We start from the raw sequence: 115,343 nt of genomic DNA, 5'->3' as shown, positions 1-115,343 counted from the left end.
TAGTCTGAAGTGACCTTCGCAGCCACCAATCTTAAATGAATTTCCGTCTGAAATCAGCACGGGTCCTGTTATCCTGTTCATATTCACAAAGACACCGTTCGATGAATTAAGGTCTTCTATTACGAAGCCGGCATTTGTCCAGGAAATTTTTGCATGTCTTTTTGATACAGTTGATACAGGCAGCACCAAAGTGGCATCAGCCTGCGATCTGCCGACAATGGCTCCTGATTTTGTGACTGTAAACTGTTGTCCGGCAAGTTCCCCAACTTTTACATCCATATAGAGTGTGGAAACGCCTGCCGATCCCTGACCGGGTCTTACTATCACAGTTCTGCCGGCGTCACCCTGTTCGGTTACAGTAGGTGCGAACGGTTCCTCCACCATGGTTCTCCCCGAAGTTGAAACGGGACGAACCGGAGTTTCGACGGGTGATTTTGCCTTCTCAAACTCCTCTTTTTCTCTCTGTAAAGCGAGTTTTGCTGCTTCAGCTTCCTCTTCCTGACGGCGGCGTCTTTCGGCTTCCTGTCGTTTTTTCTTGTTCGAACTAGTAACTATAAGCACTATTCCACCAACAAGAAGAAGCGCCCCTGCAGCAATCAATACATAAAGCAGAGGGAATTCGGTGCTGTCCTCCGGTTTTGCGGCGGCTTTTGAAGGGGGCAGGTTGACCTTTCCGGTCACTTCACTTTTGAGCGGGTCTTTTTTTACAGTATAGACTCCATTGGCATCCTGTCCTTTTCCCTCGAGATCATAGACCGCATAGGAAAGGATGTAGATATTCATGATGTTGTCACGCATCTTTTTAAAGTTTTCATCAAGCTGTTCCTTCCCCGGGGAATCATAATATCTGCCGCCTGTTTCATTTCCTATTTTCTCAAGGTTCTGGAGGGAAATTCTGTCAGCGGAAGTGTAACCAAAAGTAAAAACGGGCACACCAATTTCTTTTGCTTTGGAGATTACATCATCAATCGAGTAAGCACCATTGGGACTGTCGTTGTTGCCGTCACCAATGATTATAAGATTTACCGGTTCATCTGCTTTTGCTTTGTCACGGAGTTTCTCAAGTCCTTTGTTGGCTCCATAGAAGAGGGAGGTGTGTGGATCTCTTGCTGCAAGTTTCTTCACCTGATCAGAGAGATAACCTTTGTCGTTACTGAAATCTGCGACCAGATTGGCATCCTCGCCGTAACTGTAAATGGCGAGATAATCCTTGTCACCGAGTTCATTGATAAACCGCAATACCGCGGCTTTCGAATCCTCTATCGGCTTCCCCTTCATTGAACCCGATACATCGATGCATAGGACTGTGTATATTCCTTTACCCGTGGCTGCCAGGGTGGAAACCGAGTTGATCTTTCCTTCCTTGCCGTCGAGAAATGCAGTGAAGTTTCCCTTGTCGAGTCCCTTTACCGCAACTCCATAATTGTCGTACACGAGCAGCGAAGTGAGGGTGTTCCTCGGAAACTCCTTTGTGTTGCTCTTGATGTATCTTGCATTCAATCCCTGTCCATCTGCCTGAAATGGTGCTGAGAGAAGAAGAACGGCAAACAGCAGATTTGAAAACAATGCCCTTGCAAAAACAGAATGAATTACTTTTTTCATCTTAAGTTCTTTCTCAATTTATCGATAAAAAGTTTGAACTGCCTGTTCAGACTAAATAATGATGAATCTTGTTTTTATTTCTCCAAATTTTACCTCGTCACGGTCAGCGAGCTTCACTTTTTCTTCGATCATCTCACCATTAACAAAGGTACCGTTTGTCGAGAGTTCGTCCGCAAGATAAAATTTTTCGTCTCTGTAAAGTATCAGGGCGTGTTTGTCACTAACACTCGAGTTTGGAATGAGAACCGATGCCGGATGAATTCTGCCTATGAGATTTCTTCCTTCATACAAATTGTAAACCATTCCAAGGGGATCTATGTCGTAACTGACGAGAAAACCGACTATTTTTCTTCCTGCCGGATTCACTTTTTCGCTGCCGAGTGGTGCAAGCATTGGCTGCCCGGGCAATGGTTGCTTTGACGGGGTTACGATTTCGGTTCTGTCACCCAGTGAAGGAGATGATGAAGAGGATTGGTAGGCGGAGACGGAAGGACCACTTTTTTCGATAACGGTTCTGTCTTCTGACAAAGGTGCCGGTCTCTCTTCCACTACCGTGGGGATTCCGCTAAGCCGGTCTTCAGCCGGACAATAAGGACAGTAGTCACCTGAATATTGATGACCGTTTGCGCATGTTCTGAATTCTGTTTTCAATTTTGCTCCACATTCCTGACAGTGACTTTTATTTGACGGTGTTTCTTTTCCGCATTCGGGACATTTCATTTTTACATCTCAAATTTGTTAATTGATAAATGTAAGATTAACAGACATTTTTTTCGGGAAAATGTATAAACTCAACCTTAAATATAATATAATATTAAGTGGCTTCGGAAAATTAATCAATATTTACCAAAAAGCCTGACTATACCTCTGTGAAATTTGTGTAAACCACCGACGGGTTCGGTGTACATAAGAATACACTTCCCGGCAACCACTTCGAGCCCGGCTTTTTCTGCAGCAGCCTTCACTTCTTCAGTCCCGCAACCCTGCTGCAACCAGACCGATTTGAATCCTGCGGCAGCAGCTTCCTTTACCACGGAAACGGCATTTTCAGGTTTTACACACACGATCAACGACTGTGTGAATTCCACCACAAGATCGAGACTTCTGTAACATTTCACCCCTTCAACACTGTCAAGTGATGGATGAACAGGATAAACAGTAAAGCCTCTGCTGACAAGTTCCTTAAGTATGGCATTTCCAAATTTCCGGGAATCTTTCGACACTCCGGCAAGAACGAATGACTTTCCTGAAATAAATTTTTCTATCGTCTGATTCATATCTTTTTTCTCTTATTTTTAAATCAATCGAGTTGTAAACTTAATATAAGTTTATCTTTTTTCATTAATTTTAACAATCAGTATACAATTTTTTTTACAGATTCCGGATTTTCCTGTTCGATGCAATGGTACATTGACATAGTAACACTTCACCCGATCGTTTCAGCCATGATCCAGTTCGCCATTCTTGGTACCCTGGGTGACATGATCGCTTCCTGGATAATCAATAAAAAACCATTCATGCCATATAAGACTCATGAACTTCTGCTGAAGTTTGTTGAGTGGGCATTCCTTGCGGTTTTGATTAAATATGCGTTTACCGGCTACAAGTCATTTGTGGAAGGACTGGTTACAGCGGGACTGCTTCCTGAACTGAATAATTTCACGCACGCTTTCGCCGTCTCTTTTGCTATGAATGCGCAGTTTGGCGTTCTTCTCGTTCTTTTACACCGGTTGCTTGATAATCTCATCGCAGGAAAGATCAATTGGGCGAATATCGATAAAGGACTTTATTCTCTCATCTGGTTCTGGCTTCCGGCTCATACCGTCACTTTTATGCTGCCAAAACCGTATCAGATAGGACTCGCCGCCCTGTGGTCTGTGTGCCTCGGAGCAATTCTCGGATTTTTTAACAAACGAAAGAAGTAACATTATGATTTTCAAGACAACAATGAGGAGCCCCGTCGGGGAACTTCTCCTCGGTGCGAATGAAGAAGGCATCACTTTTGTGGAATTTGCCTCGGAAAAAGGAACCGTCCAACTCGAGAAGTTGAGGAAAAAACTGAAAGATGAAATGATAGAAGGTGAAAATGATCATCTGACCAGTCTAAAGCTTCAACTTGATGAATATTTTAAAGGAAAGAGGACTGCATTCGATCTGAATCTCGTTCTGACAGGCACCCCATTTCAAAAACAGGTTTGGAAAGCCCTGATGGATATCCCCTTTGGTAAAACCCGTTCTTACAAGGAACAGGCAACTGCAATCGGGAAACCTTCGGCTGTAAGAGCTGTCGCGAATGCCAACGGTGACAACCTGATAAGCATAGTAATTCCCTGCCACAGAGTTATCGGTTCCAACGGATCACTCACAGGTTATGGCGGTGGTTTGGACAAAAAGAAATGGCTGCTTGATTTGGAGAACAGGACTGTCTGATCTGCAACCGTATTATCCCGGGCGAATTCCGGCAAATAACATTGGCAAACAAAAATTCTAATTATTTCAAAAAACTCAACTAACAAAGGTTCAAAGAATGTTCAAAAGATCCCTTGCACTATTATTCACACTGGCATTTCTGTTCCAAAGCCTAAATGCACAATATTCGTTTAATCCTGATACCGTTAAGGCCGGGAAATATGACACCGGCAAAATGTGGACTTTTGAGTTCCCTCCGTACCAGTATCTAAAAGAAAAATATGGTTTCGAAGCAGCAAAGGAATGGTTTGATGATGTTCGCCTCTCTGCACTCAGAATTCCCGGGTGTACTGCATCCTTTGTCTCTGAAGACGGTCTTGTAATGACCAACAACCATTGTGCAAGAGGAGTACAAAGACAGGTTCAAAAAGAGGGGGAAGACCTCGCCAAAACAGGTTTCATCGCTGCAACTCTCGAAGAAGAGAGAAAAATCCCCAACTATGTGGCTGAACAACTGGTCTTCCTTCAGGATGTAACCGAACAGATCACCTCCGAAATCAACAAAGGAAAGGATCTGAAAGAGAAAATCTCGATCCGTGAAAAGATGATGAAAGAGACCAAGGCAAAATACGAGAAGGAAACAGGACTTAAATGCGATGTTACCACCTACTATAACGGCAGCCTCTTCTTTGTTCAGGGATTTAAGGTATTTAAAGATGTGCGGCTTGTCTTCCAACCCGAGGAAGGAATTGGCTACTTCGGAGGAGATCCCGACAATTTCACCTTTCCACGATACAACCTTGACTGCACTTTCTACAGAGTCTATGATGAAAACGGTAAACCTGTAAAGAGCAAAAACTTCTTCAAATGGAGTGAAAACGGTGCTGTCGAGGGCGAACTGGTTTTTACAGTTGGCAATCCCGGTTCAACCAACCGTCTCAGAACTGTTGCCCAGCTTGAATACCTGAGAGATATCCAGTACCGAAACAGCTCTTTCCTGATGAATACTCTCTATTTCAAACTCGACGAACTTAAGAAAACCAATCCTTCAAAAGCCGAAGAATATGAGAATCTCAGGCTTGCTTTCTCCAACGGCTGGAAAAGCATAACCCAAACCTACAAGGCTCTCTGCGATCCGTATCTGATTGCCAGAAAAAAGGATTTCGAGAAAAAAGCCCTTGAGTTTGTAAATTCCGACCCCTCACTAAAAGCCACATACGGTGATGTCTGGAAAAGCATTGCCACAACCCGGGCTGAAATGAAAGAAATTGATACAAAACTGGCGGCTTTCTCCGTCAACAACACCTATTCTGCCAGACACTGGGTGATTGCTTATGAACTCGTGAGATACGCCCGCGAAATGCAGCTCCCTGAAGAAAAAAGGGATACAAACCTGCAATCGAAACGGTATAAAGATATGATCAGCAATATCTTCCCGAAAAACTTCGATCCCGTGCTCGAGGCAGCAAAACTCGTAATAAATCTTGACTATATGGACCTGAATCTCGGTAAGAGCAACGATCTTGTTGCTAAAATATTCAACGGGAAAAATTCCGAAGAAGCCGCAAAAGCTCTTCTTGCAAAGACTCTCTTTAAAGACAAAGAAACAGTTAAGTCATTTTTCGCAATGAAACCCGAAGAAATTCTGGCTCTCGATGATCCTTTCATAAAACATTTTGCCGATAATTACGACCTGATTAAACAGTTACGCGAAAGACAGAAGGAAGTGAATGACACAGAAAACATAACCTTCGGCCTCGTCGGTCAGATTCTTTACAAAATGTACGGAACCTCCATCTCACCCGATGCCAACCGGACACTCAGAATAAGTGATGGATTGATGGAAGGATACAACTACAATGGAACTGTTGCTCCCGTGAAAACGACATTTTTCGGACTTTACGACCGCTTTTTCAGTTTCAACAAACAGTATCCATTTTCACTCCCCGAAAGATGGTCTGAAATTCCAAAAGATCTCGACCTCTCCACACCATTTAACTTTGTCTCAACGAATGACATAGTTGGCGGTAACTCAGGAAGTGCAATTATCAACAAAAATGCCGAGGTAATCGGACTCGCTTTCGACGGAAACATTGAAAGCCTCGTGGGTAATTTTATTTATCTCCCCGAAGAGAACAGAACTGTCGGTGTGGATTCAAAAGGGATGTATGAGGCAATCCGTAAAGTTTACAAAGCCAACAAACTGGCGGATGAACTTAAAAACGGAAAACTTGATTAGTTTTGAGTTGAGCTAACTAAAGTATACCAAAGCGAAATAAACCACAGAGCGCACCGAGCACACAGAGAATGGGATTAAAAGCCTCCCTCTGTGATCTCTGTGTGCTCAGTGGTTTTAAAAGGAAGAAGCAAGCAAAGCACCCAATAAACCAAGGATGAGCAAAATCGAAAGTTGCAGATGAACCATCACATTCATTCCGGCTCCGGGCTTTAAGCCGTTCGCATTCGAGTGCTCACGCATAATTATCTTCACGACTTTGGGAAACAGCATAATATATGGCAACAGGGAGATCAGAACAAAATACCCGGCCTTGGGGATAAAAAGCGGAATCATTATGATATTGGCAATCAGGAGAGATTGAATCACGATATAAACAAGCCGTGAATGACCTGTTCCGATTCTTGATACCGCACCAAGTTTTCCCGTTGCTTTGTCTGCGTCCAGATCGATCATTTGCCCCATCCACAAAATTGAGAGGGTACTGAGTCCGCTGATTGGCATGAGCAGTAGTATTAATGGTTCAAAAAGAACATTTTGACTCACCGCTGCCACAAGAACTGCCATCGGACCAAATGCAAACCAAACCGACACTTCACCCATTCCTCTGTATGCCAGTTTAACTGGAGCGGCAGTGTAATATTTCGCAAAGAATGCAGACAACAGATATAACCCCGCAAGCCATGGATAAAGATTTTTGTCAATAAAAAATGCGATCCCGATGGCACCAGCGAGGGCAATCACCAGTGATACACGGGCAATTTTGTACATTCGTGGCATCATGTCAGGAAAATCAACTAGAATGCCGCTGCCACCGCTAAATTCGTTCCGGTGAACATTCAGTTTGTCTGTTCTCTGAATAGTGTCATAGATGTCGTTGTAAACATTTGTTGCCGCATGAAGACCAATTCCCATGACAAGCACAAAGAAGAAGCCGGGAAAAGAAAATGCACCATCTTTGATAATTACCGCGGCAATTGTTCCGAAGAGAAGTGGCGCAAGAATGGATGACAGGAACGGTGCCCTTATCATTTTGAGTAAATTTGGTCTTTGTTTCATTTTGATTTTTCGCATATTGTATAAATGTTATGCTAAAATAACTGATTTTTTTCACTTTATTGTTCAATTATGCTTAAAGCAATCTACAACCACTACAGACTGGTCTTCAAACCGTGGGTTTATCACCGGGAAGGTTACAAAAATTTCTTTTTTGAGGGGTGGTTCTACAAACTTGTTAATTCCGAAAAAACAGAAGTGCTTGCAATAATCCCTGCGATTGTGAAAGGAGATGATGCAAAATGCTTCACTCAGATTCTCGATGGCACCTCACACCGGTCAAGTGTAATATTTAATGACATCAAGGATCTGGAATCAGACGATTCAGATTTTAAAGTTTATATTGGAAGCAATTACTTTTCACGCGAGAATATCATTCTTGATCTCAAAGGGGATATTACGGTAAAGGGCACTCTTTCGTTCCATGATCCGGTGATATTTCAAGCTGCTCTCCTCAGTCCCAATGTTATGGGATGGTACTCTTATGTCCCGATGATGGAATGCAACCATGCAATTCTTTCGATGTCTTCCGGAATTTCAGGCTCGCTCAATGTGGACGGAAGGTTAATCGACTTCACAGGCGGAAAGGCATATCTTGAAAAGGACTGGGGATCTTCATTTCCTGAAGGGTATGTCTGGTGTCAGTCGAACCACTTCGACAACAGTGACACTTCATTTATGTTTTCGGTCGCGAAAATACCCTGGCTCACAGGAAGTTTTACCGGATTCCTCTCGGTTTTTCACTATCAGGGGAGGCAGTTCACATTCGCAACATGGAACGGATCAAAAATGACCGGGTTTCAGGTGGATGAAAGCAAGGTATCTGCCACGATCTCAAAAGGAAGATTTTCACTGGAATTTACGATTGATAGAGGCAAGGCATCCGACCTGATCGCTCCTTATTTCATGAACGGACTGACCAAAGTAACCGAAAGTCTCAACTCAGCCGTCACTCTTACCCTGAAAGAGGGTACGGAAGTAATCTTCACAGGCACCGGCTCACACTGCGGACTCGATATAAACGGGATCAATCTTTCTTAAGAAATCTCTGCAATGTATCAACAAAAGTATCCAGTTTTACAGGCTTCGTAAGGAAATCATCCATTCCAATTGCAAGACATTTCTCTTTTTCTCCCTGGTGAGCACCTGCAGTGAGGGCTATAATCGGGATGTGTGTTCCATCGTCTTCTTCCATTTTCCTGATAATTCTTGTTGCCTGAAATCCGTCCATCTCCGGCATCTGCAGGTCCATTAAAATCATGTCAGGCTTTTCAGATTTGTATAGCTCGATTGCCTCGGTGCCGTTTCTCGCCTCAATAATTGAGAACCCGGGGAAGTTCCTGTGTATCAGAGATCTCGCGAGCACAAGATTAAATTCATTATCCTCAGCAATCAGCATTATGTTGGAACTGTGATCCTTTCGGTGAGGATGAGCATGTTCGTTCTTTCCAACCTCCTTCAGGTTTTCACCGGAATCACTGATCTTCGCCAACTCAGCATATAGCTCGTCCATCTTAAGAGGCTTCATTAAAATTGAGTGAATCCCCAAACCGGAAGCAGCCTCCCTGATTAAGGGATCATCCGAGGAAGACCCGAGAAGTATAACAGGAAGTTCGTCAGGTTGAAGATTCAATTTTTTTCTGATATTGCTAATTACCTCGATACCATCCATGAAGGGGAGGTTCATATCAACCAGAACGGCATCATAATCACCCTCTGTACGGATTCTTTTGAGGGCGTCAATCCCGTCTCCCGAAGTCTCCACCGCTATTCCTTTATAGGAAAGCATCCCCTTCAAAATTTTCAAATTCTGATCGTTGTCTTCAACAACCAGCACCTTCTTTATCGACTGAATGGAGATCGGATCCTCCTGATCTACAAGCGCGAGTGGGAGATCCAACATGAAACTAAAGGTGCTCCCTTTGCCCGGCTCGCTCGAAACATGAAGTTTTGAATCAAGTTTCTCGAGCAATTTCCCCGAGATTACAAGTCCGAGACCCGTTCCGCCAAACTTCCTTGTGGTCGAAGTGTCCGCTTGCTCAAAAGCCTTAAAAATCCTTGACATATCCGCATCACTGATTCCGATACCGGTATCCCTGACCTCAAAAAGATATTGGATCCTCTTCTCTGAATCATTAATGCCTGCATTTGTTACTTTGATCTCCACCTCGCCTTTGTTTGTAAATTTCACGGCATTATTAAGCAGATTTACAAGGATCTGACGCAGTCTTACCGGATCGGTTGTAACAAATCTGGGAATCCCCGGTTCAATGTTAACCATTAGTTCAATCCCTTTTATTGCTGCCTGAAGTTTAACCACATCAGCAGTTTGCTCAATTATCGAAACGATATCGGTTAAAACCTCGTCAAGTTCAAGTTTCCCCGCCTCTATTTTCGAAAAATCGAGAATATCATTAAGCAGCGATAGAAGAGTATGTGCTGAAGTTATCGCATTTTCGAGATACAATCTCTGGCTGTCGTCCAACTTTGAGCTAAGCAACAACTCAGTGAACCCGATTACACCGTTCAGAGGCGTCCTTATTTCATGGGACATGTTTGCAAGGAATTCCGATTTTGCCATGTTCGCCTTTTCAGCAGCTTTCTTGGCATTGATCAATTCAATATCGGTCTCTCTTCTGCTCACAGCAGAAGCTATATTGTTTGCCAGTATCCTTAAAAGGCTAATCTCCTCCTCCTGCCAGGATCTTTGATTTCTGACAGAGTCGAAGCCGTTGAAACCAATCACTTCCTTATTAAAAATTATCGGCACCACGATGAGAGATTGAATCCCCTGCGCTTCAAGTATCTCCCTGACTGATGACCATGACTCCGGAAGTTCCGAGACAAGTGGAATATGAATATTTCTGTCTTTTGAAAGTTCCTCCATCCACTCAGGCAGCATGTCGAAAGGAATATTTTGTAAATTTTCCTTTTCTGGAGAAATGCCCTCTGCACACCACTCATGAGTGTTGTTCATTATCTGCCGTTCACGGTCGAACAGAAAAATATAACTCCTGTCACATTGAAAAAACTCTCCTACATCCTTGAGGATACCATCAAGAAGTATGTCAAGGTCTTCAATCGACACATCGATAAACTTTTTGGTGGTATTAAGGAGCAAATCCCTGAATTCCTGCAGCTTGATAATCTCGTTAATCAATCTCTCCGGCATGACGGATCTCTCTTATTAAATATTAAATAAAAATTACTTTCTGTATTTTGAAATAAACTCCTCTACTTCAGGGATTCCACCCTGCAGGATGAGATACCCGTTGCTCGGTTCCCGTTCTGTGATTTCGCCGTTTACGGGAGTGAGCATTATCTTTTTCACCACCTCGAGGTCCTCAGTCTGACCGAGTGCCCAACCGAGTTTCATGTACGCCACTTCCGGAAGCATATTCGCACAAGGTACCACTCCGAGTTCCATCATATCTCTGCCTGTGTCATATACATACATCTGCACATAACCCCAAAGTGTCTGTACTGTCATGTAAACAGCGACATTTTTCTCCTTTGCTCTTTTTAACGCAGGATAAAGAGGTTTATTCACATGTCCCAGCCCCGTTCCCGCAATTACTATTCCCCGGTACCCGTTGTCGATCAAAGAATCGATAATATCGGGTTTCATATTGGGATAGTAATAGACGATTCCCACCTTCTCTTCAAACGCAGTATTAATTATCACATTTTTATCGTGTCTTCTTCTTTTATAATCCTGCCGAAGTGGTGTGATTGTTTCCCGGCTCACCATTGCAATGGGAATATCACCGATTGTTCTGAAAGTGGATCTGTAGCTCGAGTGCATTTTCCTGACTCTTGTACCACGATGGAGCAAACCGTAGTCATCGGAAGTGGGTCCGAACATGCATACCAGCACTTCTGCAATATCACTCTCGGCAGCGGTTTTTACGCTGTGCATAAGATTCAGAGCTGCATCAGAAGAGGGTCTGTCACTCGAGCGCTGAGAACCCACCATGACGATCGGGACAGGTGAGTTCTGGACCATAAACGATAGAATTGCTGCAGTGTGGTGCATGGTATCGGTACCGTGGCCGATTACAATGCCCTGAACGCCCTTTTCGATTTCACGCCCGATGGCTTCGGCAGTTCCGATCCATTGTTCAGGTCCCATATTTTCACTGAAGACACCGTACAGTTTTTCCGTTTCGAGATTGCAGATATCTGCAAGTTCAGGGACTGATCCGTAGAGTTCTCCCGGAGAAAATGCAGGAATCACGGCACCCGTTCTGTAGTCGAGGCGACTTGCGATGGTACCTCCCGTTCCGAGAAGTTTTACTCTCGGCTTTCGGGGATCATATGGAAATTCTTTCTCGGGGATCTTGTAATGTGCCTCTTTCCTGCCCGTTACTTTTATATCAAGCACCCTTGAAGCAGCAATTCCGATATTGTAACCTGAAACAAGTTTAATCACAATGTGTTTGTCATCCGCAGTTTCGGAACGGGGCAAAACTCTGCCGTAATAGGTCCCGTCCGAAGTGAGCACTTCAATGTCGCTCCAAATCATCGCAGAAAACTTCTGAAGTGTTGCAAGCGTTTCGCCTCTGTATCCTTTATAATCATTATCTGTTGCCATATTACACCTCCATCACAAGTTCATTCATTGCTTTTTCAACTTCACTTCCGCTTGCCTTAAGCCTTAGTTCCTCCATGATCATCCCCATCAGGATGGTTTTTGCCTTTTCGGGTCTTCTGATCTTCGTCGATTTCAGTTTTTCGGCATGTTTAAGGACAATCGCTTTTATCTCTTCAGAGTTTGAAAGGGGTTGAACTGTTGATTCAATATCCCTGCCTGAGACGAGAGATTCTCTTAAAATAAAGTAGAGACTGTCTTTAACGACTTTCCCCTCGTTCATCAGCCGGAAAAGGGAATCATAATTCTCACCGGTAAGATTTTCAACGGGCAGATGCTCTTTCTTCAGTCTTCTTGGGTACTCCAGCAACACTCTTGCGGCAAAACGGGGGTTGATATTTGATTTGTTTATGGCATCTTCGAAAATCCCCGCCAGTGGCGACATCGCAAGTTTTTCAATATGTTCGGCAGGGACACCCAGACTGCGGTATCTCGCTTCTCTTTCCCAGACAGGTTCTGGAAGTCCTGCTCTGATTCTTGCAATTCTTTCCTGTGTAATTTTCTTTGGCGGAAGGTCGGTATCGGGGTACATTCTGTCGGCACCCGGTAGAATTCTTTCGAATCCATTTGTTCCATCTCTGAGTGCCTGCCGGGTTTCTGACGGAATCCCGATTGTGGCTTCCTTTGCTCTTATTGCAATCTCCGCAGCACCCGATTTTGCATCCTGTTCATCTCCCCAAACAAGCACAATGGTATCGTCTTCAGATGCATTCACAGCTTTTTTAAGAGTGTTCCATTCCGAAGTTGCAATCGTTTCACTTGGACTGTCAGAATGAATGATGTTTGGAAGTGTGGTCAGGCATGAAATTACCCTGACTCTGTCAGATATTTCTCTTGAGAAATAGGTGTCCGTCTGTGTCTCCCACCTGAGCAATCCCTTGAACCCTTTCAGTGAGACACACAAAACCTTCATCCCGGTAAGAATGGCGCTTGCAATCGGCTGATAACGCGTTTTCTTGAGCAGGCGGGTAACATCTGTAGTGACACTTTCGAAGGTGTCTTTCGTGATTCCCCTCCTGTTTAGTTCGTCCCTGAGACGGAGCAGGTTCCACTGCCGCATTGCCTCGTTATATGTAAGAAGCGGGATCAAAGGAATCCTCGGAACCCCCTTAATTTCAATTCTTGTACCACCGGTAACGCTCACATTTACATCCTGACGGGCGGCTCCAATACCGGAACGAACTTTGCCTGTGCTTCTTGCAAGTCTTCTTAGAATTTCCGCCACTTCCGCAACCTCCTGAGGGGTTCTCATGTCGGGACCTGTGACCGTCTCAACCAATGGCATACCAAGTCTGTCGGTAAGATAAGTACGGCGATGCCCTATGTCGCTTACTTCGCGGCACGAATCTTCCTCTATCGAGAGTTGAATAACCTGTATGTGCCTGTCTTTGAAGGGTACCCTCCCGTCGAGACAAACAATTGCCGTCCTCTGAAATCCGGTCGGAATACTGCCGTCAAGATATTGCTTCCTGGCGATATGCACCTCATCCACCATCGAGGAACCGTAAAGCATACCGAGCCCGAATGCAATATCCAGGGCTTCATCATTAATCTCGAATGGTGGAGTGTCATCCATCTCATAGGTGCAGACTGTCTCACGACTGATCCGGTAGATAATCTCTTTCCTCGTCTTGAACTCCATTAGTGCAGTCCCGTCATACTCACCAAGTTCGGAGAGTGTGGGTCGCATGTGCCTGAGAATCTCAGCGTTGTACTGATCGCTGTACATTCCCGCAGGACACCTGCAAAAGAGTTTTTTTTCTGTTAAAAGCTGTTGATGAACTTCAAGTCCTGACTTGAATCCGACTGTGCGGTAGTCTTCTTCCCGCATCTCATTAAATGGTTTAAACTTAAATTCCGGCATTATCTTTCTGTCTCCCGAGTTGTAATCCGTTCCGCATGTAACGACTATTTAGAATAATCGTGACTTTAAAATTACTCTTTTAAAGAAAAATAACAGAATCATTACATCTTTTTAAACAATATTTGTTACTTTGGTTTAAGTTGTTTTCAAACATTTATTTTATCTGATCAAAATCAAAAATAATACTCTACTCATCCGTCTGTTTCTCCTCCTGTTGATTTCATCACTCCCAACCCTCGGGGGCAATCACGGTGACTTCAATATTACCAACTATAACATTGGCAGCGGGCTCTCCACAAATAAAATTCATGACTCCGCACAAGATTCCCTCGGCAGAATGTGGTTCGCCACATCACACGGTGCTTCAGTTTATGACGGTTACAAATGGACAAACTACGAATTGCTCGATGAAACAAACAAAGGCGGATTCAAAAGAATAATCGTAGACAAAAAAGGAGTGGTATGGCTGGCTCCTATCGCAGCACCTCATCATATCCTTGTAAACCATGGCAAAAAATGGGAAAAGTTCGCAAAACCACCTGAAGTTTCGGAAAAGGTACCTTATACTACCGGTTTTGAAGTTATTTATATTAAAGACAAACCGATGGTGGCCCTGGTAACCGCGAGTGAAATTTTTATCCTGTTCGAGGGTAGGTGGCAAAGAATTGACAAGACCAATTCACCCCTTACAGCTGAGATACATGGTTTGACCTCCTTTGAGGAAAAATTTTTTGTTGCCATGGGAAACGGATTTTTATCGATCGAGTTTGACAGCAACCTTCGGGTAAAAGTTCAAAGCAATTTGTTCGACATCAAGGACCCTGTATACGCTGTGTCGGTACATCGCCACTCCGGAAAGTCACCGCATTTTTATCTTCTCTCAGCGACCTGGTTTGGCATTATTCAGGACGGCGGGCTGATGAAGACAGATTTGCCGGCAAAAATAGAGTTAATGAGGCAATTTCCCTATTATTTTATCGCCGCCGACAAAGATGAAAAAATTTACTATGGCAACAAGGTCAGCAAATATGTTTACGACCGGAACAGGAATAGCTTTTACGCCCTCGACAAAAATGCAGATTTGACCTCTGACGGTGCCACTTCTGTACTGGTTGACAAAGAAAACAATGTCTGGTTTACAGATCTAAGAGGTGTTGACAAGCTTACTTTTCATCCCTTTACCAATTTTACCAAAAAATCCGGCTTACTAGAAGATGAGGTGACCGCGGTCCTCGAGTACCAACCGGGCAATTATATTTTCGGGCACAATTCAGGATACACAGTCTATAAAAACGGCAAGTTCATCCCCACTTTTTTTAAGGGTGTTGAGGGAACCAAGACCATCGTCTCCAGGTTGCTCGATTTTGCAGTTGACGATAAAGGTGAAATCTGGGGCGCAGCCGGATATTACGGACTGGTAAAAATAGACCCGAATGGCTCCCAGGCAATAGTTGTACCATCAGTTTTTTCCGTCACATCCGTTCTATACGATAAAAAATACGGCCTTTTAGTTGCCACCAACAACGGGTTGTTTAAGTATTCAAATTCAAAATTGGAAGAAATTGACCCCGCCCCAAAAGACCGTAATTTCAGGAAACTCTTCCGGTTCGATGGTGATATCTTTCTTGCAGGTATCAACGGAGTCTACAAACTTGCTGATGATAAAATTGTAAGCCTAATCCCTAATCAATCGGTTTTTAATGCGAATGTATTCTCCCTTTTTAAAGATGATGACGGTACATTTTTTGTGGGAACCGAGTCCGGTCTCTTTACACTGGAGAACAACAAACTAAAAAAATTCTCAAAAAACGGGTTCTCCATTTCCAAAAGCATCTACTTCACCATTAAGAGCAACGATGGAAGTTACTGGTTTGGTACAATCGATGGTTTAACAAGATGGGACGGCAAAAATACCGTCTATAACTACTCAACCGAGGACGGGCTCGCCGGTTATGAGATGAATCGATCGGCCGCCGTAATTGACTCAAAAAATGTTTTCTGGATCGGTACAAATACAGGTCTTTCAGCGTACAGAATCGGCAGCAAAACAAACAAAGTGTCACCACCGGGTGTTTTTCTCCTCAATGTTGAAACAAGTTCGGGAGAACAGTTCAGCCTTTATAAAAATGCAGTGATTCCCCATACTGACAACTCGCTTATCTTTTCGTTTCGGGGCATCTCTTATATTAGTGAATCAAGCATCGAGTATAAAATCAAACTTGAGGGATTCGACAAGGATTTTTATACAATTAACCAATCACAATTGTTTAATATCCGCTATTCCAATCTCCCCTCAGGATCCTACCGGCTCGTTGTAATGGCAAAGAACCGGTTCAGCGAGTGGAGTCAACCGGTATACTCTGCGACTATTGTTATTGGGCGGCCATTTTACTTTAAGTTGTGGTTCATTCTTCTTGCCCTTTTTGTCGTTGCCGGCTCTGCTGTTTTGATTAACAAGTATTACATTGCGAGCAAAGAGCAGGTACGGCTGGAATCGATGGTTTCAGAAAGAACAAAAGCGCTTAGGGAATCAGAGGAGAAACTGAAGGTCCTGCTGGAGAATCTGGAAGTTGAAGTCCAGGAGCGTACAAAGGAACTCGACAGACTCAATAAAACCAAAGACAGAATATTTTCCATTATCTCGCACGATCTCCGCAGTCCGTTTATGTCGATCCTTGGGTTCTCGGAAATTCTCGATGAAGAAGCCAACGATATGGACAAAGCAGTAATAAAATCATATACCGAAAAAATACTGGCTGCATCACGAAACACAGTCTCTCTTGTTGACGGATTACTTGAATGGTCAAGGTTGCAAATCGGAGGTGTGGAGCCTGCTCATGAGGATGTAAATTTGAACGCCATTATCGAGGAGGTTCAGCGACTTTTTAGTCCACAACTCTCCAAAAAAGGACTGGTACTGAATGTTGTATCTGATGAAGTGGTCAATATGACCACCGATGCCAACATAATGAGATCAATTCTAAGAAACCTGATCAGTAACGCTATCAAATTTACCCGAAAGGGAGGGAAAATTACTGTTTCACTTATAAAAAACAGTGATTCAATATCTCTCTCTGTCGAGGATACCGGTATTGGAATTCCAAAGGAATTGCTGCCCGGACTCTTGTCGCCCGAAAACATCCACAGTCGAAAAGGAACTTCAAACGAGAAAGGTACAGGACTCGGTCTGAATATTACTCATGACTTTGTCTCAAAACTTGGCGGTGAAATCACCGTGGAAAGCCAGGAGCATAAAGGTTCGAAATTTACCGTAACACTCCCTTTTGAAAAGCCTGAAACTGTTTAATAAGAACAACTTCTTTTCAATTGCCCGACCAACTCGAGGGTCGCATCCGTTCCTGACAATCGTAACGAACGAATAACTGCACTTCCAACAATTACTCCGTCACAATAAGGAACAACCTGCTTCACATTCTCAGGTGACGAAATGCCGAATCCTGTCAGCATTTTATTATTGTGGATCAACTCCCTGGTTCGCTTCAGTGATGCCAGTTCCTCAACAGAAAATCCGTTTCTCACACCTGTTGTCCCGGACACACTGACACAATAAACAAACCCGCTGCTTTTCCGGTCTATGTCCGCGATTCTTGCGGAGGAAGTCTCGGGCGTAGTGAGAAGTATCGTATCAAGAGGGACTGCTCCCACTCCGAAGAATGAATCATACTCATCGAGCGGAACATCCGGGATTATCAGACCATCGGCACCTGCAGATTCCGCATCTCTCAAAAACGAATCAACACCATAAAAATAAACAGGATTTGCATAACCCATAAGTATCAAGGGTTTATCAGTCCTCTCGCGAATCTCCTTCGTAAATCCCAAAACTCTTTCCAGAGTCATCCCCTGCTCCAAAACCGCCTGAGAGGACTGCTGAATCACAGATCCGTCTGCAAGCGGATCACTGAAAGGAATCCCGATTTCCAGCATATCAGCGCCGGCATCAAGCACCCTCACGGCAAGATCAACAAAATCCAACCCAACCGGGAACCCCGCCGTTAAAAAGACTGACAAAGCTTTCTCGTTTCTGTTGTTTACTTCTTCAATTTTATTTCTAATCTTCGACATCTCATTCCAATCTTAATTAATAACTCCGTTACTTCGCTAATTCGCTACTCATTATCGTCTCAAGGTCCTTGTCCCCTCTACCCGAAACATTCACAACAACAATTTCACCCTTGTTTGTTTCAGGCATCAAATAATCAAGGTATGCAACAGCATGTGCCGATTCCAAAGCCGGTATAATCCCTTCGAATTTTGCCAGCAACCCGGTGGCAGAGAGAGCTTCGCTATCTGTAACCGAATAGTATTTTACTCTTTCCATGTCCTTCAGGAAACTGTGTTCTGGTCCAACTCCGGGGTAATCCAGCCCCGCAGAAATGGAGTGAACTTCCGCCACCTGCCCGTTTTTATCCTGCAGCAGATATGTAAGCATCCCCTGAAAAACACCTGCCTGTCCGAGAGTAAGGGATGCGCAATGTTTATCCGTATCAATTCCGTAGCCCGCAGCCTCCACACCAATAAGATTCACCCCCTTGTTATTGATGAAAGGATGGAACATTCCGATGGCATTGCTTCCTCCGCCAACACATGCAACAATATAATCAGGCAGCTTCCGCTCGATGCCGTAGATTTGTTCTTTCGTTTCCTTGCCTATTACCGACTGAAAATCGCGAACTATCATCGGATAAGGATGAGGACCAACGACTGAACCAATAATATAATGAGTATCCTTCACATTGGTTACCCAGTCGCGGATTGCTTCGTTGGTCGCATCTTTAAGCGTGCGGCTTCCCGATGTTACAGGCACCACTTCCGCACCAAGAAGTTTCATTCTGAAAACATTTGGTTTTTGCCGTGCAACATCAACTTCACCCATGTAAACCACGCATTGAAGCCCGAATTTAGCACAGACAGTTGCAACTGCCACCCCGTGCTGACCCGCCCCCGTCTCTGCAATTATCCTCTTTTTCCCGAGCTTTTGTGCAAGCAAAACCTGTCCGAGTGCATTGTTTATTTTGTGGGCTCCCGTATGGTTCAGGTCTTCCCTTTTCAGGTAAATTTTTGCTTTCCCGTAGTGATTTGTCAGCCTCTCTGCATATGTAAGAGGGGTGGGTCTCGAATTGTAGGTTCTTTCAAGATCGATGAACTCGGCGATAAAAGTGGTGTCATCCTTCATCCTGTTGTAAACTTCCTCAAGCTCAATCAGTGCCGAGGTAAGGGTTTCAGGCACAAATTTTCCGCCGTACTTACCAAATTTCCCTTTTATGTCGGGATAATCATAAATCATGGTTGTCATTATCGTAAATTCTTTCTGTATAACAGTTCAAAAAATTCGTTTACTTTCCGCGGGTCTTTTTTACCCGGTGAAAGCTCAAGTGAAGAAGAGAGATCAACCGCAAATGGGTGCAGTTCACTAACGGCTTCTTCAATGTTCCCGATTGAGATGCCGCCCGAGAGGAAATATCTCCCGCTCAATTCCCGCGGAATCATTCCCCAGTTGAATTTCATGCCCGTGCCGCCATATTCCCCGTCAGAGAATGAATCAAAAAGTGGAATTGCAGACTCATAATCCCTGACAATGTCAAAATCGAAACCTTCACCTACCCGGAAAGCTTTTATTTTATTACCGCTGATACTGTCAAGTAAAGCAGGTGGCTCGTCTCCGTGAAGCTGTACTGTGCCAATCCCTGCTTTTGAAATTATTTCGTTTATTTTGTCTGCATCTGGATTCACAAACACACCTGCTTTTCTCATTGCTGCGGGTAAATTTTTGACAATTTCAGCAGCGTTCTCCGGAGTAATATATCTCTTGCTCTTTTCGTAAAATATAAACCCCAGAATGTCCGCTCCTGCATCTGCACAAAGGATGGCATCTTCGAGATTTGTTATTCCACAGACCTTAACAATCATCTTCGGCACCATGCTTTCATTTCATTTAGGCTTTCTGCAATTGATTTGCTCCTCATAAAGTGTTCACCCACAAGGATGGCATCACATCCCGAATCCCTGATCATTTTAACATCATCTGCAGTGTTTATTCCGCTCTCGGATACAAGGAGGATATCATCAGGAATCATTTTTCTAATCTCTTCTGTTATTTTAAGATCAACCTTAAAGGTTTCAAGGTCTCTGTTATTCACTCCAACAAGCGGGTGAATTGCTGAGTCAATTTTGTCAAGTTGTTTCACAGAGTGAAGTTCCAGCAGCACCTCCAGCCCCATCGATTGAGCGGTCAGAGTCAGTTTCCTTACCTCCGCTTTACTCAGGGCTTCACAGATCAACAGAATTGCGTCGGCACCGTTTTCCTTCGCCTGAAGTATCTGTATCTCGTCGATGATAAAATCTTTGCGGAGAAGAGGTTTTGTTTTTATCCGGGCGATATCCGCGAGATAATTTATGTTCCCTTGGAAAAACTTTTCATCCGTAAGAATGGAAATGGCATCAGCCCCGTTTTCGAGATAGACTTTTCCGATATTTAGATGATCAAAATCTTCAATTATCACTCCTTTTGAAGGACTTGCCTTTTTTATTTCAGCAATTATCGAGATATCTTTTGTGCTTCTTATGGTCTCAATCAGACTTATGACCGGCTTGTAAAAAAGATCAAGTTCATCATATTCCCTTACTCTGATCTCCTTTTTTAGAAGTGCGACCTCATCTCTTTTTACTGCGATTATTTTTTCAAGAATGTTCATCAAAGGTCCTCCCCGAATTTCCGCAGTTCTTCCATTTTTTGAAAAGCTTTTCCGGTCAGAATCGAATCTTCTGCAACTTCAAGACATGTTTTTATGTCATCCGAAACACCGGCACAGTAAAGTGCAAGAGCGGAATTCGCTGCCACCACAAAAAACTTCCCGTCCCTCTCAGGATTCTTAAGAAGATTGAATATCAGTTTTGCATTGTATTCAGGTGAATCACCGAGTAATTCTTCAATTTTCACGGCAGGGTAACCCAGTCCGCCGGCTGTCAGTTCATAAGAGTTCACCCCTGAACCATTTCTATACTCGTTCACGAGAGTTGGCTCATCAAGCGTGATTTCATCCCGCCTGTCACCGGTACAAATAAAGCATACCCTTTCCATCTCGAGGTAACCCGCGGCTTCAGCCATAAGCGCTGCCGACTTGTTGTTGTAAACTCCGATCAACTGTTTTTTCGTACCTGCCGGATTGGTGAGGGGTCCGAGCAGATTGAAAGCTGTTTTCATTCCGAGTTCCTTTCGAACAAGTGCTGCATATTTCATAGCCGGATGATAATGTGGCGCAAAAAGGAACCCGATACCGATTTCATTCAGAGCCTCTTTTGTCTGATCAGGCGTGAGGTCAATCTTTATCCCCAGCTCAGTTAGAACATCTGCACTTCCTGATCTGCTCGAGATTGATTTGTTACCGTGCTTTGCCACTCCAATCCCGGCTCCTGCAACCACAAATGCAGCGGCAGTTGAGATATTGAATGTTCCCGAATCATCACCTCCGGTGCCACAGACATCAATCAAATCGGTTCGACCAGTCTCAACCTTTACGCTCTTACCCCGCATTGCCTTTGCGAATCCTGCGATTTCAGCGGCAGTTTCGCCCTTGCCTTTAAGTGCAATCAGAAGTGCAGCGAGTTGTGAGTTGTTCACTTCGCCCGACATAATGGTATCCATTACGAAAAAGGCTTCGTCAAATGAGAGGTGTTCCCTCTCGAGCATTTTTTCAATATATGTTTTCATCGTGCTTCAATCCAGTTTTTTAACAGTTTTTCACCTGCAAGGGTGAGTATCGATTCAGGATGGAATTGAATTCCTTCAATCGGATATTCCCTGTGCCTTACTCCCATAATGACTCCATCCTCGGAAGTGGCGGTCACCTCCAGATCAGTACCGAGCGATTCCTTGTCGATAATCAATGAATGATATCTCGTGGCTGTAAACTCCTGCTCAACACCAGCAAATATCCCTTTTGCATCGTGTGTTATCTGCGAAGTTTTGCCGTGCATGAGAACAGGAGCATGCACCACTTCACTTCCAAAGGAAATTCCTATTGCCTGATGTCCAAGACAGACACCGAGAACAGGGATCGTTTTTCCCAGTTCCGATATTACCAAGGGAGAGACTCCCGATTCTTCGGGTCTGCCGGGTCCCGGGGATATCAAAATCCTGTCGGGATTCATCTCACGGATCTCTTCGACTGTGGTCTCATCATTTCTTTTTATCACAATGTTATTCGTGAACCTGCCAACAAGCTGAACCAGATTGTATGTGAACGAATCGTAATTGTCAATCACCAATATTTTCATCTATCACCTCTGCATGTTCCAATGCGTTTCGTAAAACTGCCGATTTGTTTTTTATTTCCTTTGCCTCAAGCCTCGGTTGACTGTCAGCGACGATTCCTGCACCCGCCTGCCAGTGAATTTTTTGATCCTTCGCAAAAAGTGTCCGGATTGCAATGCAGACATCAAGATTCCCTGAGAAATCGATGTATCCAACGGCTCCGGCATATACATTCCTCTGAAGCTTTTCGTATCCTGAAATCAGTTCCATCGCCCTGATCTTGGGTGCGCCTGTCACAGTTCCCGCAGGGAAGCATGATTTCAGCGCATCTATGCAATCCTTGTCGCTTCTCAACTTTCCCTGAACCTTTGAAACAATGTGCATTACATGCGAAAAACGGTGTATTTTCATTTTTTCCGTTACTTCCACGGAACCATATTCAGCAACCCGCCCCACATCGTTTCGTCCGAGATCAACAAGCATTACATGTTCGGCTATTTCCTTCGGGTCGTTCATCAGGTCTTCCTCGAGCTTTTTATCGGCTTCGGGAGTTGCACCCCGCTTCCTTGTTCCTGCTATCGGCATCACTTCCACAATTCCGTCTTTCACTTTTACAAGATTTTCAGGTGAGGTGCCGATGATTGTAAGTCCGTTCTCAAATTCGAGAAAATACATGTAAGGAGAGGGATTGATGATCCTTAAAGCCCTGTAAACATTGAACAGATCCCCCTCATACCCTGCAGTGAATCTCTTCGAGAGGACTATCTGGAAAACATCCCCGTTTACAATATTCTGTTTGCTCGCCTCAACCAGTTCACAGAACACTTCGTCACTAAGACTCTCTTCCACATTCCTGTCAAATGTGAAATCAGATTCGAATGAAAGAGGTACAGAGAGAGTTTTCCTCAATTCCCTGATTTTCTTTTTCGCACCGGAGTACAGAACTTCAGGGTCATCCCCCTTTTTGATTTCCACATTGGTTATGATAATTAGTTGATGTTTATAATGATCGAAAGCAAGCACCGTATCATAAACCCCGAGAATGGAATCGCAGATATCATCATCACCGGAATCAAATTTCAGCTTTTTCTCGATCAAAGCGATATTTTCATAAGCGAGATAACCCACCGTTCCACCCGTGAAAGAAGGAAGCTCCTCAAGTGCCGGGTGATTCCGCGTGTGCAGTTCATCCTTGAGGTAGTCGAAGATGTTCTGCTCTCCCGTTTCTTCAAGACCTCCCTTTGATATTGTGAGCGACATCCCTTTGTTTGAGATGATCTTCAGGGGGTCAATCCCGATAAAGGAATATCTCCCAAGACTCTCTTTCCCCTCAACCGTTTCCAAAAGAAAACTCTGTTTCCCCGCTTTCCGTAACTTTAAATAAGCTATAACAGGGGTAAACAAATCCGCAGTTATTTTCTCATAAACAGGGATGTAATTGTATTTTTCTGACAAACTCAAAAATTGTTCAAAATTCATTTATTACTCATTGATTGATGGTTTGGACATAAAAAAAGCCCTTCTCGGTGAAAGAAGGGCTTTTTAATTGTTTATCCCTTTACGCAGGGATCAAAAAAGACATATCACCGGGTACTCATTGGGAGAGGTGCCACCACCACCAATTTGCCCGGACGGCTTTTGCAACTGTTGATACGCTTTTTTCTGTATTTTTCAAATTCATGGCACCAAGATAATGTATTTTGACTATTTGATGCAAGTTCATTTTATTTTGACCTCTCCAAAATTGGAAACCGTTTCTACACGCTGTTATTCATTAAATTGTTATTTTTCATATCGGTTTATAAATTTTGTTATAAAAACCACTACTCTAACAACAACACACGCGGAGAAATATATATGAAATTAAGAAATATTTTAATTTCAACTCTTCTTGTCGGTTCGTTCTCTTTTGTTGCTTCCGCACAGGAAGGCAAAATACCCGACTACTCGACAACGCCCCGGGATCAGGTGCCCAATGAATTTAAATGGAAAGTATCTGATATCTATGCCAATTACGACCTTTGGAACGCTGATAAAGCAGAAGTAACCAAACTTCTTGCAAAGATAAAATCCAATGCTCCAACATGGACTTCTTCAGCATCAAACATGCTCGAAATGTTCAAAGTTGCCGATCAACTCAAGCTGAAACTTTATCACCTCTACAGCTACGCCCGCAGACAGTATGACATGGAAATGTCAAACAGCACCTTCAATCAGATGAAGGGTGAAATTCAATCGATTTATGTCGATGCTTCCATGCAGTTGAATTTCATGAACGATGATCTGCTGAAAATGGATGACAAGAAACTGATGGGTTACTTCAAGGAGGAAGCGAAACTTGCTCCTTGGAAGTTTGGAGTGGAAGAACTCTTGAGATCTAAAAAACATATGCTTCCTTTGGCTGAAGAGCAACTCCTCTCCTTAACCGGTATCTACTCTTCGAATATTTCTGAAGCTGCCACAATTCTTAATGATGTGGACATTCCGGCTCCCGAGGTAACATTCTCCGACGGAAAAAAAGTGGAACTGAACTACGCCAACTACTACAAGTACCGCACGGCTAAAAATCCCGAAGACAGATCACTCGCATTCAGGAGCTACTGGAAAAATCATAAAAAATATGAAAACACTCTCGCCACTCTGTTTGACGGCGGAATGAAGATCGATCTTTTTAATACCAGAGCAAGAAAATTCAACTCCTGCCTGCAGGCACGCCTTTTCCAGGATAACATCGATACAACTGTTTACTATCAGTTGATCAAAGAAGTGAATGCAAATCTGCCTTCACTTCATAAATATCTTCAGTTGAAGCAAAAAATGCTCGGACTGAAAACCCTTAAATATGAAGACCTGTGGGCTTCCTCAGTTAAGAGTGTCGATAAACTCTACACATACGACGAAGCTAAAAAAATCGTTCTTAACTCCCTTGGAGTTTTGGGATCAGAATATAAAGATGGTCTTACACAGGCTTTCAACAATGGCTGGATAGATGTATATCCCAACAAGGATAAGGAAAGCGGTGCCTACTCGGATGCCATTTATGATATCCACCCCTACATCAAAATGAATTATGACGGCGAGTACAGCAACCTTTCAACTCTTACTCATGAGCTTGGACATGCAATGCACTCATGGCTTACTAACAAGAATCAGCCTTACGCCACTTCAAATTATACAACTTTCCTCGCAGAGATAGCCTCGACTTTCAACGAGAATCTCCTGATGGACTTCCTTCTTAAAAATGAAACTGACGACAACCTGAAACTTTTCATCATCGATCAGTTCCTCGAGAGAGCAAGACAAACCATCTATCGCCAGGCGTTGTTCGCTGAATTTGAACTCGCCATGCATCAGAGAGTTGAAGAGGGCAAAACCCTTACTGCCGACTGGCTGAATAAAAAATATCTCGACCTTACAAGAACCTACTACGGACACGACAAGGGTGTTACTCTGGTTGACGATTATATCGAAGTTGAATGGAGTAAAATACCTCACTTCTTCTATAATTTCTATGTCTTCCAGTACAGTACAGGAATTATCTCATCAATGGCTCTCTCACAGAATATTCTGACGGGACAGGCCGGAGCGGTTGATAAATATCTTGGAATGTTAAGATCAGGAAACAGTGACTATTCGATCAAACTTCTGCAAAAAGCAGGGGTGGATATGACAACATCAGATCCATATAAAGCAGCTTTCAAACGCTTCGATCTTCTGGTCGCCGAAATGGAAAAGATTTTCGACAGGGTTGAGAAGAAAGGGAAATAATCCTTTAACCTGACCTGTGGAATAAAATTAAAGAGGCTGCCCTTTTTCGGAGCAGCCTCTTTTTTTGCTAATAACTGAAAAACCGGTTTATTCTTATTTTTTGACGATTGGCAGTTCGATCAAAAATTCACTACCGTTTCCCGGTTCGCTTGAAATATTCAGAACCCCGTCATTCTCTCTCATAAATTCGCGACTTACAGAAAGACCGAGTCCCGTTCCTTTCTCATTTGCAGTCCCTGTCGTGGAGATCATGCCGCTTCCGTACAAAATATTGCTGATCATGTCAGGAGACATCCCTACTCCGTTGTCTTTTATCACCAGCCGGTACTTCCCGCCGGAGACAGTCCCCTTCATTACTATTTTGCCTCCTTTGTATGAAAACTTCACTGCATTCGTAAGGAGATTCCTGATAACGGTTGCGATCATTTCACGGTCGGCATGCACTATTGCCGGGTGCTCAAATGAGGTTTCTACCTCTATACTTTTTAAGGCAAGATTCAGACCGGCTTCCTTGAGAACCTTGTTGCTGATCTCCTCAATATCCAAATCGACCGGCTTCGCCCTTATCATTTCTTTTTGAACGAGAGCCCAACCGGCAAGATTATTTACAAGTTCCACCAGTTTTTGAGACGAGGCAAGAATCTTTTCGCTGAAATCGAGGGCATCCTCGTTTTTCATATTCATTGCCTCCTCTTTCAATAGCTCTGCAAACCCCAAAATGCTGACAAAAGGAGTCTTAAGGTCGTGGGCAATTATCGAGAAAAGTTTCGTCTTGGTTTCATTTGCCAGTATCAGTTCATCATTACTCTTTTGAAGCTTGTTATTAATAAGCGCCATTTCCTCGTTTTTGGTCTCAAGAAGTACGCCAAGTTTCTTTTGTCTGATCAAAAGAAAAGCGACTGATCCGGTTCCAACGAGAGTGAGAACGACCAGAAGAAGAAGAAAGAAATTCACTCTGTTCTGAGCTTCCACCTGCTCCCGCAGATAAGTCTGTCTCTCTTCCGATTTTTCAATTTCGTACCGAATCCTCATCTCCCCAATGCTGCTTAGGGACGATTCGTTGAATAAAGAATCTTTTAATGCCAGGTGGGCATTCAGGAAGGAAAGCGATTCCTTCATATTTCCCAATTTCTCATAAACTTTTGAGAGCTGCAGATTGGCATCACGCAGTACAACTGAATATTTTCCGTTATCAGCAAGTTTTCGGGATTTTTGAAGTGTCTCTAACGCCTCTTTATTTTTCCCCAGTGCAAAATCGACTCTTCCGAGATTCAGGAGAGCGAATGATTCAATGAACTTGTCCTGTATAGATCTTGCAAGATTGATACTCAGGTTGAAGTAGTCGACAGCTTTGACAAGGTTGCCGGTATTTTCTTCAATAATCCCCAGATCGTTGTAAATCTGAGCCAGACCGGCTTTTTCACCTTTTTTGTTAAAGAGGGTAACCACTTCTTCCGCATATTTTTTTGCTTTTACAAAGTCTTTTTGCGCAACGGAAAGACTCCCCAGCCGGCGTAAGGAATAGGTCCTCCCCTGTTCGAAATTAATGGAGTCCGCTAGGGTCAGAGCTCTGTTAATGTTTGCAGCAGCAAGTTCAAAATATTTTAGCCGCTGATATATAAGTGCAATGTTATTGAGACTAAGGATATATCCTTGAATATCGCCGCACTTCTCCCTGATTTCAAGGGCTCTCAGGTAATTTCTGTACGAAAGTTCCGTTTCCCCTTTTCTCCAGTAAACAAGTCCGATATTATTATACGATCTCCCGAGAGCTGCAGAATCAGTAAGTGTCAGACGGATTTTCAATCCTTCATTTAAAAAAACAAGTGCAGAATCCAAATCACCAAGACGCCAGTAGGAGAGGCCTGTGGTATTGTATGAAGATGCCACCAGAGCTTTGTCGTTGATTTTGTCACTCAATGAAAGAGTTATCTTCCCCGTTTCAACCGCTTTTCTGAATTCAAAGGTCCTGAAATAAAACTCTCTTAGTGAGTCGAGTAATTTCCCGGCTTGCAGAAATTCCTGTTTCCTCAAATGTGAGTTTATCTCTGTTTGAAATAATTTCTCATTCGCTGCACCCGGAGTCCCGTTTTTATTGCCGTTTTTGTCGTTTCCTGTCTGTGCAGTAATTCCGGTCGACATAAAAAATGCCAACACTAAAATTATGGACACAAAAAAGAGAATAAGGTGAAATTTCTTTGACATAATACTGCAGATAATGATCAAAATTTAATATTTCAAATTACACAAACATTTCCTAATTTAAGCATTGGAAATTGAATATTTTCAAGGTTTTTATTTCCTTTCCTGAAATGGTTGTTTCCCCTTTCAGCGCCCCGGTCACAAAATGACTTAAGCCATTAGACCCCTTTTTTCTCCGGTTGAATTTTTATACCGGAAATTTGTGCGTCCCAATCATACTGGAATCCTCCATGAAAAAAATTTTTACGCTGTTTCTGTTCCTCTCATCTCTTGGAATTCTCTTTGCATCCGTGCCCGAAGGAATTCAATTAGTGAAAACAGGAAACGGATACAAACTCAATTTTACACTCCCTGAGTACACTCAAAAACCATTTACATCAACCGACAAAAACTTCACTCAAATTGAGATACCCGGATACGGTGTCACTTCTGTTGCGGGCAAGCCTGCACTTCCCAAAATAAGTTTTAACATTGTGATCGGTGATGCTGAAAATTCACCCGCAATCCTGACTCTTAACAAGAAAATCGAAAATCTGACAGTGAAGGAACATGTCTATCCGTTTCAGGCTCCCTGGAGAAGGGACTTCCCGCTGAAAGACCGCCCTTTCAACTACGACAATGCATTTTATGCATCAAGTGGTAATCCCCGTCAGCCACTGATAGAGATTTCAGAACCATTCTTTGTAGCCGGTGTAAAGGGTGTAACCATCACTATTTATCCGTTTAATTATATCCCTGCAGAAAAACGGCTTGATATCACCCGGTCTGCCTCCTTCTCGATTGAGCTGACTCAACCCGTGGGAAAAAAGAGCGGATATTCTGATGTCTATTCGTCGTTCTTCGAGAATTTCTTCTCCAACTATGAAAGAGGTGTCCTCGAACAAATAAAGAATTACCTTGTTATTACAGCCCCTGAATACGAAGCAGGGCTCGCACCTTTTATCGCTCACAAAACAGCCAACGGATTTAATGTAAATCTGTTCACAACCACAGTCGCAGGAACCACTACTACGGCAATCAAGGCATTTATACAACAGCGTTACGACAACCCTGCTACTAAGCCTGAATTCATCCTTCTGGTGGGGGATGTTGATAAAATCCCCGCTTGGACAGGAGCCGGCGAGGGAAATCCCAAAACCGATCTTAACTATGCTCTCCTTCAAGGTACCGATTATTACGCCGATGCATTTATCGGGCGGTTCTCGATAACCTCGACAACAGAGCTTGCGAATGTGATTAACAAAACGCTCTTTATGGAGAATAACATCGCCACTTTTGCCAAGAACAATGTTTTTATGGCATCACAGGATAATTATTCGATTACTGAAGGAACTCACAATTTTGTGATAAGCACCTATTTCGAACCGAATGGTTACAACAACCAGAAGCTCTACAGTAACAGCGGAGCCACAACAAGTCAGTTGATCGCTGCATTAAACAGCAACAAGGTTTTCGCCATCTACTCGGGCCACGGGTCAGAGTCATCATGGGCTGATGGTCCCGTCCTCGGACAGTCTGATGTAAGAAACCTGACCAACTCGATATTCCCGTTTGTTTATTCTTTTGCCTGCGTCACAGGATCCTATCATCTGGGCGAGTGCTTCGGTGAGACATGGATAAGAACACAGAGAGGTGGTGCCTCATTTTACGGTTCCTCTGTAAATTCCTATTGGGACGAAGACGATATTCTCGAGAGAAAGCTGATAAAATCGATGTTCGAGGACAACCTTACCAAAGTTACTCCAATGATGGATATGGGAAAATATCTGACAACTCTTCATTTCGGAAATATCGGACCCGGAACAACGATGCTCAGATACCTCGAAATGTATAATCTGATGGGAGATCCCTCTCTCGAGACAAAGAGGAACATCCCTCCGGATCCGACTCCTCCGAATCCCGTAACAAACCTTGCAACGGGTGATCCCTGTTCCAATTCTCTCAAATTGAACTGGACAGCCCCTTACGATTCAACTTTCGGAGGTGTTCAAAGCTACGACATCCGTTATTCATTGAATCCGATTGTAAACGACAACGATTTTAATGCTGCCGCAAGTATCATTTATTCGGGACATAATGACACCCTTGGTACCCCAAAGACCTATACAGTTTTGGGACTCACCGCCAACAGCACTTATTATTTTGCCGTAAAGGCAATGGATATGTGGTCAAATAAATCCACGATGTCGAATGTTACCTCCGGAACGACACTTGCTCCACCGCTTGCATCGGTGAACCCGGGAAGCATACATCACCTGCTGACTCATCAAACCGAAGTGATCGATACTGTTTACATTTCGAATACTTCAGCGAATCCATCAACACTCGACTATACTGTCGAATTCGCCAACAGCAGCTATCCGTCAAAGGCTGTCTCATTTTCTCTCATAAATGAGAGCCCCAAAGGTGATCTGAATCAGTCGAAAGACTCACCGTTCCACAACCCCGGACAATCTGCCAAGGGTTCGGGCGGGCCTGATCTCTTCGGATATAAATGGGCTGACAGCGACGATCCTCAAGGACCTGCTTATGAATGGAACGACATCGCTTCCACCGGTACCCAGGTAACTTCGTGGACTCCCACCGGTACCCTCTCCGCTACGGATGAAGGATATGCCGGACCAATAAATCTTGGATTTAACTTCAAATATTACGGGCAGACAAAGTCGCAGATCTACATCTCAACCAATGGATTGCTCACTTTTTCCCCGATTTCCACGAATATTTACACAAACACAAACATACCCAACAGCGCCGTTCCGAATGAAATAATTTCTCCATTCTGGGACGATCTTGATGCAAAGGCACCGGGTACCGTTCACTATAAACAGGATGGCAACAAATTTATCATCCAGTGGACAAACTACCAGAGATACAGCGGAACCGCAAGCTACACCTGGCAGGTGGTAATCTACTCGGGTGGTAAAATCATGTATTATTTCAACAACATGACCGGCACCCTGAACGGTGCCACCACGGGTATCGAAAATGGTGCAGGAACAGACGGTCTGCAGATGGCTTACAACGCCAATTATGTCAAAAACAATCTTGCTGTGAAACTTGCTGCAGAACCCGAATGGATTATCACTTCGGGAAATATGGCTGGTACTCTTAATCAGGGAAACCGAACCGGAATCGTGATAAAAATAAGAACCGAGGATTTCAATTTCGGTAACTACTCGATGGATATGATCGTAAGAAGCAATTGCGGTCAGCACCCTGTGCTTACTGTCCCTGTTTCCATGACACTTTCGGTTATTCCTGTTGAACTTGTTTCACTGGATGCGGAAACCATCCGTGATGAAGTTGTTTTGAAGTGGGTGACCGCTACAGAAACCAACAACATGGGATTCACGGTCGAAAGAAAAGACAACACCAAAGCTGCATGGAACCCGGTTACATTCGTAAAAGGGAAGGGCACCACTTCCACCATCTCCGAATACTCTTTCAGAGAAAGGAATGTAAAACCCGGCAGCTATGAATACCGTATCAGGCAGACTGACTTCAACGGCGCAGTTTCATTCAGCGATGTGGTAAAAATTGAAGTGGGGCTCCCGGAAAATTTTGCTCTCTATCAAAATTATCCAAATCCGTTTAACCCCGTCACCACGATCGCATACGCTGTGCCACAGGTTAGCGGAGCATCTCTCTCCAATGTTCAGCTTAAAATATTCGATGCTCTCGGCAATGAGGTTGCAACTTTGGTAGATGGAGATAAGGAAGCCGGTATCCACAGAGCCGTTCTCGATTGCTCAAATTATTCCAGTGGTGTCTATTTTTACCGTCTGACTTCGGGAAAATTCACTGAAACAAGAAAATTTGTTGTTATGAAGTAAAAAAGTTGCATTTTACTCTTGCACAGAATTAGTATTTTTATTAATTTTGAGATGTCACTCTTCAGTATTCCCTGCTGCTGATTAGTGATACATTACTCCCTGTGACCCTCGCCTCGTGCGGGGGTCCTTTTTTTTAAATATCCGACACCCCTCTCTGAAAATCCTTTTCAAATTTTCACTTTTTATTTAAATGGAATTAGTTTTTTTATTAATTTGAACATGTAGTTTACCTTTCCTTTCCGAGGAGAGATTTCTGACTTTTCAGAGATAATCTAAGCGAAATTTTTAGATGCTATTAGATATGCGAACACTTGCGCTTGTTACAGGTGTTCTCCACTTGATTCAGTTTTCAGTCTTCCTTATCCTCTACAGGACCAACAGGCAATACAAAGGAACAGGCTGGTGGTTGGCATGGAATGCCATGGAGGTATTCGGCTTCGGGCTCATGCTTTTTCGAGATATCCCCGGAATCTTCGAGATCGTCGTCATCCTTCAAAACTCGGCTATCATAACAGGGACCATCTTTATTTATAATGGTTTATTGGCTTTTCAGGATAAAAAGCTGAAGACGAAACTCTCAAGCAGTATTGGTTTATTGGCACTTGCCACCTTCCTTTATTTCCTTTTTGTTATCAATGATATTACCGCCCGCGGAATAATTTTGAATATAACCGTTTGTGTGATTTCCGGTTTGATCGCTTTTGAAATGTTTAAGAAGCATCAAAAAAATACTGACAACATATTCCATTTTTTGGCGGTCACTTTTGTAATTCACTCGCTTGTACTGATTTACCGTTCCTGGCAAATGTTCATAAGCCCCGGGCCTGTTGAATTTCTTGACCCCCACCCGTTAAACTACATCCCGATGTTGGATTCCATTATTGTCGGCTCGATCTGGACATTTGGATTTGTCCTGCTGCTTAACCAGAGATTAAACTATGATGTTACTGTTTCGAATGAACACCTCAAGCTCATTTTTGAGTCTTCACCTGTTGCTGTACTCCTTATTGACAGATCAAAGGATGAAATAGCCGACTGTAATACAGCATTTAATTTCATCTCAGGAATTCCCCGGGAAGAAGCGATTGGTAAATCGACTCTGGATATTGGACTCTGGGAAGACATCGAAGAAAGAGACAGGATAGTTGATGATATCAGGGTGAATGGATTTTGTACAGACCGTGAAACAAGATTTATTCGAAAATCAGGTGAGGTTTTTACTGCTCTCCTTTCAGCGAAAATGATTACACTCGGCGACAAGGATTTTGTTCTTGCCAACATTCAGGATGTATCTGAAATGAAGGAAACCGAGAATACTCTGAGAAAATCGGAAGAAAAGTACAGACTCCTTACCGAAACCATGCCCGACCTCGTGGTTCTGCATGACCTGCACCAGAAGATTGTTTATATTAACAGCGCAGGAATTCAAGTTTCAGGATACACAAAGGAAGAACTCACCGGCATGCATCTCTCGCGTCTCGTTCCTCCTGAACTCCTCCCCGAAATGGAAAAAAGGAAGAACCTCCGGTTCTCAGGTGACAACAGAGTGCTTACCTACAGAACTGTGTTACTGAAAAAGAATGGAGCAAGGGTTCCTGTGGAAGTGAGGTCTTCTCCTATTCTGGAAAACGGGAAGATAAAGAATCTGTTACTCGTCGGCAGGGATGTTACAGAACAGGAACGAACCCTGGCTGAACTGACAGCTGCAAAAGAAAAAGCAGAAGAAATGAATATGATAAAGTCTTATTTCTTCGCAAACATGAGCCACGAACTCAGGACACCTTTTGTGGGAATTTGGGGTTATGCTCAGCTTCTTTCAGAAAATGTAAAAGAACCCGGTGAAAAACAGATGGTTGCAAACATCATGAAAAGTGCGGAGAGGCTGACTGATACACTCAACAAAATTCTCTCGCTCTCTCAGGCTGAGTTCTCTGAAGTAAAATGTGTTGTTGAAACGGTAAGCCTGGCAGATTTCATTAATGAAATTTATTTCACTTATAAGGAGGCTGCTGAGTCGAAGAAAATCGATTTTATTGTGAACGAACAAAAAAAAGGTATTTTCATCGTTTCAGATCCGAGAATCCTCCGCTCTATCCTGAATAATCTCGTCAGCAATGCTGTAAAATATACAGAAGCGGGTAAAGTTGAATTATCGGTTAATCTTATCAACTCGAAGAGTAAAAATCTTTTGACTGTTACTGTTACCGATACAGGTATCGGCATTCCGCATGACAAACAGGAAATTATTTGGGCTCCCTTCAGACAAGCCAGTGAAGGAAGGGGCAGAACCTTCGAAGGAACGGGTCTCGGACTCTCCATTACCAAAAAATATGTCGAATTGCTCGGTGGCACCATTTCACTTGAGAGTGAACCCAAAAACGGCACAGTTTTCAAGGTTGTTCTGCCCGTCGACGAAGTTATTAATAAATCTAATGAAGAACTTATTATCGAAGAGGAAACACTAATGGGAAAAGAAATTCGCCACTCTGAAAAAAAACTGCTCTATGTGGAAGATGATCAGTTTTGCCAGAATATTGTATCAAGAGTACTTTCAGATAAATATTATCTCGATTTTGTGATCGATGCCGAGGAAGCTCAGCAACGATTGAAAACGAATGTTTACGACGGATTTCTGATCGATATCAATCTTAGACATGGCCTGGATGGTGTGCAACTTATGCAAAAAGTCAAATCGATGGAAGAAAACAAAGGCAAACCGTTTGTGGCCATCACCGCTTACGCTGCATTCTCCGACAGGGCTGAATTTCTGGAAAAAGGATTTACCCACTATCTTTCAAAACCGTTTTTCCTGAAAGACCTTAGCGAACTGATAGACGCAATTTTCCAGGAAAATTAACTGCAAATCAGCTAATAGTTCATAGATCATAGCTGACTATGTTTTTCGCCATTCCATCGAATACAAAATAGTGGAAGGGAAGGACTGAATACCAGTACAGTCTGCCAAATATCCCTTTTGGTCTGTATGTCGCCGTCTGGAGTAGTATATCCTTACCGTCTTTTCTGAGAATCCTGAACTCAAGCCACGCTTCTCCCGGTAACTTCATCTCAGCATACAAGAGGAGCCTCTTTTTGGCTATGTCTGCCGCCAGCACCCGCCAAAAATCGAGAGTGTCACCGGTATTAATCGTGTTGAGATTGGTTCTTCCCCTCCGCAAGCCTACACCTCCGACCAGTTTATCGAGAAATCCTCTGATTCCCCACAAAAAATCCGCATAATACCACCCTCTTTCTCCACCAATCGACCAGATGTTCCGCAAAACCCTGTCGGGATCTTTTTCAATCACTTTCTCACGGATATCTTTAAAAACGCCGTTTTCAGGTACATTGATGTGATCAAAGAGGGAGCTGTCTTCCGAACTCGACACAAGCGAATCCTTCCAGCTTGAGAGAACATTGTTCTGCTCTATCTTCTGAAAAGCGAGCTCGACAGCCTCTTTATATTCTATCGGTTTTATCCCCAGAAGTTCGATGAGATCGTTATTCCTCGCAATCACTTCAATTTTCATACTGTTTACAAGGTTCACCGCAAGTTTATATGAAGTGGCGGTTACAAAATACAACCAGTAGGACGATATCCGGGGAGTCATCACCGGGACAGTGTAGATATATCTTCGCAAGCCCCTGACTTCTGCAAACTTCAGCAGCATCTGCTTGTAGGTCAAAATATCGGGACCTCCGACATCATACGATTTGTTTTCCGTCTCGGGGTGATCCAAAACTCCTGTCAGACATTCAAGTATGTTCCTTATGGCGATGGGCTGGTTTTTTGTGTTCAGCCACTTAGGTGTAACCATTACGGGGAGCTTTTCCACCAGGTCGCGAATAATTTCAAAGGAGGCACTTCCCGATCCGACAATTATCCCCGCACGAATTGAAGTCAGTGGAATTGAGGTGCTGCCCAAAATTTCTTCAACTTTTTTCCGCGATGCAAGATGCTTTGAGAGATCGGAAGAATTGGTGATTCCACCCAGATAGATGATCCTTTTGGTATCGAGAGCGGTAACCAGGTTCATGAAATTATTTGCGGATGTCTCCTCAAGTCGCTCAAAATTCCGGATATCAGAGGTCATGGAGTGAATCAAATAGTAAGCAGCATCCACACTTCTGACTCCCGGAGGTATGACAATTTCTTTGAGGAAATCCACTTCAAAATAAGTTAACCTCTTGTCAGCGTAAATGCCTTCAGTTGGAATCCTTTTTTTGTCACGAACGCAGCAGACAATTTCATGCCCCTGTTCAAGAAGAAGTGGTAAAAGCCGTTTTCCGATATAACCGGTTACTCCGGTCAGCAGAATTTTCATTTAATTCCATGGTGTTTTGGTATATATAATAACAATTTTTAAGGATTATAAATTCATTTCCCAGACTCTACAAGAAAAATGACGCAAAACACCTGATATGTTCCCGATTATCATTATTTTTACAATTGCAAATCCAAACGGCGGGAAATTCCCGGATCGTTTTGGTATTGTTCAACTTTAATACCAAGGAATTGTTGCGAGCTCGAAACAATATCTTGAAACCGGAGAATAGCGATGGAAAACGGTAAAAAGGCTAAAAAACTTCTGTATGTGGAAGATGACATTTACTGTCAGAATCTGGTTTTTAGAGTCCTCGGTGGCAGGTTTCAATTGGATATGGTTCCTGATGCAGCAGCAGCATTTCAAAAACTGGCAACAGACGACTATGACGGAATGCTTATTGACATAAACCTTGGTCACGGAATTGATGGTGCCCAATTGATGGAGAGAATCAAAGTCACCGACCATTATAAAGACAAACCCCTCGTTGCAATAACAGCATATGCTGCCCATTCCGATGAAGAAGAATTTAGAGCAAGAGGATTTACTCACTATCTCTCGAAACCCTTCCACCTGAAAGATCTCATCGGCTTAATGGAAGAAATTTTCGGTACCGGAGACGAGTAGAATCACGCTTTTCGGGTGGTTTCAAACAAAAAATTAAAATATTTTAAGAAATTTTACAAAGACACTTGCAAAATATTTCTCCCCGTTGTATATTTGAAGTCCAAATCATTCTGATTTAGGAAATGGGATTGTAGTTCAGTTGGTTAGTCGTCCCGATTCATCGGGAAGGTCGCTCCTTCGAACAAAGTTTTTTGGGATTGTAGTTCAGTTGGTTAGAACGCCTGCCTGTCACGCAGGAGGTCGCGAGTTCGAGTCTCGTCGGTCCCGCCAAAAAAAGCCCGGTTTTCCGGGCTTTTTCATTTTAAATATTCCGATTTTATCAATGTTTTATCTCTACATCCTCTACTCTAAATCCATAGACCACTACTACATTGGTCAGACTTCCGATCTAGATGGTCGGCTGAGGAGACATAACAATTCATCTTCCCGTTTCACATCAAGAGCCACCGACTGGCAAATCATTTATTTCGAAGAATACCCTACCCGCTCTGAAGCTGCGAAAAGAGAATCCTTCATCAAAAAAATGAAAAGTCGAAGTTTTATTATGGAACTGACAGGTCACGCAGGAGGTCGTCCCGAGTGATCGGGAAGTCTCGTCGGTCCCGCCAAAAAGCCCGGTTTTCCGGGCTTTTTCATTTTAAATATTCCGATTTCTTCAATGTTTTATCTCTACATCCTCTACTCGAAATCCATCAATCACTACTACATTGGTCAGACTTCCGATCTAGATGGTCGGCTGAGGAGTCATATCAGTTCATCAACATGCAGTAATTGAACTGTTCTTTTTCTCTTCTTCTTGTGAAACTTGCTCCCTGAATATTTCTCGTATAGAAGTTCCATTCTCTTTGCATTAATTATTCCTTGCGCTCTACTGATTTTATCAGGTGCGAGGCCAAAACTCACTTGCCGAAATAAGCAAAAACCATCCCAGTACCAAAACTAAGTGGTTGGACAATCGAGGACGATTGTCACTCCTTTTCTAAGTTTTTGGCCGAGTGCCCTTCTAATACATTCTATCCACATGTCGCCCCCAGGGCTTCTTTGCTACTTGTTACACGATTCTACCCACATTTCGCCCCGAGGGCTGGTATTAAAATCAAATCTGAATGGCTGAAAAAAAGGACGCCACTAGTGAGAAAGCCTCTTTTTATTTCTTCCTTGCCACTACGGAATATACCATCGGAATTTTGTTGCTTAAATGCTCGATGCGAAATTTTCCGGGTTCAAACTCAATTGTTTTGTTAAAGCAGTTGTAAGGAGAATAATCATATTCCTCAAAAGAATTTATTTCGAGTCCGTTTTGTATCAGACTGGTGATTACCTCACTTAGACTGTGATTCCACGAAACAGATTCCACGACAATGTCCGCGGTTTTATCGGCATAGGTCCCTTTTTCAGTTTCTATGATCGCATCCGATTTAAAATAATTATATCCAATCTTTTCAAAATTGTCATCGAACATCCAAACTACAGGATGGAACTCTACAAACACAAATTTTCCGTTTTGTTTCAGATATCGGGAAACGATTTTAGCCCACTTATCCAGATCGGGTAACCAGCCAATTGTTCCGTAACTTGTAAAGACAATATCAAATTGCTTGTCCAAATGATTTGGTAAATCGTAAATGTCACAGCAGATGAAATTGGCATTTGAGTTTGTATCAGATGCAATCTGTTTTGCGCTTTCAATAGCCTTGTCCGACAGGTCTACTCCAGTGACCTCCGCACCGAGTCTGGAGAGTGAAATTGTGTCCTGTCCAAAATGACATTGCAGATGCAAAATCGTTTTCCCTTTTACATCTGCAAGTAAATCGAGCTCAATACTGTTCAGGGAAGTTTTCCCTTTAATAAAATTATCAAGATCGTAGAATTCAGATTTTAGATGTGTAGCTACTCTGTTGTTCCACGATTGCCGGTTAATTGCTAAATAATTGTTTTCGTTTTTCATCTCTCTTTGTTTCATTTTTAGTTTTAATACTTAAGTGCTCTCTTTTTTGTATCATTCCGGCCGGATCTCATAAGTTTTCCCGGGCTCTGAAAAATAACTGATCTATTAACCTCCCAAATATAAAAAAAACGGGTCAGACATCACCTTCGAAGAGCGGATACCGCAATATCTTCATCGCATCAGATGTTAAAGCAGAACAGAAATGACGCCTGCAACTCCTGAGTTTATTTTGTTCTGATGATCAATATTTTTTGTATTTTGCATCGAAGGTACATTAATTTATCTATTCTTTGATTCATCAATTAAAGTTAATAATTTTTGTAAGCTTTTTTTTATTTTTCAACAGAGATTGAATATACACCATGAATTACATTAGTAAACTTTACACAAATTTCACACTTATTTCACTTATCGTACTGACAAGTATTATTTTTATTTCCTGCTCAAAAGTGGCAGACAAGCAAGCGAAACAACCTGAACCGGGACGCAGTCTGGGCATCGCTTCCGTCCCAAACCTGCGGGACTTGGGGGGCTACAAAACCACAAGCGGAGCCACCATTGCTAATGGGCTGGTATTTCGGGCGAACCAGCTTTTCAATGTCAGTGCCGGCGATATGCTTAAAATTGAGAAACTGAATCTCAAAAATGTCTTTGATTTACGGACTGCTGCAGAGAAAAATCCCGCCCCGGATGAGCTTCCTGCCGGCGTGAAGAATGTCTGGCTGGATGTACTTGCTGATGTTCCCTCTTCGGGACCTGCAAATCTGACTTCCCTTTTAACTGACCCAAAAAAAGCGAATATCGAACTTGGTGATGGCAAGGTCGAAGCCCTTTTCAAACAGGCTTACCGCGATTGCATTTCCCTTCCGAGTGCAAAAACAAATTTCAGGAAATTATTCCTCTCGCTCGCAGACACAAATCAGTTACCCGCACTTTTTCATTGTGCAACCGGGAAAGACCGTACCGGATGGGCAGCTGCAGCCCTGCTGACTCTTCTTGGCGTGCCGAGGGAAGTGGTTATGCAGGATTATCTTCGCAGTAATGAATATATTCTCCCAATGTACGACACTCTAATCCAAAAGTTTGTCGCAGCAGGTGGATCGAAATCGATTCCTTTAGCCATTTTTGGTGTAAGAGAAGAGTACCTCAATGCAGCATTTGACGAAGTGCAGACAAAATACGGCAGTATCGAAAAATATTTTTCCGAAGGCCTCGGAATAACCGTTGAACAGCAGACAGCCATGCGGAAATTATACCTTAAGAACTGAAGATTTTATAGTCCACTCCTCTCAATAACCATCTTGCGAAATGACTGTATGGCTATTGTGTGACAGATTGCTGAAAGCAGGAGAGTGTTGTACTTTTACAATAAAATACCCGCCGGGGCTCAGATTGATAATTCAGTCATGCTGAAACCGGCGGGTTTTGCTATTTAAAGCAAGGGAATTTTATTATATTTGGATAGTGTATCGCAGATTTCCAGAAAATGGTGAATCATTCTTTTTAATGGAAATATCACTGTTAATGTGACAGATGCCTTACCTGAAAATTACGAATTTATTCAGTTGGCAGCATAGAGAATACCGGACTATGGCAGACACCAAACCTGAGATATTTATTTCCACCATCGATGATTCCCTGCGAAGTCTGAAACGGGATTCATCGTGCAAGTCATTTGATCCGTTTTCAAGAACTCTCCTTTTGTTCCTCCTTTATTGTTTCTTCACTATCGATATCTTTCCACAATGGATTGCGGGGAACGGTGCACCATTGATGAGACTATACTCTCCAAAAGAGAGTCTGGGGAGTACACAATTGTGGGCCGCTGTTCAGGATAAACGGGGAGTCATGTTCTTCGCGAACAATTCTGGTATCCTTGAGTTGGATGGAATAAACTGGAAGCAGCATTATAACAGCAACAATTCTGTCGTCCGTTCTTTGGCAATCGACAGTTTGGGAACAATCTATGCAGGCGGTGTAGATGAATTTGGTTACCTTAAACCAAATTTGCGCGGTGATCTTGAATATGTATCTCTCTCGCAACGCCTGCCTGAAAAGGAGAGGCATTTTACAAATGTCTGGGCTACCATCTCCGGTCCCAATGGTGTCTATTTTATCTCTCCAAAGCGTATTTTCAGGTACTACAAGAACACAATTACAACAATCAATGTTGATCTGGTTCAATTTTTAGCGTCGGAAGCAAACAACGAGATCTATCTTATTCACCGCACCAAAGGTATATGTTTGCTGAAGGGAAACAGTTTTCAACCATTACCCGGTCTCAACGATTCAACCAAGGCATTCCGATACCTGACCGGTTTGCCCGGCAACAGAATACTTGTTTGTAATTCCAAAGCGGATTGGCAACTGTTTAACAGCGTTACGCAAAAAATTGAAAACTTTTCCACAACCGCCCAAAAATACCTGAACCTTCACACCATATACTTCATTAAAAAAATTGATGAAACAAAGTTTGCCGTTGCAACAAAAACAGGCGGTATAGTTATCCTTTCCAACTCGGGTGATCTTATTGAAATAATTAATCACGAACGAGGATTCCCCGAAGGCATGCCCCTCTTCCTCTTCGCTGAGTCATTCGGGAATTTGTGGACATCCACAGGAAACGGATTGATTAAAGTTGACATAAATTACCCGCTTCGATTCTACGGAAGCGATCAGAATGCACCCAAAACCATTTACTCCTTGATTGAGTTTGAGGGCAGGATTTATATCGGCAGTCTTGACGGGGTTTCATATCTGCCAAAATACAAACACAATTCCAAGACAGACAATCACTCTTTTAGCAATCTAAGCACATATAAAGGAAATTGCTGGACTTTTTTGAACTCTAACGGTATTCTGGTCAGTGCCGGTTCAGGGGGAATCTGGACTATTCAGGACACTTTTGCAAGAAATGTTTACAATGTAAAATCTGGCGAAAGTGTTCAATTTATCACCGGAAACAAAAAATATCCGGATTGGATTTTCTTCAATACCGGCAACCAGTTCCATTGTGCAAGAATTATTGATAAACCAACTGCACAGAATTTTAAACTGGTTGAAGATTTTGTCATTCCTGAAATAAAGGAAGGACTCACAGCCCTTGTCGCTGACAAGAATGGTGATATCTGGGTTTCAACCAGATACAATGGAATATATTATATCAGGTTTAGAAACGGTGATGTGAAGAATTATTATGTCACACACCTTGGTTTAAACAGCCGTTTACCTGCACTTAATAAGAACTATGTCTGTCAAATCGATAATGAGATATTTATTGCAACCAAAAATGGAGTTTTGAAACCGGAGTTCACAAAGAAAAATGATCCCGCTTCTCCGGTTCAGTTTAGCTATACTTCCATTTTTGGCGATAAAATTAAGAGCCCTGTAACTCAGATTTTAAAAGTTGATACCGGGAAATATCTTATTTTCGGGGATTTAATCTTCTTTGCGAATGTGAGCAATGGAATTGTCGAAAAAAATTCCTTCGGATTTAACCGGCTACTGACATCTTTTGCGACTGATTTAGTCTTCCTGCACAGTGATAAAAGTATCGGCATTACAACTCCGGAAGGCTACTCTTCATTTAATTATTCAACAGCCAGAGATTTCAAAAAATCGTTCCCCGTAATCATCCGGAAAGTTGTTTTCGGGAAAGACTCTCTTGTCTTCAATGGTGCCTTCTCTAAAGCCTTTGATACACTTCGTATTATTTCTCCGGAACAAACGGATGACTTTATTCCCGTTCTCGATGCGAAGTATAATTCAGTTACCGTTCACTTCTCGGGTATTTTCTATGAGGAACCTGAGCAGATCGAATACAAATATTTTCTTGAAGGCTTTTCAGACGAGTGGAGCAACTGGAGCAAAGAAAACAGAGCTGTTTTTACAAACCTTCCCGGTGGTGATTACACCTTTAAAGTGGTTGCAAGAAATGTTTACGGTGTCGAAAGTACGGTTGCCGAGTATTCGTTCAGAGTCCACCCTCCCTGGTACGCAACATGGTGGGCATATCTCATTTATTTCTTCCTTGTGATTTCTGTTTCCGGGTTGGGCGTAAAATATTACACAAGACGATTGCAGAGACAAAAAACTCACCTCGAAGAGATAGTCAGACAAAGAACCGCCGAGATCGAACTGATTAACTCACGATTGTCGTCTCAGAACCTTGCTCTTAACAAATCGGCCATTGTATCACTCACGGATTCGAGCGGAATAATTACCGAGGCAAACGATGAGTTTTGCAGAATCTCCAAATTCAGCAGGGACGAAGTAATCGGTAAAAACCACCGGATTATCAACTCCGGATTGCACCCAAAAGAATTCTTTAAGGAATTGTGGGATACGATCAAGGCAGGGAAGGTGTGGCGCGGGCAGGTGAGAAACAAAGCAAAAGACGGATCTTTTTACTGGGTTGATGCCGTTATTGCGCCTATACTCAATGAAAACGGTGAGCCTGTCGAATACCTGTCGATCCGGTTTGACATCACGGAAATGAAAAAATTTGAGGCGGAACTTGCGGAAGCAAAGGAGCTGGCCGAGGCTGCCACCGTAGCAAAAAGTCAGTTTTTGGCAACCATGAGTCACGAAATCCGTACTCCGATGAATGCCATTATAGGGCTCTCACATCTCGCACTCAAAACAGAGCTTGACAAAAAACAACTCGATTATCTTGTCAAGATCGAACGATCCGCACAGGCCCTCCTCGGTATCATAAACGATATTCTCGACTTCTCGAAAATTGAAGCCGGAAAACTAAATATTGAGACCATCGAGTTCGATCTTGAAACTGTTATGGACAGTGTCTCAAGTCTGATCTCCCAAAAAGCCCAGGAAAAAGGACTGGAATTCAGCATACGAATTTCCAGAGAGGTGCCAACCGACCTTATTGGTGATCCTTTACGAATCGGACAAATAATCACAAATTTTTGCAGTAATGCTGTCAAATTTACCGAAAAAGGTGAGATAATTATATCTGCCACCATAGCTGAAAAAATTGGTGATAAAGTGCTGCTTTGTTTTTCTGTCAAAGACACCGGAATCGGTCTGACGCCGGAGCAGCAGGCAAAAATGTTCCAGTCGTTCAGTCAGGCTGACAGCTCTACCACCCGGAAATATGGCGGAACAGGTCTGGGGCTGGCAATTTCCAAGTCACTCGCAAAACTTATGGGCGGCGAAGTATGGGTTGAGAGTGAATTTGGGAAAGGGAGTACCTTCTTCTTCACCACTCTCCTTGATATTCAGAAAGACCAGAAACAGGATGCATACCAGCTTACAATTGACCTCCGGGGGATGAATGTCCTTGTTGTCGATGATAACGAAACGGCGCGGTTGATATTAAGGGAGGCACTGGAATCATTTTCGTTTATGGTAACAACTGCAGCTTCGGGACGAGAGGCAATCGAAACCATACGCGCCAACAAAGAAAATCCTTTCGCTCTCGTTTTCATGGACTGGCAGATGCCCGAAATGGACGGTATTCAGACAGCAAAAACAATCCTAAGCGAATTTACTGAAGCAGCGCCCGAAATAATTATGCTCTCTGCCTTCGGGAAGGAAGATATAGTCGAGGAAGCCGCTTCAATTGGTATCACGGCATTTCTCAGGAAACCGGTTTCATACTCCCACCTCTTTGACACAATTATGGAGGTATGCGGCAAGGAAATTCGGACTGAACGGAAACGGCTCGACAAGGGGATGAAACATTCTGAGGCGATATCCCGCATAAAGGGCGCCCGCATTCTTCTCACAGAAGATAATGAGATTAATCAGCAGGTGGCATCTGAGTTGCTCGAGAGTGCCGGATTTATAGTTGAAATCGCCAATAACGGAAAGGAATCGGTCGAAAAAGTGCTTTCCTCCGGCATTCCGTCGAAGTACGACATTGTTCTGATGGATTTACAAATGCCGGTGATGGACGGATATACAGCAACTATGACAATCAGAAAAGATGAACGATACAACCATCTCCCGATAGTGGCAATGACAGCAGATGCGATGATGGGAATAAAAGAGAAATGTATTCAGGTAGGGATGATGGATTTTGTGACGAAGCCTATCGACCCCGATGAAATGTTTGGTGCTTTGGTTACCTGGATTAAGCCGGGAGAGCGTCAGACCGTTGAGATTCAGAAACAGGAAACTAAAAGCTCTGTAGATATCGAATTACCACAATTCGCGACGATTGACACAACAAACGGCCTTTATCGGGTTGGCGGTAATAAGAGACTCTATACCGACCTGATCCGGAAATTCTTCGAAAACAATATCAATACGGTCGAAAACATAAAAACTGCAGTCCGGAATGACGACAAGGAGCTTTCTGTCCGGTTGGCTCATACGGTGAAAGGAGTTGCCGGAAATATTGGTGCCGTCGAACTTCAACTTGTGGCTGCAAAGCTCGAGGCTCTGCTAAAAGAGGATTCACCCGAGGAATACGAAGCTGTGATTTCTGAATTTGATCAAAAACTGCATCAAGTCTTAAAAGAAATCGGTGAATGGAAAAAGAGTACTGAAACTCCCGCCGCAGAAGATGATTTTTCAGAGCTGGATATTGATACTGTAAGCAGGCTGATGAATGAGCTGATTCCACTTTTGGAGGACAACGATATCGATTCCACCGCTAAAATCGTTGAAATTAATCAAGTCCCCGGAGCAGGGAATATCAGGGCTGCTCTCGATGAACTTACGAAAAGTATTAAGTCATACGATTTTGACAGCGCATTAGAGATGAGCAAAAAACTGTGTGAGGATTTGGGAATAAAATAGCTGTTTGACGAATTCCCCTGCTTTCGTGCATTTGCAGCTGTTATCAATCCAAAATCTGGTATGGATTCAATATTTCATTATTTTTAATCTGTTGAATCATAGTGTTTCTCTATTGGACATTTTGGAATCCGGCAAAATATTTTTCAGGGACCTCCAAACTGATCAAACATTTTTCGATTGAAACAAGGTCATTATGTGCGTAAATTTCCTCCTTGGTAAATCAGGCGAATTTGTGCTGTCCGGAACAATTCTCGACCACGACAGCAGAATCCAAAGCAGATTCGTACCTGTGGTTGCAGGTACGGAGATAAAGATTAATGACGAAAAAGGTATCACGCTTTGGAATTATGTCACTAAATACGGTTTTGTAGGGTTAAACATCGCCGGAAAACCGTTTTACAAAGATGCTCTGAACAGTGAAGGTCTTTCAGTTTCTGCTCAATGGATGGAGGAAACTGTCTATGAGAAGGCTGAAGACTACCCCCACAAAAAACCAATTCCCTATGTCTATCTGATAGTTTTTGCCCTGGGGAGTTGTCGCAATACTCTCGAAGTAAAGGAATTGCTAAACAGCCATACATTTTATCTCATGAATGTGAAAGGAATGGGGCGAAAATTCCCGCTTCATCTGATTTTCCATGACAGAGAAAAAAGATCTCTCCTGGTTGAATTTCTTAACGGCAAAACTCATTTCCATGACTTCCCTGTTATGACCAACAACCCTCCATTCGAGATTCAACACAAAAAGCTGAAAGAATATCAGGAAGTCGTTAGTAAAGATCCCGCACTTGCCGGCATCCGCGGAATTGCGAATGTTCTCGATGACTCCTACAACGATGAAAGATTTTTGATGCTCTGTTGGCTAAATGAAATGGTTGAAGAGTCAAAATCACTTAAAGAAGCTGTCGCCAACTGTTTCAGAATATTGGGGAGACTTGACATTACATACCATGAAAATGATATGGATTACAAAAATTTCGGAAAGGTTTCGAATCTTTGGAGTACCGTGACAGATCATGTCAATCTTAAAATTTACTTCCGAACATACGACAACCAGCAAATCCGCATGATCGATGTAGTGAAATGCCTGACAGAAAGAAAGCGGTTTATAAATATTGCATCGGGAGACTGGTATCAGGAGATTCTCCCTTGACACCCGGGAAGTGTTGCCGAAATGGATAAGAATAAAGAAGTTTCACTGATTCAGTTGACCAGGAAAATACTTGGCGAGGATCTGATTGTCGAAAAATATTCATTCCTTTTCGCTGCGTTGTTGAATATCCTGTCGACTCTCTGTCTTATGGGTGTGCCGTGGCTTCTGCAGCAGATGATAGATGAAGTTCTGCCTGCCCGCGATATCTCCCGCGTAATCATGTATGGCGGATTTATTGCCTTAGCTCTGATCATCAGGAGTTTTCTTTGGGGATTACACATTTCCCGCCTTGCTGGGGCTGTAGAGAGGGTTTTCTACAGATTGCGTTGCCGTTTAATGAATTCAGTGCTTCATAAAAATCACATTTTTTTCAATTCACACTCGGAAGGCGACCTGATGACCCGCATATCGTCCGATGTTGAATTGATGGCGACAACATTTTTTGAAAAGGGACTGAACGCCACTCTTCAGTTTCTAATCGCTTTTGTGATTGCAGTAACCATAATGGTCTGGTACTGGCAACTGGGCCTGGTCAGCATCATTTCAATATTCGGATATGCCCTCCTTGTCAACAAATTGAATTCCCCCCTGGGAAAACTCTCATCTGCAGTTCGCAATGCTCTATCAAAACTCAACACATCGGCCATAGACCTTATAGACGGAGAAAAAGAGATCCGTTTTTTTCGTCAGCAGAAAGAGATGGTTGGACTTTTTGGCAAAAATGCAGATAATTACAGAAAAGTGAACACAAAATTGCTCAAATTCACCTGGATCACCCTGAATATTACCGAATCCACAGGTCTCTTTATCGGAATAATTCCCTTTCTTTTTGGAGGCTGGTTGATTTGTCTTAATTACGATCCGTCTCTCACCACGGGTGTTCTGTTCGCCTATTACACTTATGTGGTAAATATGATGGTGACTCTCTATGACGGGGTTGAAGGGATAACAAGATTCACAAATGCACGACCCGTTCTCGAGAGGATCGATCAGGTTCTGAGCTGGGAAGAGGAACAAACCGAAGGTGAAAATGCAGGGCATCCCTTGCCAAAAGATGAGTCAGTCGAGTTCAGAAATGTCAGTTTTAGCTACCCCGGCGGGAAGGAGATTATTAAGAATTTCTCCTTAGTGGTGGAACCGGGTGAAAAAGTGGCTATTATGGGAGGGAGCGGCAGCGGCAAATCGACTCTGCTTTCCCTTTTGTTGCGGTTCCAAAAGCCAACTCAGGGAGAGATCCTTTTTGGTGGTGTTCCGGTTGACAGATACCCGGTACAATTTTATCGTTCCAATCTCGGTTATGTGAGACAGGAAACTCATCTTTTCAGAATCGGAATGGCTGAAAACATAGCCTTCGGCTGGTACGATGTGCCATTGAATCAGGTGGAAGAGGTAGCGAAGCTCGTGCAACTGGATGAGTTGATCGGTAAAATGCCCGATGGCTATAAAACGGTCTACGGTGAAAAAGGAGTGGAAATGTCAGGCGGACAAAAGCAGAGAGTGGCACTTGCAAGAGCAATAATCCGGGATCCGGCAGTGCTTATCCTCGATGAATTTACTTCCGCCCTCGACAAGAAAACAGAGTCTGAAATTCTCACAATGGTACTTCGAATATTCAAATCTCAGACAATTATTTGTGTTACCCACTCTCCTGAGGTTTCTGAGAGATTTGACAGGGTTATCAGACTGGGCTAAGCCACTAAACGAATTCCCTTTCAAAACTTCCCTCTTGACATGAATAAAAAAAAATCATATATTTGCACTTTAAATGTAAGCGCTTTCATTTTAGAAAATGTAAGCGCTTACATTCGCTTTTAACATCAATTCAACATACTGGAGAACCCATGAAAAAATCTACATTTCTGGTACTTTTTCTTTCCTTTTTGGCGGGAACAACATTCGCACAGTTCGTGAATGGTCCTGCAGCCGAAGGGGTACTCGGACAGCTTGACTACATCACTCTTACAAGCGGTACCGCAATAAACAAATTTAACGGACCTAATGGAGTATTCTTCGACAACAGAACCGGAAAAATCTGGGTTGCTGACAGAGGGAACCACAGAGTTCTCAGATTCTCATCAGCCAATGCCTACATAAACGGATCTGATGCAGAACTCGTAATCGGTCAGCCTGACTTCACCACCAACACTTCCGGTCTTACTGCCTCCAAAATGAACAACCCCATCTGCGCAGTTGTGGATGGTAACGGCACACTTTGGGTAAGCGAGTACGGCAACAACCGTGTAACAAGGTGGGACAATGCAGATAATCTTGTAAATGGAGACACTGCCGACGGAGTCCTCGGTCAACCCGATTTCACTACAAACGGTGCAGCTACAACTCAGAACAAATTCAGCGGACCTGCGGGCATTTTTGTTGAGGCAAACGGAACCCTCTGGGTAAGTAATTTCAACATCCACAGAGTCCTCCGCTTTCAAAACGCCGCAACCCTTGCAAATGGTGCGAATGCAGATCTTGTAATCGGTCAACCTGATTTTGTCACAGGTACTGCAGGACTTTCCGCAACTAAAACAAACAATGCAAATGGCGTTTATGTTGATGTCCTTGGAAATCTTTGGGTAAGTGAGTTTACTAACAGACGCGTTCTCAGGTTCAATAATGCTGCCACTCTCGTAAATGGAGATACCGCCGATGGTGTGCTGGGTCAACCCGACTTTCTGACCAACACTGCAAACACCACACGGAACGGTTCAGGGAATGTTAGATGGGTAACCGGTGACATCCTGGGGAATCTTTATGTGGTTCAGGAATCAAACAACCGGATCTCCGTGTTCCTGCAAGCCGCAACCCTTGCCAATGGTGCAGACGCTGATTATGTGATCGGTCAACCCGATTTTGTCACAGGTACCGGACTTAATCCTCCAACACAAAATTCACTCAGAACCCCGCGTGGTGCCTCGGTTGACAATACCGGCAAGAAACTTTGGGTAGCCGACTGGGCAGACAACCGTGTGCTAAGATACGATATCTCCACCCTCGTCCCGGTGGAACTCGCTTCCTTCTCGGCATCGGTTGTCACAAATGGCGTTGAACTTAAATGGACAACCGCTACTGAAACCAACAACTTTGGTTTTGCCATCGAAAAAAGAAATGCCGGTACAGAATTTACCGAAATTGGATTCATAAAAGGTCACGGTACTTCAACACTCATAAACCAATACTCCTTCATCGACAGCAAACCACTTGAAGGTACCGTTTATTATCGACTGAAACAGATCGACCTCGACGGCTCCGTCAACTACTCCAATGAGATCATGGTGGACAATTCCGGAATGATCGACGGGTTCAGACTCCTCGGGAACTATCCAAATCCGTTTAATCCTTCCACCTCAATCTCCTTTAGCCTCTCTGAAAAAGAGAATGTAAGAGTGATTATTCGCGATATCCTGGGGAGTGAAGTGGCTGAAATATTCAATGGAGTGGCATCCCCCGGAATCAACAGAATTCTTTGGAACGGGACAAATTCGGCCGGCGAAACCGTTAACTCGGGAGTTTACTTCTATACCATCGAAGTAAACAACAACCTCTTTTCCGGCAAAATGATCCTGAATAAATAGGTATCGCCATGCTTAGATTTTCAAAACTGCTCCTGTTAATCTTCCTGTTTGCCTGCATTTCTGAAGTGCGGGCACAGGATTACCTGTTCTTTACTGACAGTGATATCCCCAACTATTACGATCCGAGTTACCTTCAGGTCACTTCGCCGAGTGAACTTCTGTCCGTAAATGGCGTCAAGTTCCCGGTGGTCTCCGATACATTTTACTCAGGCACCAACGGTCTGAAACTTCGCTACAAATCTGTTACAGGTGGCGACTGGGTTGCTGCCGTAGCTGCACCCGGTTGGCCCGGAAGGGATGCGACCCTGAAAGATTCCATAGTCTTCATGGTCTATTCTCAATTTCCCGTTGCTGCTTCCGACCTTCCTGTAATCTTTGTGGAAGACCTTTCAAACCAGCGCTCAACGAAAATTCCCCTCTCAAAGTACAATCCGCTTGGCATCCCTGCAGGTGCATGGACAATGCTTTGGGCACCTCTCGATACTTTGAAAAGGAACCCGGGCAGTTGTGACCTTACCAGAATCAAGACAATCTTCTTTGGTCAGTCAATAGCTGATGGTGTCACCAGAACCTTGTTCCTCGACAACATAAAGATGACGGGTGGTGCCTCGATCTACGATTACAATTATATAGTTGTGCTCGGTTCATCCACTTCTGCGGGTACCGGAGCAAATCCTCCCGACAGTGCTTATGTGAACAGGCTCAGAAGGCATATCGCAGGTGTGGACACCACATACAAAATCCTCAACCTTGCTGTAGGAGGCTTCACTTCCTACCATGTGATGCCCACAGGTTTTGTTCCACCCGGCGGAAGGCCGACCCCCAGAGCAACCAACAATATCTCGTATGCCCTTGAGTATAATCCAAAAGCGATATTTATAAATCTCCCCTCGAATGATGCTGCAAGCAGCTACCCGATGTCGGAACAAATCGCCAATTATGATACTCTTGTGGCAATTGCAAACAGAAACAACATCAGGCTCTGGATTACCACCACTCAACCGAGAAATTTTTCCAGCCAGTCGCAACTTGACCTGTTGACCGGTATGAGAGATTCGGTTTTTACCCGGTACGCCCCATATGCAGTAGATTTCTGGACCACTCTTGCCCAGCCAAATGGATTTATAGCACCGGAGTTCAACTCGGGAGATGGAATCCATCTGAATAATGCAGGGCATCGTCTCCTCTATCAGCGGGCTATCGAGGTGATTCTCCCCATACTCGTTCCTGTCGAGCTGATCAGTTTCACAGGCACCCGTTCAGGGAATGATGTCATCCTCCAGTGGATCACCGGCACTGAGACGAACAACTATGGCTTCGAAGTGCAAAGAAGCATTAACGGGAAAGACTTTGAAGCAATTGGATTCGTCGAGGGATCGGGATCAACAGCATCACCATCGAGTTACAGCTACACCGATGGTGCTGTTCAGGAGGATGTAAAATATTACTACCGTCTTAAGCAAATCGATTTTGACGGCACATCTTCATTCTCCGGTCTTGCAGAAGTGGAGGGAGAGTTACCCGTTGGGTTTTTTCTTTTTCAGAATTATCCCAATCCATTCAATCCGACAACCACGGTTGCCTTCTCACTCCCCAAAGCGATGACGGTAAACCTTAGATTATACGATATAACAGGGAAAGAGGTTGCCGAAATATTCTCGGGTGATCTTTCACAGGGATATCACAAAATGAATATTGACGGATCAGTCCTTGCTTCGGGAATTTACACATGCAGACTGGTGGCGGGTGAATTTACATCAACAATTAAACTGACTCTCTTGAAGTAATAAACGGTTACAAAAGAGTTACCAAGAGACCGGGATTCCTGCCACCGGTCTCTTTTAATTTTAAATCACTTTTAGCTGCGAGGAGGATTCTCTAATCCGTAAAACGGGTTCTATCACTCTTCCGAACGGAATATCGCAAATTTTCCTCTGCTCAATCTGCTCCATCAGCATGCAAAAAGCTGATTCTCCAAAAAGCTGTGTGTTCAGGTAGACAGAACTAAGTGAAGGTCGAATCATCTGAGCGAACTCGATATCATCGAAACCGCAAAGAGCCACATCCTCTGGAATGCTTACACCATTCTGGTGCATCCAGTTAAGCGCTCCGAGTGCCATTGCATCGTTGGAAGAGAATATTGCGGTGATATCGTTTCTTCGGGCGAACAAATCTTTTACGGCGTTATATCCCGATATTTGCCTGAAATTGCCACTCAACAATTCAACATTCTCCCGGGGAATTCCTGCGGAATCAGTTGCAAAAAGAAATCCTTCAGTTCTCTCTATGGCATCTGTGTTGCCATCTTCTCCTTTAATCAGTGCAATTTTTCTGTGTCCCCGTTCGATGAGATGTTCTGTTGCCATTTTCGCTCCGGCAAAATTGTCGAGAACCATGTCCACATGCTCTTTGAATTTTACAAATCTGCTTAACATCACAACCGGCAGCTTCGGGAAGCGTCTAGCCATTTCCCCCTTTACACCCTCCTTGTGATACATCAGTATCAAACCGTCTATTTTGGTGCTCAGTTTTTTTACAGTAGCAAACAGGTCCTCGGGTGACCCCTTCTGCCCTGCTACCACAATATCATAACCTTTCCCCTCCGCGAGAGCCTGCATCGAATAAATCAGATCGGAGAAAAAATTGCCGTAAAGAATAGGTAGCACTATACCAATAGTCTCCTGCCTGCCTCCACTGAGTCCACGGGCAGAGGCACTCGGTGAGAAGTTTAGCTTTTGTGCCACTTCCATTACATGTTTTACTGTCTTCTCCGTTACCAGCGGGCTTTTGTTAAAAACGCGTGAGACCGTGGCGATCGACATTCCTGCAACCCGGGCAACATCATAGATAGTTGATTCTTTTTCTTTTTTCATTCTTTAGGATTTTTTCTGAAAGCGCTTTCAATTTAACGATTTTTTTAATGAAATATGTATCCTCAAATTCAACTTCCGGTGCAAAGACAATTTCTAGAGAATACCTCAATAGACAATTAACAGCCAGACCGGGCACTTTTTTCATGGATCATTATAAGTGAAAGCCCCTATATGATATAAAAAATTAAATGGTTAGTTTGCGCTCTTAATTAAATCGTTTAATCGTGAAAAAAAATCTCTTCCGGTCACCTTTTTTATTTTGTGCACTGTTTTTACTGTGTATCCCCAAAAGCCATGCCCTTTCGCTCGAAGACAGTCTTTACATTCTTAACCCGTTCACTCAGAGAGAAGCACTGAAACACCTGTTTGACACTCACTTCTCGATTTTGGGGGTTGACAACCAAAAGCTTGTTGAAAAATACTCGATTGAACTTGAAACAGCCAGAAAGATGAACAGAACCGCTGATATCCAAAGAATTCTGACAACTCTGGGCGATATCTACATTCACACAACCCTTTCATCAAGGGCTCTGAAATATTACTCCGACGCTTTGGAAATAGCCCGGCAACTGAAAGACTCAATAAACACGGCACTTCTCTATATGAAAATCGGGAGGACCTACTATTTTGGTGATCTAAGAAACCTCCAGAGCGATTACATAAACCGGGGTTACGAGGTTCTTAAAAACTGTGAGGATATTGAAATAAGGGCAAAGGCTTTCTACTACAAAGGGGCTCTTGAGGACGGTTCAGAACTTGCGCAAAGTTTATTTGCCGAGGCCTTAAGGCTGCAGCTAAAGGTGATATCAACAAAACCCGGAGATTATTCAGCAAATCAGTTCCTGGCTCGTTATCTGTACGCAAATAACAGGGAAGAGGAAGCAATCTCGATCGCTGAAAAGATCAATGACAACTGGCTGCTCATTATTTTCCTGAATAACAGGGGGATGTCGAAATTTCTCGAAAGAAAATATAATGAAGCCATGGAGTACTATCAAAGATCTCTAAGACTGTCGATTAACGCGAGACTCAAGGGGCTTCTGAAGAATACGATTGTTAATATGGCGGAACTCTACCGGGGGATGGGTGAGTGGGAAAAAGCCTCAAAGTTTCAGTATATGCATTCCATCCTTGATGAGAGTATCTACAATGAGAGGTACAACGATCTCTACTCGGAATTTCAGGCAAAGTTTCAGAATGAACTGAAAGATGAAAGGATAAGGGATCTCCAGATTGAAACAAACCGGCTTTCTGATATTCTTGGAAACGAAAAGCTCGTTAATTATCTCCTCGGTTTCCTGTTGGTGTCTCTTTCGGTTTTAATTGCACTGGTCTATTCCAGCAGGAAGAAACTCAAAACACTGCTTACTGAATTGAACTCGCAGCACACCGAACTGTCAGAACAGAAAAGTGAACTGGATATCTTGCACGGTGAACTGAAGAGAAGTGAACGACACCTTAAATATGCCCAGGAGATCGCCGGTCTGGCCAACTGGGAGTGGGATCTGGAGGGCGACAGGTTCTCGTATTCCGATCAGATGGCGGAAGTGTTCGGTGTACATCCGGATGAACTGAAGAAAAACTTCCGCGACACGCTCCTCTCACGAATTGTGCCGGAGGACAGGGAAATAGTGAGTACCTACTTTTATCATGGGCGGAACAGTGAGCAGTATCATGAAAGGGAGTACAGGATCAGTCACCCTAAAGGAATAAGATGGATCAACTCAAAATATTCGACCCGCACCGATGAAAACGGTGTACTGATAAAAATTACCGGTACAGTCCAGGACATTTCACGCCTGAAGGAGGAGGAGGAAGCCAAACTTGAAGCGGCTTCGCAAAGAGCCTTCACCGGCCAACTTATCAAGTCGCAGGAGGATGAAAGAAAACGGATCGCATATGAGCTTCATGACAGCTTTGGACAGGATCTGCTTTTCATTAAAACAAAAACCAAACTCGCGATGCGCGACAAGAAAATCGTGAAACTCGCGGGCTCATATCTAAATGAGATAGATTCATCGATCGACACGATGCTTTCTACAGTGAGGGATATAGCAGGCAATCTTAAACCGCTGCATCTCGAACGGATCGGTTTATCAGAAACTGTAATCGAGCTGCTCTCCCGGGCATCGGGTTCCACCAGTATAAAGTTCAGCCATGAGATCAACCGGGTTGACGGTAAATTTTCCACTGACAAAGAACTCGCGATATACAGGGTGATCCAGGAAGCGGTAAATAATATCGTAAAGCACTCTAAAGCTGAGAATGCCTCGGTAAAATTGGCCATTGAAGAGAATAATTGCTCCCTCATTATTTCAGATGACGGTGTCGGCTTGGTAACACTCCAAGGCGGGGAAAACAAGGGATTTGGTCTCAGCAGCATGTCTCACAGAATCAACCTTTTAAATGGCGATATTCGGTTTACCGCTCTTCAGGGCGGGGGAACCGAGATAATTATTAACATCCCCGTGGAGGTATAGTTGAACAGAATCAGAGTTGTAATGGCTGACGATCACCCCGTTTTCATTCAGGGGCTGATGACGATCTTAAAGCAGGAAAAAAACATTGAAGTGTTAGGTCAGGCGTCCGACGGCCGAACCGCTCTGACAATGGTTCATAAATATAAACCTGATGTGGCGATTCTCGATGTTCAGATGCCTGAGCCGGACGGACTGCAACTGGTTGAGTTGTTAAATGCAGAACAAAATCCGATAAAAATAATCATCCTTACCATGTACAAAGAGGAATCGATCATTAAAAAAGTGCTTGACCTTGGCGTGAAGGGTTATGTGCTCAAAGAGAACGCGATAGATGATATAATCGACTCGATAAACATTGTTTATAACGGTGGTATCTACTTGAGCGATACCGTCTCTGAGATAATCAGGAACAGTGAAGGCAACCTGATCTCCGGGCCTGTTCAGGTGCTTACTCCTTCGGAGAAAAAAATAATGGACCTGATCGGGGAGGGTAAATCGAGTAAAATGATCGCTGATGAACTTTTTGTCAGCATAAAGACGATCGATAATCACAGAAGCAACATCTGTAAAAAGCTTGGTATCACCGGCACAGCAGCTCTCATAAAATACGCCCTCTCGAAAAACCGCTAACCGGGCCTTCCCGACTCCAAACTCCGCTGCCGGAGTGACTTCCTTGTTGAAAAAATGAGGAAAAGCCCCTATTTCATTCAGCCTCAATTTTGATCATATTTGCATTCGGTTCACCGCATTTTGTTGTTCTCCGTGCCAAACAATTCAGATGATTCAAGTACCTGCCCTGTCCCGAATAACTGTACACGGCTCTGTGGTAATAGTTTTTAATCTATTAATGCTTCTCCATTAAGTTTTTAATCACCCAAAGAAAGGATAATCGAATGTTAAAATCTACACTTCGGTTGTTTGTGTTCTTCTGCACCCTGACTGTTGGCTTGTCTTTTGCTCAGGGTCTGGAAAGTGATTTAAGCAAACTTGGCAGTCTCGCCGGTAAAGCTTATATCTCACCATTGGTTAATAATGTTGGTGTCAACCTCAACAGTGGATGGATGAACACCGCTCCTGCAAACAAGAAATTTGGTTTCGACCTTGAATTCGGGGTTGTTGGAATGTATTCCAGTTTCAACTCTCAGGGGGATAACCGCTTCTCTGTCGATGGAACTTTCCGTTTCAGCAGATCCCAGCTTCTCGAAATAACAAAGGATGTAAGCGATCCGGCTATCCGCGAGGATGTTATAAACCAGTTACTCGTTCGCGATATGCCTGTAAGAATTTCCGGAGCAAACATTGCCGGCGGTGAAAAAGACAACATTTTTGTCCTCTTTGGTGCCAACGGTCCCGAGAATGTAGAGGTTAACGGGCCATTCCCTGTAACAGTTACTCTCAATCCCAAGCTGGTTGATCTTGGTGTAGGAGGATTGTTAAACGGGATGAAAAGAATCCCCGGAGCCGCACCTCAACTGAAGATCGGAACGGTTTTAGGTACCCGTGCCATAATTCGCATGGTACCCGAGATTAAGCTCGGAGACTCAATTGGAACATTCAGTTACTTCGGATTTGGTCTTGAACACAATGTCGCCTACTGGCTCGAGCCTTTAACGGGTAAATTGCCTCTCGATATTACTGTTGGCTTTTTAACCCAGAATGCAAAACTTGACAAGAGTGCATCATTCTCCGCAACCAGTTACGGTATGAATGTTTCTTTCAAATTCAGTCTCCTTGGATGGCTTGATGTTACCCCGTATACCGGTTTTATGCTCGAGAGCACAAAACTCTCAGTAAACATCACAAAACAGATCGACACACCCAATGGTCTGCAAAGTGCAAATATTGCGTTTGACATTGAAGGTGAAAACAGTGCAAGATTTGTTCTGGGTGCAAGTTTCAGAATGGCAATCATTAATCTGAACATTGAATATGCCGCGGCAAAAGCGAGTACGCTTATAGCCGGCTTATCATTTAAATTTTAACAAGGAGACAAAAATGAAATCAATACTTAAGAAATATGGATTCGCTGTTATGAGTGTCTCCGTGATCGCCGGCTACTTCCTCTTCACCGGCGGTGTTATGAATACTGCAGTAGTTGTACCACCTCCAACAATAACTAATCTTACTTCTGCCGTGACTCTGAATGTTGGGCGAGGTGTTGTTCTGTCATTTAGAGTCATAGACAATGCTCCGGGGGATGTACACACCACAACTGTGTGCGATCCTCCGAATTTAACTCCTGTTGATGTAACAACTCCGTTACCTGTCCCCGATGTTGAGATTGAGCATTCCACAAAACTCAACTCTCCCGGCTCTGTAGCCACTGAGTGGAGTAAACAGCTTGGTATTGGGGGTGGCGGTAATTATTTCATAAACAAATCTTTTAATGCGCCCGGAGTATATACTGTAACCGTAAGAGCAAGGATAAAACGAAATGCCGGTTATAGTGAGTATGACACCAAAACAATGACTGTAACTGTTACAGGCACCGCCCCGTTGCCATTAAAGAGATATACATTTATGAGACTGTTAGCTGAATACAGAGATGCTTCCGGTGGAACAATCTCCGCGACACAAGTTATTTTCACCGATCCCGCCAATCAGTATTTCGAACTGAAGGGTGATGACAAGATCGATATGGTATTCAAGTGGAAACCAACCGCGGCAGACATTCAAGCAGTACCCGATTTCGAAACAAACTATGATATCAGAGACTTGAACAAGACCTATCAGGTGCTGAACAAGGCACTTTCCGGAACAACACCCTTTTGGTCTTACAAGATCAAATATGATGAAACAAGAGTGGTTGAATTTGAATTTATCGAGGATGCCCTGAATGGAAATCTTTATGCAACCAAACCCGCCAAAGCAGGAAACGGTACCACCATAAGGCTTATTTTCCAGTTCCGTAAATAACTGTCACAATACTTAACTTTATCCGGGCAGCCACCGCTGCCCGGCCTTTATAAGACAATGCACCCTGTAATACATCTATTTAGCGGTTTCGCGCTCAATTCGTACTCACTGCTCGCCACCATCGGAGCTGTAGCATTTGCTGTGGTTTGCTACCTGGAGGCAAAGCGGCTTTCTTTCCCGATCGAGTCCTACTGGCGGCTCTTTTTCCTGGTTGGAATTTTCGCCATGCTGGGAGCGAAGTTGAGTTATGCTGTTTTCTTCGATACTGAGAGGTTTTTGCAACACCCCGTCGATACTTTTCTGAACACAGGCTGGATGTTTTACGGAGCATTTATTGGGGGGTATGCGGCACTTTTTACAGGCAGGGCATTATTCAACTTTTCACTCTCTAACGCTTTGGATGGAATGTCGTATGGCGGGATTTTTGGACTCGGAATTGGCAGACTTGCATGTTTTCTCGGTGGCTGCTGCGGTGGTCTTCCGACAGATTCCATTTTTGGTGTCACCTTTCCCGGAGGTAAATGTGCAGTTCATCCCACGCAGTTATATGAATCAATATTTGCTTTCCTCCTCTTCGGCTTTATCACCTTCACAAGGAAAAAATTCCGGTTCGACGGATATCAGATATCAGCAGTTGCAATCGGTTACGGTCTGTTCAGATTTACAGTCGAATTTTTCCGTGAGGACTCACTTATCCCGGGATTTCAACCCCTCACCCCTTCACAATACATTTCAATGGCCCTCATACTTACAGGGACTGTCATCATGTTGGTTAAAAAGAGAAAAAATGTTTGATTGAAAATTCCTTTCCCCCCTTTTCTTATATTTGCAGATATCTTTTTTGGAAATTGAATGAAAAATCTTCCTCTCGGTATACAGAATTTTGCGAAACTTCGCGGTGACGAATCTGTTTATATTGATAAAACGGCTTTTATTGTCCCTCTGATTGAAAACTACAATTATGTCTTCATATCCCGTCCGAGAAGATTTGGGAAATCTCTTTTTATTTCAACTCTGGAAGAATTCTTCAGAGGGAACAGAGAACTTTTCAAAGACCTGGATATTTATGCATATGATAAGTGGGACAATTACCCGGTCATTCGGATCGATTTTTCGCAAACTTCCAATTTAAACGCTGAAGTATTCCAAAAGTCCCTTTCAAAACGACTCTATACAATCGCCGAGGAGAATGGCATCGATCTTAGCGAGTCCATTGAAACTGAGATATTGCCAGACCTCATCGAATCACTCTATGAAAAATTCAATAAACGGGTGGTCATTCTTATCGATGAGTATGATAAACCTATAACAGATCACTTTACTGATCACGAAAAAGCCGATGCCAACAGAGATGTGCTGAGAAATCTGTACTCCCCGCTAAAGGGCCTGGACAGTAAAATTCGATTTATGTTTTTTACCGGGGTAAGCAAGTTTGCCAAGTTATCCCTGTTCTCCGGCTTAAACCAGATTTCCGATATTACCCTGGATTCAAAATTCTCCACCCTTTTTGGGTATACACAAGAAGAGCTTGAGTCATCCTTTAAAGAACATATTGACCAATCTGCAAAAAAGTTTGATGTTCCCAAAGAGCTACTCTTACAGGAAATGAAATTGTGGTACAACGGTTACAGTTGGGACGGAAAAAACTTCCTCTACAATCCGTTCTCAATTCTTAATTTCTTTTCCGATTCAAATTTTAGGAATTTCTGGTTTACATCAGGCTCGCCAAATTTCCTGATAAAACTCATAGCTGCCAAAGACTACGACATCTCCTCTTTTCAGAATACCCTGGCTGTCGAGACTTCATTCGATAACATCGGAACGGGTCCCGTTTCCCTTACAAACCTTCTGTTTCAGACAGGATATCTTACAATAAAATCGAGCTATCTCGATAATTTCAGGCAGGTTTTCAGACTCGATTTCCCAAATTTCGAAGTGAAGGACTCCCTTTTCAGCTATCTTTTCGCTGATGCATCTTCCACCGATTCTGATTCTGTGACCGCCGGCATTTCAACTCTGAGAAACGCCCTGATAACTGAAGATTTTGACTCATTTTTAAACATCTTAAAATCCCTTTTTGCACAAATTCCATCAAACCTCCACATCCCGCAGGAAAAATTTTACCATTCCCTGTTCATTATGGTCATGTATATGTCCCGTATTCAGATGGAATCGGAAGTGAATACAAACATCGGAAGAATCGACGGAGTAATAGAATTTCCTGATAAAATCTACATCATCGAATTCAAATACAACCTCCCCCCGGAAGATGGTCTTAATCAGATCAAACAAAAGAAATATTATGAGAAATACCTGACCTCGGGTAAGCGGTTGATTTTGATCGGTGTCAGTTTTACCCGGGAAGAGATTACCATGGTGGTAGGGTAGCTGAGAAACAAAAGCCATAGACCGCCAGGTAAGAATTCTGCATTCTTAACTCCCTCGAATTCGAGGGAATTAAAAACCGCTCACAATATCGGTTAATAATTGACAGAATGCCTCAGAATGAAATCAGCTCATCCCTGTAAATTCCCCCAAATAACACCCTTTTTCAAAATAATTGTTTATATTATCCCTTGTTAATAATTTTTTTACTAATTCCGTTAATCGTGATTTGTGATTAATGGAATCTTAGACCTTTTGGTTACGCCAAAACAAGAGTAAACAAGGGGAATCCGCATCGGAGAAATAAATTTCCGATGGCAGGCGGGAGCGGTTTATTTATAACCTGTCTTTAATACAGAATTGCTTTAATAGGGATGTTTTTCCCCCGATACATTTCGGGGATCGGAGAAGCATCCGGAAAAAATTCACAGGCATTTATGCCTCAATACAGGTGCTGATAAGAAGGCACAAAAAAAAAGCAATGTATGGAGATGGTTATGAAACCAGGATACAAATTATATTTCTCATTGTTAATTCTCCCCGCTTTAGTTTTGACGGGATGTAAATCGGACTCGCCCAACGGCCCCGCAGTTAACCCGACCCTCGTAAGTTCCAATATCGCCCTCTCGAAAGATGCCGGTGACCCCCCTGTAAATAATTCTGTAGAAACAGTTGAATTAACCTTTAGCGAGGCACTTGATACTGCCGGCTTGACTTCCCTGGTAAAAGTTTTCAAAATTGACTCCACAGGTAATCCTGTTAAACTGCCGGCATATATTGCTCTCGATCAGTTTAATAAAGCTATCATTAGAATCAAGACCGCCCCTGTACAAAAATTCCCCGACGGTATGGAGTACAAAATTGAAATTGATGGTGCTCTGAAAGCTAAAACAGGCACTCCTCTCGGTGCAAATTACAATGGCTACTTCGCAACAAACCGCACATTCACATTCCTTGGCGACCCGACTCTGAATTCACTTAGGACTCAGGTGGTGGTCATAAGTGACATTCATCTCGGAATGGATAACAGTTTCGCGGAGTGTAACGCCAACCGCGCCGCCCTTGTCAGTTTCCTGACAAAAATAAAAAACTCACCCAATGTGAAGGAACTTGTTATCGCTGGTGACTTGATCGATCAGTGGTTTGTTCCCATGGAATATCAGCCACCAACATCCGAAGCAGCATTTGTTGACGCCATCGCAGCCAACAATCAGGCAGTAATGGATGCCTTTAAGGCAATAATTGCAGAAGGACAGATCAAACTGACTTACGCTCCCGGCAACCACGATATTCTGGTAACTGCCGCCGATGTGGAAAGAATTCTGCCCGGAATCAATCAGGCGCGCGGTTCTGTTCAAGGAATAGGCGAGTACAAAACGGGACTGCAAAACGAAATTATCGTCGAACATGGTCATAAATACAACCTCTTCGTCGCCCCCGATCCAATTTCGAACAGAAACATTACCGGCAACACCACTTCAATTCTCCCTCCGGGATACTTCTTTACGCGAATCGCCACATCCTCGGTAGTCCAGGGGAAACCTGTATCACCGAATGTCTGGCCCGATATCACCTATGATAAAAACGACCCGATGCAGGAGTTGCTCTATCTCTACTATCAGACATGGAAATCGATTCTTGTTACCCTGCCAATCAAGCAGAAATTTTCAGACAAGGTAATGACCACGAACATCGACGGATTTACAGCCAATTATTCAGTCAATGACATCCTCCCACAGGTTAATCCAACAACCGGGAAGCTGGAAGTGGCGCTTTTCGACAATATGCTTGCAACCTGGGATCAGAGACAAACCATGAACGGAGTCAAAGTAAAAACACCCGTAAAAGACGCCATTATTCTTGCAAACGACAGTCATCTTACCGACAATCAGTCGAAATATCAATATTTTGATACAGACGGCTCGATAAGAATTGTAATTTTTGGTCACACCCATGAAGCACGGATTTTAACCTTCAAAAATCTTAACGGTAAAAAGACCATCTATGCGAATTCGGGCACATGGATAGATCATTCACTGGCACATCCCGGGATGATATTCACCGTGGTTAACGAGGCAGGTGCCGGTTCACCACTCAGCATCGTTAACAATTATCAATATTCCGCCAACGGTACTGTAACCCAATGGGAAACAGCACAGGCAATCACCAAGTAAATATGAAATAACTTTCGGAGACCGATCATGAAAAATCGAATTAAATATCTGGCAGCACTTGTTGTTCTTTCTGCAATGCTGACGACAACTTTCTCAAATAATCTGCCCGGTGAGCCGGTCAAGGCACTGACTATAGTGAAATCCAATGTGGAAGTGTCGGAAAACATTGCCAATCCGCCTGTCAACAATTCGGTGGAAGTTGTGCAACTTACCTTCAGCGAAGCACTTGACAAGGCTACACTTCAGGGAGGTGTAAAACTTTTCCGGATAGACGCAAAAGGGATAGCATCAGAAGTGCCCTGTTATCTTCGGACAGATTACTACAATCCGGCAATATTGGCTATAAATACTAAACCGGTACAAAAATTTGCCGATGGTGTGGAGTATAAAATTGAAGTAAGCGGGAATCTGAAATCAAAATCGGGAGCGACTATGGGTGGAGGCTCCTCACTCTATTTCGCAACCAATGTTGAACCTGCCTTCTCCGGATCAAAGAAGGAAGTGAAGAGAAATAAAATTGTCGTGATCAGCGACATTCACCTCGGAATGGACAGCAAATTCGCCGAGATAAACAAAAACTTCCCTAACCTCGTTGATCTTGTAACAAAAGTTGGAAATTCTCCCGATGTGAAGGAGCTGGTGATCGGTGGTGATCTTATGGATCAATGGTTCATACCGATGAACTACAAAACTCCCGCAGATGAAGCTGCCTTTGTGGATGCAATTGCTGCCAACAACAAACCTTTTGTTGATGCTATTGTTGCAATCATAAAAGAAGGAAAAATTAAAGTTACCTATGCACCCGGTAACCATGATCTCACTGTGAAAGATTCAGATATCGCCAGGGTTTTCCCGGGTATCAATCAAGCCCGTGGATCAGTTCAGGGCCTTGGAGAGTATGTTACTGGAGACAAGAACTCAATTGTGATTGAGCATGGACACAAGTATAACTTCTTCTGCGCCCCTGATCAAATTTCAATCAGAAAAACCACAAAGAACACCACATCGATAATGCCTCCGGGATACTTCTTTACCCGTATCGCAACTTCCTCGATTGTAGAGGGAAAACCGAAAACAGAGAACTCGTTTCCGCTCTACAATGTCGATAAAAATGATCCCGAACAGTTGCTTCTGAATTACTATTATATGACCTGGAAAGGGATTCTTGAAACGCTCCCTGTCAAGGAAAAATTCACTGAAAAAGTAATCGTCACCAATATCGATGGCATGAATGACACTTATGCAATGAGTGATGTAATCCCTCAGTACAACGCAAAAACGGGTAAATTCTCCGTTAATGTTTATGACGGACTCGTTACTTCATGGGAAAAACGGCAGGAAATGAATGGTGTGAAAGTTAAAAATTCCGCTGCAGATGCAATTCTCGGTGCAAACGATGACGATCTTACCGATTTTCAGGCAAAACTTCAATATTTTGATGCAGACCCCTCCAAAAGAATCGTTATTTTTGGACATACACATAAAGCAAAGGTTGTGCCTTTTGAGAACCTCAAAGGACAAAAAACGATTTATGCCAATTCCGGCACATGGATCGACCACTCCCTCAACTATCCAAACAGTACATTCGTGGTTGTTACCGAAGGCGGCAACGATTCACCCCTTACTTTCGTGAATCTCTACCAGTACACCGGCAACGGATCCGTAACCCAATGGGGAACAGCTCAGGCAATCACTCACTAATCCATTTTACCTTTAGGGCAGATACTGAAAAGTGTCTGCCCGAAATTTTATGTTTATAATCTCAAAAAATCTTAATTTTATCCATCCGTTTCTTTTGTTTTTTGTAATTCTTTTGAACAGCTTCACTCGAGTGATGCCTCAAAAAGAAACTGACAATTACATCTATCATCATCAAATCCGGATTTTACAATGAAAAAAACGATTCTTTTTCTTACCGTCGTACTCTCCTTCATTTCTTTCGCTCAAACCGATGCGGAAATGAAAGCATACATGGATTACCTGACACCCGGTCCGATGCACAAACACCTAGCTGAAAGTGTCGGGAACTGGGATTACACCCTGAAAACCTGGGGTGATCCCGCAGCTCAACCCACGGTTGATAAAGGTACTTCAAAAGGCGAAATGATCCTCGGCGGCAGATATTTTCAGATGACCCACGATGGAACTGCCTGGGGAATGCCGTTTAATGCTATCCAGCTTTTAGGTTTCGATAATGCAAAACAGGAATTTCTTGGTTTCTGGATCGACAATATGGGGACCGGCTTCACTTGTTCATCGGGTAAAATGGATTTTACCAAACCTTATCTGGAGATGTTTGGCACTTTCGTCGATCCCCTCATAAAAAAGGATGTGAAATTCAGATCTGTACTGAAGAGCAGTGATATTGACCACTTCACTATTCAGATGCACATCGACAAAGACGGCAAGGAGATGTTATTCTGGGAAACGAGCTACAGCAGGAGAAAATAACCGGCTCTAATTTCAACAAGTCGGTCGAATAACCGGATAATTCTTAATTTTCGGCAATGATCTTCATGAGAAACTTCGCTTTAAAGAAATATTACACCTGTTTTTTGATCTGCTTAATATCTGTTTTGCTACAGCCGGGTTGTTCTGAAAAAGTTGGACCACATTCTTTACAGGTGGCTGTTGACCCGACGATAGAGCAGCTCGAAAAAAGCTCTTTTTTGTCCTTAATGAAAAAACTGGAAAATACTCCCGAAGAAAAACGGGGGGAAGCCGTGAGAGATTTTCTGGCTGCAAATCCACAATCTCCGGTGATTGAGGACACTACTCTCGCCTGTTTCTACTGGTATGGAAAAGCCGATACAGTAATGATCAAAGGTGACATTCAACTCGCTTGGAGCACACAGGTTAATCTCAAACCAATAAAATGTGGAGATTCCACTCTCTTCTATAAAATTTACTCTCTTCCTGCTGATGCACGGGTTGACTATCTCTTTCTTGTCGATGGTTTTGAAGTAACCGATCCACGGAATCCGGTTGTTACACCCAGTGGATTCAGCGTCCACTCCCAATGTGCAATGCCTCTTTTCAAGCCTGACACGATCAGGAATTTCAGCCCTGATGTGAAACATGGCAGACTGGACAGCTTGAAATTCGGAGAGGGGAAAACAGCAGCGGACAAACGAACAATAAAAATTTACATTCCTTCGGGATATGATACTCTCAAAGACCTCCCTTCTCTCTATATAAATGACGGAATAAAAGCTCTTGATTATTGCTCTTACAAAAACATTCTCGATAATCTGATTTCTGAAGGGAAAATTGCTCCCGTGATCGCGGTTTTCATCGAGTTCAGAGAGGGTGATCAGGATTTTTATCTGAACAAAACAGACGAGTACACCTCTTTCATCTGTGAGAGTTTGATGCCGTTTATCGATAAAAAATACAAAACCTCCACTTCACCTGAAAAAAGGGGAATTGCAGGAATCTCGGCAGGAGGGCACATTTCGCTTCTGATTGCGTTAAAAAGACCCGACAAATTTTTGCTAGCAGCAGGGCAGTCATCAACTCTGACACCATACTTTTTCGAGACCGTCGACTCATTTATCAGTACACAACATCAAACGGGTAAATGGAAGTTCTGGCTAGATGTTGGAAAATTCGACCTTCTGAATGGAACATATGATAACATGTCTTTTCTTGAATCAAACCGGTTACTCGATAAGAAACTGAAAGAAGCAAAAATCGAACAAAAATTCACCATTTTCAACGATGGCCACCAGTGGGCAAACTGGCGCGAACGAACTGATGATATTCTGATCTATTTTTTTGGAAGATGATTTTACATTAAGCAGCTTCGCTCAAGACAGTATTTCTCGATGTTTTTCCGCGATTTTTTTTCGTCCGGTGCTGTAGTTTGAGAATTTAATTCAATCGCCTTCGTAAATTCCTCAACTGCTCCTTTATGGTCCTTATCCTCACATTTGGCGATCCCATTCTTAATGTGCTCTTCAGCTCCGCGCTTGCAGCCAATCCCGTAATTGGCAAAGACTAAAACCAATGCATTTACCCGCCACATCCCAACCTACGAAAAGATTAGATTGATGTAGAGATAGCATCAAATAAAATTTTGAAAAAAGCAAAATTATGAGGAATTTTGTCTTTTTATTTGATGTGTGAGGGATTTTGAGAAAATTTGAAATGTAGATGGTTCTTTTTTACGGGGATTTTGTTATATTTACCTTATAAAAGAACCAAATTGAGGCGACTGTGATAGATTATCTGGCTTTCAATAACGGCTATGCTCGAATGAAGGACCTGAAAGAAAGAGGAATTCATCCTCGGGAGATTAAAAAAGCCCTTGAGGACGGACTTATCGACAAGGTAAAACCGGGACTTTACAAACTTATCGATTTCCCGTGGGACGAGAACTCCTCATTTGTGGATGTTTACAGGTCTAACAATAAAGCTGTTGTTTGCCTTACTTCCGCAATTGAATATTACGGACTGACCACTTTCAATCCAACTCGCATCTCGATTGCTCTGCCTGAAAATGCCCGCCTGAATAAAATTTTTTACCCTCCTGTAAAGGTATATTATTTTCGTGATATTGTTTACCAAACAGGTATCGAGAAGATTAGCTCTAAAAGTGGAGAGTTTCTCATCTATTCCGTTGAAAAGACACTCGCCGACCTTTTTAGATATCAGCAGAAAATCGGAGATGATATTGTTCTCGAATCTCTGAAAAATTACATGTCAAGCAAGAACAGAGATATCGCACTGCTCTGGCGTGTAGCTGAAAAATGCGGTGCGCTTAAAAGAATCAAGGACTATATGAAAGCATTTACAATATGACGAGAAAAACTGAGCCCAAGAATAAAATAGCTTCTTTTAAAGCGAGACTGTTAGAAATTGCAAGGGAAAGAAAGATCGATTACAATTCCCTGTTAAGATTGTACTTTCAGGAAAGGTTCATCGACAGAATTTCAAAATCCAAATATTCGGGCAGCTTTATATTGAAAGGGGCTCTACTTTTCCTGACTTATGAAATGAAGCATTTCTTAAACCATGTCTCACCATAGATAATTATGGAGCTGTTTGGAACCCGGAAAAGTTTGAATGGAAAGAGGATTAAATAATAAACTGGTTCTTTTTTAAGGTGAATATTCGATTTTTACCGTAAAAAAGAACCAAGAATTCGAGAAGATTTCGCATTATCTTACTGAACGAAGAAGTTTGGTCGGCTGGGCAATCGAGGACGATTGCCGCTCCTTTTCCGGGGGCAAAAGTCCGGTGCTCTGTGTTGTGATTGGCTAAGAGATTCTACCCATATGTCGCCACAAGGGCTCTCTTGAATTTGGTCGCCACGATTTCTACCCATATGTCGCCCAGAGGGCCCTCTTGAATTTGGTCGGCAAGATTTCTACCCATGTGTCGCCCAAAGGGCTTCATCGGTGCGAATCCGTAAAATCCGTCTAATCCGTGTTCCAATTACAAATTGAGCGGAAATCTCCCAAAGGGTTGCCTTCGGCTCGTCTAATCTGCGTGTATCTGCGTCCCAAAAATCTTCTGCGGAAATCCGTCTAATCCGTGTTCCAATTACAAATTGAGCGGAAATCTCCCAAAGGGATGCCTTCGGCTCGTCTAATCTGCGTGCATCTGCGTCCTAAAATCCCTCTGCGGAAATCAGTCTAATCTGCGTGTATCTGCGTCCTAGAATCCTTCTATCAACCGACCACCTTGTAAACAGAATCGAGCACTGTCCCATCCACCCAGTTGACGATAGCGACTACCTTGTCTTTATCGAGGACGGGCTTCTGGGGTGGTCCACCAACAATCTGATAAACCTCATCACGGATATCTTCGATTTTCCTGATCGGCAGACCTTTTCCCTCAACAGCTTTGAGGAGGTCTTCCCGTCTTGGATTTATCGCTATTCCGCGTTCTGTCACGATCACATCGACAAGCTCTCCGGGAGCACATATGGTTGTAACCTCATCCAAAATCACCGGTATTCTGTCTCTGAAAGAAGGAATTGCCAAAATGGAACATTTCGAAAAGAGACAATTCTGCCAGCCACCAATTCCATGCAACAGCAAACCATCTGAATGAGATACCACATTTGCATTAAAATTCACATCCACTTCCGTAGCACCAAGAACAACGGCATCGAGGATCGAGGCGAAATTACCCTTCCCGTGATAGTTGTAACTGGTAAATGGTGAAGTGTTCACATGACCCGGATTTTCTCTCATCGAACGCACACCCTCAAGATCGAAAGTCTGTCCATCGAGGATATAATCCACGAGTCCTTCCTCAAGCATCTGTACAAGATATTTTGTACTTCCGCCCCTAATAAACCGGGCTTTTATCCCGGTCTCTTTCATCCGTTCTTTCAGGAACATGGCGAAAGCAAGGGCAGTACCGCCGGCACCTGCCTGGAACGAAAATCCGTCTTTCATTATTCCTGAAAGCTCGATGAATTTAGCGACATACTCAGCAATGAGGAGTCTGTCGGGTGATTTTGTAATTTCCGTGGTTCCCGAAACAATTTTTGAAGCATCGCCAAGTGACTCCACTTCTACGACAAAATCGACATTATTTCCCTGAATCTGCCATGGGATACAAGGAAACGGCACAAGATTATCAGTAACCACGATAACTCTGTCGGCATATTCCGAATCAGCAAGGGCAAAACCGAGCAAACCGCATGCTGCCCTCCCCGTAACACCGTTCGCATTTCCAAAGGGATCTGCAGTTGGTGATGCAATTACTGCAATATCGATATGCACTTCACCGTCCTGAACAGCCTGGTATCTTCCACCGTGTGAGCGAAGAACACCGACACCGTTCATTTTTCCATAAGAAGTGAATCTGCCCAAAGGACCGTTCATGCTTCCTTCGATGTGGCTGATGGTGCCGTCTTCAAGGTATGGAATAAGATGATCATGACACGGGAACGAGGCACTGGGGAACCAGCGAATGTTTTTTATACCCATCTCCTTGATGGTATCAAAAAGAAGATTCGTAACCACATCACCGTTTCTGAGGTGATGGTGGGTTGAAATTGTCATCCCGTCCCTTAATCCCGCTTTCTCGAGAGCGATACGAAGATTCGGTAAAAGTTTGTTGCCATCGGCAGGATAGTCAGCACAAGTTCTGATCGGTGGTTTTGCTTTGAAACCATCAGGTTTGTGCTGTCCGATTCCTTTATAAGGGATTCTTTTTTGTCCGTTGACTTCGGTTGGAACGAGCCTTCCGGCAGCATTTTTAATCATTTCCATGGTTCACCATCCAGTCTTTTTCAATCAATCCGTTTAGAAGTGCAAGTTCAATAACTCTTTGAGCTCTTTTAACAACCGGTGGATCGATCATTTTTGTACCAATGGAGACCGCAGCGAGCCCTTTTGAGAGAGCATCCTCGAATGCCAAAACAATTTTCATAGCCTTTTCAATCTCTTTTGAGGTGGGGGCAAAAGCGGTATGAATCGGTTGAATCTGCCTTGGATGAATGCAACCCTTCCCTTCAAAACCGAAAGATTTTGACTCGAGAGTTGATTTTACAAGTCCGTCCATGTCACCCACATCCGAGAATACGGAATCGATCGCCTGAACTCCGGCTGCTTTGGCGGCATTAACCACCTGCATCCGCGCCCAAAAGCTTTCGGTTCCTTCGAGAGTCCTCTCAGCACCAATGTCAGCTGTGTAGTCCTCTAGCCCGATGGCAAGGGAACAAACGAGCGGGGAGGCTTTTGCGATTTCATAAGCATTTATGGCACCCCTTGCACTCTCGATTATCGGCATAAACCAGATGTCATCTGTAATTCCGTGAAGTTTCTTTATCGCCTCCACTTCCTTCTCAACTTCGAGAACCTGCGAAGCTTCCTCGACTTTCGGAATCAATATCAGATTTACTTTGGCGGGAATAATATATTTCAAATCCTCGAGCCCCATTGGAAGTTGATTGATTCTTACCATCCGTTCACAACCGTAAAAATCGACACTTCTGAGTGCGTTCCTTACAAGATACCTCGCAGCATCTTTTTCATCGGGAGCAACGCTGTCTTCAAGATCGAGAATGATTCCATCGGGTCCGTGAAGTCCGGCATTCACAAAAAATTTAGGTTCATTTCCGGGAAGGTAAAGTCTGCTTCTTCTGAGCCGGTTTTTGGCGGTTGGTTTAATGTCCTCGTGCAAAAAAGGCATCAGATATTCGGAGGTGACTTCAGAATTCATCCTCTTCACCGCAGCTTCAAACCGTGCAGCAATTACAAAAGGAAGTGCACCTGCATCCTCGATAGTAATCTCCACATTCTTGAGATCAAAAAATGTAGCCAATTCATCGAGTTGCTGTCTTATAGCATTGCCGTAAAGATTTCCGACCTTGGATTTGATATTGAAGGACGGGGAAGCGGCCCCATCCTCCAAATTTTTAGATATCTGAATCCAGCAGTCAGATCGAACCGAAGTGCCTCTCTTCCCCGCCGAAAAAGAGTTACTCTGTGACTCCGTGACTGTGTGACTCTGTGACTTGTTACTTTCCATTTTAAACTACCAGTTTATCCATAAATTCAGCCGCTGAAAGATCATCGCAATTGAAGATCAGTTCTTTAACCGCATCTCTTCTTGCCTTATCAAGTTTGTCTCCTGACAGAGCTTCGAACTTGTTGTCGAGGTCTTCCTGAGTCATCGGTTCTCTCGGATCACCTTTTGGATACTCGAGATATTCCGAAAATTCTCTTCCGTCTTTTGTGTGTACCACGGCTTTGGAAGGCTGTTTTGCAGGGAACATTTTCTCGAATTCGAGTGATGCTTCACCTTTTATTTTGTCGATCACTTCCCAAATGTGCGGATCCTTCATCTTTTCATCGGAGAAGGAATTGGTTGTGATTTTCTTATCAACTATCGCTGCCGCAATGCAATATGGAAGTGAATGATCAGCAGTTTCTCTCGATTCAGGACGGTATTTATGCGGATCGAAAAGGATGTCACATGCTCGTGCAATGGTGGTGATGATGACTTCATCAATATCATTATAAGTGAGATCGTTTTTGGTCATCACTTTCAAAACGGCGGTAATGTGAGTGTGAGTAAGAGCCTCTGTTGGGAATGCCTTCATGCTGCACTCGAGAATTTTGAAATTTTTCCCGAGATTCCCGGTGAGCTTTTCAAGTGCCCAACCGTCGCCGAAGCACTGCATAAATCCTTCTTTGCCTTCAAAAACAAGTTCTGTCCCTGAATAACCCTTTTTCGCCATCAAAGCAGCGAAAACACCTGTCTGAACCGCCATTGGATCGACGGTATTCTTCATCATCGTGAGTTTCCCGGCAGTCGGACAACCAATGGTGTGGTTGTGGCATCCATTAATTCCGATTGCATTTACCATCTGATCCACTGTCAAACCTAAAACCTTGCCCGCAACTATTGGAGACACAAACTGTGTAAGTGTTGCATGATGCCATTTCCTTTCACGGACACCCGGCACTGCAAACTCACAAAGTCGCTGTTCAAATTCATATGCGAGTACAATTGCAACGATAACATCCTTCATCGATGCACCGGCAAGTTCACCTGCAGAAAGGGCTGCAGGAATAATATCCGATGGATGTGAAGGATCTTCTTTCCAGTAGATATCGTTAAAGTCGAGTGCACGAATCATTAATGAGTTTACAAGTGAAGTGCTTACGGCAGGGAGTTTCGTCCCAAAGCCAATAAGGGTCGATTCACCTTTGCCGCCCATTTCTTCGTATATCTCGCGCATAATCCGTACATCTTTGGTGTTCATCGCACCATATGCACAGCCGATAGAATCGTAAAGATATCTCTTTACTTCGTGTATTACTTCTTTTGGCAGATCTTCATATTTCAGATTTACTGCAAATTCTGATATAATTCTTGATATTGATTTGTCCATTTTTGTATCCTTGTTTGTTCACCGCAAAGAGCGCAAAGAGCGCAAAGATTTTTATAAGGATGCAGATACATGCAGATTAAACGAATTAACGCAGAGATAATATTTAAACTCCTCTGCGAGTCTCTGTGTAATCCGCGTTGATCAGCATCCCCTAAAACTTCCCTTTGCGTTCTCTGCGTTCTTTGCGGTTTATATAATCATAAATTATTTTTAACCCAGTTCTCAAGTCCGCCGGCAACGATAAGTTCCTGAGCTGCCTGACCGACGGCACCGAAGGGATAAACCTTGTCACCAACAGTAGCGGTTGAAGTCTGAAAATCAACTTTTATTCTCAATCCGGGTTTAACCGATGCTTTTTCAACTCCGAACTTTGCTTTCAGGTCATTCACCAGTTCAGGCACTTCAATGGTGAGAAACCCGTTGTTGATCGCATTTCTCTTGTAAGTTTCGCTAAATGAACCGGCAATCAGCACCGAAATACCGCGATATTTCAAAGCTGTTGCAGCCTGCTCGCGAGAACTTCCCGTTCCGAAATTGAATCCGCCAACCATCACATCACCATCTTTGGCAATGTTCTGGAATTCGGGGTCATAATTTTCCATCGCAACCGCAGCCTGTCCCTCCGGTGTAATATCATCCTGATATGTGTATTTACCGGGATAAATTCCATCCGTATTCAGGTTATCCTGATGGCAGAAAATAATCTCTCCTTCAATAACACCCGGAAAACCTTCAATAATGGAGATTTGGGAAGAAGTTTGAGGTTTGATTTTTGAAGTTTGAATAGTGAAGGCTGAGGGCTGAGGGCTGAGGGCTGAATCATATCCTTCATCCTTCATTCCTTCGAAGTTTATGTATCCCGAAATCGCCGACTGTGCAACAACCGCAGGAGAAGCGAGATAGGCGAAAGAATCGGGACTTCCCATTCTTCCTTTGAAGTTACGGTTGGTAGCGGAAATTCCTGTTTCACCTGCTTCGAGAAGACCCGTTCCAAGTCCGATACAAGGACCGCATCCCGGAGGAAGTGGTACCGCACCGGCATCCAGAAGTATCTGCCAGTCACCGCGTTTTTCGGACTCTGCCTGCACTTCACTCGATGCTGCAGCTACGAAAAACTTTACACCTTCTGCTATCTTGTTCCCTTTAAGAACGGCGGCAGCCTCTGCAATATCCTCTACACGGCTGTTCACACACGAAACGAGATATGCCTTGTCGATTTTAATCTTTCTTTCTTTAAGGTCTGACACCTTGTTCCACACTTTTACACCATTCGGACCCGAAACTGCAGGTTCAATTGCATCAAGATTGATGGTGATTATTTTTGCATAAAACGCGTCTTCATCAGGTTTGAGATCGTGCATCCTCGCTCTTAAGGCGTCGATGGTTTTCTCATTGATTCTTGGATGGACTCCATCAATTGCATCAGCATCGGAATTTACGCCTTGTAAACCGCGGTTTTTTACAAATTCAGCCCGCTCAGTAAGCCAGTCAATAGTCTCATCGTCCACAGGGAAAAGTCCAACAAGGGCACCCCATTCTGTGGTCATGTTTGCGATGGCGAGTCTCTGATCGATTGTAAGATATTGAACTCCGTCACCGGAAAATTCCACAGCGTGATTCAACACTTCATCCTTGGAGAAATATCCGCAAAGCGTGATGATCAGGTCTTTACCGGTAACTCCGTGTGGAAGTCTGCCGTTAAGAACAACTTTTGCAACTGGGGGAATCTGCCACCATGTTTTACCCGTTGCCCAGATAGCCGCAGCATCGGTACGCACGACGGGGGTTCCGAGACATCCCATTCCACCGTACATGTTTGAGTGACTGTCTGAAGCAACTGCAAGAGCACCGGGGAAGGCATATCCCTCTTCGATCATAATCTGATGTCCGATTCCTCTTCCTGCCGGATAAAAATCGGCACCCATTCCGCGGGAAAATTCTTCGATTTTACGGTATTTTTCGAGGTTTTTTTCGGAAGTGTCCTGGATGTTGTGATCGAGTGTATTCACTACCTGTCTTGGATTGGCGAGCTTTGTGGCACCCGTTTCCTTGAATTTCGGGATCACAGCACCCGTGTTGTCATGGGTCATAACATGCTTTGGATGAATCATAACATAGTCGCCCGACTTGACCTTATACCCCTCGGGATAACCGGAGGAGTACCGCTGAACAATCTTTTCAACTAAATTCTGTGCCATCATTACCTCAGGCTTTAAATGGTTCGAAACTTACAAAATCAGCATGGTGAACAATGAGTGACTCTACACTTCTGTAGCCGAGATCACCCTCTTTTGAATGTGTTGCAATGATATGCTGAACTTCAGCAGGCAGACCAAATCTGTCGGCTATTGCAAGTCCGCTGAATGGATGTCTTACAAGTTTTCCGGCAGGTGAGGTGATAAGCTTACCGTCTTTCATGTCGTATTCAATCAGTTTTCCGACATCTATCAATATCGCACCTGAAATTACATAGTCCATGTTGAAATTGATCGAATCGCCAAAGTTGTTCTTCATTATTTTGGCAATTTCGACCGAAAGTTGAACCGCAGTCCTTTTATGATTCATAAAGGAGACATTGCAGTCTTTTATCAAAAGTGAGAAGGGAATTACATCAAGGTCTTCGGGTGACAAAACACTGTTTTCGATTGCATAAATCCAGCATTTAAGTGTCTTTTCTTTTAATTCGGGGTCCTGAATCCAGTCGATTTCAGGCCATATCTTTAAAACTTTTTCTCTCATAGTGTATCCGTTGAATTGTGAAACCGCAAAGAGCGCCAAGATCGCAAAGGAAATCTAAAGAACGCAGAATAAATAAGGTATTATAACAGGACGCAGATGCACGCGGATTAGACAGATTAACGCAGAGATAGTCTCAATAATTAATACCTAATACCTAATACCTAATACCTAATACCTAATACCTAATTTTGCGCTCTTCGCGGTTAATAAATAATTAAATATACGCTGCTATCGCTTCTGCCATCTCGAGGGTTTTGGTATCGCCACCCATATCATAGGTTTTGAATTTACCTTCTTCGATAACACGGGCAACGGCACTCTCAACTTTTTCGGCAAGTTTTGTTTCACCAAGCCATTCAAGCATCATTTTAGCTGCGAGAATTGTAGCTATCGGATTCACTTTGTACTGACCGAAATATTTTGGAGCTGAGCCGTGTGTCGGTTCAAATACGGCGAGTTTTTCACCGATATTACCGGAGCAGCCGAAACCAAGTCCGCCAACCATCTGGGCACAGAGATCGGAAATGATGTCGCCAAAGAGATTTGTGGCTACGAGTACATCATAGTTATGAGGATTTTTAAGCAGCCACATGGTGATTGCATCAATGTTTGCATCATCCATCTGAATTTCGGGATAATCTTTTCTGACCTCTTTTGCGATGTCAAAGAAAAGTCCGTCAGTGGCTCTAACGACATTGGCTTTGTGCACAATGGTTACTTTTTTGCGGTTGTTTTTGCGGGCATATTCAAAGGCGGCTCTGATGATTTTCTCAGAACCCTTTTTGGTATTAATCTTGCAGTTGATTGCATAATCATCGGCACCAAGTCCGGTAAAAACCGAGAAAGGTTTCGAGTGTTTTGCAAGAACCTGAGCCACTTCTTCAGGAACAGGAGCAAACTCAACACCACAATAGAGATCTTCGGTATTCTCTCTGAAAACCACGAGATCGATGTTGTCTTTATAGTTGAGAGCGTTTCCTTTGTATCCTTTAGCGGGTCTGAGGCAATTGTAGAGGTCGAACATCTGACGCATTCTTACAATCGGTGACCTGTAAACAAGTCCTTTGCCCTGAAGCTCTGGAATCAGTTCGGCTTCCGAATCTTTTTTAGGTTTTGAAGTGATGGCACCAAACATGGCGGCATCAACATTTTTAAGCAGTTCAATTGTCCTTTCAGGGAAGGCATCTCCTTCTGTTCTCCAGAATTCCCAGCCGATGTCTCCGTGAATATATTCAGCATCCAGGCCCGTTTTATCGAGCACTATTTTTGCGGCTTCCAGCACCTCAATGCCTATGCCATCGCCCGGCAACCAGGCTATTTTATATTTTGCCATTCTTTTCTCTCCGTATTTACTTATATAAAACTATGAACTATGAGTTCTGAATTATTAGTTATGAATTATGAGTTATTAGTTGAACCGACCACTTAAGGTTGTCGAAATTCATAACTCATAACTAAAAACTAATACCTGATTACCCTGTCATAAAGCTGAGCAGGATACCTGCAGCTACTGCGCTTCCGATGACACCGGCGACATTTGGTGCCATTGCGTGCATCAGAAGGTGATTGGTTTTGTCATATTCCAGACCGATAATCTGTGAAACTCTCGCACTATCGGGAACTGCCGAAACACCCGCATTTCCGATAAGCGGATTTATCTTGTCACCCGGTTTTAAAAAGAGATTCATCACCTTCACAAACAGAACACCTCCGGCAGTGGCAACAATGAAGGATACTGCACCAAGAACAAAGATCAGTATCGACTTCGGGGTAAGAAATGTAGTCGCCTGTGTGGAGGCACCCACCGTAAGCCCGAGAATAATCGTTACAACATCGATCATGGGTCTGGCTGCGGTATCTGCAAGTCTTTTTGTTACTCCGCTCTCTTTCAGGATGTTACCAAAAAAGAGGGTTCCCAAAAGAGGGAGGGCACTTGGTGAAATGAAGGTGGTCAGGAGCAGACCAAGAATCGGGAAAAGAATTTTCTCCGTTCTCGAAACCACTCTCGGGGGCTTCATTCTGATGAGGCGTTCCTTTTGATTGGTAAAGAGTCTCATAACCGGCGGTTGGATCAAAGGAACCAATGCCATATATGAGTAAGCTGAAATTGCGATTGCACCTATCAGATGAGGCGCAAGTTTCGACGCGAGAAATATCGCAGTCGGACCGTCAGCTCCACCGATAATACCAATTGATGCCGCCTCGTTTGGTGTGAAACCAAGCATGATTGCGCCAATAAATGTGGCAAAGATTCCGATTTGGGCCGCTGCTCCTATCAGAATCAACTTGGGATTCGACAGGAGCGTGGAAAAGTCGGTCATCGCACCAATTCCCAGAAAAATTAGTGGCGGATATATACCATTAAGTACACCAAAATAGAGATAATTAAGTGTGCTCCCTTTTTCATATATGCCTATACCAAGACCGGCATTCTCCAAAAAAGGTATATTCCCTACAATTATCCCAAATCCTATGGGAACCAGCAGTAATGGTTCATATTCTTTCGTGATGGCTAGATAAATAAATATCAACCCCACCAAAATCATAACGACATGTCCAATCGTTATGTTAGCGAAGGAAGTGTATTCGATAAACTTGGTTATACTCTCCACTTTAATCTCCTATTACTAACAGGAGATCACCTTCCATAACTGTATCACCTTGCTTTACAACCAGTTCCTTTACGGTACCCGATTTGTCGGCATCTATCTTGTTTTCCATCTTCATCGCTTCAAGTATCAGGAGCTTATCTCCCATCTTGACTTTATCACCAACTTTGACGAAAACTTCCAGAATTGTACCCGGTAACGGACTTTTAATTCCACCACTGGCTTTTGGCGCAGGTTTCGTTGTCTTCACAGTGGATTTATCAACATCTGTCGATGGAATCGCTCTTTCTCTTACGAGTTTGGGAGTAATCGGCTGAGCGAGTTTTTTCTCGATCTCAACTTCATATGTAGTTCCGTTTACTTCTATTTCGGCGGTATCACCCTCGATGTTCTTAACCTGTACATGGTAATCGTTGCCGTTTATTTTAAAGTTAAATTTTTTCATTGTTTCCTCATTAATTACCAGTTTCTGGGGTGGTGGCGAAGGTTATAAATCTTTGAGCTCCATGGAGTATACATTCTGGAGACTCTGTTAATTGTCAGAATCGTATTCTCTTGGTCATGATTTGCATTAAAAAATGAGTACAAAGCCATTGCTATAGCGGCATTCACTTCAGCACTCATCTCTTCCTTCGGTTGGCTTCCTTCCTTTTCGGGACTTTCTTTCGCATGCTTTTTTGCAACTGATTTTTTAATCAGATTACTCGCCAAAGCGAAGGAAAGATAAAGGGCAGCGAGTGCAAAAAATACAACACCCATTCCGATAACCGTCAGGACAAAGCTGTTGCCATTTCCTTTGATGTCATCCATCGTGTTAGAAGGGTTGAAGTGTATTAGATCACTCACATTCTCATCCTTAGCAGGCTTTTTAAGAGAATCAGCCGCCTGAACTTTCGCTGTATCAACTTTTGCCGGTGCATTATTCTGTGGCAAAGCAACAGACACCATTAGCAAGAGAAGAAAGATCAGCAGAAATTTTGTTTGTTTCATGGCTTCTCCCTTAAAGCGGTATGTTAGCGTGTTTCTTGGGCGGAAGTGTATCTTTCTTTGTAGCAAGCGACTGCAATGCCCTGATCACTCTGAAACGGGTATTTCTTGGCTCGATTACATCATCAAGGTAGCCATATTTTGCAGCAACATAGGGAGAGGCAAATTTGTTTTTGTACTCTTCCTCTTTGTGCTTGATGAATTCCACTCTTTCCTTGTCATCGGTAATGGCGCTGATTTCCTTGTTGTGAAGTATCTCTATCGCACCTTTAGGACCCATAACTGCTATCTCGGCTGTAGGCCAAGCGTAGTTAATGTCGCCTCTAAGGTGTTTCGAACCCATAACATCATAGGCTCCACCATAGGCTTTTCTTAGTACAATGGTAACTTTTGGAACTGTTGCTTCACCGTATGCGAAAAGAAGTTTTGCACCGTGGATGATGATACCGCCATATTCCTGTGCTGTGCCGGGAAGGAATCCGGGAACATCAACAAAGGTAACAACAGGAATGTTGAATGCATCGCAGAACCTTACAAACCGGGCTGCTTTTCTGGATGAATTGATGTCCAAAACACCGGCAATGTAGTTAGGTTGATTTGCTACAATTCCAACGGGCATTCCGTTGAATCTTGCAAAACCAATTACGATGTTCGGTGCATAGTGCCGCTGAACTTCCACAAATTCGTTATAATCTACTACTGCGTGAATTACATCTCTTACATCGTAAGGGACTGACGGATTATCAGGAATTATTGAGTTGAGCTGGTCTTCCAGTCTGTCAATGGGATCATCACAGTGTGCCAGCGGGGGATCTTCAAGATTGTTCTGTGGAAGGAAACTTAAAAGTTTTCTTATGAGAAGTATTCCTTCTTCCTCATCTTCAGCGATGAAGTGGGAAACACCCGATTTGGAACCATGAACATAAGCACCACCAAGCTCTTCATCTGTTACATCTTCACCTGTTACGGTTTTTACAACCTTTGGTCCGGTGACGAACATGTAACTGGTATCTCTGGACATAAGGATAAAATCAGTTAGAGCCGGTGAATAAACTGCTCCTCCTGCACAAGGTCCGAATATTGCTGAGATTTGTGGAATTACACCGGAAGCGAGAATGTTTCTCTCAAATATTTCGGCATAGCCACCGAGTGATTTAACACCTTCCTGAATACGGGCACCACCTGAATCGTTGATACCGATTACAGGAGCGCCAACTTTCAGGGCTTTATCCATTACCTTGCAAATCTTTTCAGCATACATTTCTGACAATGAACCGCCAAAAACGGTAAAATCCTGCGAAAAGATATATACAAGTCTTCCATCGATCGTGCCATAACCGGTAACAACACCATCAGAGAGGTATTGTTGCTGATCGAGACCGAAATCGATGCAACGGTGCGATACAAACATGTCAAACTCTTCGAAACTCCCGGGATCGAGAAGAAGGTCAATCCTCTCCCTCGCCGTCATTTTACCTTTTTTATGCTGTGCTTCTATTCTTTTTTCACCGCCACCCATACGGGCTTGTTTGCGGAGATCCATCAATTCTTTTATTTTTTGTTCCATATATGTATACCTCGGAAACCGAAATTAATTTTCCGGATGTTCGCACAGTTCAGTGAGAACGCCCAGAGTTGATTTTGGGTGCAGAAAAGCGATATTCAATCCCTCGGCACCTTTTCTTGGTTGTTTATCAATTAGTGAAACTCCTTTAGCCGCAGCATCATCCAGCGACTCCTGCAATCCTTTGGCTGCAAAAGCGATGTGATGAATTCCGGGTCCTTTTTTTTCTATGAACTTGGCGACGGGTCCGTCGGGTGCGGTTGATTCGAGGAGTTCTATTTTGGTCTGCCCTATCTGGAAAAAGGCGGTTTTTACTTTTTGATCTGCCACTTCTTCAATTTTGTAGCATTTCAAACCCAGTATATTTTCATAATAAGCGATTGCTGCTTCCATGTTTTCAACAGCAATCCCGATATGTTCTATGTGTGTTAGATTCATTTTTCTGTCCAAAATATAATAAATCAGGTTATAAAACATCGTAAAAATGTTCGAATTTAACAAATCTTTTTCACCTGATGGCAAAAAAAAAGCTGCCCTTTTTAAAGGGGCAGCTTCCTCAACATCATCAATTAAATTAATAACTCATAAGTCAAAACTACTTGAGTAATACGGCTCTCTTTGTCTCGACAAACGAGCCTGCCTGAATTCTGTAGAAGTAAATTCCACTGGTGAGGCTTCGTGCATCGAAGGAGACTTTGTGGCTTCCCTTTGCAAAACTTCCTTCGGCAATTAGAGCAACTTCCCTTCCCGTTACATCGTAAACTTTCAGTGTAACTTCCGATGCCTCAGGGAGGTTAAACCCGATAGTTGTCGAAGGATTGAAAGGATTCGGATAATTCTGTGAAAGTGAGAAGACCTCAGGATTTAGAATTTCCTTCTCCGTACCGATTGAAGTGGTTGGTGAATTGTTGATATACAATCCACCGGCAGAGGTAAATGCAAGAAGTGAACCTGAAGTTGGATTTATTATAATCGAGGATACTTCAAGTCCGCCCATACCCATGTAGTTCCAATCATCTGTCATGGCATCCATGGAGCCGGTGTTAAGAGTGAAAACACCTGCTCCCCATCCGCTTACGAAAACATGATTCTGTGGGTCGGTGACTATGGAATAAATATGTGTAGCGGTCAGGTTGTTGTTGATCGCATACCATGTGGTTCCGTTGTCAATCGATCTGTAAACTCCGCCACCATATGTTCCGGCATAAATTCTGCCGTTTGCACTCTGACCAAGCGACCAGATAAACTGATAGTTGAGTGTTGTTTTCGACCATGAAGCGCCATTATCGTCCGATTTATACAAACCACCGTTGAAGGTACCGGCATAAATTGTGCCGTTGGAAGCGGTCAGCATTGCAGTAACTGCAGTCGACTGAAGTCCTGCATTGGTCTGCGACCAGGTTGTTCCTCCGTTAGTCGATTTGAAGACTCCTTCACCCCAGGTTCCGGCATAGAGAACACTGTTCTTAATGGTGAGCGATCTTACATCTTTGTTAACCATTCCGGTGATATTCCAGGTTGCACCGTTATCAGTCGATTTGAACACTCCAAGTTCTGTGGATGCATAAATCGTTGACCCGACAACATCGATATCCCAAAGGTAGCCAACATTCATTGTTGGGTTGATGCGCTCCCATGTAACACCGTTATCGGTCGATTTCAATATTTTTCCACCCCAAGTACCGGCAAGAATGTTGCCTGAATTGTCCCAGGTCGAAACCCAGACCATGTCAGTAAGGCCAGATGGCTGTGCGGGCTGCCAGTTAACACTTCCGGTCTGTCCCGGGTCGCCATAACCTGCAAGGGTAATCATTGCCGAAGCGTAATTGTTTGTTGTGTCCAGATCAGTCTGATCCATCGACACCACTTCTGCAGAATTGAGAATGTCACGGGTAACAGGAAGTGTGCCGTTAAAATAATTTGTCTGATTTGCGGCTGAGTTGAACTGTCCCGAACCGTACATCTCTCTAACAATCACCTGTCCGTTAATCACACCTGAAGGGAAATCAAGGTGAGCTTTTGGAGCAAGAATGGAACCTCTGACATCGATGAAACTGATCTTGAGATTCAAGGCATCGTGGAAATTGTAGAGTACATTGCTGTGTGCGGTACCGTTTACGATGACATCGCCCGACCACTTGACATCGGATGAGTCAACATTCACCAGTACTACTGCACCATTCGGAGCATTAATTGTAAAGTTCGTGCAGTTTGAAAGGGTTTTTCCCGAAATGTTGAAGACATTAAGGAAAGGATTATAGCCGTAAAGCTGAATTCCACTGCTGTTGTATGTAATCGTTCCGGTTGTGTGATATGCCGACAACGAAGCTGACAGGGAATTGAGATATGCCCCGGCTGCGAGGAAATTTATTACACTGTCTTTTCTTACAGTACCATCGATAATTGAGACCTGACTTATCGGAAGGTTGGAAGTGCCACCGTAAACCACATTACCGCCTGTAACATTGCCGCTGATGAACATCAGATTGTTTCCTACTATCAGTACATCAGCAGTTCCACCCGAAGCAGGAAGAAGATCACCGAGTGAATAACTTGCAAAATATGCGTTTTTCCCGACGGCTACTTTCCCCTCTGAATCTGCGGAAGGCTGTGTAAGATCACCAAGCGTGAAGATGTTAAAATCTTTTGCGGGACCGAGATCAAATGCCGCCTGGCTGATCGATTTTATCGATACCTTGCCCTGAAGTGTAAGGGTTGCAGTGGCATTTATCGCGAGTGATGCAATCCTCCAAAGTCCGGTTGCTGTGTCATATGCTCCTGTGCTAACAGAGTGGCCCTGATACTTGATACCTTTTGGCAACACATCTTTTAACACAACATTCGTGGCACCATCGGTACCAAGATTTGTTGCCGTAATTGTGAAATTAACAATCTCGTTGTCTGACGGATTAGCCTTATCAACAGTTTTCGTCAGTTTAAGATTGGCAACTGTTGCGCCTGTGGGGTTGCTGATCAAAGGGATGTTTGTGTAGCTTACTCCACTTGGCGGATTGGCTGTTGCATAGAAAACCACATCATTGAAATCCTGATCACCACCACGGTAACGGGAAATATCCTCAAATGCCAGTACGATTCTGCCTGAATTCAAGTCGTTCAGCAGAACATTGTGCTGACGAAGGTCGGGAGTTGGTGCCCAGTTTAAATTTCTGTTCGAATAGTTTATCCAGTTTCCCTGAGTCACATTCGGTGATCTGAAGCCGTCTGCAACGACAAACCATCCTATAACCGTTCCGGGCTGGAATCTACCGATTTTCACTTTATTTCCGGCTACAAGTCCACCACCCGAATTTTTGGCAGAGGAGTTCGGGAAAATTAGTGTCATGGTATTCATGATATCATTCACGGTCTGGGGAGGAGTGTTTACATTATAAGTGTAAAATCCGAGAGCGTTTTTATATCCTGCTCCTTCAGATACGAAAGTAACCCAGACATCTGATTCCTGAAGAATGTAAAGATTGGTTTGTATTGTGTCGTTCAAAAATTCAGGGTGACTCGAAGGGAGTCTCACAGACTCCGGAAGTGTCGCGTTTATTCTGTTAAGAAGCGATTGTGGGATCACATCACCTATCGGCTCAAGATAGTTGGGAACGCCATCGCTGTTCCATGTACCGAGCGTCTTGTATACTATTGTCTGTGCTCCGGCCGGAACCACCAACAGTATTGCGATTAAAAGTGTTACAAGGTTTTTCATGACCTGATCTCCATTTTTTTTATGCAAGACTAAAGAACAACTGTTCTTGAGGATCTATAAAATGTCAAATTTCTTAAATAAACATAATAAAATTGTTATTCGTATTATTTAACGATTCGTTAAAAAAGATAATTTTTACGATGAAACGGGGAAAGGGCGGGTTGAAATTGAAAAGGCTGCTCTCAACTTGTGAAAACAGCCTTGCAGAATGGTTATTAGCCTCTTAGCTTATCGAGGAGATCATTAAGAATTGTGGCTTCCTCCAGAGTGATATTTTTCAGATGTTTATACATCTGTTCCTCTGCTACATCAATCTTCGAAAGTATGTCCAGACCTTCCTGAGTTATGGTTATGTCCACCCTTCGTCTGTCGATTTCACAAGACTTTCTCATGAGCAATCCCTTCTCCAGTAGCCTGTCTACAAGTCTGGAAGCATCAGACATCTTGTCGAGCATTCTTTCTTTCAACAGATTTACTGTTGCCGGATTCGGGTACTGCCCCCTCAGAATGCGAAGGATGTTATACTGTTGCACAGTAAGCCCGAATTTCCGCATTATGGGAGAATGTTTCGCCACGAGCCAGTTGTTGGTGTAAATCAGATTTACAACCGCTTTCTGGTATTCGTCTTTGAATTTTTTCTGTTTGATCTCTTCTTCTAAGCGCATAATTTATTTTTTAATGAGTGTTACATTTATGTTTAATGTTACATCATCACCGACAACAAAACCGCCACCATCGAGGGCTTTGCTCCAGTTAATGCCAAAATCTTTTCTGTTTACCGTACCGGTGAGCTTAAATCCGGCTTTTGTGTTTCCCCATGGATCTTTTTTCACACCGCCGAAAGTACCGGTAAGAGTAACTGATTTTGTTACACCTCTCATCGTAAGATTTCCAATGAGTTTGTAGTTGTTTCCACTTACTTTCGTCATCGAAGTACTTTTAAATGTAAAATTAGGAAATTTTTGTGTGTAAAAAAAGTCTTCGCTTCTTAAATGCTCATCTCTTTTGGGTTCATCTGTATCAACGCTGCTTGCATCAACGGTAAAACTGACCAAAGCACCCACAAAATCATCTTTTGCGGTTGTGACCGATCCGTCAAATTTTTTGAAATATCCGTCAACATCCGTGATTAACATGTATTCAACGCTGAAACCGATTTTTGAGTGTGTTTTATCAAATGACCATGATGACTGAGCAAATGATGCACCTGTAAGCATTACTGCCAGTGCCAATGAAAGAAGTGTTCTTCTCATTTTTGTATCTCCATTTTTGATGGGTGTGTGAGTAATTAACATTTTGTAATTGTGTAATATATGTTAAAACATATAATGTTACTACATAGTTCCCGGAGTTACAATTTTTTTTAATTGATCAAGGGAATCCGCATCTTTTATCGAGAGATCCTTCCTCCACCTTTTTATTCTGGGAAACCTGACAGCTACCCCACATTTGTGACGGCTCGAAAGTTGAATCCCTTCAAATGCTATCTCAAAAACAAGTTTTGGAGTGACTGACCTGACAGGACCAAATTTTTCGATAGTATTTTGCTTCACAAATCTGTCAACTTCAACAATTTCCTCATCTGTGAGTCCCGAATATGCTTTTGCAAACGGAACCAGCCTCCCGTGATCCCAAACTGCAAAGGTGTAGTCGGTAAAAAGCCCTGCCCGCCTTCCGTGACCCGCCTGGGCATAGAGCAAGACGGCATCTACAGTCCAGGGATCAACTTTCCATTTCCACCAGTCACCTCTTTTTCTGCCTGTCTGATAAACGGAATCTAACCGTTTCAACATCACCCCTTCAAACGATCTTTCACGGGAACGGGAACGAATTTCCTCCAGTTCTTCAAAATCAGAAAATTGAATCGACGGTGAAAGAATAAGCCTGCCTGAACCACCCCCCTTAAGAAGTACCTCAAGTTTTTCTCTTCTTTCTGCGAGTTTTATGCTTCTTATATCCTGACCTGACAGCTCAAGAATATCAAAAACAAGAAATGTTACGGGATATTCCTTCATCATTTTCTGCGAGACGGTTTTCCTCCCGATCCTTTTTTGCATTTTGGCAAAGGACTGCGGAGAATTGTCTTCCCATATCAGTAATTCACCGTCGAGAACAACCCCGTCAGGGAGTGATTTCGCCGATTCAACTATCTCAGGGAGCTGATCATTAATTATCTCCTCTCCCCTGGACCAGATGAAGATTTCACCCCTCCTTTTTATTAGTTGAGCCCTGATTCCGTCATATTTCCATTCTGCAAGCCAAAGTCCGGAGTCTCCCAGGCTTTCGCGAGGAACATCAAGAGGATTTGCCAGACAGAAAGGATATGGTTTGCTGATATCCTCAGTCTCTTCATTTTTTGAAACAAGATATCTGTAAAACTCAAGAGTTGGCTGCCACTTCCCCATCAGGCGGTGTGTCAGGACATTTTGGTCGATCCCTGTATGAGCCGAAAGAGCCTTCACGATGGTTTGTGTGGAGACACCGATCCGAAATCCGCCGGATATCAGCTTTGTAAAAACAAATCTCTCGTCACTCCCAAGCGACTCCCATGCTGTAAGAAGGACTTCCTTTTGCTCCTCAAGTGTCATTTTGCCCAATGGAAGTATCACCTCCTCCACCCAATCCGATAGACTTTTCCTGCTCCCCGTCCCGCTTCCTTTTACCAGCAGTGAAATGGTTTCTGCCAGATCGCCGACATTTTCATAGCACTCCTCGAACAACCAAAGGGGAATTGCGGCCGCCTCCGCTCCCCAGGCTCTCATGTCAGTAACTTTAACTGCTCTTTTGGGCCTGTTCCCTGAAAGGAAGGCAATTACATAAATCTGATCTTTTTCGGGAGCTGTGGAAAAAAATTTTAAAAGGGCTTCCTGCTTTCCGTTGCTGCTTGTGGTCTCTTCGAGGTCTCTGAAAAGTTCTGCAAACTCTCTCATTCCATCACCTCCCTTACATACCCCGTGTCACCGGCAAAGGCTGTCTCCAACGGCTCAGCGTCATATCCCTTCTCTCTGAGGTAGCGGGTGAACTGCTGCGAAAATCCGTGAGTTGCCAATATCTTTTCAGCATCAGTTGCTTCCACAGCCCGAAGAAGCCCTTTCCAGTCGGCATGATCTGAAAGAACAAACCCCCGCCCGATGTTCCCCATCCGTCGTCTTCCCCGAACCATCATCCAACCTGAAGCAAAAGCAGTGGTATATTCTCCGGTTGCGGCAAGCCATTCTTCTGAACCGTTTGCCTGAGGTGCAACCATGATGCCTCCGGGTTCAATCCGGTTACCAATCAGTTTCTCAACAGGAAGCGTATCGGGCAGATTTATACCCGCCTCACGGTAGCACCGATTCATCTCCTCTACAGGACTGGAGACATAAATTTTTCCAATTTCGGGGTTTAGCGATGCCAGTAACCGCTGTGCCTTACCGAGTGAGTAACCCAAAAGGAGGGAGGTTATTCTATCTCTTTTGTTCCTCACCCACCACTCATTAATCTGACTCGAGATGTTTTTTGGATCGTCCCAGTCGTAAATCGGCAGGGCAAAAGTCGATTCGGTAATAAAAGTATCACATTTCACGGGTTCAAACGGGGCACAGGTTGGATTTTCCGTGGTGCCAAAATCCCCAGTGAACACAGTTACATTTCCCTTGTATTCAAGTCTGATCTGGGATGATCCCAGGAGGTGACCCGCCGGATGAAGAGAAACGGTTACTCCATTTATCTTGATTTCTTCCCCGTATTCGAGTGTTTCAAGCGAAATGTCACTGCCGAGTCTGGTTCTTAGAATCTGTCGCGAATCTTTATGAGCAAGGAAATTCCTGACCACCTTTCTCGCATGATCGCTGTGACCATGTGATATTATAGCTTTGTCAACATAACCGTGGGGGTCAACATAAAAATCCCCCTGAGGAGAGTAAAGCCCCATGGGAGTGGTTACCAGTAAACTTCTTGCCATAAACTTCTTTAAATTTTTGTTCTCAAATATATGAAACAACTTCCCTTGATTCCTTGTATTACATTCAACTGTAACAATTTTAACCAAATCGGGAATTTTGGAAAAGATTATATTTAAACACTTTATTCAATAAATTTTAAGAAAAATGAAAACTCTCAAAATATTCTTTGCTCTCCTGTTTTTGGTTCACTTTTCCGCTGCAAGCCAAAGTGGTGAAAAATCAATTTTTGTGGCATCATACAATGTGGAAAATCTCTTCGACACAATTGATGATCCTGCAATTGATGATGCACAGTTCCTTCCGACAGGGGAATCAAAGTGGGATACTGAAAAATATACAACCAAACTGAAAAATCTCGCCCGCGTTATCGATGCTATGAACGACGGCAAAGGTCCCGATGTACTCGGACTCGTCGAAGTCGAAAACCTTGGGGTGATTCGTGATCTCCTCTCCAATCTTAAATCCGGCAAGAATTACGAGATAATTCATTATGAATCTCCTGACGGAAGGGGTATCGATGTGGCGCTCGTCTACAACAGGGCCCTCTTCACTACGGTGAAATCAGATACGGCTGTGGTAACTCTGCCGAACAAATGGCCAACCCGCTCCATACTCCATGCTGCACTTCTCGCAGAAAACGGAAAAACGATCCACTTTTTTGTGAACCACTGGCCCTCAAGAAGAGGCGGTTCTGATGAGTCGGAAGTGAACAGAATTGCAGCCGCTCTTCGCCTTAAAACGGAAACGGATAAAGTTCTGAAAGATGATCCGTCGGCAAATATTATCATAATGGGCGATTTTAATGACGAGCCAGCCGACAAATCAATCGTTGAAAACCTGCAGGCACCCGAACTCAAATGCCCCGTCGAGTCACCCGTAAAAGGCGATCAGCTATACAATATCGCTGCCACAAAGAAAAGCAAGGGTGAAGGCTCCTACAAATATCAGGGGCAGTGGAACATGATTGACCAGATGATCATCTCGGGAAATCTTGCAAATAACGGATATATCTGCGACTCATATACCATTTTTAACCCCGAATTTATTCAGCAAAAAGGGGGAAAGTACGAGGGTTCTTCACTCCCCACTTTCGGCGGGAAAAAATATTTCGGCGGTTACAGCGACCATTTCGCAATCTATGCAAAATTCAAACTGGCGAAATGATGAAAAACGAAATCAATGATCTGCTCGGAATGTTTCTTGGACCGAAAGGCGAAAACACACCCCTTTTCAAGGAGCTCCTCCTCAAAGTGGTGGACAGTCACGATGCGATAAGAAAATCCGCCTTCCCTGAAGACACATCCCTTTTTACGGAGTCACAGGCATCGCAGTCATTGATTTCAGAACTGAATAAATTTCTCGAACTTCAGAAGAAAAATCTCCCTTATTTCCATCCCCGCTATTCAGCTCAGATGCTGAAAGACCCTACAATCCCCTCTGTTCTTGGGTATCTGGCGTTTATCCTCTCAAATCCGAATAATCATGCCTGGGAGGGAGGTCCCGTAACCACGGAGATGGAACTGGAAGTAACGGATACACTTCTGAAAATGTGCGGATTCAAAACCGGTTGGGGGCATCTCGCTAGCGGCGGCTCACTTGCAAATACCGAAGCCCTTTGGGCTGCCCGCGATCATTACGGAAACGGAAGGGTCTTCTTTTCGGAAGTGTCACACTACTCATGGAAAAGAATCTGTAAAATCTTGAGCATCGACTCCTATGAGGAAGTGGCGGTTGACGGAAATTTTAGAATGAACCTCAACTCCCTCGAAGACGCCCTGAAGAAGTGCAGCAAACCACTGATGGTTATCGCCAATTTTGGCTCCACAGGCGCAGGAACCGCTGACGACATCGAAGGCATTCTCGAACTGAAAAAGAAATACAATTTCCATCTCCACATCGACGCAGCCTATGGTGGATTTTTCAGATCGTGCATCCTCGATGATGACTTCAATCTTCTGCCGTTCAATCCTGAAGGAGACATTTCGCTCCATTCATACACCCAAATGAAGCATTTTGCAGAAGCTGATTCAATTACCATCGACCCGCACAAACAGGGTTTTATGCAATATGGCGCCGGTGCCGTTATCTACAAGGATGAGGCTCTGAGAGGTACCCTCTCAAACACGGCTCCCTACACATATCATAAAACCGACAAACCAAACATTGGAATGTTTTCTCTTGAAGGAAGCAGGCCCGGATCAATGGCCGCAGCCTGTTACCTGACATATAAGGTGATGCCTCCCGTTGCCTCCGGACTGGGACAACTCCTCAATCTCTCGATAGCATCGGCAAACAAATTTCATTCCCTCATCGAAGAATCGGACAAATTCAAAAATTTCAACAGACCCGACCTCGATATCTGTACCTTCTACGCCAATAAAGCCACTTCAGCAAAAGAGATCAACAACGCTAATCTCGCAATTTATCAAAAACTCTCCGTCGAAAACCCCGAAGCAGAGTTCATCATCTCAAAATTCGTCACATCCGCCGAGATTGCTGCCCGTGCCATCCCCGGACTGATAAATCCCGACAACGAAAACTTCTCAGCACTCCGTTCCGTCTTCATGAAACACTGGAATGCCCTCGACGACTTCAGATATGTGAAACTCCTCGTGGAAAAACTGGAAAACGAAGGATGAAAATTTGAAGGCAGAAGGATGGATTTTTGAAGGATGAATTTTTGAAGGCTGAGGGATGAATTTTTGAAAGCTAAAAATTTGAAGGCAGAGGGATGAATTTTTGAAGGCTGAAAATCGACGGATGAATTTGGAGGTATGAAAACCAATAGCTTGGGAATTCATTCCCGGGGAACTCGACACTATCCACAACTTAAACTTCAGAAAAGGAGCGACAATCGTCTCGATTGTCCTGCCGAAAATGCCAGGAATAATTCATAAGTCATAACTCAAAACTAATAACTCACTTTTGTCCTGCCGAAAATGCCGGGATCTTCTACCCATATTTCGCCAAAAGGGCTTTTTCAGGTATTAGGGATTAGGTATAAGGTATTATTTTTTGATTCTATCCACATGCCGCCCAGAGGGCTCATCTGCTCCAACTCATAGCTAATTGTTCATAGATCATAGCTGTTTCCACATGCCGCCCAGAGGGCCTTATTCTTAGAATTCTTTCTCATCATGAATATCGTGTTCAAATCATTTCGCCACAGGGATCAAATAATCATCAGATTGAAGTCTGTTTTATTCTCCATCGGCAGTTAAATTGTGTTTTTCGGATTCTATTCCGAAATTATTATGTGTTTTTCGGATTTTATTCCGAAATTATTATAAGTTTTTCGGATTCTATTCCGAAATTATTATAAGTTTTTCGGAATATTGCCGATTCTGCGAGATGGAGGGGGTGTAAGAGGCGTTAAATTTGTCGGCAGGAATTTATTCTATCCATATGTCGCCCAAAGGGCTTTATTCAGGTATTAGGGATTAGGTATAAGGTATTATTTTTTTGATTCTATCCACATGTCGCCCAAAGGGCTCTTTTGATATTAGTCGCGGGAGTTCTACCCACATGTCGCCCAAAGGGCTAATCTGCTTCAGTTCATAGCTAATAGTTCATAGATCATAGCTTTCCCCATATGTCGCCCAAAGGGCTCATCTGCTCCAGTTCATAGCTAGTAGTTCATAGATCATAGCTGTTTCCACATGTCGCCACAAGGGCTTTATTCTTAGAATTCTTTCTTATCATGATTATCGTGTTCAAAATATGTCGCCCAAAGGGCTCAATTTTGTCGGTAGGACAATCGAGACGATTGTCGCTCCTTTTCTGTAGCCTAAGGTTGTGGATATCGTCAAGTTTCCTGGGAATGAATTCCCAGGCTATTGATTTTTCAGCCGTCAGCCTTCAAATATTCAGCCCTCGTTATTCATCCTTCAAAATTTCAGCCGTCAGCCTTCAAATATTCAGCCCTCGTTATTCAGCCTTCTACCAAATTCCTCTTTCTCTGAGGATATTGAAGAGGGTGACGCCTGTAGCGACGGATACATTGAGGGATTGAATTTTTCCAAGCATGGGGATGGTTACGATGAAGTCGCATTTGTCTTTTACGAGGCGGCGGATGCCTTTTTCTTCATTTCCGGAGATTATGAGGAGGGGGGATGTGTAGTCAATTTTGGGTTTGTGCGGAGTGTCTTCGAGGGCGAGTCCGACAGACCAAAAGCCTGCTTTCTGACACTCTTCGATGGCAGTCACGAGGTTGTTCACTTCTGCAATTTTCATATGTGCGGCTGCACCTGCCGAGGTTTTGAATGCGGTGATGTTTAAGGGGGCACTTCCATGTTTTGTGACTATGATTCCGTCAACACCAGCACACTCTGCAGACCGGATGATGGCACCGAGATTGTGGGGATCCTGCACGGAATCGAGTGCGAGAAGGAGTTTGTTTCTTTTTAGGGAGAACGAAATCAGTTCCTGAAGTGCAACTGTCTGAAATGCCTGAACCTTTGCAGCGACTCCCTGGGTGGTTTCATGTCCGCGGGTAAGATCGGCGAATTTCTTGGGGTCTATTTCCGAGACCTGAATCCGTTTTTTACCTGCGAGTTCAGAGATTTCCTTTAAGAGTTCGCCTTTGATACCCCTTTGAAAAAAGACAATATCAACTTTGGCAGTCGCTTTAAGAGCTTCCAAAACGGGTTTTCTGCCCGCTATTACGATCGACTCGCTCACTTTTTGGTTTTCTTTGCCGCTTGTTTTTCTTCTTTTTTCGGTTTTAGAGAATCGGGCGGAACAAACCTTGGTTTATCCGGATTCTGCCAGGTGTAATAGTAGAAGCCCCATGCACCGGCAAAAAAGAGACCAAGAGCCACGAGTTGAGCTTCACTGAGTCCGAGAAACAATCTTGGATTCAGTCTGATAAACTCAATCATGAATCTTTCGAGACCGGCAAAAATGAGATAGATTGAAAAAAGCTTACCTGTCGGCCAGTCTTTTGTTCTTAGTTTCCACAAACCGAATGACAAAACACACATCAAAAGAAATTCATAGATCGGGGTCGGGTGCAGAGGGGTATTATCGGGCACCATTCCACCGGGGAAGGCTTTACCCACCTCTGTTCCGAGGAACATCAATGAAGGTTTTACAATACCGTTTTCATAGTTGGTACCCCAAGGCAGGTCGGTTGGCAGACCGTAGTCACCGTCACCTGCGAGGTGACAGCCGATTCTTCCGATTCCGTATGCGAGAGCGAGTGCCGGGGCAACTGCATCAGCCACAAAAAGGAAGGGGATTTTCTTTTGTTTCATCCTGAGAAATATTGCAAGCATTGCAAGAAGGAGGCCACCGTGGAATGTGAGTCCGCCGGGGGAAAAAATCGCAGCTACCGGGTCAGTTCTGAATTCACCGGGATTAGCCAGGAGGTGAAAAAGCTTGCTTCCTGCCACACCAAAGACGATGGCGAGAAGTGTAATTTCAGTTGCAAAATTGGTATCAACTCCCCTTCTTTCAAATTCCTTCGAGAGCATCCAGCTTGCGACAATGAAGGAAATTCCGAGCATCAAGCCGTAACTGTGGACTGTAAAGGGTCCGATTGTCAATATTTCAGGATACATCTATCTGTCAACCTCTTCAAAAGTGTTTAACTCGGGAGCAAGCCGGAACCCGCAGAAAAGTCTGTTGTTTTTCTTGTCAGGCATCGACTCTTCAACCAGCAGCATTTCCTTTTTGTAGATATTAAAATCAACCGAAATGGAGTTTATACTGCCGTCCTGTTTGATAACATTGAATGTGTGTTTACCGAAAAGGTCTTCAAAAAAGAGGTCTACGCGAGCGGGACCCGCCTGAACATGATAAGCCTGCCGGGTGTTAAGACCAAGCAGGCTGACATCAATAGTGTTTCTGACCTTCCTGACATCCACCGATATCTCATAGTTCAGATAAACAAACTCTTTTACCGTCATGATTGTCAGTACATAGAACTGTTTTTTCTGAACTTTGTCGAAGAAGTAATATACCATCGCTTTGTACTCGATGGAATCCTCTGTTTTCACAGGGGTGGTATTCATCATCTTGTCGATGGTCTTTTTTCTTGTTTTGGGTATCTTGGGGACACCCTCTTGCTTGCGTAAAGGCATCAGTTTTCTGTCAGATTACAGGTTTTCGTAGTAGGTTTCTTCTTCGGTATTGAAGATGTTCATTATTTCGTCAGAAGTTTTGGCTTCCATCAGTTTACGACGGAACTCATCCTTGGTCATCATCCTTGATATCCTGCTAAGAAGTTTGATGTGAAGGCTGACGAGATTTTCCTTCCCCACGAGAAGAAAAACAAGGTGAACGGGCTGACCATCGTGCGCATTATACTCCACAGGGTGCGAAGCCTTGCCAAATGCACAGAGAATCTCCGTTATTGCGTCTGTCTTGCCGTGAGGAAGTGCAAAGTTTTTGCCAATTCCCGTTGATATTATTTTCTCTCTCTCAAAAACTGAAGTTCTTACTTTTTCGAGATCGTTTACACGAGGATCTTCAGCAAAAAGATCCACCATTTGGTTAATAACTTCTTCTTTTGTGTTACCTGAGAGTTCAGGAATTATAAATTCCTTTTTCAGCAGATCAGAAAGTTTCATTTCATTTATTCCGATTCTTTAATGTTTGAGAATAAAAATGATCAATATCTCACGGTATTGAAAATTGTTTTTATCATGCCATCAGAAGGACTTCGCGGATGTGCCCGAGAGCCTCATCTATTTCCGCTTTTGTAATCACAAGCGGAGGAGCGAAACGGATGACATGTGTATGTGTTTCTTTACATAAAATTCCTCTTTCAGCGAGTGCTTCGCAGAATCTTCTGGCACCGCCTGAGGACTCATGCAGCTCAACACCGATGAACAACCCTTTTCCTCTGATCTCTTTCACATGAGCCGAGGCGATTTTGGAAAGTTCTGCACGGAAGTAATTTCCGAGTTCAAAAGAGTTCTCAACGAGTTTCTCTTCAACCAGAACTTTAAGGCTCTCTCTTGCCACTGCGGCACCGAGCGGATTTCCGCCGAATGTTGATCCGTGGTCACCGGGATTGAAAACTCCCAGCACTTCCCTGTCGGATAGAACTGCTGACACAGGATAACAGCCACCCGAAAGGGCTTTTCCTATAATCACCACATCCGGTTTAATGTCTTCATACTGGAAAGCAAAAAGCTTGCCTGAACGACCGAGACCTGACTGAATTTCATCAGCGATAAAAAGAACATTGTGTTTTTTGCACAGGTCAAAAGCCTCTTTCAAATAACCGTCGGGTGGTATTATGATACCTGCTTCACCCTGAATCGGTTCGATAAGGAACGCGATGGTATCATCATTAATTGCCGCTTTAAGCGATTCAATGTTACCGTATTCAACATTGTGAAAACCGGGGGTAAAAGGTCCAAATCCGTCTTTATATTGTTCTTCAGTCGAAAAACTAACGATGGAGATGGTTCTTCCCGAAAAATTGTTTGTACAGGTAAGGATTGTCCCTTTATCTTCGGCAATTCCTTTCACCTTGTGTCCCCATTTACGGGCAGCCTTAAGAGCGGTCTCAACAGCTTCCGCACCCGAGTTCATGGGAAGCATCATCTGATAACCGGTCAGTTCGCACAATTCCTGAGCGAGCAGAGGCAACTGGTTGTTTCTGAAAGCCCTCGAGGTCAATGTAACCTTTTCTGCCTGATCTTTCAATACCTTTACAATTCTGGGATGGCAATGTCCCTGATTTACTGCTGAATAGGCAGCAAGACAGTCCAAATATTTTTTACCGTCAACATCCCACATGTAAACACCTTCTGCATGATCAATCACCACATCCAGCGGATGATAATTGTGGGCACCAAACTTTTCTTCAATTGCAATATAATCTTTTGAGTTCATGAATATCCTTTTTCAAATTTTAAAAATCTCCGTCTTTAAATGTACCAAAAAAAGAACTCTAAGAGAATTATGAGTTATGAATTATTAGTTATGAGTTAAGATTTAACCCGAAAATTTTGTGATACTCCGGCATAGTTCCTGTCTCAGCAATTTAACCAATAACTAAAAACTCATAAATCATAACTAATAACTCATAGCTTCTTCAGGTCATCCCTCTTTGTGTTCCAGAGCGGTAACTTGTTAAGGTACGCGGCTTTACCGAGAAGGTGGGATGCCACGGGGGCGGTAATCATCAGAAAAACAACTATGAGAATGGTTCGGGAAATTATTTCTGTCGTACCGAAGTGGAGCCCGGTGGTTATCAGGATTATTGAAATACCGAGAGTTGAGGCTTTCGTGGAGGCTGACATTCTAAGGTAGATATCTGGCATCTTCAGGATACCGAGAGCGGCGAGAAGAATAACAAAACTGCCGAGGATGAGAAAAGAACCGGTGAGAATGTCGCTCATTTTTTACTCCGTAATTGTAGATAATATGCAAATCCCGCTGTGCCAAGAAAACTGACAAAGCCGAGAACAAGGCCCGCATCGAGAATGTAGGTTTCACCGCTTTTTATGGAATAAACCGCAATGAATGCAATTCCAAGTGAGGTTGTAAGGTCAAGAGCCACAACCCTGTCGGCAGTGTGAGGTCCCTTTACCAGCCTTATTAATACGATAAGCATGGAAAGGGAGATAAGTATCAGGGAATAGGTTAATGCAAATTCAAGAAACATTATTCAAACACCTCCAGTATCCTTCTTTCGAATCCCGATTTGATATCTGCAATTGCCTTGTCGGGATCACCGGCGTACATCAAATGGACATAGAGAAACTTCCTGTCAGGCGACACATCTATGCTCAGCGTCCCCGGGGTGAGTGTAATCAGGTTTGCAAGAAGCGTAATCTCAAAATCACCTTTTAGAGAAAGAGGCACTGCCACTATTGCAGGTTCGGAAAGGAATTGTGGTGTAAGCAGCTCCTTCGCAACATTGTAATTCGACACAATCAATTCCCAAATAAAGAAGAAGAGCAGATTCACTGCCTTAAAGAGTTTTTTGGTATAGTTTGAAGCTCCTATCACTCTCTCGAGAAGGAATATTACACCAAATCCAACTGCCAGTCCTTCAAACAAAGCAAATATGCCAAAACTGCCTGAAAGGAACATCCAGACAACTCCAAGTGTGATGTTGAGTGAGAGTTTACCCATCATTTGAACCTCAGCACGGAATTGATGTAATCAGTTTTGTTCAATAATTCTCTTGCAGACTCCGCAGCAGCATCAAAAAAAGGTGCGGTATAAAAACCGATGACAAGAGTGCAGACTGCCAAAGCCACAGCGGGAGCAATGAGCATTATTTTTTTATTGCGGGAGATCGAAGAATACCTGTCGATTTCAGGAACATCTTTGGGCAGATCCTTCCAGAAAACCTCGTTCCAGATTTTCATCATCGAATAGAGGGTAAGAATTGAGACAAAAAGCGACACACCGGTAATCAGCCATGCTTCAGCAGCAAAACCCGCCTTGACTAATGAAAATTTTGCCCAAAATCCCGAAAGAGGAGGTATTCCCGCAAGTGAGAGGGCAGGAACAAGGAAAAGCAAGCCAAGCAAAGGATATGCCTTGTAAACACCCCCGAGTCTGTCGAGTGCGTAACTTCCTTTGATCTCCCTTATTATGCCTCCTACGAGAAACAGATTCGTCTTTACAATGATGTGGTGTATTATATAGAAAATTGCACCCGCAAGTGCGAGCGGAGAATTGAGGGCAAGCCCCATGATCATGTACCCTATCTGACTGACGATGTGAAACGAGAGAATCCGCCTAATGTCATTCTGAGCGGCGGCTCCCAAAACACCAACCACCATGGTGAATCCCGAAATTACCAGCAGGATTGTGTGTGTCACCTCAGTATTGTTATCAAAAATCAAGGTGAATACCCGGATCATGGCATAAACACCAACTTTTGTGAGCATTCCCGCAAAAACAGCGGAAACAACCGCAGGAGGTGTGTGATACGAAGCCGGCAGCCAGAAGAAGAGGGGAAATACTGCTGATTTGATACCAAAAGCTATCAGAAAAAAGATCGCGACTGTTGTGGTAAGCCATTGCTCTTTGATTGCGGGAATCTTCACCGCAAGATCAGCCATGTTCAGAGTACCGGCAATTCCATACAATATTCCGACCGCAACAAGGAAAAAGAGGGAGGAAACGAGATTGAGCGTTACATACTTTATCGCACCCTCGAGTTGGGCTTTGGTACCCCCTAGGGAAATAAGCACAAACGACGACATCAGCATCACTTCGAACCAGACATAAAGGTTGAAGATGTCACCCGTAAGAAAACTGCCGTTGATCCCCATAAAAAGAGTGGAAAGGAGTGTGTAAAATCCGAATTTCTCCCTTTCAGCATCTATCGTTGCGAAGGCATAAAACGAGGAGGCAAAAGCCATTAAGCCGGAGATAGCGATCATTATTGCAGCTAATTTATCGACCACAAATGATATTCCAAAGGGTGCCTCCCAACCGCCAACCTGAACAGCATAAGTTCCGGATGTAAAGACATGCTGCAGCAGAAAAACGGAAACAAGAAGGACAAAACCTGATGATGCAGAGAATATTATCCTTTGTGCCTGAATTCTCTCCCTGAAGAAGATGGTTAGAATTGCAGCAAAAAACGGTATAAGAAGTGGTAATAAAATCAGGAGTTTCATGCCATCAACCCAGCCTGTCTGTTGTGTTCATGTCATCAAGATCGTCAGATTGCAGGCTCTTGTAATTCTGCTTGAAGAGAACTATCAGAAACGCCTGAACACCAAAACCGATTACAATGGCTGTAAGAATCAGAGCCTGTGGAAGCGGATCCGCAAACGGTTCAAAAGGAGAATCGAGCCCTTCAGGTACAAAAGCGGCTTTCCCCTTTGTTATTCTGCCGATTGTAAAAATGAGAAGGTTCGCTGCATGCCCCAGAAATGCAAGACCAATTATCATTTTCACCATGCTTCTTCTGAGGATCATATAAATTCCGACAGCCGTCAGAACTCCCGTGATTATCGCAAGAAAAAGAACCATATCAGCCCTCCTCCTCTTTCTCTGCGAGGGTAAAAATTACTTTCACCACCATCCCGGTTACAAGGAGATAGACTCCCATGTCGAAGAGGACAGGAGTGCCAAACTTTCCGATTACGGGAATTTTCATGTCGAGCCATACCCCCTGCATGAATTCACCACCCGCAATCAAGCCGGGGAAACCTGCCAGAAGTGCGACGAACAAACCGGTTGCAATCAGCATGACGGGAGGAACACGAAGCATTTCACTTGCTTCCTTAACTCCTGAAGAGAGAGTATAGAGGACGATGGCAGCCGATGCCACAAGTCCACCGACAAATCCGCCTCCCGGTTCGTTGTGGCCTCTGAAGAGAAGAAAAAGGGAAAAGAGGAACAATCCCGGCATCAAATATTTTAATGCAGTTCTCAGGATTAAACTCGGCATTATCCGTCCCTCCTGATCAGTTTCACAAGCCCGTAGATGCCAATGGCAGCAATTCCCAGCACGGTTATCTCACCCATGGTATCGATTGAGCGAAAGTCGACCAGAATCACATTGACAATGTTTCTCCCCTTCCCCTCAGTAAGGCTTTTTTCAGCAAAGAACTGTTTGAGATCCGTGCTGTGCTCCACAGAGTAAACGGCAAGAATTACAAATGTAATGAGTATCCCAACTGTGGAAGCGATGACAACATCCCTGATTTTCGCACTTTTGTTTGATATTTTCAGGAAACGGGGTAACTTGTAAAGAGCGAGAACAAAAAGTATTACCGAAAGGGTCTCGATGGAAAACTGTGTCAAAGCGAGGTCGGGTGCGCCGTAGAGGATAAAAATCATCGCCATTCCGAACCCGGTGATACCCAGTCCTGTAACGGCATAGAGTCTGCTGTTGGCAAGTGCCGCAATGAGAGCCCCAGAGATCATCACGAGTCCGACGAGGACCTCATAAATTTCAATCTGGGGATCGATGGAAATGGTACCCGCATCGAAGTGGGGGACAAAATAACCACCGGCAAGTAGTACCGCTGTGGCAAATATTGTAATTATATAATAACGCAAATATCCGTTCTGAAAGAAAGTCGTCTGCTTTTTTGATGTAATTACCAATAATTTAAGGGCTTTATCGTAAAGTTTTGAGGGCATTAAATATTCGAGTGGACCGTAAACCTGGGGCAGAAGGTAAAACTTCTCCCTCACTTTATAGAAACCGTAACCGGCAGCAAGTGTGGCAAGACTAAGAATGAAAATAAAATTGAAACCGTGCCACAGTCCCGCTTTCACAACGATCTCCCTCCCCAGAACGGGTGAAACCGCCATTGTCGCGATACCTGAAAGGAGAGATGAGGAAAAAAGTCCGAGAACCAGTCCAAGTGTAGCGGTTACGCCAATGCCAAGAGTAAGAGTAAAATCACCTTCATGCGGTTCTTTTGGGGTTTCACTTCCCTGTCCGAACCATGGATGAAAACCCGCCTGAATCGCAGAAAATACCATCACAACACCTGCAAAGAAAACAGCAAAAACGAGAAAGGGTTCCCCTTTTAGCGCATTTTCATAGAGATATTCCTTACCGATAAATCCTACAAAAGGTATTACACCCGACATGGAAAGTGCAGCCGCAATTCCGGCAAAGGCGGTAACAGGCATTTTTCTTGCAAGCCCTCCCAGTATCCGGACATCCCTCGTTCCCGTCGAGTGATCAATCGCTCCGGCAGTCAGGAAAAGTGTTCCCTTGTAGAGTGCATGTGCCACGAGATAGATTATCATAGTTTTAATGGCAAGTTCTGTACCGTAACCAATCAACATCATGAGCGTACCAAGTACACTGAGTGTTGTGTAGGCAAGTATTCGTTTAAGATCAGTCTGCTTGAGGGCAAGAAATGCACCCAGAATCATTGTATATCCGCCAAACCAGAGGAGCAGATCACCCCACAATCCAATTTCAGCAAAAACGGGGTTCATACGCGCCACGAGAAACACTCCCGCTTTCACCATGGTGGCAGAATGAAGGTAAGCACTTACAGGCGTAGGAGCTTCCATGGCATTGGGAAGCCAAAAATGGAACGGAAATTGTGCAGATTTGGTAAATGCCCCGCCGAGCATAAGGAGGATTATTGCGGTCAGGTTGCTGCTTCCCGTTATCAATGAGGGATTTTTTATCAGTTCAGAGATCGAAAATGTACCAGCCGAGAGATAAATCAGAATCACCGCAGCGAGAAGCGACAAACCACCAATTCCCGTAACAAGCAATGCCTGAAGCGCCGCATATCTCGATTCGAGGTACTTGTGTTTGAAACCAATAAGCAGAAATGATGAGAGGGATGTAAGCTCCCAGAAAATGAAGAGAAGGAGAAGATTGTCGGAGAAAACCACTCCGAGCATCGCTCCCATGAAAATCATTATGTAGATGTAGAATTTTACCGTGTCTTTTCCGGTCCCAAGATAGCTCCCCGCAAAAAGGAAGACAGCAGCACCAATTCCCGTAATAATCAATCCAAAGAGAAGACTCAATCCATCAGCTCTCATCGCCAGTTCCACCCCCATCGAAGGAATCCACTCATATACAACAGGAGGGAATCCTGAGACAGGCAACGAGAAGAAATCGAAAAGGAAAAGGAGGAACAAGCCGAGCGGCAGAAGAGAAAAAAGAATACCCGTGACCCGTCCGCTGATATTTTTTGAAATAACAGGAACGAACGGTGCAAAAATGAAGGGAAGCAGCACTTGCAGTATGAGCATTTTACTCTAAACTTCTCTCTTTTGTCAGGATATTATTTGTTTATTGAAATTTTACTTATTATATCTTAACGCTCTTAAGATAATATGAGTTCCTGATATTTATTTTTGGGTATAGTTTTGATTACATATTAGATTATTTTTACACTTCAATTTAAGAATTTTCACGAAATGGAAGTTAATGGCAAAAGAGAACAAAGAACGCAAAATCGGGAAAAAAGAGACTGAAAAACCTGTTCCCGAGTGGCTCGCATACTACAGAAAACATAAAAGCTGGATTCAGGGAGTCGTTTTTGGAATTGTGGTTATCTTTTTTCTGATTTTAAACAACACACGGACAGAACCCGAGAGCGGCAATCTTCCACCCGGAATTACTCCTGACAGCGTGAAAAATCTTCTAAAAAATGAAGTGGTGACAAAAGATACACTGCTTAAAGACAGTACTGTCAAAAAATAATTGAATCTTAATCGACTTTTGTTCATCCAACTATCTCAACTTTTTAGGAGATTATTAATGAGAATCAAATTTGCACTGGCAGCCCTGCTCGTCGTATCGCTCATCGCTTTTACTTCATGCAGCAAAAAAACGGAAACGAAACCGGTAGAAAACAAAAAAACGGAACAGCCTGAAACAAAACCGCTTGGAACCGGCACGGAGAAAGCCGCCGACTTCACGCTTAAAAATGCGGGTGGCGGAATGGATGTTAAACTTTCCGACTATAAAGGGAAAGTCGTTATTCTGGATTTTTGGGCTACATGGTGCCCGCCTTGTAGAAAAGGAATTCCCGATCTGATCGAATTACAGAAAAAATATGGTGACAGGGTTGTTGTAATAGGTGTTTCGGTGGATGATCAAAATACGATTGGTGAGGTTCCCGGCTTTATTAAGTCGATGAACATCAATTATCCTGTTGCATATGCAAACAGTGAAATTGCCGCCGCTTACGGTGGAATTGAAGCGATTCCCACTTCTTTCATTATCGATCAGGATGGAAACATCGTTGAAAAACATGTGGGTCTGGTGGATATCAGCGTTTATGAAAATGCCATCAACCAGTTAAAATAGTTTACAAACGGGAAGAATGATCGATTTCACTCTGTCATTCTTCCCTTTTCAACAAAGATAACTGCCTACCTCAACTTCAATACTACCGACTGATACGCACCCAAAACAAGTTTCCTGTCAGAGGCTATCTTCATTTCTTCATCTGTCAGGAGGTCTTTGCCTGAGAATATTCCGTTGAGTCTTTCACCAAAATTATCGAAGCCTACGGTTCTTTCTTTGTCACTTCCATTGATTGCAACCATGAATCTTTCACCGTTAAATTCTCTGAAATAGACATACACATCCTGCACAGGGGGGAAGTGTGTAAGTTTCCCATGGGTGAAGGCTTTATTGTTTCTTCTTATCTCTATCAGTTTTTTCAGATGATTGTAAAGGTCGTTTTCAGTAGAAGTCCGTCCCTCTTTGGTGAAGGCATCCCTCTGATCCTCTTTCCAGCCACCGGGGAAGTCCGCCCTCAGGTAGCCGTGATGATCCGTTCCTTTTATGCCGATTTCAGTACCGTAAAAAATCTGAGGGATCCCCCTCGTTGTCAGGAGCAATGTGAAAGCAGTTTTGAACTTGGCAATATTTCCGTTTGCTCCGAACATTCCACGGTTGATATCGTGATTATCGACAAAGGTGACAAGCTCGTTCGGGTCACCATAGAGAAAATCCATAGCGAGGGCACTGTAAACATTGTACATGTTGCCTCTCCCCTCGAGCCACTGGTAGATTACATCCCTCAGACCAAAATCTGTAAGAGATTTAATGTAATTATCGAAATTTTTACGGGTTCTGCTTCCGCTTTGATAGTAGGAGAGAAATGACGGTTCACCTGTCCACACCTCTGCAACAATATTCATGGTGGGATATTCTTCCAGAATCGTTTTTGCCCACTCAGCCATGTATCCTTCATGGTTATAGGGATATGTATCTTCACGAATGCCATCGAGACCCGCGAATTCGACCCACCAGATGGTGTTTTGCGTTATGTAATTTGCAACAAAACTGTTGGTCTGATTAAAATCGGGCATGTAGTCAGTGAACCAGCCCTCAACCACTTTTTTTATGGTTGAACTGTCGCTATTAATGTCGGGGAACACCTGTTTATGGTGAACAGGAGGCGGAGGTGAAGCGAACGAACCGTTTACCCAGCCCGGATGAGGGAGCAGTTTTGCCCACTGATGATCTTTGCTGAAATGATTCGCCACATGATCGAGGATTACCTTGATTCCCCTTTTTTGCGCCTCTTCAACCATTTTTTTGTAGAGGGCATTATCACCAAGCCGCGCATCCACACTGTAGAAATCCGTAGCAGAGTAGCCGTGATAGCTTCTGAATGTGTTGTTTTCGACTACAGGGGTCAGCCACAATGCTGTAAAACCGAGCTCTTTTATATAGTCGAGTTTGTTAATTATACCTTGCAGGTCGCCCCCGTGTCTGCCGTCATAAAATCCTCTGTCTACCGATTCTGAAAGCCCTTTAACGGCATCATTTTTTGTATCGCCATTCACAAACCTGTCGGGCATTACAAGATAAATAATATCATCTGAAGAGAATCCTGCGGGTTTTTTCCCTGTTCTTTTTTGGACGGGGAAATTCAGTTTTGTGGTTTTACCTTTTGAGGTTACTTCGATCTCATAATCACCCGGTTTTGTATCTGAAGGTATTTCAATATCGATGAACAAATAGCCATCGTTGAAACTGCTTGTCCCAAGTATCTTTACACCCGATTTTGATGCTGCCGTAGCACCCGACAACCCCTCTCCGTACACCATCAACTGGATTTTATTTTTAGTCATTCCCGTCCACCAGTTGGGAGGTTCCACTTTATTTATTTTTAGAGTCTGTGCACTAACAAAAAAGGCAAATGTAAAAAACAGTAACGCCAGTCTGAACATCTTTTTTGCTCCGGTTTAATCTTATTATTTCAATTTTCAAAAATACAAAAAAAAGCCCCAAACAAATCGGGGCTTTTTCTTACTTAAAAGTTAGAAAGTGAAACTCACCGAAGTGTCATTTCACCTGTTCTGATATCCACAGAGTCCCCTGCAAAAATGCCCACGGCGCAATGGATACATGCACAGAACCAAGATAGTTCCGGCATTGCCCCAATTCGAAAAACTCGATATTGGATTGTCCGCTCCATACTGATTTTACTTTTGTGTAATTACCGTAAGGAACAAGATCGTCATTCATGCAATGAGCTATCATGATTTTACTCTTGGGAACCCAACCGTTCCAGATATCATTTTCATGCAGAATTTTCCAGATTGAGCTGTTCGGAGTTCGCATAGAGTCGATAGTTGACTGTTTGAAAATCTTCTTTACAATTTTATCAGACGGCATTTTGGCATTAACCTCGGCTGTGGTGTGGAAACCGTCAGCAAGCGTCCAAAGATCCTTGTTGTAGGGTGCCACCAGAATCGAGTCGAAATTAAAGACCTTTGATGACTCATAAACAGAATTGTAACCTCTAAGCAGATATGGCAGGAAGTATGGAGCACCAAACGGAGAATCAGAGAGCATTACATCAATCATGGCGCCGGTGATGTCAAGAGGGGCATCCATACATGCAGCACCCGTAATGGTGATTCCACCCCTTTTTTCCAATTCTTTCACAGCAGCAAGAGTTGCATATCCGCCTTCTGAAAAGCCCATCAGGAACAACTGACCGTTCCAGACAAGATTTGTGTTGTTGCTTTTCGACTTCAGATACGCTTCCATGTTGGCTATCAGATCAGCGGTGGATTTCCCAAGCCTGTCGGCATTACAAAGCGGATGCGGTTCTCCTGTGTCGTCACCCATCCCCTGATAATCGGGAAGGATTACAGCCCAACTGTTCTTAAAAGCAAGTCCGGCAGCAATTGTAACCTCACTGAACTCCCCGGGATTGGAGTTTATCTGCCATTGTGACGGTGCGTTCTTTTTCATGAGTTCCGTAGCGTGCTGAAACGAAATAAGCGGTGCAGTTATATCCTTTCCGGGGAAATAGGGGTATATCAACTTCCCTGTGAGGGTAATGGGAGCCCCCTTGTTATCGGTTGAAGTATAGCTGATTTTACAATACCAGATGATACGGGCGCCTGAAACATTCGGGAGATTTTGTACATGATTCCCAAAGTCGGCGAGATAGTAGTTTGGTGAAGCAGCAAATTTATCGATGTGCGACATAAGTTGTGTAGTGTCGATATATTGTGCATCAAGAATCGTAATCCCGCTTGTCGAAAACGGCTTCTGGTAATTGCTGAGAGGGTCAACAGGGGTTGAGACCGGATCGCTTTTACATCCGTAAAAGGTTAAAAGAAAAAGGGAAATTATTACCACGAGGGGTGTAAATCGCTTCTGCATTGGATTTCCTGTGATTTGAAATCAACAAAATTTGACCACAAAAACTACAAAAAATTACTGATTATTCTAACGGGTATAAATAAAAAAAATGTGATTCATTTAAATTACTCTTAGATCACTTTTCATTATTTTAAGCAATCGATATTTTCTTTTTAATTTCCCTTTTAACAACCTGTTTAATAGCAGTTCCGCAATGAAATTCTCACTGAAAGCCAAATTAATTACATTTCTCTGCATCGTTTTCTCCCTGATATTTGGAGGTACTGCATGGTATACAACCTCTGTGTTGAAAGATTCAACAATTGCGAATTTTGAAGAAAGATATGAAAAGCTCGTCTTTTCTTATGCTACCCGCGTTGAAACCATTCTGAGCTCGGCTACCCATCTCGCTGATCAACTTGCAGATGTGGTCGGCAAATCGAATGGATTCGATGATGCTGAACTAAAAGCGCTGCTTGCCAAAATAATTGCTCGCGACACGGTGCTTTTTGCTGCCGGAATCGCATTCGAGCCCTATGCTTTCCTGCCAAACAAGCATCATCATGGTTTCTTTATTTATGAAAAGGGAGGAGAGAACGCTGTTATCGATTTTGGACTGGACAGTACCCGGTACAATTACCGGGACACTTCATATAACTGGTACAATAAACCTGTCATGACAGGGAAACCTTACTGGAGTTCACCATTTTACTCTTCCTTGTTAAAGGGAGTGAAAGTTGTGACTTATTCTGCTCCGATAATAAGGGATTCGAAATGTATCGGTGTAGTTGTAGTCGATTTTTCACTTGGCGACATGAACGGATTTCTAATCAGCAACTTCAAAAGCTACTCAAACCGTTTCCTTGTAATCGATGGCCAGGCCACCTACATTTCCCACCCTGACAGCGGCAGGATTCTCAACAAAAATCTTCTGACAGACCTCAATTCAGTGGCATCCGAACAATCCAGAAAAATTTTGGTGGACAGTCTGAATCTGGGTAGAAACGGCAAACTGGTAATAGATGATAAAACAGGAGAGAGAAAAATCCACGCTTTTTACTCGTATATATCTCTGAATGGATGGCGGGTAATTTTATATGAATACGAGGATGAGCTTTTTGCTTCCATCAATTCGGTTTTCCTTGTTTCAATTCTCTTTTTTGTTGCAGGGTTAATTGTTGTATTGATTTTTGTCTACTTCGGAACAGGCAATGCCCTCGCGCCACTTCAAACCGTCAGAAAATTTCTTGCAAAAATCGTCAAGGGAGACTATAAGGGAGAATTGTTGATAAACAGTTCGGATGAGTTTAATGAACTTGCTACTGATCTGAATCTGATGCAGGCAACCCTGTCGCAAAGGGAAGAAGAACTTAAGGAGATTAACAGAGAACTTGAAAACAAGGTTGCTGACCGGACAAAAGAGCTCCGTAAAACTGCCGAACTCCTTGCCAAAAGTAATGATGAACTCGGTATAAGGAACAAACTTATCTCGGACAGCATTAACTATGCAAAGAAAATCCAGGAAGCCATTCTTCCCGAAGACACACATTTAATCGGATTGCTTGATGAGTATTTCCTGATTTATCTGCCAAAAGATGTTGTGAGTGGCGATTTTTACTGGGTCGAGAAGGTTGACAGAAAAACAGTTATTGTCCTCGCTGATTGCACCGGTCACGGTGTCCCCGGAGCCTTTATGTCGATAATCGGGAAACTGTTGCTCAACGAAATAATCCTGAGAAATCAGGTCACTTCCCCTGCGGAGATTTTAGAGGAAATGGATGAAAGAATTATTGAGGAGCTTAAGAAACGGCAACATTCAGGTTCAATTGACGGGATGGACATGGGCATATGTGTTGTCGATGAGATCGACGGGTCCCTTACTTTTGCAGGTGCCTACAGACCATTAATCTACATTTCTGAAGGAAACCTGTTTGAGATAAAAGGTGTTTCAAGATCAGTGGGTGACCTGAAAAGAAAAGAACGCAAATTTACCGAAACTGTTTTATTCCCCAAATCCGATGATTCCTTCTTTCTCTTTTCTGATGGAATTGTGGACCAAAACAACGACGGGAACAAAAAACTCGGAAGCAATAAACTAAAGGAACTCTTTTCCACCGGATTTGAGAAGCCCCTCCCGGAACAAAAAGAACTTGTCCTTGCCGCTTTCCTGCAACATCGCGGAACTGAGGAACAGCGGGATGATGTAACTGTTATTGGTTTCAGAGTGAACAGGCGGCATCCAGTTCGTTAATTTAATGTATTCAAACCGGAGATAGCATTGACAAATTTAATAATTAAGCAATCAAAAAAAACACTTGGGATTGATTTTAATTGTGTTACAGGAGTCTGCACTATAACAGGATCATCGTTGCCCGAGGATTCAAGTGCATTTTTTGCTCCCGTGATCGACTGGATTTCTGACTTCACAATTAGCGGTTCTGGTAAATTGAAGTTTGAGCTGCGAGTCTATTACCTGAATTCAAGCAGTATAAAATTTATGTCGGATATCATGGAAAAACTTGAATTGTTCCACTCCTCCGGTGGTGTTGTCTCACTCGTCTGGTACCATGATGAAGATGATAATGATTCTGCTGAAACAGGTGCCGATTTTAGAGAGGATGTATCCTTTAATTTTGATATTGTCGCGGAAAGGGCTCAGTAATGGACAAAAATGAAAAAGTGTTTCAGGAATATTTTGCTCAGCTCGAAGATGCAGAAAAAGTGAAGGAACTGCTCGGGAACATCAACCGTGAGGAGATTTCCTTGGAATACATGAAACTGCTTGAAAGCTACAAGAAATTGCTGAAGTCAGTTGTAAAACTTGCCAAACTTGGCGACAGAGCTCAGGCAAGACTGATAAAATATAAAGAGATGATCGACAAAATTAAAGACTAACCGGCCAAGATGAATACAACCATTACACTGAATGAAATTATTGAGCATCTCCGAAAGGGCAGATACCGGGTCGCCCTGGATGGAGCGAAAACATACTACCTGAGAAATACTGACGATGTGGATGCAGCAGTCTGTTACGCCTGGGCGCTACTGGAAAATGGTGACCCTGTAACCGCTCAAACCCTCCTCGACCGCTCCCGAAATCTCAGGGGTGAAAATGTCTTCACCATGATTCACAGAGGGTTTCTCGAATTTCGGCTTTCAAATTATGAATCAGCCATTCAGGAACTGAACACAACCGAAGGGGAACAAAAAGAGCTTTTGGCTCTCACTTATCTGAATAAAGCCAGAATACTCGGGGGAAACGGGGAATTCGATGACGCATCCACTTATTATGAGCTTGCGTGGCTGATGGCTAAAAAGAACTACCCGGAGTGGAGCAAATTACGAAAATTTTTTGAAGCAGGGGAACTTCTGGCGAATGTTGAGGCTAATCGCTCTAATCCGGACAGGCTTAAACTACTGGTTGGAGAAGCTTTCGAGCAAAATGAGTTCTGGTTTGTTCTACGGGTTTCTGACACTCTAAAAAAGTTTCTGACACAGTCAGAATATTCCTCTGATATTCTCCCGTATGAACTTCAGTCAATGTTCAAAATGAGTCAATTGCATGCCTTGAGGGAAAGATTAAATTCCCCTGAGGTCAGACAGTCTTCGCATCCCGCCATCGAAAAATTGAGACTGACACTTTTCAGAAGTGAGGAAATGGCACTCACAAATTCCGAAATTCTCACTAATCCCGAAAAAGATGCGGGACTTGTCATTCACGACGCGGGTTTACTTTCTGTTTCCAAGGTCTGTCTGTTTGATGCAGCTTCCGACCCCGGAAATGCCACAAAAACATCTTACTCTGTCTTCGATTTCGATAGAAGCAGGGTCTTCGGAGTTGAAATTGTACTTGAAAAAAGCCCGGGATTTCAAGATCCGGGAAGGCCATTAAATGCATTTCTCGCATGGTATTCTGAGGATACACTTCTTGCACAAGTGGCGATGGACCTCGATATTTCCTCCGATGTAAATCGCTTTTCACTTCTGGAATTGTGCGATACATCAGGAGTTTCATTATGGGTAAAAGGTGCTGCTAAAATTGAGTTTTTTACTGAGCAAAAAAAGCTCTTTACTTATTCATTTGAACTGTCAGACCATTTTGAAGCAGCGAACAAAGTTCCGGAATCAAAGAACCTGAACGCACAGGATTCCGACTCTGACGGCATTGAAGTGGAACTGGAGTCGCTTAACAAATTAACAGGGTTAAGTGGAATTAAAAAAAGCGTAAAAGACCTTGCGGGATATCTTGAATTTCTGCGTGACCGAAAGGAAAAAGGGCTTGAAACCAAAGAGGGCGTTGCCATCAATGCCGTTTTTATGGGAAATCCCGGAACAGGTAAGACAACAGTTGCACGGCTGATGGGAAGAATCTATAAAAAACTCGGACTATTGACAAATGGAGAGGTGATCGAAGTAGACCGCTCTTCCCTTGTGGGTCAGTATGTGGGCGAAACAGCAAAGATTACCGATGCTGTCATCGAGAAATCCATTGGGAATGTCCTCTTCATTGATGAGGCATATACCCTTGTAAAAGCGGGAGTATCCAACGATTTCGGTCAGGAGGCAATCGACACATTGCTCAAAAGGATGGAAGACAGACGCGGTGAGTTTTTTGTGATAGTTGCCGGTTACCCTGCAAACATGACAGAATTTATGAACAGCAATCCAGGGTTAAGATCAAGATTTAATCATGAGTTTATGTTTGAAGACTACTCCCCCGAAGAGTTGATGGAAATTTTCCGCTCATTCGCAGCAACTGAGGAATATAAAATCTCAGAAACTGCCGAAAAAACCCTTATAACTGAATTTACAGGAATCTACCGGAAAAGGGACTCCTCTTTCGGAAATGCAAGGGAAGTAAGAAAAATATTTGAAGAAGTCAAGCTGGAACTGGGCAGATCATACGCTCAACTCTCATCACGGGAGCGGACAATGGAAAAACTTTCCCAAATTGAACACGACCATATAGCCGCCATTTTCAAAGGCCGGCAACCCGACATAAAGGATGATAAATCCTGGCTATTAAAAAGCAGAGCAGATAATAATCTCGATAAATATCTGAAAGAGCTCGATGCTCTTACCGGTTTGCAGGGTGTTAAAGAAAAAATTGACGACCTTGTAAAGGGTCTTCGAATTTCAAAACTGCGGGCAGAAAGAGGAATGACCGTGATCAACAAACCTCTTCATTGCGTCTTCTCAGGGAATCCGGGAACGGGAAAAACCACGGTTGCCCGGCTGTTAAGTAATATCTTCAGGGAACTTGGACTCCTTTCAAAGGGTCACCTCATAGAAGTGGACAGGGCAAAACTGGTTGCCGGATATGTAGGACAAACAGCCATAAAAACCGGGAAGGTAATCGAAGAGGCAAAGGGTGGCACCCTCTTCATCGATGAGGCATATACTCTTACAAAACAGGCAAACGACTTTGGTCAGGAGGCTGTTGAAGTACTGCTCAAGAAAATGGAAGATAACAGCAGCGATCTGATTGTGATTGTTGCAGGGTACTCCAGAGAAATGGGGCTTTTCCTGGAAACCAATCCGGGGCTCACCTCAAGATTCACCAACAATATTGTCTTTGAAGATTACACACCCGATGAATTGCTGGTAATTGCCGAAAGATTAATGTCTGCCAACGGGTATGTTGCTGATTCATCTGGAACGGAAAAACTTAAACTGACTCTGGAATCAGTTTTCAGCACGAGGGACAAAAACTTTGGTAATGCCAGGACAGTAAGAAATATCGTTTTTAATGCGATCTCCCGTCAGGAAAAAAGGCTGGCAAATCTTGCAATGCCGAATGATGATGAACTGCGGACGCTCACCGGAGAAGACTTCCTCGAATAAAAAAAAGGCTGCCTGATCAGGCAGCCTCATAAATTCAAACCAAAGAAAAATCAATTATTTACAGGGTTTCCCCCGTAATCATGATTCACACTTAATCCGTTAGAATCTTGTGTCGTTCTTTGTTCTGTTATAATACCAGCGAAGCTCAACATAAGCAGGGTCGGAGACACTTGATCCACCGCCGAAGCCTGTGATTTTCATCTTGGAATAGTTCTGGTCAGCAGTATACATGAAGAAGTAGTTATTTACTCTATCGCCAACGCTGAGTGTCCAGGTATTGTCTTTTACAGGTGAATCTTCGCCATCAGCGAGGTTTGTACCTGTTCCAAGTTTGAAGAAAGTCTCTCTTGGAAGACCGAAATCTTTAGCAGATGAAATGATGTAACCGGCTGTTCTGTAGTAGATATCAACTGAATCCTTGCTCACGCCTGATCCGATAGTTGAAGCTCTGCCCACCGACAGGATAAGTCCACTTGGAACACTTGCAGTTGAGAATGATTCGTAGATTTTCACTGAAACGAATTCAACAACATTTAAAGCCTTCAAAGTGACCGAAACGCCTGTGAGAGGTGAATCAGCAGGTATCGTAAATGTGGTATCCGCATAACCGATAAGGGAGAGCGTGATGGTGTTTGTACCGAGTGCGAGACGGATTCCGGCAGGGGTTACACTTCCGGTGTTTACGCCGTTAAGATAAATTTTTGCACCTGCAGGTGTCGAACTTACCTGGAATGAAGCTTCTGTAAGTGCTACACTTTTTGAAACTGTCTGGTTCGCAAGAACGGTTACGCTGAAGGTTGTATCTTTGTAAAGGGTTTTCTTCAGTGTTATGTTGTATGTGCCTGCATTAAGTGAAAGAGTGTCGCCTGTTTTTTTACCTGAGCTTGAGCCATTGACATAGATGTCTGCTGAAGTCGGGGTTGAAGTGATAAATACTTTTCCTGTGTCAGGGTTAAGCGGGTTATCTTTGTTATCGCATCCTGTAAGAAACAGAATGGTTGAGAGAGTAAAGATGGTGAAAAGGAGTTTCCTTGTCATGTATTATTCCTCCGAATATGGATGGTTGTTATTTATTAAATGAAAAATTAACGGTAATACCGCCCTGTCGTTTTTCTGTAAAGCTACCGGATATGTTTCTACCGTTTGGTGCTACTTTTCCTGAGTAGGTTCCTGATGATCTTGTCTGATCAGTATCGGACATGTAAAATGCCCCTGTCTCAGGATTTACTGTTCCGGCAACGCTGTGCGTGGCAACATTGCGATAGTTGACGACAATCACCCCCGTAAACTGATTTCCGGTCTGATTGGTGATTTTCAGGGTGGCGTCATAATTCGCCAGCTTTCCCTGCCAGGTTCCTGTAACTGTGGCAACTTTTTTCACACCGGCTGTATCGGATTTGACAGAATCTTTCGATTTTGAGGTGTCTGAAACGGTTTTTGAAGTGTCGGTGGTTACCTGTTTGGTGGTGTCCGGCTGGGCTGCGGGTTTATCTTTTTTGGTACATCCTGTAAAAAAGATGTTAAAAGAAAGTAAAAGTACGATTAAAATTTTTATTTTGCTGTTCATGTTGTTTTATTATTTGTGAAATACTTTTTTTACGAATTCAATTTACGAAATTAAACAATTAATCTATAAGAATATGTGATTTAGACACAAAAAAATTGAATACACGAGCATACAACAAAAACTTATCAATCATTTTCCTCAGCAATCACTTATTTGCCTTTTATTACAACAATGCAAAGAGGTATTCCGGCAAAAAAAGGTTCAAAGTCTTTCAGGTTGAATCTTCAGGCGAGAATCCCGGATTCTCCGCGGCTTTACCTCCGGAAGTCATTAAAAAACTGTCTGACAGCAACATCGTTCTCGTTTCCGACAGCGAACTCCTGCATCACGAGAATAAAAATGCCGGAAACATAACTTTTTCGAACAGAATCATAGATGAACTTTTCAATTACCTTAACCATCAGGGAGTAAAGGCACCTGTAATAATCTCGTCGCTTGCTTCCCCTGAGATTCTGTTCCACTATTACGCCAAAAACCTGAAATTTTTCCCCGACGACCGTACCTACATCCTCTCGGGCGACGATGATCTCATCTTCGAAGCCAGACTTAGAGGGAAAGGACTCGCAGAAGCCAGGCTCCTGCATTTCGATAACTTCGACCCTGCAAACAAGGAATATGAGAACTGCGACCACCTCATTACTTTCACTGCCGACCCCTATGCCTTCAGGTTTGAGGAGGCAATAGAACAAATCAGGAATGACAATGTTCTCGTGGCAAACAACGAGAACTTCACTCTTGAGGAAAACAGCGAAGATGGAAAATCTTACAAAGGTATTTACAATCTCTGCGAGATGGTCTCAACATTATACTTCTCAATGTCACTTCCTGTTCCTGGACTACTTACTAAAGAGGAAGTGGAAGAATCCGAAAAAAATCTTGCAATCAGAGCCGCCAATAAAATAAACAAGGCAGCCGCTGCCGTTTTTGCATTGGTTGTGCTTTTCACTCTCATTTCAACCCTTGGCCTTATCTCCCTCTCAAACGCAGCAGACGAACTTGAGGCTTACAAAACCTCTAAAAAAGAGATTTATCAAACTGTGAGTGAGTACGGTGAGAAAGTTTTGCAGATACCCGGCAGCAGGGAGAAACTGCCAATGATTAAGTCGAAATTCGTCGAAATTTCTGCATTTCTAAAGAAGATTGAAAGCTATGCGGTCGATAAAAACATCCAAATCACGAAAATAACCGTGGAGCCCAATAACTATATTCTGATCCGTGGTTACGCTGAATCTCCTGCAGTCGCATCCGGATTTGTTGATAAAATTACCGGGGCTCAACTTCTTTCCTCAGAAATTTTTAGAACCGATGCGGATACTTTCACTGCCTTTCGAATAATGATTCCCGGAGAAGTG

At 43.4% G+C, this 115,343-nt stretch carries 88 protein-coding genes and 1 tRNA gene (2 of these 89 cut by a window edge); 39 read left to right on the top strand and 50 right to left on the bottom strand.

Translation table 11 applies throughout. The features are described from left to right. From J0L60_04670 to J0L60_04660, 3 genes are all read right to left on the bottom strand, one after another. Positions 1-1,602, bottom strand: partial view of a VWA domain-containing protein gene (locus J0L60_04670; GenBank protein ID MBN8545409.1) — the 5' portion only. The gene continues 6 nt to the left of window position 1, outside the view; only the first 1,602 of its 1,608 coding nucleotides appear in the window; it begins with the start codon at positions 1,600-1,602; the stop codon falls past the left edge of the window. Positions 1,603-1,653: 51 nt separating this feature from the next. Beyond that, positions 1,654-2,253: an FHA domain-containing protein gene (locus J0L60_04665; GenBank protein MBN8545408.1), complete on the bottom strand. Its 600-nt coding sequence runs from the start codon at positions 2,251-2,253 to the stop codon at positions 1,654-1,656. Positions 2,254-2,438: 185 nt separating this feature from the next. Then, a complete protein-coding gene (locus J0L60_04660) occupies positions 2,439-2,879 on the bottom strand; it encodes a CoA-binding protein (protein MBN8545407.1) in 441 nt (146 codons plus the stop codon). 120 nt (positions 2,880-2,999) lie between these two features. Between J0L60_04660 and J0L60_04655 the strand changes: the two genes are divergently transcribed. From J0L60_04655 to J0L60_04645, 3 genes are all read left to right on the top strand, one after another. Next, positions 3,000-3,527: a hypothetical protein gene (locus J0L60_04655; GenBank protein MBN8545406.1), complete on the top strand. Its 528-nt coding sequence runs from the start codon at positions 3,000-3,002 to the stop codon at positions 3,525-3,527. A 4-nt stretch (positions 3,528-3,531) separates the two neighbouring features. Continuing rightward, the gene (locus J0L60_04650; GenBank protein ID MBN8545405.1) at positions 3,532-4,032 is read left to right on the top strand and encodes a methylated-DNA--[protein]-cysteine S-methyltransferase; all 501 of its coding nucleotides are present in this window, start codon (positions 3,532-3,534) and stop codon (positions 4,030-4,032) included. A gap of 97 nt (positions 4,033-4,129) precedes the next feature. Further along, positions 4,130-6,250, top strand: a complete 2,121-nt coding sequence (locus J0L60_04645; protein MBN8545404.1) for a S46 family peptidase — start codon at positions 4,130-4,132, stop codon at positions 6,248-6,250. A 114-nt stretch (positions 6,251-6,364) separates the two neighbouring features. Here the strand turns inward: J0L60_04645 and J0L60_04640 are convergent, their stop codons facing one another. After that, positions 6,365-7,306 carry a prenyltransferase gene (locus tag J0L60_04640; protein ID MBN8545403.1) on the bottom strand — a complete coding sequence of 314 codons (942 nt, stop codon included), beginning with the start codon at positions 7,304-7,306 and terminating at the stop codon, positions 6,365-6,367. A 69-nt stretch (positions 7,307-7,375) separates the two neighbouring features. On the opposite strand from J0L60_04640, the gene J0L60_04635 reads away from it, so the two are divergent. Further along, on the top strand, positions 7,376-8,344 hold the full coding sequence (locus J0L60_04635; protein ID MBN8545402.1) for a hypothetical protein: 969 nt from the start codon (positions 7,376-7,378) through the stop codon (positions 8,342-8,344). Here the strand turns inward: J0L60_04635 and J0L60_04630 are convergent. Genes J0L60_04630 through gatE form a run of 3 tightly spaced genes read right to left on the bottom strand, consistent with a single transcriptional unit; the run spans position 8,331 to position 13,818 of the window. Further along, on the bottom strand, positions 8,331-10,475 hold the full coding sequence (locus J0L60_04630; protein ID MBN8545401.1) for a response regulator: 2,145 nt from the start codon (positions 10,473-10,475) through the stop codon (positions 8,331-8,333). The two genes, J0L60_04635 and J0L60_04630, sit on opposite strands and share 14 nt — an antisense overlap. A gap of 33 nt (positions 10,476-10,508) precedes the next feature. Next, complete coding sequence (gene gatD / locus J0L60_04625) at positions 10,509-11,897, bottom strand: Glu-tRNA(Gln) amidotransferase subunit GatD (protein MBN8545400.1); 1,389 nt, start codon at positions 11,895-11,897, stop codon at positions 10,509-10,511. 1 nt (position 11,898) lies between these two features. Next, complete coding sequence (gene gatE, locus J0L60_04620) at positions 11,899-13,818, bottom strand: Glu-tRNA(Gln) amidotransferase subunit GatE (GenBank protein ID MBN8545399.1); 1,920 nt, start codon at positions 13,816-13,818, stop codon at positions 11,899-11,901. Between the two features lie 214 nt (positions 13,819-14,032). Here gatE and J0L60_04615 point away from each other — a divergent pair, with 214 nt between their 5' ends. After that, positions 14,033-17,125, top strand: a complete 3,093-nt coding sequence (locus tag J0L60_04615; protein MBN8545398.1) for a hypothetical protein — start codon at positions 14,033-14,035, stop codon at positions 17,123-17,125. Here J0L60_04615 and trpA read toward each other — a convergent pair. The 7 genes from trpA to trpE are packed head-to-tail and all read right to left on the bottom strand — an operon-like array spanning position 17,122 to position 23,572. Beyond that, a complete protein-coding gene (trpA, locus tag J0L60_04610; protein MBN8545397.1) occupies positions 17,122-17,904 on the bottom strand; it encodes a tryptophan synthase subunit alpha in 783 nt (260 codons plus the stop codon). The genes J0L60_04615 and trpA overlap by 4 nt on opposite strands. A 28-nt stretch (positions 17,905-17,932) precedes the next feature. Further along, positions 17,933-19,135: a tryptophan synthase subunit beta gene (gene trpB, locus J0L60_04605; GenBank protein ID MBN8545396.1), complete on the bottom strand. Its 1,203-nt coding sequence runs from the start codon at positions 19,133-19,135 to the stop codon at positions 17,933-17,935. Beyond that, positions 19,135-19,749 carry a phosphoribosylanthranilate isomerase gene (locus tag J0L60_04600; protein MBN8545395.1) on the bottom strand — a complete coding sequence of 205 codons (615 nt, stop codon included), beginning with the start codon at positions 19,747-19,749 and terminating at the stop codon, positions 19,135-19,137. Before J0L60_04600 ends, trpB begins: the two co-directional genes overlap by 1 nt. Further along, positions 19,746-20,534, bottom strand: coding sequence for an indole-3-glycerol phosphate synthase TrpC (gene trpC, locus J0L60_04595; protein ID MBN8545394.1), 789 nt, complete (start codon positions 20,532-20,534; stop codon positions 19,746-19,748). The genes J0L60_04600 and trpC overlap by 4 nt, the downstream gene beginning before the upstream one ends. Further along, entirely contained in the window at positions 20,534-21,550 is a 1,017-nt protein-coding gene (trpD, locus tag J0L60_04590) for an anthranilate phosphoribosyltransferase (GenBank protein MBN8545393.1), read from the bottom strand. Before trpD ends, trpC begins: the two co-directional genes overlap by 1 nt. Next, positions 21,547-22,116, bottom strand: coding sequence for an aminodeoxychorismate/anthranilate synthase component II (locus J0L60_04585; GenBank protein ID MBN8545392.1), 570 nt, complete (start codon positions 22,114-22,116; stop codon positions 21,547-21,549). Before J0L60_04585 ends, trpD begins: the two co-directional genes overlap by 4 nt. Then, positions 22,097-23,572, bottom strand: coding sequence for an anthranilate synthase component I (trpE, locus tag J0L60_04580; GenBank protein MBN8545391.1), 1,476 nt, complete (start codon positions 23,570-23,572; stop codon positions 22,097-22,099). Before trpE ends, J0L60_04585 begins: the two co-directional genes overlap by 20 nt. Positions 23,573-23,950: 378 nt before the next feature. On the opposite strand from trpE, the gene pepF reads away from it, so the two are divergent. Further along, a complete protein-coding gene (pepF, locus tag J0L60_04575; protein ID MBN8545390.1) occupies positions 23,951-25,861 on the top strand; it encodes an oligoendopeptidase F in 1,911 nt (636 codons plus the stop codon). A 93-nt stretch (positions 25,862-25,954) separates the two neighbouring features. Here the strand turns inward: pepF and J0L60_04570 are convergent, their stop codons facing one another. Then, the gene (locus J0L60_04570) at positions 25,955-28,066 is read right to left on the bottom strand and encodes a tetratricopeptide repeat-containing sensor histidine kinase (GenBank protein MBN8545389.1); all 2,112 of its coding nucleotides are present in this window, start codon (positions 28,064-28,066) and stop codon (positions 25,955-25,957) included. Between the two features lie 227 nt (positions 28,067-28,293). On the opposite strand from J0L60_04570, the gene J0L60_04565 reads away from it, so the two are divergent. Next, the gene (locus J0L60_04565) at positions 28,294-31,899 is read left to right on the top strand and encodes a T9SS type A sorting domain-containing protein (protein MBN8545388.1); all 3,606 of its coding nucleotides are present in this window, start codon (positions 28,294-28,296) and stop codon (positions 31,897-31,899) included. 301 nt (positions 31,900-32,200) lie between these two features. Further along, positions 32,201-34,756 carry a PAS domain S-box protein gene (locus tag J0L60_04560; GenBank protein ID MBN8545387.1) on the top strand — a complete coding sequence of 852 codons (2,556 nt, stop codon included), beginning with the start codon at positions 32,201-32,203 and terminating at the stop codon, positions 34,754-34,756. A gap of 19 nt (positions 34,757-34,775) precedes the next feature. Here the strand turns inward: J0L60_04560 and J0L60_04555 are convergent, their stop codons facing one another. Further along, positions 34,776-36,221: an SDR family oxidoreductase gene (locus J0L60_04555; protein MBN8545386.1), complete on the bottom strand. Its 1,446-nt coding sequence runs from the start codon at positions 36,219-36,221 to the stop codon at positions 34,776-34,778. 234 nt (positions 36,222-36,455) lie between these two features. Between J0L60_04555 and J0L60_04550 the strand changes: the two genes are divergently transcribed. The 4 genes from J0L60_04550 to J0L60_04535 all read left to right on the top strand — a co-directional run bounded on the left by J0L60_04550 (position 36,456) and on the right by J0L60_04535 (position 37,623). Further along, entirely contained in the window at positions 36,456-36,848 is a 393-nt protein-coding gene (locus J0L60_04550) for a response regulator (GenBank protein MBN8545385.1), read from the top strand. A 193-nt stretch (positions 36,849-37,041) separates the two neighbouring features. Continuing rightward, positions 37,042-37,118 (top strand) — tRNA-Asp (locus J0L60_04545). A gap of 52 nt (positions 37,119-37,170) precedes the next feature. Next, the gene (locus J0L60_04540) at positions 37,171-37,431 is read left to right on the top strand and encodes a GIY-YIG nuclease family protein (GenBank protein ID MBN8545384.1); all 261 of its coding nucleotides are present in this window, start codon (positions 37,171-37,173) and stop codon (positions 37,429-37,431) included. 75 nt (positions 37,432-37,506) lie between these two features. Then, a complete protein-coding gene (locus J0L60_04535) occupies positions 37,507-37,623 on the top strand; it encodes a GIY-YIG nuclease family protein (protein MBN8545383.1) in 117 nt (38 codons plus the stop codon). Between the two features lie 372 nt (positions 37,624-37,995). Here the strand turns inward: J0L60_04535 and J0L60_04530 are convergent, their stop codons facing one another. Continuing rightward, the gene (locus J0L60_04530) at positions 37,996-38,796 is read right to left on the bottom strand and encodes a class I SAM-dependent methyltransferase (GenBank protein ID MBN8545382.1); all 801 of its coding nucleotides are present in this window, start codon (positions 38,794-38,796) and stop codon (positions 37,996-37,998) included. Between the two features lie 362 nt (positions 38,797-39,158). On the opposite strand from J0L60_04530, the gene J0L60_04525 reads away from it, so the two are divergent. The 6 genes from J0L60_04525 to J0L60_04500 all read left to right on the top strand — a co-directional run bounded on the left by J0L60_04525 (position 39,159) and on the right by J0L60_04500 (position 52,079). After that, positions 39,159-40,064: a tyrosine-protein phosphatase gene (locus J0L60_04525; protein ID MBN8545381.1), complete on the top strand. Its 906-nt coding sequence runs from the start codon at positions 39,159-39,161 to the stop codon at positions 40,062-40,064. A gap of 322 nt (positions 40,065-40,386) precedes the next feature. Then, positions 40,387-45,564, top strand: a complete 5,178-nt coding sequence (locus J0L60_04520) for a response regulator (protein MBN8545380.1) — start codon at positions 40,387-40,389, stop codon at positions 45,562-45,564. Between the two features lie 193 nt (positions 45,565-45,757). Next, the gene (locus tag J0L60_04515; protein ID MBN8545379.1) at positions 45,758-46,717 is read left to right on the top strand and encodes a linear amide C-N hydrolase; all 960 of its coding nucleotides are present in this window, start codon (positions 45,758-45,760) and stop codon (positions 46,715-46,717) included. A gap of 21 nt (positions 46,718-46,738) precedes the next feature. Further along, positions 46,739-48,409 (top strand): ABC transporter ATP-binding protein, encoded by a 1,671-nt coding sequence (locus J0L60_04510; GenBank protein ID MBN8545378.1) that lies wholly within the window; start codon positions 46,739-46,741, stop codon positions 48,407-48,409. A 149-nt stretch (positions 48,410-48,558) separates the two neighbouring features. Next, positions 48,559-50,292 (top strand): T9SS type A sorting domain-containing protein, encoded by a 1,734-nt coding sequence (locus tag J0L60_04505; GenBank protein ID MBN8545377.1) that lies wholly within the window; start codon positions 48,559-48,561, stop codon positions 50,290-50,292. An 8-nt stretch (positions 50,293-50,300) separates the two neighbouring features. Then, positions 50,301-52,079: a T9SS type A sorting domain-containing protein gene (locus J0L60_04500; protein ID MBN8545376.1), complete on the top strand. Its 1,779-nt coding sequence runs from the start codon at positions 50,301-50,303 to the stop codon at positions 52,077-52,079. A gap of 60 nt (positions 52,080-52,139) precedes the next feature. Here the strand turns inward: J0L60_04500 and J0L60_04495 are convergent, their stop codons facing one another. Continuing rightward, complete coding sequence (locus J0L60_04495) at positions 52,140-53,165, bottom strand: LacI family DNA-binding transcriptional regulator (protein ID MBN8545375.1); 1,026 nt, start codon at positions 53,163-53,165, stop codon at positions 52,140-52,142. 224 nt (positions 53,166-53,389) lie between these two features. Here J0L60_04495 and J0L60_04490 point away from each other — a divergent pair, with 224 nt between their 5' ends. The 12 genes from J0L60_04490 to J0L60_04435 all read left to right on the top strand — a co-directional run bounded on the left by J0L60_04490 (position 53,390) and on the right by J0L60_04435 (position 68,150). Next, positions 53,390-55,645, top strand: coding sequence for a PAS domain-containing protein (locus J0L60_04490; protein MBN8545374.1), 2,256 nt, complete (start codon positions 53,390-53,392; stop codon positions 55,643-55,645). After that, positions 55,646-56,275, top strand: coding sequence for a response regulator transcription factor (locus J0L60_04485; GenBank protein ID MBN8545373.1), 630 nt, complete (start codon positions 55,646-55,648; stop codon positions 56,273-56,275). Between the two features lie 263 nt (positions 56,276-56,538). Continuing rightward, positions 56,539-57,627: a hypothetical protein gene (locus tag J0L60_04480; GenBank protein ID MBN8545372.1), complete on the top strand. Its 1,089-nt coding sequence runs from the start codon at positions 56,539-56,541 to the stop codon at positions 57,625-57,627. A 13-nt stretch (positions 57,628-57,640) separates the two neighbouring features. Beyond that, positions 57,641-58,561, top strand: a complete 921-nt coding sequence (locus tag J0L60_04475; GenBank protein MBN8545371.1) for a hypothetical protein — start codon at positions 57,641-57,643, stop codon at positions 58,559-58,561. A 57-nt stretch (positions 58,562-58,618) separates the two neighbouring features. After that, positions 58,619-59,356: a prolipoprotein diacylglyceryl transferase gene (locus tag J0L60_04470; protein MBN8545370.1), complete on the top strand. Its 738-nt coding sequence runs from the start codon at positions 58,619-58,621 to the stop codon at positions 59,354-59,356. A 57-nt stretch (positions 59,357-59,413) separates the two neighbouring features. Next, positions 59,414-60,949 carry an ATP-binding protein gene (locus tag J0L60_04465; GenBank protein MBN8545369.1) on the top strand — a complete coding sequence of 512 codons (1,536 nt, stop codon included), beginning with the start codon at positions 59,414-59,416 and terminating at the stop codon, positions 60,947-60,949. Between the two features lie 494 nt (positions 60,950-61,443). After that, positions 61,444-63,120: a metallophosphoesterase gene (locus J0L60_04460; GenBank protein ID MBN8545368.1), complete on the top strand. Its 1,677-nt coding sequence runs from the start codon at positions 61,444-61,446 to the stop codon at positions 63,118-63,120. A gap of 27 nt (positions 63,121-63,147) precedes the next feature. Beyond that, a complete protein-coding gene (locus J0L60_04455) occupies positions 63,148-64,821 on the top strand; it encodes a metallophosphoesterase (protein MBN8545367.1) in 1,674 nt (557 codons plus the stop codon). 189 nt (positions 64,822-65,010) lie between these two features. Next, a complete protein-coding gene (locus tag J0L60_04450; protein ID MBN8545366.1) occupies positions 65,011-65,571 on the top strand; it encodes a DUF1579 domain-containing protein in 561 nt (186 codons plus the stop codon). Positions 65,572-65,798: 227 nt separating this feature from the next. Next, positions 65,799-66,908 carry a hypothetical protein gene (locus tag J0L60_04445; protein MBN8545365.1) on the top strand — a complete coding sequence of 370 codons (1,110 nt, stop codon included), beginning with the start codon at positions 65,799-65,801 and terminating at the stop codon, positions 66,906-66,908. A 430-nt stretch (positions 66,909-67,338) separates the two neighbouring features. Then, positions 67,339-67,923 (top strand): type IV toxin-antitoxin system AbiEi family antitoxin domain-containing protein, encoded by a 585-nt coding sequence (locus tag J0L60_04440; protein MBN8545364.1) that lies wholly within the window; start codon positions 67,339-67,341, stop codon positions 67,921-67,923. Next, complete coding sequence (locus tag J0L60_04435) at positions 67,920-68,150, top strand: Abortive infection protein AbiEii (protein MBN8545363.1); 231 nt, start codon at positions 67,920-67,922, stop codon at positions 68,148-68,150. The genes J0L60_04440 and J0L60_04435 overlap by 4 nt, the downstream gene beginning before the upstream one ends. A gap of 645 nt (positions 68,151-68,795) precedes the next feature. Here J0L60_04435 and citF read toward each other — a convergent pair. From citF to J0L60_04355, 16 genes are all read right to left on the bottom strand, one after another. After that, a complete protein-coding gene (gene citF, locus J0L60_04430; protein ID MBN8545362.1) occupies positions 68,796-70,352 on the bottom strand; it encodes a citrate lyase subunit alpha in 1,557 nt (518 codons plus the stop codon). Beyond that, complete coding sequence (locus tag J0L60_04425) at positions 70,339-71,613, bottom strand: HpcH/HpaI aldolase/citrate lyase family protein (GenBank protein MBN8545361.1); 1,275 nt, start codon at positions 71,611-71,613, stop codon at positions 70,339-70,341. Before J0L60_04425 ends, citF begins: the two co-directional genes overlap by 14 nt. A 1-nt stretch (position 71,614) precedes the next feature. Further along, on the bottom strand, positions 71,615-72,982 hold the full coding sequence (locus J0L60_04420; GenBank protein MBN8545360.1) for an MmgE/PrpD family protein: 1,368 nt from the start codon (positions 72,980-72,982) through the stop codon (positions 71,615-71,617). 197 nt (positions 72,983-73,179) lie between these two features. Continuing rightward, the gene (gene lysF, locus J0L60_04415; GenBank protein ID MBN8545359.1) at positions 73,180-75,180 is read right to left on the bottom strand and encodes a homoaconitase; all 2,001 of its coding nucleotides are present in this window, start codon (positions 75,178-75,180) and stop codon (positions 73,180-73,182) included. 7 nt (positions 75,181-75,187) lie between these two features. Next, positions 75,188-75,721, bottom strand: coding sequence for an HDIG domain-containing protein (locus J0L60_04410; GenBank protein ID MBN8545358.1), 534 nt, complete (start codon positions 75,719-75,721; stop codon positions 75,188-75,190). Between the two features lie 214 nt (positions 75,722-75,935). Then, the gene (locus J0L60_04405; protein MBN8545357.1) at positions 75,936-77,054 is read right to left on the bottom strand and encodes an isocitrate/isopropylmalate dehydrogenase family protein; all 1,119 of its coding nucleotides are present in this window, start codon (positions 77,052-77,054) and stop codon (positions 75,936-75,938) included. A gap of 139 nt (positions 77,055-77,193) precedes the next feature. Further along, a complete protein-coding gene (locus J0L60_04400) occupies positions 77,194-78,267 on the bottom strand; it encodes a sodium ion-translocating decarboxylase subunit beta (GenBank protein ID MBN8545356.1) in 1,074 nt (357 codons plus the stop codon). Between the two features lie 67 nt (positions 78,268-78,334). Next, positions 78,335-78,775 carry a biotin/lipoyl-binding protein gene (locus J0L60_04395; GenBank protein ID MBN8545355.1) on the bottom strand — a complete coding sequence of 147 codons (441 nt, stop codon included), beginning with the start codon at positions 78,773-78,775 and terminating at the stop codon, positions 78,335-78,337. Positions 78,776-78,789: 14 nt separating this feature from the next. Beyond that, a complete protein-coding gene (locus tag J0L60_04390; GenBank protein ID MBN8545354.1) occupies positions 78,790-79,320 on the bottom strand; it encodes an OadG family protein in 531 nt (176 codons plus the stop codon). A gap of 10 nt (positions 79,321-79,330) precedes the next feature. Continuing rightward, positions 79,331-80,884 (bottom strand): acyl-CoA carboxylase subunit beta, encoded by a 1,554-nt coding sequence (locus J0L60_04385; protein ID MBN8545353.1) that lies wholly within the window; start codon positions 80,882-80,884, stop codon positions 79,331-79,333. Positions 80,885-80,908: 24 nt separating this feature from the next. Beyond that, positions 80,909-81,319, bottom strand: a complete 411-nt coding sequence (gene mce / locus J0L60_04380; protein MBN8545352.1) for a methylmalonyl-CoA epimerase — start codon at positions 81,317-81,319, stop codon at positions 80,909-80,911. Positions 81,320-81,476: 157 nt separating this feature from the next. Continuing rightward, a complete protein-coding gene (locus J0L60_04375) occupies positions 81,477-84,593 on the bottom strand; it encodes a choice-of-anchor A family protein (protein ID MBN8545351.1) in 3,117 nt (1,038 codons plus the stop codon). A gap of 215 nt (positions 84,594-84,808) precedes the next feature. Then, positions 84,809-85,258, bottom strand: coding sequence for a MarR family transcriptional regulator (locus J0L60_04370; GenBank protein ID MBN8545350.1), 450 nt, complete (start codon positions 85,256-85,258; stop codon positions 84,809-84,811). Positions 85,259-85,261: 3 nt separating this feature from the next. After that, positions 85,262-85,846, bottom strand: coding sequence for a YceI family protein (locus tag J0L60_04365; GenBank protein ID MBN8545349.1), 585 nt, complete (start codon positions 85,844-85,846; stop codon positions 85,262-85,264). A gap of 81 nt (positions 85,847-85,927) precedes the next feature. Continuing rightward, positions 85,928-87,523 (bottom strand): ATP-dependent DNA ligase, encoded by a 1,596-nt coding sequence (locus J0L60_04360; GenBank protein MBN8545348.1) that lies wholly within the window; start codon positions 87,521-87,523, stop codon positions 85,928-85,930. Next, positions 87,520-88,536, bottom strand: coding sequence for a ligase-associated DNA damage response exonuclease (locus J0L60_04355; GenBank protein MBN8545347.1), 1,017 nt, complete (start codon positions 88,534-88,536; stop codon positions 87,520-87,522). The genes J0L60_04360 and J0L60_04355 overlap by 4 nt, the downstream gene beginning before the upstream one ends. Before the next feature lie 145 nt (positions 88,537-88,681). Between J0L60_04355 and J0L60_04350 the strand changes: the two genes are divergently transcribed. Then, positions 88,682-89,701, top strand: coding sequence for an endonuclease/exonuclease/phosphatase family protein (locus tag J0L60_04350; GenBank protein MBN8545346.1), 1,020 nt, complete (start codon positions 88,682-88,684; stop codon positions 89,699-89,701). Next, positions 89,701-91,176 (top strand): aminotransferase class I/II-fold pyridoxal phosphate-dependent enzyme, encoded by a 1,476-nt coding sequence (locus J0L60_04345; protein ID MBN8545345.1) that lies wholly within the window; start codon positions 89,701-89,703, stop codon positions 91,174-91,176. Before J0L60_04350 ends, J0L60_04345 begins: the two co-directional genes overlap by 1 nt. Positions 91,177-92,476: 1,300 nt before the next feature. On the opposite strand, the gene rlmB is transcribed toward J0L60_04345, so the two are convergent. The 12 genes from rlmB to J0L60_04285 form a co-directional block, all read right to left on the bottom strand. Beyond that, the gene (gene rlmB, locus J0L60_04340) at positions 92,477-93,205 is read right to left on the bottom strand and encodes a 23S rRNA (guanosine(2251)-2'-O)-methyltransferase RlmB (GenBank protein ID MBN8545344.1); all 729 of its coding nucleotides are present in this window, start codon (positions 93,203-93,205) and stop codon (positions 92,477-92,479) included. 8 nt (positions 93,206-93,213) lie between these two features. Continuing rightward, a complete protein-coding gene (locus J0L60_04335; protein ID MBN8545343.1) occupies positions 93,214-94,098 on the bottom strand; it encodes a prolipoprotein diacylglyceryl transferase in 885 nt (294 codons plus the stop codon). Beyond that, positions 94,099-94,620: a hypothetical protein gene (locus tag J0L60_04330; GenBank protein MBN8545342.1), complete on the bottom strand. Its 522-nt coding sequence runs from the start codon at positions 94,618-94,620 to the stop codon at positions 94,099-94,101. It lies immediately after the preceding gene. Between the two features lie 15 nt (positions 94,621-94,635). Continuing rightward, positions 94,636-95,109, bottom strand: a complete 474-nt coding sequence (locus J0L60_04325; protein MBN8545341.1) for a PTS sugar transporter subunit IIA — start codon at positions 95,107-95,109, stop codon at positions 94,636-94,638. A gap of 73 nt (positions 95,110-95,182) precedes the next feature. Further along, positions 95,183-96,385, bottom strand: coding sequence for an ornithine--oxo-acid transaminase (gene rocD / locus J0L60_04320; GenBank protein ID MBN8545340.1), 1,203 nt, complete (start codon positions 96,383-96,385; stop codon positions 95,183-95,185). A 191-nt stretch (positions 96,386-96,576) separates the two neighbouring features. Further along, a complete protein-coding gene (locus tag J0L60_04315) occupies positions 96,577-96,894 on the bottom strand; it encodes a monovalent cation/H(+) antiporter subunit G (GenBank protein MBN8545339.1) in 318 nt (105 codons plus the stop codon). Then, the gene (locus J0L60_04310; GenBank protein ID MBN8545338.1) at positions 96,891-97,163 is read right to left on the bottom strand and encodes a cation:proton antiporter; all 273 of its coding nucleotides are present in this window, start codon (positions 97,161-97,163) and stop codon (positions 96,891-96,893) included. The genes J0L60_04315 and J0L60_04310 overlap by 4 nt, the downstream gene beginning before the upstream one ends. Beyond that, positions 97,160-97,633, bottom strand: a complete 474-nt coding sequence (locus J0L60_04305) for a Na+/H+ antiporter subunit E (protein MBN8545337.1) — start codon at positions 97,631-97,633, stop codon at positions 97,160-97,162. The genes J0L60_04310 and J0L60_04305 overlap by 4 nt, the downstream gene beginning before the upstream one ends. Continuing rightward, the gene (locus J0L60_04300) at positions 97,633-99,138 is read right to left on the bottom strand and encodes a Na+/H+ antiporter subunit D (protein ID MBN8545336.1); all 1,506 of its coding nucleotides are present in this window, start codon (positions 99,136-99,138) and stop codon (positions 97,633-97,635) included. Before J0L60_04300 ends, J0L60_04305 begins: the two co-directional genes overlap by 1 nt. Before the next feature lie 4 nt (positions 99,139-99,142). After that, on the bottom strand, positions 99,143-99,496 hold the full coding sequence (locus tag J0L60_04295; GenBank protein ID MBN8545335.1) for a Na+/H+ antiporter subunit C: 354 nt from the start codon (positions 99,494-99,496) through the stop codon (positions 99,143-99,145). 1 nt (position 99,497) lies between these two features. Then, complete coding sequence (locus tag J0L60_04290) at positions 99,498-99,917, bottom strand: Na+/H+ antiporter subunit B (protein ID MBN8545334.1); 420 nt, start codon at positions 99,915-99,917, stop codon at positions 99,498-99,500. Next, a complete protein-coding gene (locus J0L60_04285; protein MBN8545333.1) occupies positions 99,917-102,208 on the bottom strand; it encodes a DUF4040 domain-containing protein in 2,292 nt (763 codons plus the stop codon). Before J0L60_04285 ends, J0L60_04290 begins: the two co-directional genes overlap by 1 nt. Positions 102,209-102,386: 178 nt before the next feature. Between J0L60_04285 and J0L60_04280 the strand changes: the two genes are divergently transcribed. Together J0L60_04280 and J0L60_04275 are read left to right on the top strand one after the other, a co-directional pair. Next, positions 102,387-102,662 (top strand): hypothetical protein, encoded by a 276-nt coding sequence (locus J0L60_04280; GenBank protein MBN8545332.1) that lies wholly within the window; start codon positions 102,387-102,389, stop codon positions 102,660-102,662. A gap of 57 nt (positions 102,663-102,719) precedes the next feature. Continuing rightward, on the top strand, positions 102,720-103,271 hold the full coding sequence (locus J0L60_04275) for a TlpA family protein disulfide reductase (protein ID MBN8545331.1): 552 nt from the start codon (positions 102,720-102,722) through the stop codon (positions 103,269-103,271). A gap of 65 nt (positions 103,272-103,336) precedes the next feature. Here the strand turns inward: J0L60_04275 and J0L60_04270 are convergent, their stop codons facing one another. Together J0L60_04270 and J0L60_04265 are read right to left on the bottom strand one after the other, a co-directional pair. Then, entirely contained in the window at positions 103,337-105,151 is a 1,815-nt protein-coding gene (locus tag J0L60_04270) for a cyclomaltodextrinase N-terminal domain-containing protein (protein MBN8545330.1), read from the bottom strand. A gap of 115 nt (positions 105,152-105,266) precedes the next feature. Then, the gene (locus J0L60_04265; protein ID MBN8545329.1) at positions 105,267-106,601 is read right to left on the bottom strand and encodes a hypothetical protein; all 1,335 of its coding nucleotides are present in this window, start codon (positions 106,599-106,601) and stop codon (positions 105,267-105,269) included. 193 nt (positions 106,602-106,794) lie between these two features. Between J0L60_04265 and J0L60_04260 the strand changes: the two genes are divergently transcribed. From J0L60_04260 to J0L60_04245, 4 genes are read left to right on the top strand one after another with little or no spacing between them, the layout of a single operon-like run. Further along, positions 106,795-108,831, top strand: coding sequence for a SpoIIE family protein phosphatase (locus J0L60_04260; GenBank protein MBN8545328.1), 2,037 nt, complete (start codon positions 106,795-106,797; stop codon positions 108,829-108,831). Between the two features lie 27 nt (positions 108,832-108,858). Then, complete coding sequence (locus tag J0L60_04255; protein MBN8545327.1) at positions 108,859-109,242, top strand: DUF1987 domain-containing protein; 384 nt, start codon at positions 108,859-108,861, stop codon at positions 109,240-109,242. Continuing rightward, the gene (locus J0L60_04250) at positions 109,242-109,475 is read left to right on the top strand and encodes a hypothetical protein (GenBank protein ID MBN8545326.1); all 234 of its coding nucleotides are present in this window, start codon (positions 109,242-109,244) and stop codon (positions 109,473-109,475) included. Before J0L60_04255 ends, J0L60_04250 begins: the two co-directional genes overlap by 1 nt. 9 nt (positions 109,476-109,484) lie before the next feature. Continuing rightward, complete coding sequence (locus J0L60_04245) at positions 109,485-112,424, top strand: AAA family ATPase (GenBank protein MBN8545325.1); 2,940 nt, start codon at positions 109,485-109,487, stop codon at positions 112,422-112,424. Positions 112,425-112,523: 99 nt separating this feature from the next. On the opposite strand, the gene J0L60_04240 is transcribed toward J0L60_04245, so the two are convergent. Then, positions 112,524-113,462: a PEGA domain-containing protein gene (locus J0L60_04240; GenBank protein ID MBN8545324.1), complete on the bottom strand. Its 939-nt coding sequence runs from the start codon at positions 113,460-113,462 to the stop codon at positions 112,524-112,526. Positions 113,463-113,490: 28 nt separating this feature from the next. After that, positions 113,491-113,991 carry a hypothetical protein gene (locus J0L60_04235; protein ID MBN8545323.1) on the bottom strand — a complete coding sequence of 167 codons (501 nt, stop codon included), beginning with the start codon at positions 113,989-113,991 and terminating at the stop codon, positions 113,491-113,493. Between the two features lie 95 nt (positions 113,992-114,086). On the opposite strand from J0L60_04235, the gene J0L60_04230 reads away from it, so the two are divergent. Then, positions 114,087-115,343, top strand: the 5' portion of a protein-coding gene (locus tag J0L60_04230; protein MBN8545322.1) for a hypothetical protein. It continues 6 nt past the right edge of the window; the window shows 1,257 of its 1,263 coding nt (coding positions 1-1,257); it begins with the start codon at positions 114,087-114,089; its stop codon lies beyond the right edge, outside the window.

Source organism: Ignavibacteria bacterium, from assembly GCA_017302895.1.
In the GTDB taxonomy this organism is placed as follows: domain Bacteria; phylum Bacteroidota; class Ignavibacteria; order Ignavibacteriales; family Ignavibacteriaceae; genus UTCHB3.
The sequence above is the reverse complement of the archived record's forward strand: the minus strand, read 5'-3'. Positions and strand labels throughout refer to the sequence as shown.

Bases quoted from the DNA above. Each gene is read 5' to 3' on its own strand.
- J0L60_04660 (MBN8545407.1), bottom strand. From the start codon at position 2,879: ATGAATCAGACGATAGAAAAATTTATTTCAGGAAAGTCATTCGTTCTT.
- J0L60_04655 (MBN8545406.1), top strand. From the start codon at position 3,000: ATGCAATGGTACATTGACATAGTAACACTTCACCCGATCGTTTCAGCC.
- J0L60_04650 (MBN8545405.1), top strand. From the start codon at position 3,532: ATGATTTTCAAGACAACAATGAGGAGCCCCGTCGGGGAACTTCTCCTC.
- J0L60_04645 (MBN8545404.1), top strand. From the start codon at position 4,130: ATGTTCAAAAGATCCCTTGCACTATTATTCACACTGGCATTTCTGTTC.
- J0L60_04640 (MBN8545403.1), bottom strand. From the start codon at position 7,306: ATGAAACAAAGACCAAATTTACTCAAAATGATAAGGGCACCGTTCCTG.
- J0L60_04635 (MBN8545402.1), top strand. From the start codon at position 7,376: ATGCTTAAAGCAATCTACAACCACTACAGACTGGTCTTCAAACCGTGG.
- J0L60_04630 (MBN8545401.1), bottom strand. From the start codon at position 10,475: ATGCCGGAGAGATTGATTAACGAGATTATCAAGCTGCAGGAATTCAGG.
- gatD (MBN8545400.1), bottom strand. From the start codon at position 11,897: ATGGCAACAGATAATGATTATAAAGGATACAGAGGCGAAACGCTTGCA.
- gatE (MBN8545399.1), bottom strand. From the start codon at position 13,818: ATGCCGGAATTTAAGTTTAAACCATTTAATGAGATGCGGGAAGAAGAC.
- trpA (MBN8545397.1), bottom strand. From the start codon at position 17,904: ATGTCGAAGATTAGAAATAAAATTGAAGAAGTAAACAACAGAAACGAG.
- trpB (MBN8545396.1), bottom strand. From the start codon at position 19,135: ATGACAACCATGATTTATGATTATCCCGACATAAAAGGGAAATTTGGT.
- J0L60_04600 (MBN8545395.1), bottom strand. From the start codon at position 19,749: ATGATTGTTAAGGTCTGTGGAATAACAAATCTCGAAGATGCCATCCTT.
- trpC (MBN8545394.1), bottom strand. From the start codon at position 20,534: ATGAACATTCTTGAAAAAATAATCGCAGTAAAAAGAGATGAGGTCGCA.
- trpD (MBN8545393.1), bottom strand. From the start codon at position 21,550: ATGAAAACATATATTGAAAAAATGCTCGAGAGGGAACACCTCTCATTT.
- J0L60_04585 (MBN8545392.1), bottom strand. From the start codon at position 22,116: ATGAAAATATTGGTGATTGACAATTACGATTCGTTCACATACAATCTG.
- trpE (MBN8545391.1), bottom strand. From the start codon at position 23,572: ATGAATTTTGAACAATTTTTGAGTTTGTCAGAAAAATACAATTACATC.
- pepF (MBN8545390.1), top strand. From the start codon at position 23,951: ATGAAATTAAGAAATATTTTAATTTCAACTCTTCTTGTCGGTTCGTTC.
- J0L60_04570 (MBN8545389.1), bottom strand. From the start codon at position 28,066: ATGTCAAAGAAATTTCACCTTATTCTCTTTTTTGTGTCCATAATTTTA.
- J0L60_04565 (MBN8545388.1), top strand. From the start codon at position 28,294: ATGAAAAAAATTTTTACGCTGTTTCTGTTCCTCTCATCTCTTGGAATT.
- J0L60_04560 (MBN8545387.1), top strand. From the start codon at position 32,201: ATGCGAACACTTGCGCTTGTTACAGGTGTTCTCCACTTGATTCAGTTT.
- J0L60_04555 (MBN8545386.1), bottom strand. From the start codon at position 36,221: ATGAAAATTCTGCTGACCGGAGTAACCGGTTATATCGGAAAACGGCTT.
- J0L60_04550 (MBN8545385.1), top strand. From the start codon at position 36,456: ATGGAAAACGGTAAAAAGGCTAAAAAACTTCTGTATGTGGAAGATGAC.
- J0L60_04540 (MBN8545384.1), top strand. From the start codon at position 37,171: ATGTTTTATCTCTACATCCTCTACTCTAAATCCATAGACCACTACTAC.
- J0L60_04535 (MBN8545383.1), top strand. From the start codon at position 37,507: ATGTTTTATCTCTACATCCTCTACTCGAAATCCATCAATCACTACTAC.
- J0L60_04530 (MBN8545382.1), bottom strand. From the start codon at position 38,796: ATGAAAAACGAAAACAATTATTTAGCAATTAACCGGCAATCGTGGAAC.
- J0L60_04525 (MBN8545381.1), top strand. From the start codon at position 39,159: ATGAATTACATTAGTAAACTTTACACAAATTTCACACTTATTTCACTT.
- J0L60_04520 (MBN8545380.1), top strand. From the start codon at position 40,387: ATGGCAGACACCAAACCTGAGATATTTATTTCCACCATCGATGATTCC.
- J0L60_04515 (MBN8545379.1), top strand. From the start codon at position 45,758: ATGTGCGTAAATTTCCTCCTTGGTAAATCAGGCGAATTTGTGCTGTCC.
- J0L60_04510 (MBN8545378.1), top strand. From the start codon at position 46,739: ATGGATAAGAATAAAGAAGTTTCACTGATTCAGTTGACCAGGAAAATA.
- J0L60_04505 (MBN8545377.1), top strand. From the start codon at position 48,559: ATGAAAAAATCTACATTTCTGGTACTTTTTCTTTCCTTTTTGGCGGGA.
- J0L60_04500 (MBN8545376.1), top strand. From the start codon at position 50,301: ATGCTTAGATTTTCAAAACTGCTCCTGTTAATCTTCCTGTTTGCCTGC.
- J0L60_04495 (MBN8545375.1), bottom strand. From the start codon at position 53,165: ATGAAAAAAGAAAAAGAATCAACTATCTATGATGTTGCCCGGGTTGCA.
- J0L60_04480 (MBN8545372.1), top strand. From the start codon at position 56,539: ATGTTAAAATCTACACTTCGGTTGTTTGTGTTCTTCTGCACCCTGACT.
- J0L60_04475 (MBN8545371.1), top strand. From the start codon at position 57,641: ATGAAATCAATACTTAAGAAATATGGATTCGCTGTTATGAGTGTCTCC.
- J0L60_04470 (MBN8545370.1), top strand. From the start codon at position 58,619: ATGCACCCTGTAATACATCTATTTAGCGGTTTCGCGCTCAATTCGTAC.
- J0L60_04465 (MBN8545369.1), top strand. From the start codon at position 59,414: ATGAAAAATCTTCCTCTCGGTATACAGAATTTTGCGAAACTTCGCGGT.
- J0L60_04460 (MBN8545368.1), top strand. From the start codon at position 61,444: ATGAAACCAGGATACAAATTATATTTCTCATTGTTAATTCTCCCCGCT.
- J0L60_04455 (MBN8545367.1), top strand. From the start codon at position 63,148: ATGAAAAATCGAATTAAATATCTGGCAGCACTTGTTGTTCTTTCTGCA.
- J0L60_04450 (MBN8545366.1), top strand. From the start codon at position 65,011: ATGAAAAAAACGATTCTTTTTCTTACCGTCGTACTCTCCTTCATTTCT.
- J0L60_04445 (MBN8545365.1), top strand. From the start codon at position 65,799: ATGAAAAAACTGGAAAATACTCCCGAAGAAAAACGGGGGGAAGCCGTG.
- J0L60_04435 (MBN8545363.1), top strand. From the start codon at position 67,920: ATGACGAGAAAAACTGAGCCCAAGAATAAAATAGCTTCTTTTAAAGCG.
- citF (MBN8545362.1), bottom strand. From the start codon at position 70,352: ATGGAAATGATTAAAAATGCTGCCGGAAGGCTCGTTCCAACCGAAGTC.
- J0L60_04425 (MBN8545361.1), bottom strand. From the start codon at position 71,613: ATGGAAAGTAACAAGTCACAGAGTCACACAGTCACGGAGTCACAGAGT.
- J0L60_04420 (MBN8545360.1), bottom strand. From the start codon at position 72,982: ATGGACAAATCAATATCAAGAATTATATCAGAATTTGCAGTAAATCTG.
- lysF (MBN8545359.1), bottom strand. From the start codon at position 75,180: ATGGCACAGAATTTAGTTGAAAAGATTGTTCAGCGGTACTCCTCCGGT.
- J0L60_04410 (MBN8545358.1), bottom strand. From the start codon at position 75,721: ATGAGAGAAAAAGTTTTAAAGATATGGCCTGAAATCGACTGGATTCAG.
- J0L60_04405 (MBN8545357.1), bottom strand. From the start codon at position 77,054: ATGGCAAAATATAAAATAGCCTGGTTGCCGGGCGATGGCATAGGCATT.
- J0L60_04400 (MBN8545356.1), bottom strand. From the start codon at position 78,267: ATGATTTTGGTGGGGTTGATATTTATTTATCTAGCCATCACGAAAGAA.
- J0L60_04395 (MBN8545355.1), bottom strand. From the start codon at position 78,775: ATGAAAAAATTTAACTTTAAAATAAACGGCAACGATTACCATGTACAG.
- J0L60_04390 (MBN8545354.1), bottom strand. From the start codon at position 79,320: ATGAAACAAACAAAATTTCTGCTGATCTTTCTTCTCTTGCTAATGGTG.
- J0L60_04385 (MBN8545353.1), bottom strand. From the start codon at position 80,884: ATGGAACAAAAAATAAAAGAATTGATGGATCTCCGCAAACAAGCCCGT.
- mce (MBN8545352.1), bottom strand. From the start codon at position 81,319: ATGAATCTAACACACATAGAACATATCGGGATTGCTGTTGAAAACATG.
- J0L60_04375 (MBN8545351.1), bottom strand. From the start codon at position 84,593: ATGAAAAACCTTGTAACACTTTTAATCGCAATACTGTTGGTGGTTCCG.
- J0L60_04370 (MBN8545350.1), bottom strand. From the start codon at position 85,258: ATGCGCTTAGAAGAAGAGATCAAACAGAAAAAATTCAAAGACGAATAC.
- J0L60_04365 (MBN8545349.1), bottom strand. From the start codon at position 85,846: ATGAGAAGAACACTTCTTTCATTGGCACTGGCAGTAATGCTTACAGGT.
- J0L60_04360 (MBN8545348.1), bottom strand. From the start codon at position 87,523: ATGAGAGAGTTTGCAGAACTTTTCAGAGACCTCGAAGAGACCACAAGC.
- J0L60_04355 (MBN8545347.1), bottom strand. From the start codon at position 88,536: ATGGCAAGAAGTTTACTGGTAACCACTCCCATGGGGCTTTACTCTCCT.
- J0L60_04350 (MBN8545346.1), top strand. From the start codon at position 88,682: ATGAAAACTCTCAAAATATTCTTTGCTCTCCTGTTTTTGGTTCACTTT.
- J0L60_04345 (MBN8545345.1), top strand. From the start codon at position 89,701: ATGAAAAACGAAATCAATGATCTGCTCGGAATGTTTCTTGGACCGAAA.
- J0L60_04335 (MBN8545343.1), bottom strand. From the start codon at position 94,098: ATGTATCCTGAAATATTGACAATCGGACCCTTTACAGTCCACAGTTAC.
- J0L60_04330 (MBN8545342.1), bottom strand. From the start codon at position 94,620: ATGCCTTTACGCAAGCAAGAGGGTGTCCCCAAGATACCCAAAACAAGA.
- J0L60_04325 (MBN8545341.1), bottom strand. From the start codon at position 95,109: ATGAAACTTTCTGATCTGCTGAAAAAGGAATTTATAATTCCTGAACTC.
- rocD (MBN8545340.1), bottom strand. From the start codon at position 96,385: ATGAACTCAAAAGATTATATTGCAATTGAAGAAAAGTTTGGTGCCCAC.
- J0L60_04315 (MBN8545339.1), bottom strand. From the start codon at position 96,894: ATGAGCGACATTCTCACCGGTTCTTTTCTCATCCTCGGCAGTTTTGTT.
- J0L60_04305 (MBN8545337.1), bottom strand. From the start codon at position 97,633: ATGGGTAAACTCTCACTCAACATCACACTTGGAGTTGTCTGGATGTTC.
- J0L60_04300 (MBN8545336.1), bottom strand. From the start codon at position 99,138: ATGAAACTCCTGATTTTATTACCACTTCTTATACCGTTTTTTGCTGCA.
- J0L60_04295 (MBN8545335.1), bottom strand. From the start codon at position 99,496: ATGGTTCTTTTTCTTGCGATAATCACGGGAGTTCTGACGGCTGTCGGA.
- J0L60_04290 (MBN8545334.1), bottom strand. From the start codon at position 99,917: ATGCCGAGTTTAATCCTGAGAACTGCATTAAAATATTTGATGCCGGGA.
- J0L60_04285 (MBN8545333.1), bottom strand. From the start codon at position 102,208: ATGCTCATACTGCAAGTGCTGCTTCCCTTCATTTTTGCACCGTTCGTT.
- J0L60_04280 (MBN8545332.1), top strand. From the start codon at position 102,387: ATGGCAAAAGAGAACAAAGAACGCAAAATCGGGAAAAAAGAGACTGAA.
- J0L60_04275 (MBN8545331.1), top strand. From the start codon at position 102,720: ATGAGAATCAAATTTGCACTGGCAGCCCTGCTCGTCGTATCGCTCATC.
- J0L60_04270 (MBN8545330.1), bottom strand. From the start codon at position 105,151: ATGTTCAGACTGGCGTTACTGTTTTTTACATTTGCCTTTTTTGTTAGT.
- J0L60_04265 (MBN8545329.1), bottom strand. From the start codon at position 106,601: ATGCAGAAGCGATTTACACCCCTCGTGGTAATAATTTCCCTTTTTCTT.
- J0L60_04260 (MBN8545328.1), top strand. From the start codon at position 106,795: ATGAAATTCTCACTGAAAGCCAAATTAATTACATTTCTCTGCATCGTT.
- J0L60_04250 (MBN8545326.1), top strand. From the start codon at position 109,242: ATGGACAAAAATGAAAAAGTGTTTCAGGAATATTTTGCTCAGCTCGAA.
- J0L60_04245 (MBN8545325.1), top strand. From the start codon at position 109,485: ATGAATACAACCATTACACTGAATGAAATTATTGAGCATCTCCGAAAG.
- J0L60_04240 (MBN8545324.1), bottom strand. From the start codon at position 113,462: ATGACAAGGAAACTCCTTTTCACCATCTTTACTCTCTCAACCATTCTG.
- J0L60_04235 (MBN8545323.1), bottom strand. From the start codon at position 113,991: ATGAACAGCAAAATAAAAATTTTAATCGTACTTTTACTTTCTTTTAAC.